Raw genomic sequence first — 114,165 nt, forward strand, 5'->3', positions numbered from 1 at the left:
ACCGACCTGACACTGGCCGTCTCCGGGGACGGCAGGATGCACATGCATTCCCCGCATACCAGGCTGTTCCTCGGACGCCTGCGCATCCCCGTGCCGGTGCTGGCGGGCGCCGATGCCCACGCTGAGCAGTGGTGGGACGAGGACTTAGGCCGTTTCCGGATCCGCACGCTGGTCCGGCAGCGGCAGCTCGGCACCGTCTTTGTCTACGACGGCAGCTTTACCTACGGGTACCGGGAGTTCGACGGCGTGCTGCCGCCGGACGTGGAACCGGAAAAGTGGGAGAGACGGCTCTAGGCGGCTTAGCTTTCCGCCGCCAGCTGGTCCAGGGCCGAGGCAGTCTGGGTCAGACGTTCCAGCACCCGCCGTGCCGCCGGCGGAGCCAGCTCTGCCAGCTCGCCGTCCGGCATGATCCGAAGGGCGGCAAGATCGCGCAGCGGCAGGCCCACCCGGGTCCAGCCGCGCGTAATGTCCTCCACCAGTGCCGTGACCTGCCTGGGTTCGGCGCCCGGAGCCGGCAGCGGGAGCGCACCGAGCCAGATCTGCTTTCCGGCTTCAACGGCTTCGGCTATGCCTTCCCAGTCCCTGTCCGTCAGGCGCCGCAGCGGCAGGGCCACGCCGTCGGCTCCAGCCCCGAGTGCCAGGTCCAGCCCCGATGCCGGGCTGCCGTGCCCGGCGGCAGGCAGGTTCAGGATGACCTGCGCCGCACCGGCCTCCGAGAGCGCGTCCCGCACCATGGCCCACAGAATCGATGCCTCCTGGTTGGGTACCCGGCGAAGCGTCCGGTAACCGCTGGCGGTCGGGATCCGCCCGCCAAGGATCTTGTCCACAGCCGGTTCGTCCAGCTGGACCACCAGTGACGCGCCGCGGGACACGGCCGCAACCCGTTCCACGAAACCGGCTGCCCCTGCGGACAGCGACTCTGCCAGCTCCCGGCGGGCTCCGGCGTCGGACAACGCGCGTTCCCCGTTGTGCAGGTACAGCTCCGAGGCCAGCGTCAGGGGTCCCCGGAGAGAGACCTTCAGTTCTCGGCCGGGGTCGTCCTCTTCGCCGATAACGTCGGCCAGCGCGTTGATGTCACGTGAGAGCAGCGAAACCGCCCGCCGCTGGTCCATTCCCGGACGGTCCACCAGCCGCCAGCCGTGCGGCTGCAGGTCAACGGGCAGGTCAACGAGCATTGAGGCGGTTCGGCCGGCCGCATCGGCACCGATACCGCGCTGGGGCAGCTCGACGAGGAACGGAAGGTGGGGATTCCCGAGTTCCCCGCGGATGGTTTTGGCTGCTTCCACCGGGTCGCTGCCCGGCCAGGAGCCGGCAGCGGTCGCGGTGACCCCTGACGGTTCAGGAGCGGACACCGCCTCGCGCTCAGGCTCCGGCTGCATTGCTTCCGCCGTTGCGGGTCTCGGAAATTGCCTGATGGTGGCGGATGACTTCACTGATGATGAAGTTCAGGAATTTTTCCGCGAAGGCAGGATCCAGATGGGCGTCTTCAGCCAGGCGGCGCAGCCGGGCGATCTGCGCGACTTCGCGTCCCGGGTCGGCGGGAGGAAGGTGGTGTTCGGCCTTGAGGTGCCCCACCCGCTGGGTCGCCTTGAATCGCTCGGCCAGCAGATAGACCAGCGTGGCATCGATGTTGTCTATGCTGCTGCGCATAGCGAGCAGTTCGGCCATGACCTCATCCGCCACTTTTCCGGAAAGGGAGCTGGCTTTGGGGTCGAAATCATCGGCTGGTGCAGTACTCATTCCACCAGTTTAGGTCCAGCCGCCGGGACTCGATTCCAGGTTACGCCGGGGGCGTTCGGCACGCCTCTCAGGAGACTGCGGTTGGATCCCATTCCAGCGAGCGGGCAGAATCGATGGTCGCCTGGCCCAGGACCCGGGTGCCCTGGTAAATGACTACCGTCTGTCCGGGCGCGACGCCGCGCATTGGCTCGTTCAGCCGGACCACCAGTTCGCTGCGGCCCTCCGGGCCGGTCTCCATCCAGGCAGTCGCGGGCACGGGATCCCCGTGTGCCCGGACCTGGGCAGTGCATTCGAAGACTTCGCCGGTTTCGACTTCCCGGATCGGCAGGCCGGCCCAGGAGACCTTGATGCCGCGCATCTGGTCGATGTCCAGGAGCTTTTCCGGACCCACGATAACCTTGTTCTCCTTGGGCCGGATCTCCAGTACGAAACGCGGCTTACCGTCCGCAGCGGGACGTCCCAGCTTCAGTCCCTTGCGCTGGCCGACAGTAAACGCGTTGGCGCCCGGGTGTGTGCCGAGGGTTTCGCCGGAGGGATCGACGATCTCTCCCTCGCTCATGTCGATGCGTTCCTCGAGCCAGCCGCGGGTGTCGCCGTCTGGAATGAAGCAGATGTCGTGGCTGTCCGGCTTGTTGGCGACGGAGAGTCCGCGGCGCTCCGCCTCTGCCCGGACCTCGGCCTTGGACGGAGTGTCGGCCAGCGGGAACATCGCGTGCTTGAGCTGTTCATGGGTCAGCACGCCCAGGACGTAGGACTGGTCCTTGGCCCAGTCTGCGGCCCGGTGCAGTTCCGGATTGCCGTCGGCGTCGGTGATGACCTTGGCATAGTGTCCGGTGCATACGGCGTCGAACCCGAGTGCGAGCGCCTTCTCCAGCAGCGCGGCGAACTTGATCCGCTCGTTGCAGCGCATGCACGGATTGGGGGTGCGCCCGGCGGCGTATTCGGCGACGAAGTCATCCACCACGTCTTCCTTGAACCGCTCCGAGAAGTCCCAGACGTAGTAAGGAATACCCAGGATGTCGCACGCACGCCAGGCATCGCGGGAGTCCTCGATGGTGCAGCAGCCCCGGCTGCCGGTACGCAGCGTCCCGGGCATGCGGGAGAGTGCCAGGTGGACCCCGACGACGTCGTGTCCTGCCTCCACTGCCCGTGCTGCGGCCACGGCGGAATCGACGCCGCCGCTCATTGCTGCCAAAACCTTCATGAAGAAAAACCTGTCCCTGCTGTTCGGATGCTGCTTTCGCTGCCGGCCATGCCGGCCTTCTTGGCCCGTTCATAGGCCTCGGGCAGCGCGTCTATCAAGGCGTCAACGTCCTCGGCCGTGGATGTATGCCCCAGGCTGAAACGCTGGGCTCCCCTGGCCTCGGCCTCGGTGAGTCCCATGGCCAGCAGTACGTGCGAAGGCCGGGGAACGCCTGCAGTGCAGGCCGAACCGGTGGACGACTCTACGCCAGCCAGGTCGAGAAGGAAAAGCAGCGAATCCCCCTCGCAGCCCGGGAAGGTGAAATGGGCGTTTCCCGGCAGGCGGCGGGTGCCTTCCTCGTCGTCGCGCGCTCCGCGCAGGACGGCGTCGGGCACCACGCGTTCGACGGCGCTGATCAGGTAGTTGCGCAGCGTGCGCAGCCGCCGGCTTTCCTCACCGAGGTTCTCGGTGGCGTCACGCGCGGCAGCGGCAAATGCCGCGATGCCGGGTTTATCGAGTGTTCCGGACCGGATGTCGCGTTCCTGCCCGCCGCCATGCAGCACCGGTGTGAGCTTCACGGCCCGGCCGACGACCAGGGCCCCCACGCCAACGGGACCGCCGATCTTGTGCCCGCTGACAGCCATGGTGTCCAGTCCGGAGTCCCGGAAGTCCACGGGTACGGCCCCGAAGGCCTGCACGGCGTCCGAATGCACCGGAACGCCGTAGGTGTGGGCGAGTTCCACCAGGGCCGGAATGTCCTGGAGAGTCCCTACTTCGTTGTTGGCCCACATAACGGTCAGGAGCGCGGTCTCCCCGGCATGCGCTTCCAGTTCCTGCCGCACTGCCTCCAGCGGAACAACGCCCTCGGAATCCACCGGAAGCCAGGTAACGGTGGCACCCTCATGCTTTTCCAGCCATTCCACCGTGTCCAGGACGGCGTGGTGTTCCACCGGGGAGCACAAAATCCGGGTGCGTTTCGGGTCGGCATCCCGGCGGGACCAGTACAGCCCCTTTACGGCGAGGTTGTCTGCCTCGGTTCCTCCGGAGGTAAAAACAACTTCCGAAGGATGGCAGCCCAGCGCCGCGGCCAGGGTTTCCCGCGAGTCCTCGACCACCATCCGGGCGCGCCTGCCGGAGCCGTGCAGCGAAGATGGATTGCCGCTGCGGCTCAGTTCAGTGGTGAGTGCGGCGAGGGCCGAAGCCGAGATCGGCGTGGTCGCCGCGTGGTCAAGGTACACGGGCACCAGACAATTCTAGCGGGTTGTTCCCCGGCCACGGGCTAGAATTGGTTCTCCGCTGGGCAGCGAACCGAATCGGCCACTGCAGCGTTATAGGTATCAGGCACCAGCGGCAGGAAGTCGAACAGCCGAGGACCATCCGGTCCGCAGCGGCGCCGGCGTGCTACCGAAAGGAACAGCAGTGACTCCCCCAGCCCAAACGCTGTATGAGGTTCTGGGACTCACGCAGTCGGCCACCGCCGAGCAGATCAAGTCTGCGTACCGGCGTGCTGCGCGGGACACGCACCCCGACCACGGCGGAAGCAGCGAGCGTTTCCATCTGGTCTCGGAGGCCTACCAGGTCCTTTCCGATCCGGAGCAGCGCAGCGCCTATGACCTCCGCCTGGGCCGCGGCGGAACAGCGGGAGTTCCCTCCGGAAGTTCCCCGGTACGCCCGGCAGCCTCAGGTGCAGCCGCCGCTTCCGGCCGCCCGGCGCCGAATCCGGACTTCGGCAAATCCCCGGTTTTCGTGCCGGACTTCTCCCCGCAGAATCCGCCGGCCATTCCGCTGGCCATGATCGGCCGGCAGGTCAACGGCGAACCGGTGCGTCCGGGGCTCTTCAAGCGCCTGGGCTCCTCCGCCGGGGCCCGGTTCGACGCCGAGAACCTGACCATCGGGCTGCTGGCGAACTCCCTGCTTCCCGATTATCCGGCAGGCCGCCTGGTGAACAGCCTGCACATCCCGGATTCCGGTCCGCGCGGAGGATCGCTGGACATTGGCCACGTACTGCTGGGCGGCTACCGGATGGCCGTGATCGATTCGCTGCTCTCGTCCCCGGGCGCCTACTACTGGGATGGTGTGCAGCTGCGCCACCGCGGGCACGCTGTCGGTTCACTGCGGCTCGCGGACGCGGTCAGCACCCTGCAGGAGAGGTTCCCCGACCAGCTGGTCTCGGGTTGGCTGGTGCTGCACAGCCCCAACGGCAATCCCTTTGAACCGATCATCGACTCGCCGCCGAACCTGCCCGCCTCCGCGCCGATCGACGTCGTGAACCCCGGAACCCTGCTGAGGGACCTGCGCCGCTTCTTCAGCACCGGCCCGCAGCCCAACACCGTCCTGCTCCCGGCGCTGGGTGCGCTGATCGATGCGTCAGCCCAGCCCTGATGCGGGCATAGGATAAAGACGTGTTCCGCATCCTCTTCCACAATCCTGAAATCCCGGGCAATACCGGCAATGCGATCCGCCTTGCGGCCATTACCGGTGCCGAGCTGCACCTCGTGGAGCCGCTCGGCTTTGAGCTTGAAGACTCCAAGCTGCGCCGCGCCGGGCTGGACTACCACGACCTCGCAGTCCTGCACGTCCACCCGGACCTGGAAGCAGCGTGGAAAGCGCTGGCCCCGGAACGGGTCTTCGCCTTTACCTCAGACGGTGACACGAGCTACACGGACATTGCCTACCAGCCCGGCGATGTCCTCCTCTTTGGCCGCGAATCCGTCGGCCTCCCCGAGGACGTCAAGAATGATCCGCATGTCACGGCACGGGTCCGTCTGCCCATGCTCCCCTCCCTGCGGTCGCTGAACCTGGCGAACTCCGCGTCCATCGCTGTCTACGAAGCCTGGCGCCAGCACGGCTTCGCAGGTGCCCGGCTCTAAACCAAAGGATCCCCTATGCCCGAGCAGCATCCCCTTGAATCCGCCTTTGATGCCGGTGCCGCGGATTTCGAACGCCTCGCACCGTCGCTGTGGAACCCCATGGGCAACGCTCTGGTCGCGGCTGCCGACGTCCACCTCGGCGAGCAGATCCTTGATGCGTGCTGCGGGGGCGGGGCGATCACCATCCCGGCGGCGCAGAGCGCGGGCCCCGACGGGGCAGTCGACGGAGTGGACATCTCCGCAGACCTGCTGGACGTCGCGCGCCGGAAGGCCGGGACCCTCTCGCTGGACAACGCCGCTTTCCACCGCTCCGACATCCTGGCCTGGCAGCCGGACACTCAGTACGACGTCGTGCTCTGCGGCTATGCCGTATTTTTCCTGCCTGACATGGATGCCGGTGTCCGGCACCTCGTTTCGCTCCTGCGCAGCGGCGGAAGGCTGGCACTGACTACCTGGGCTGACGGGTCGCTCACGGAATTCTCCAGCATGCTCTACCGGCACTGCGTGGCTGTTGCCGGCGAGGGTGCCCCGGCCACCACGGGTGCCCGGGACAACATGTACGCGATCAATACCCCTGAGAAGGCCACGGCGTGGCTCCAGGGACTGGGCTTGGAGCAGGTTGAGGCAGTACACACGCCAGCTCCGGTCCAACTAAACCCGGAACTGGCCTGGTCAGTGATCCTTGGCAGCGCCCTGCGCCTGTTGCTGCCCGAAGACCCGGCAGCAACAGAAAAGGTCAAGGAAGCGTTCCTGGCCGAGCTTGGCGAGGATTACACCCTGAACGCGGACACGCTGGTCGTGACCGCGGTCAAGCCTTAGAAACCGGCGATTGTGGCGGGAGTGTTCACTCCCACCACATGGAAGACTTCGGCGCTGGTTCCCGCCGGCAGGGAGTGCCGCTGCGCATTCTCCTGCAGGAATCCGCGGACCGACCGGTCCATCCCCTCAAGATCCGGGTGCTGGCTGGCATGCACCCGGATGGCGGCGAGCTTGCGGTCCAGCTCTGCGGTGATGTCCACTGCATGGTTTTCCCGCTCCCGCGGCGCGCCGTAGAACCACAGCCAGGGCACCTTGAAAGCCTCGAGTCCGCGGGCGGCCAGTTCAGGGTAGGCGAACGGGTTTTCCACCGCCGGATAGACGGCGCGCGTGACAATTTCCCCGCAGGCCAGATGGTCTGGATGGCTTGCCTGGATCCGTGACCAGTTCCGTTCCGGGTGCATGGCCAGCACGACGTCGGGACGGACCTGGCGGATCAGCTCCACGACGCGGCCCACTACCTCATGGTTCGCGGCCAGGAAACCGTCCTTCTCCCCCAGGAAATGGATCTCGCCTGCGCCCACGATGTCCGCCGCTGCACGCTGTTCGCTGCTGCGCAGCGCAGTGACGCCGTCGCGGTCCCCTGGGTCAAACCCTCCGGCGCCGCCGTCGGTCATGATGCAGTAGGAAACCTCGGCTCCCTGCGCGCACCACTTCGCCAGGGTGCCGGCAGCCCCAAAATCGATGTCATCAGGGTGCGCGGCGAAGGCGAGGACCCGGTTGACCCGGGTCCCCTCGGGGAAAACCGTCATGCCCGGCGCTTCCGGATCTCCTCGGAGGCCTGCGGCAGCACCGAGAAAACGTCTCCCACAATGCCGAAGTCGGCGATTTCGAATACCGGCGCGTCAGGATCCTTGTTCACGGCCACGATCACCTTCGCGGTCTGCATACCCGCCTTCTGCTGGATGGCGCCCGAAATGCCGGCGGAAATGTACAGCTGAGGAGAAACGGTCTTGCCGGTTTGCCCCACCTGCGCCGAGTGCTCGATCCAGCCGGCATCCGTAGCGGCACGGGATGCTCCCACTGCACCGCCGAGCAGGTCCGCCAGCTCCTCCACGGGACTGAAGTCGCCGTCCATACCGCGGCCGCCGGCGACGATTACGCGGGCCTCGGACAGCTCCGGCCGTCCACTAACGCGCTTTTCGGACCGCTCCACTACTACTGCTGCCGGACCTGTCTCCGGGACGGTGACCAGGCTCCGTTCAGGCACTCCCGGCGCCCCCGCCTCTGCGGGCTCGACGGAGTTCGCCTTGACCGTAATGATCGGGACCCCGGATTCCACCCGGCAGGTGGAGGTGTAGGAGCCCGCCAGCACGGACTTCGTCACCGAGAGGTCCGGTGCCACGGCAACGGCATCGGTGATAACGCCGGCGCCCAGCTTGATGCCGGTGCGTGCGGCTACTTCGCGGTCCTCGAAGGAGTTGCCCAGCAGCACAGCCTCAGGAGAGGCTGCACGGACTGCTTCGGCCAGGAAAGCCGCCTTCGCAGCGACCAGCACATCCGGCAGCGGCTGGCTGGGTTCGTAGATACGGACTGCTCCGAAGCCCGCCAGCTCAGCGGCAGCTTCCCCGGACAGCGGGCGGGGGCACGCCACCGCCGGCTCCCCGAGCGCAGCGGCGATCGCCAGCAGTTCCCGGGACGCCCGGGGCAGCGGAAGGGACGGGACATCGAGAAAGACAAGTACGGAGCCCATGGGGCCTCTCCTTGGGGTGCGGGCGCGGCAGCGCCGGAAGGAAGGTGCTAGATAAGTTTCTGGGAGGCGAGGAAGTCCACCAGCTTGGCGCCGGCGTCGCCGTCGTCAGTGATGATGGTTCCGGCTCCGCGCGGCGGACGCGGCGCGGAAGCGGCCACCGATGTCCAGGCTCCGTCCTTGCCTGCCTGCGCAGCGTCCACTCCAACGTCGGACAGCGAGAGAACGGTCACCGGCTTCTTCTTGGCTGCCATGATGCCGCGGAAATTGGGGTAGCGCGGCTCGTTGGCCTGGTCCGTCACGGAGACCACTGCAGGCAGCGGGGCTTCAATGACCTCCGAATAGGAGTCGCCGTCCCGGCGGGCGCGCAGCACCGTTCCCGAGGGTGAAGCCACCGTTTCGAGCTCGGACGCGAAAGTCAGCTGGGCGTACCCGAGCCGCTCTGCGAGCTGGGCCGGGACCAGGGAGGTTTCTCCGTCGGTGGAGGCCATCCCGGTAATCACCAGGTCAACCGGTGCCTGGGAGCTGAGGTAGTTCACGACGGCGGCAAGTGCCAGCGACGTCGCGGCGGCATCGGAGCCCGCGAGGGCTTCATCGCTGAGGTGCACTCCTTTATGGGCACCGATCTGGAGGGACTTCTTCACCGCATTCACTGCGGCCGCCGGTCCCATGGTGACGGCGGTGACGGTATTGCCGCCCTTCTCCCCGCCGCGTTCCTCGGCCAGCACAAGCGCAGCTTCGAGGGCGTATTCGTCCAGTTCGGAGAGAATGCTCTCGGAACGGTCCAGGGTATGGTCCGGTCCGGCGAGCCGGCGGTCAAACTGCGTGTCCGGGACGTGTTTCACCAAAACAACAATGTTCAGCGGCCCGTTGGCTGACTCCTGCATTCCGGCCTTTCCTGTAGGAAGATTCCGCCGGATTGGATTCCGGCATCCCCCGCCCGTCGGCGGCGACAGATTAAAGCTAATCACACGCCGCCCCCGGACCCGAACGGCAGCGGACCGGATTTGGTTTCCGCGTTGGGGCCAGGCGCAGGTTGGCACCTGCACAGACGGCTCCGGCCCGCCTGCGCTGGGCAGGCGGGCCGGAAGACGGTCTGCGGTGCGGCTACTGGTCGGCCGAGTCGCCGAGCGTGACGTCGACGCTTTCGGGCTGGCCGTCACGGACGTAGTCGATGGTGACCTTGCTGCCGGCAGCCTGCATCCGGATGGCAGCCGTCAGCGACTGCGCGTCGGTGATGGGGATGCCGTCCACCGAGGTGACAATGTCCCCCTTCTGCAGCCCGGCCTGGGCTGCAGGGGTTCCGCCGGCAGGGTTATCCGCGATCTGCGCTCCGATGGTGAAGGAAGACGAAGAGCCCGAACCCGTGGCAGGAGTGACGGAAACGCCCAGGAAGCCATGCGTGGCGGAACCGCTTTCGATGATCTCATCGGCCACCCGCTGTGCGTAGCTCGCTGGAACGGCGAATCCCACGCCGATGCTTCCGCTGTCCTCGCCGCTGCTGGTTGACGACGCCGAAGCAATGGCCACGTTGACACCAATCACTTCGCCGTCCGTGTTCACCAGGGCGCCGCCTGAGTTTCCGTGGTTGATCGCGGCATCAGTCTGGATCACGTTCAGGTAGATCGAGGAGGACGCTGAACTTTGGTTCTGCGACGATCCGTCCGGCGGTGCGAACCGGAAACCGAACCCGTCATCCTGGGGGGAAGAGTCCGTGTCCGATTCCGGGGCCGCAGAGGACTGGACGCTGATGGTGCGGTTCAGCGTGGAGACGATGCCGTCCGTGACCGTTCCGGCCAGGCCCAGGGGCGCGCCGATGGCCAGGACAGAGTCGCCCACATTGAGGTCATCGGAGTCCCCGAGGGTCGCTGGAGTGAGGTCTTGGCTATCGACCTTAATGACCGCGAGGTCGGAGAGCGGATCGGTCCCGACTACGGTGGCTGAAAGCACCCGTCCGTCTTCGGTCTGCACCTCAATCGCGGGGCTGGCAACGGTACCGCCGAGGGTCACCACGTGGGTGTTCGTGAGGATGTGTCCCTCATCGTCCAGGATGATTCCCGAGCCGGAACCGGAGGAACCGGATCCCGAGACCTCGATCGTCACGACGCTCGGTGAAGCCTTGAGCGCCGCGGCCGTGATCGCGTTGACGTTGTCCTGGTCATTGACCACGACAGTCTGGGACTGTCCGGTGGTTCCGGCAGTCCTGTTGCCGTTGCCCATCACGGCGTCTGCGGCGACGGCGACACCGCCGCCGAGCAGGCCGGCCACAAGCATCGCGGTGACAAGCGTTCCGGTCCCATAACGGCGCCGTCCGCCCGTTCCGGGCGCGCCGGCGCTGCCGCCCCAGTTCCCGCCCGACGGGTAGCCGGGCTGCCGGGGCGGGTCACTGGGCTGCGGCCCGTAGAACACATTCCCCTGCGGGTTACCTGCCCCGCCGGCCTGCGGCGCGGGGCCCGGATCGGCCTGGCTGCCTGCCCAGCCTGCACTGCCGGACGGGCCGGCAGCGTGGGCGCCGCCGGGGGCCGGCAGCCGGGTAGTGTCAGCCGAAGCGTACTCCCGGCTCCCCTCGGAAGCGGCGGAAGACGACGGCGGTACCGGCGGACGGGGAGGCAACGGCCGCTGCGGGCCTTCGCTGCCCCCATAGTGCTCACTCATATGGGCCGTCCTTTCGAAATTCGCTGTACCCACAAGTATCGACCCATCCACTATGACAGGGGAGTCTGTGACCGAGGCACAAGCTTTCTGGAAGTCAGCTGGGAATTTCCCGAACGCGCCGGCGTATCCCGGTTTGGTCCTGGAAGAGCCGCACTGCCGTGTCCACCCAAGTCAGCCGAGGATAGTCACGGACAGTCAAGGCAAACATTCAGGCTCATGGGATACGGTTTCGTTGTGGACGGTGCGCTAAGGCCCCCATAGAATCAAAGCCATATCGCCCGGTCCAGCTACCCGGATACCTGCCCGAGCCGGAACCATCGCCTGTGCTGCGGACAGACCGCATAACAGGACAGACAAAGGAAACGATTTATGCGGTTGAGGACGAAGCGGTTTGCAGCCGTGCTGGCACTGAGCGCCCTGGCGGTCTTCGCACCGTCTGCTGCTCACGCGGAGCCGCCGGTGACCATCCCACCAGGCCAATACGTCGTGGATACCAACGATTCGCTCGGCGGCGGAACGGCCGAGGTCCAGCAGGCCATCACTGACGTGCAGAAGAGTACCGGGTACACCCTGTACGTGGTTTTCGTGGACAGCTTTACGGACCCCGCGGATCCCTCGGCATGGACCCAGGACGTCGTTTCCGCCAAGGACATGGGTTCAAAGGAAGCACTGCTCAGCATCGCCACAGTCGAGCGCAAGATGGAAGTTGCCACCGGTGACCAGTCCGTCCTCACCGAAGCCAGGCGCAACGCCATGCTCCAGGCCGCGCAGGAACCACTGCTGGGCAACCAGAACATCAGCTCCGAAGACTGGACGGCTGCCGCCGTCAACGCTGCGGCTTCGCTCGAGGACATTGCCGAAGGCGGCAGCGGAGAGGTCTCCACCGGGGGCGGCAGCAGCCTCGTCCCGGCGTTTATCGTCGCCGGCGTAGTGCTGGTTGGCGCCTTTGCCGTCTTCGCCCTGGTCCGCAGCCGGTCCCGCAAGAAGGGCGCGATTGCCAGCCGCGAGGAAACGGCTCCCCAGGATCCGCTGGATGCCATGAGTGTTCCCGAACTCCGCAAGCGGGCCGGCAGCCTGCTGATTGCGGCAGACGACGCCATCAAGTCCAGCGAGCAGGAGCTCGCGTTCGCGGCAGCGCAATACGGTGACGATGCCGTCTCCACCTTCACTGACGACCTCGCCGCAGCGAGGGCGCACATGGGTGAGTCCTTCAAGATGCAGCAGCAGCTCGACGACGAAATCCCGGACACCGAGGAACAGCAGCGTGCCTGGCTGAAGGACATCATCCGCCGGTGCGAAGCGGTCAATGATTCGCTGCAGGCGCACAAGGAAGATTTCGATGCCCTGCGGGAGCTCGAACGGAACGCTCCGGCTGCCCTGGCCGCGGCCCAGGACAGCGCCCGTACGACGTCCGCCCGCCTTGATTCCGCCCGGGCCACCCTGGACGGGCTGGCCACGAGGTACAGCGACTCCGCCCTGGTGCAGGTTCGGGACAATATTGAGCAGGCCCGTGAGCGGCTGGCGTTCGTGGAGAACGCCGCTGACACCGCGCAGGAACGCCTGCAGGAGGGCGACACGTCTGCTGCTGTCCTCGCGGTGCGGGCCGCGGAGGAAAGCGTGCACCAGGCCAACGTCCTCCTCGATGCCATCGACCGGACCGGAACCGGGCTGGACGCCGCAGCCGCCGAGCTCGACCGTGCCGTCGCCGATGCCCGGCAGGATCTGGCCCAGGCCCGCGCCTTCTCCCAGAACGGTGCGCAGCCGGCGCTGGCAGGCCCCATCGCCGGCGTCGAGCAGGCTCTGGATGCCGTCGCCGCCGCACGCGGCGGCAAGTACGATCCGGTGGACCTGCTCGGACGCCTGGAGTCCTCCAACGCGCAGCTGGACGCCTCGCTTGAGGGCCTTCGTGACCGGCAGGAGCAGGAGCGGCGTGCCCGCGATGCCCTGCAGCACACCATCATGTCTGCCCAGGCCCAGATTGCCGGCACCTCTGACTACATCCGTGCCCGCCGCGGCGGAGTCGGCAGCGAGGCACGGACCCGCCTCGCTGAGGCAGAGCGGAACCTGGATCAGGCCATTGCCCTGCAGTCCTCCGATCCAGTCAGCGCACTCGCATACGCCCAGCAGGCCAACGCTCTTGCAGCCCAGGCATCACAGATGGCCCAGCAGGACGTGGACGGCTTCGGCGGAGGCATGGGCGGCTGGGGCGGCGGCGGCGGGATGTACGGCGGCCGCGGCGGAGGCGGCAGCGGACTCGGCGGCGCGATCCTCGGCGGCATCCTCATCGATTCCATCCTGCGCGGCGGCGGTGGCGGCGGCGGCTGGGGCGGCGGCGGTTTCGGCGGTTTCGGCGGCGGCGGGGGCGGCTTTGGAGGAGGCGGCGGCTTCGGTTCATCCGGAGGCAATTTCTAGTTCGCTTCCTTTGCGGGAGTCCTTCCTGCAGCACACAGTTTTTGACAGGCTGGCAACAGCACACCAACGCACCACTTGCACACGTGAAAGGCAGACAGATGGTAAAGCAGTCGATATTCGGACGGATCGCCACCCTGGCCAAGGCCAACATCAACGCCCTCCTGGACCAGGCCGAAGACCCCCAGAAGATGCTTGACCAAATGGTCCGCGACTACAGCAACAACATTGCCGAGGCCGAAAGCGCCGTCGCCCAGACCATCGGCAACCTGCGGATGCTGCAGGACGACTACAACGAGGACATCGAGAACGCGCGGAACTGGGGCAACAAGGCCCTTGCCGCTTCCCGCAAGGCGGATGAGTTCCGCTCTGCCGGCAACACCGCCGACGCCGAGAAGTTCGACAACCTGGCAAAGGTCGCCATCCAGCGCCAGATGGCCGCCGAAAACGAAGCACGCGGCGCGCAGCCGACCATCGCCTCGCAGGAGGAGATCGTCGAGCGGCTCAAGACCGGCCTGACCCAGATGAAGGACAAGCTGCAGCAGCTGCAGTCCAAGCGCAATGAGCTGATTGCCCGCTCCCGGAACGCTGCAGCCCAGAACCAGATGCACGACGCGATCAAGAGCATCGACGTCATGGATCCCACGTCCGAGGTGGGCCGGTTCGAAGAAAAGATCCGCCGGGAAGAGGCCAAGGTCCGCGGCGCGAACGAACTTGCCGCCTCAAGCCTGGACGCGCAGTTCGAGTCCTTGGAGGACCTGGGCGAGCAGACTGAGGTCGAAGCGCGCCTGGCAGCCCTGAAGGCCTCCGCTTCCAACCAGTCCGCGATCGAACAGAACTAACCAACCGCAGCAGCGCCCTGCAGGCCGGTGTCCCTTCCGGGGACCCGGCCTGCAGCCGTACCTGCTGAGGGGACGTATCTGTTGAGGGCACATATCTGTTGAGGGGCGCCGTCATTCTTGTGCCGGGTGGTCGCTGGTACGGTTTTCCGCCATACGCCTGCTTCGCGACGGGAGCACGAGCCACAGCAGGGAAAGCGCAAGGACGGCGGCCGCAGCCGCGATGAGGCCGGCAATGCCGCCTAGGACGATGTCGAAGACCAGTGCCACGGTCCCGATGAGGATCAGCCCCACCAGCAGGAGTGTCCATCGGAGCAGGAGGTCCGCGTTGCGGACCAGCTGGTACTTGATCCGGTGCTGGAAGAAGGACCGGTGCATCACGACGGTGGACATCAGCACGGCGGTTACCAGGACTGAGAGGACAACCAGCGCCAGGTAGAGAGCTACCTGGACAGGTGTGAGGGTGGTGAACCGCTGCTGGAACGGCAGCGTCAGGAGGAACCCGGTAAGGATCTGGATGCCGGTCTGGAGCACGCGCAGTTCCTGGAGCAGGTCGCTCCAGTTGCGGTCCAGCTTCTGCAGGGCGGTTTCTCCCCGGTCCGGATCGCCTCTGGGCCCGGCACGGTAACTCCCTGCGGGCCTGCCGCGGCGGCGGGCATTCACCCCGTGAGTGTAAACGCTGCAGATCCCGATGGACCCGGTCCGCCGAAGATTGGAGGGACGTCTCCGGACAAACAAAAATCCCCATCCGGAACCCGGATGGGGATTTTTCTGTGTGGTTGCGGGGGCAAGATTTGAACTTGCGACCTCTGGGTTATGAGCCCAGCGAGCTACCGAACTGCTCCACCCCGCGGCGTAGTTTCTACTCTACCCGCCGCGGGATGGAGCCGCAAATCACTGGTCGCCGGAGTCTTCCGCCGCACCCTCATCTGCAGCACCGTCGGTGGCACCGGCGTCGCCGGAGTCCATCCGTTCCTGCGCGGCAATCGCGCGCTGGATGGCCGAGTTCAGCTTGTCCTGCGCGGCACCATAGGCTGCGAAATCGCCGCCGGCAAGTGCCTCCTGGCCTTCCTGGAGTGCTGCGCCGGCGTCGGACAGTGCAGTCTGCAGTTCGGCCTGGGCAGTGGTGTCGGCCGGGGCCGTACCCGTATCCGGTGTATTCCCGACGTTCTCCTCGTCGCCGGTGACGGCACCGGAGTCGCCGCCGAAGACCTGGTTCAGGGCTTCGTCCAGGGTGGGAGCGAAGCCCACCTTCTCGCCGAAGTTGACCAGGACCCGCTGCAGGGTCGGGTAGGAAGAAGCGCCCGAGGACTGCACATAGACCGGCTGGACGTAGAGCATGCCGCCGCCAACCGGCAGGCTGAGCAGGTTGCCGTTGATGACTTCCGAGGCGCCCTGGCGGAGCAGGTTCAAGGCGTTGGAAACCGTGGGGTCGGAGTTGAAGCGGTTCTGCGCCTGGCCCGGACCCGGCACCGCGGTATCGGTCGGCAGTTCGAGCAAACGCAGCGTTCCATAGGTGTCCGCCTTTTCACCGGCTTTTCCGGTACCCGCATCAGCGTCAGCCGACAGGAAGCCGTACAGCACGTTGCGCGCTTCCTGGTTCTGGTCAACGAACGGAATAAACGGCGTCGTCAGCGAGAACGTCGGGCTCTCCTGCCCGGGCATCTGCAGTGAGAGGTAGTACGGCGGCTGCTTGACGTCGGAGTTGGTCCGGGTCGGGTCGGAGGGAACCGACCAGGCATCGTCGTTCTGGTAGAAGGACTGGGCGTCGGTGACGTGGTAACGCCCAAGCAGCTCACGCTGGACCTTGAACTGATCCTCCGGGTAGCGCACGTGTGCCATGAGGTCGGCAGACATGTCGCTGTAGGGCTTGAGGGTGGACGGGAAAACGTCCTGCCAGGCCTGCAGCAGCGGGTCCTCATCATCCCAGGCGTACAGGGTGACGGAACCGTCGTAGGCATCCACTGTGGCCTTGACGGCGTTGCGGATGTAGTTGACCTTGTCTGCGGGAAGCGCAGCGGAGGCACCGCCGGTCAGCGAATCGGTTGTCGCGTCCGCCAGTTCCTGCTGGGTGGAGTAAGGGAAGAAACGGCTGGTCGTGTAGCCGTCCACAATCCACTTCACGCGTCCGTCGACGACGGCCGGGTAGGCGTTGCCGTCGACGGTCAGGTACGGGGCGACCTTCTCGACGCGTTCGCGGGGATCGCGGTCATAGAGGATCTGGGATTCTTCGTTGACGAAGTCCGAGAGCAGCAGTTCCGTGGACTGGAATTTGATGGCGTAAACCAGCTGGTTGAAGATGTTGCCGACACTCGGACCGCCTTCGCCGCGGAAAGTGGTCTGGGTATCGTCTTCGGCGTTGCCGGTCTGCGGACGGTCGATTTCCACCGGGGCGGCGTCTTCCGGAGCGCCGACCACCGAGTAGTCCGGGGAGGACTCGCCGAAGTAGACGCGCGGTTCGTAGTCGCCCAGGACACCGGTCGAGGGGATGCCCGATTCCATGAAGCTCGGCTTGCCGTCCGGCTGGACGGTCGAACCGCGGGCAGCGACCACGCCGTAGCCGTGGGTATAGAGGACGTGCTCGTTAACCCAGCCGTCCGGGACGCCGTTGATGTTGAGTTCACGCACGGCGATAACCGTGTCCTGGATGTCGCCCTCCACGTCGTAGCGGTCGACGTTCAGGGTTTCGGGGAACTGGTAGTACTGGCGGAACTGCTGGAGCTGCCCAAAGGCGTCGGAAACGACGTTGGGGTCCAGGAGACGGATGTTTGCCGTGGTTCCGGCGTCCTCGGCGAGGGCGCCGGCGCTGGCGTCAACCGTGGCGTCGTACGGAATGACCTCCGTGTCGGAGAGCCCGTAGGCCTCGCGGGTGAGGTCGATGTTGCGCTGGATGTATTCGCTTTCAAGGGTCTGTTCCGAGGGAATGACCTGGTAGCGCTGGACGATCCACGGGTAGACGCCTCCGGCCACGATCGCGGTGATGACCAGCATTGCCGTGCCGATGATCGGCAGGCGCCAGCGGCCAATGACCGCCGACACAATGAACAGCAGGGCGACGATGATCGAGGCCACGGCCAGGATTGCCTTGGTGGGAATCACCGCGTGGACATCCGTGTACAGCGCGCCGGTCCAGGCCCCGGAGGTGCTCTGAAGCGTGTTGTACCGGTCAAGCCAGAAGTTTGCGGCCTGCAGCAGCAGGAACGACGCCGCGATGACGGCAATGTGGATACGTGCCGGGCGGCTGACGAACACGCCCTTCTCCTCCAGGCGGATTCCGCCGTAGAGGTAATGCGTCAGCAGGCCGGCGATGCCGCTGATGACGACGACGGAGATCAGGAAGCCGACAATGAACCCGAGGAACGGCAGCGTATTGAGATAGAAGCTGTAGTCCATGTTGAACTCGGGGTCCGTCCGGCCGAAGTCATGACGGTTCAGGAACAGCAGGGCCTGCTGCCACATCGACATGGCCGCGGTTCCGGCGAAGCCGCCAACCACGATCGGAATGCCGATCATGAGGAGCTTGCGAACCGGCTCGAGCTGCGCCTGGTATCGGTTCAGGTTGTCCTGCAGGGAGCTGTCCGGCGCATAGATGGGCCGGGACGAGTAGGCAGCGCGGATGCTGAAGAAAACACACGCGGCCATCACCAGGAAAGCGGCGGCAAACAGGGCGATCCGGGTCAGGTTTTCCTTGAAGAAGACTTCGAGGAACCCGAGCTGGTTGTACCAGAGCACGTCCGCGTACACCTGGGAGAAGTACACAAACCCGATCACCAGGACAGCCACGACAATCAGGGTGGCAATCAGCGGGCTGCGCCGCCGGTGGGGTGTGCTGGGGCTCGGTCGGGAGAATGGGCCATTTGGTCCGGAAGTCACAGTTTCCTCATCATTCGGGGCGTCGGCTCACGGCACCTGGCAGCAGCTCGGTGCGGAGGGACTTCCGGTGCCTCCTTGGCGAAGCAACCCGACCCCTCTGTCCGACGGCCTGCCCAACATTGCCGTGATTCCTTATTCTGCCTTGTTTCGCCCGCGATCGGCCACTTCTCAGGCCATCACAGCGGAACCTTATTAGGATCGTGATTCCCGCGGCTTGCGCCGTGTCCGCGGAGCCCCTCCCGGGATTAGTCTGTGCAGGAGCCCAAATTATCGGTACTGCCACCGCCGGCCAGCACTTCCACGGCGTCCAGCGCTTCCTCAAGTGTCGAGACACTGACGACGTCGAGGCCCTCGGGAATGTTGCCGGCCACTTCCCCGCAGTTGGCGTCCGGGGCGAGGAAAAACTCTGCGCCGCTGTCGGCGGCTCCCGCCATCTTCTGCTCTATGCCGCCGATCGGACCGACCTTTCCTGCGGCGTCGATGGTTCCGGTACCGGCGAAATGCCTTCCCCCGGTCAGCTCGCCCGGTGTCAGCTTGTCGATAATCCCCAGGGCGAACATCATTCCTGCCGAGGCTCCGCCAACATTTTCCAGGGCAATGGCGACGTCGAACGGGAAGGTGAAGTCGATGCTGAGGTAGGCGCCCATCTGGTAGGCACCGGTGTCCGAGAGCTCAGGAGTGATGCTCACTTCCTTCTCCTCCCCGCCCCGCCGAAGCGTCAGGACCGCGGGAGATCCCTGCGTCTCGTTAAGCCCCTGGCGCAGGGACTCAACATCGGTGACGGGCTGGCCGTCAACCGCCAGCAGGATGTCTCCGGTTTCAAGTTCCCCCTCGGCAGGAGCGCCTTCCATGATCCCTGCGACCGAGATTTCCTGCGTGAAGTCAATGTCCAGCTCGGCGAGCGCGGCCGCCACGGCAGACTCCTGGGATGAAGCCATCGCGGCGGTGTTTTCCTCTTCGATCTCGCCGCTGGTGGTACCGGGAGGGTAGACAAAGTCCATCGGCAGCACGGCATCATCCGGACTGAGCCAGGCGGCCAGCACCTCGGCCATGCTGACACTGCCGTTTGGCCCGCCCGAGACGTAGACGGTGGTCAGGTCCAGTTCGCCGCTGGTGGAGTAGGTCTGCTCCCCCTCTATGGTGATGAGCGGGCCGGAGGAGATTTCACCGATCGTGTTGAACGTGGGCCCCGGGGACTCCAGCACGTACGGCGCCGGAAGCAGGAGTCCGGCAGCGCCGAGAACCAGCGCAGCACCGCCGGCAACGAACATGGCCCGACGGCGCGGAGGGCGCTGTCTGGACGGCTTTTCACCGCCGGGAACCGGATCCGGCGCGCCGGCGCGCTGTGCAGGTTCGGAACCGGACCCTGAGGGTTGGTCTTTCTTCGGGGAGCGCAATCGGCTTTCCTTTCGTGCGCCGGCGGTGGGTGCGGGATACATTCTCCCACGTGCTCCTTTGCCAACAGCGAACGAATCCCCGAATGCGGGACAGGTCCCGGCCCATGCCGGTAACGTGGGAACACAGGCAACCGGTGATCCACCTGGGGCCGACGCATTAGAACTTCCACAGGACCGGTGGTATCGATGAGCTCAAACCCCTCCGATCACGGGGATTCCCCCCAGGACCCGTTGTCCGAGATGCTCGCGCGCCTCTTCGGCGGCGGACAGGCCGGCGGCCTCGATCCCCAGGAGCTGGCGAAGGCAGCCGGACTCCCCTCGGACCCAAATGCCATGGCCATGATCTTCCAGCAGGTCCAGGCCATGTTCAGTGCCCCGGCCGACGGTCCCGTCAATTGGCAGCTGGCCAAGGACAATGCGCGCCGCGTGGCTGCCACCGGCGCTGACCCCTCCGTCACCCCCCAGCAGCAGCGGGAAGTCGACGAGGCACTGCATGTCGCCCAGATGTGGCTCGATCCAGCGACGGACTTCCCCTCTGCCAGTGCGCTGGGCAAGGCCTGGTCCCGTGCAGAGTGGGTGGAAGCGACGATGGACTCGTGGCGCCGCCTCACCGAACCTGTGGCCGTCAGCATTTCGCAGGCGCTCTCGAACGCCATTGCCACCCAGATGCCCGAAGAGATGAAATCCATGATGGGCGGGGCCTCCTCCATGCTCGCCAACATGGGCGGTGCCATGTTCGGCATCCAGCTGGGACAGGCTGTGGGCGCCCTCTCCAAGGAGGTCGTGAGCTCCACCGACGTCGGGCTGCCCCTGGCCGGCGGCACCATGGCCCTGCTTCCGGCCAACGTGGCGGGCTTCGGCGAAGGACTCGACGTTCCCGAGACCGAGGTCCGGCTCTACCTCGCCGTCCGCGAGGCCGCACACGCCCGTCTTTTTGCGCACGCGCCGTGGCTTGCCGGACACCTGTTTGGGATCATCGAAAGCTATGCCCGCGGTATCCACATCGACATGTCCAAGATCGAAGAAGTCGCCCGCGACATTGACCCGTCCAACCCGGAGTCCATCCAGGAGGCTCTGGCAGGAGGCGTGTTCCAGCCCGAGCGCACGCCCGCACAGGCCGCAGCCCTTGAACGGCTGGAGACCGCCCTGGCACTGGTGGAAGGCTGGGTTGATGAAGTCACTGCTGCCGCGACGGCGAACCTCCCCTCTGCCGCTGCCCTGCGGGAAATGATCCGCCGCCGGCGCGCCAGCGGCGGCCCCGCCGAGCACACGTTCGCTTCGCTCGTTGGACTCGAACTGCGGCCCCGCCGGCTGCGGGACGCCTCCGTGCTGTGGGCACAGCTGCGCGAAGAGCGGGGCGTGGACGGCCGCGACGCCATCTGGCAGCACCCGGACCTCATGCCGACGTCCAAGGACCTGGATGATCCGGAGGGCTTCAGCAAGCGCCGCGAGCTGCTGGATGCCTCGGATTCCGATGTCGACGCTGCGCTCAGGCGGCTGCTCGAGGGCGGCTTCGACAAGGAAACGCCGGAAACGGATGCGGATTCCCACGACGCGGGCGCAACGACGGACGCAGCGGAAAACTCCGAAGGCGAAGATACCCCGAACCGGGACGAAGACAACGACGGGCCGGAAAAGCAGTAAGCGGGCCAGGTGCCGGCCCGGCAGACCGCGCCGGCACCTTAGTCCTCTGCCATCTCTCCTTTAAGTCCGCGCGCAGCGGCGAAGGCTGCACCGGAGAGGTACGCCTTGGCGGTCTCAGTCTGCGGATAGGACTCCAGCAGCCGCCAGAACTTGGGGCTGTGTGATCCCTCAATCAGGTGGGCCAGTTCGTGCAGCAGCACATAGTCCACTACCCATGACGGCATGCCGATGAGCGTCTTCGAGAGCCGGATGGTGCCGCGTGCCGGCGTCGCCGATCCCCAGCGGGAGTTCTGGTTGCTGACCCAACGGACCGAGGATGGCCTGGCAGCTCCCCCTAAATAGCGTGCGGAGAGATCCATGGCACGCTGTTCCAGTTCGGAATCCGCCTTCGCGGGATCCGGCGCCGGCACGGCCGCAGCCCTGGTCTCCAGGCGGTCAACCATGCGCTGGACCCACTCAGCTTCCTGATGACGGGTGAAATGCGCCGGAATGGACACCACGGCTACCCCGTCGCGGAACACCGCGTTGACCGTCCGTTTGCGCCGTGCTGAACGGCGGACTTCAATGGGCATCCCGCCGCGGGTCGTGGCAGGAACGGACACAGAAGGCATGGGTCCACTTTAGGCCGCACATCCGGGGTTCGGAAAAGCTGTGGAAAACCCGCAAAGGGTGTGTTACGCATGCCAGCATGGGTGTCCGACTATCCCACCGCCGTCGTCCAGGAGGACCAGCATGCGGATCAACCCGGGCATCCATGTCCTGGACCTTGGTGCCGACCGGCGCCAGTTTGGCTTCGGTGCCGGAGCGCTGCTCCTGGCCGGCCTGACAGAGGCGGATCTGTCCTTTATCCGGAACCTCAGGGCCGGGGTTCCGGATGGCGCGGAGCCGGCTGCGGCCGCTGCGGCGGGCATCGGTGCGGACCGGCAGTCCCAGCTGCTCTCGGCGCTGGCCCCAGTGCTTCTGCCCTGCGCGGGGAACGGGCATGCCCTTCCGCCGCTGCGCGGGGAAAGGCTGCGTCCGGACGTCCAGAGACTGTCTGCTGTTTACGGACGGGACGCTGCGGAAGCGGTTTCCCGGAGGTCCGCGGCCGCAGTGGAAATCCAGGGCCTGGGCCGGTGCGGCGCCCTCGTGGCACGCACGCTCACCGCTGCCGGTGTCGGGACCCTGCTGCTCGGTGATCCGGGGGCAGTCTCTGCGTCCGATGTCGGCCCTGCCTACGCCCTGACGGACATCGGGATGCAGCGTTTCCGGGCCGTTAAACGGCATCTTTACCGGATCGATCCCACGGTCCGGGTGCTGCATGTCCCGGGAGGCGCACCGGGTGGAGCTGCCGCCGCGGTCGACCTGGCCCTGTTTGTCCATGAGCAGCCGGATTCCCGGCACACCGCCGCAGCCGGCGACCGCGGGCATCCCCATCTGGCAGTCACCGTCCAGCAGTACGGCTACTCGGTCGGACCGTTGGTGGTGCCCGGAGCGACACCGTGCCTCGGCTGCCTGGACCGGCACCGCGGTGACGCCGATCCCGGCTGGTACGCTTCCTCGGCCGCACTGGAAAGCAGCGGGAACGGAGGTCCCGGTGCCGGTGGGCCCGGCGGCGAGGAAGTGAGCGCGGCGGGCCTGGCTGCCGGAATCGCAGCCAACCAGGTGCTTTCGTTTATTGATGGGGTGGCCCAGCCGGTGACCTGGTCGGCCGTCCTGCAGCTTCGGACCGCAGACGGGCACATCGGTCTGGAACCGCTGCAGTTCCATCCCGGCTGCGGGTGCCGGCTGCAGTCCGGGCGAAGCGCGGCCTAAGCCTCCGGGCTTTGCGCGAGAACTGCCAGCACTGCTTCCCCGTAGCGCTCAAGCTTGGACGGACCCACACCGGGCAGCGTCGCCAGCCGGTTGAGTGTCGGCGGCTTGTCCTCGGCGATCGCAACGAGGGTGGCGTCGGTGAAGACCACAAAAGCCGGCACACCCGCTTCATTGGCGGCTTCCTTCCGCCATTCGCGCAGGGCCTCAAAGGTCACCTCGTCATAGGTGGCCGGACAGTCCCCGCAGCGGCCCATCTTCCGCTCGGCACCGGTGCCGAGCAGCGTCCCGCAGACGCGGCACTTCGCCGGTCCGGTGACCTTGCGGCGCGCCGGGCGGGCCGTCCGGGGACCGGCGGCGTCCCGTGCCGTGTTCGGCCGCAGCCCGTCCAGGAACCGGGAGGGCTTGCGGTTCGCGCGCCCGCCGGGTGTGCGGGCCGTCGACCAGGACAGGGCCAAGTGCACGCGCGCACGGGTGATGCCGACGTAGAGCAGGCGCCGTTCTTCGTCCACCGCTTCCTGGGTGTCCGCGAAGGAGATGGGCATCAGCCCTTCGCTGAGCCCAACCAGGAACACTGCATCCCATTCCAGGCCCTTGGCGGAGTGCAGGCTGGCCAAAGTGACGCCCTGGACTTTGGGAGCGTGCTGGGTGGCGGCGCGTTCCTCCAGTTCCACGGTGAAATCCTGCAGGGTGAAGATGCTGTCCGGTTCCTGGGTGCGGTTGGCATGCATCTCGTCGGCGAGTGCCACCAGCGCGGCCAGGGACTCCCAGCGTTCGCGGGTCGCTCCCCCGCCCGAGGGCGGTTCAGCGGAGTAGCCAAGGTTTGCCAGGATGTCCCGCACCACCTGCGGCACCGGTTCGGTGCCGACCGAGCGGGCCGCTGCACGGAGCTGAAGCATGGCATCGCGGACTTCCCTGCGGGCGAAGAACCGCTCGCCGCCGCGGAGCTGGTAACCAATACCGGCCGTCGCGAGCGCCTGCTCGTAGGCTTCGGACTGCCCGTTGGTGCGGAACAGTACGGCGATCTGGCTCGCTTCGACGCCGTCGTCCAGCAGCTTGCGGATCCGCCCGGCAACCTGCGCGGCTTCCGCCTCGTCGTCGGCGCATTCCGTAAAGGTGGGCTCCGGGCCTGACTCGCGCTGCGCGATCAGTTCCAGCGGGGCAGGCCATGCCGGAGCGTTCCGCAGGCGCTCCCCCTCTGCGGTCCGCGCCGCGAGGATGCGGTTCGCCAGGTTCACGACCTGGGGGGTGGACCTGTAGTCACGAACCAGTTTGACCACCTGCGCCCCGGGAAAGCGGTGCGTGAAGTCCAGGAGGTGGCGGGACGTAGCGCCGGTGAAGGAATAGATCGTCTGGCTGGCGTCACCGACGACGCACAGTTCATCGCGCTCTCCGAGCCACAGGTCCAGAAGCCGCTGCTGCAGCGGGGAAACGTCCTGGTACTCGTCGACGACAAAGTGCCGGTACTGGTCCCGGACCGTTGCCGCAACGCGCGGATCTTCCTGCAGGATGCCCACGATGATCAGCAGCACGTCCTCGAAGTCGATGACGTTGCGGTCCACTTTGACGTCTTCGTAGGACTGGAAGATCCGGGACACCGTGGTGAGGTCGAAACCGGCGGGTGCGTCCCGGCCCGCCGCTGCGCGCACGTAGCTGTCCGGCGTGAGCATCGAGACTTTGGCCCATTCGATTTCCGCGGCCACGTCGCGGATGGCGGCGCGGTCGGTGGAGAGCCGGAGCCGGCGGGCCGCCTCCGCAATCAGCTGGGCTTTGTGGTCCAGCAGGCCCGGCAACGGTCCGCCGACGGTCTGCGGCCAAAAGTACTGCAGCTGCTTTAGTGCCGCTGCGTGGAAGGTCCTGGCCTGGACCCCGCCCGCCCCCAGGTCCCTCAGCCGTGTCCGCATTTCCGCGGCGGCCCGGGCGGTGAAGGTCACGGCCAGGACCTGCTGCGGTTTGTAGAGTCCGGAATGCACCCCGTAGGCCATCCGGTGCGTAATGGCCCGTGTCTTGCCGGTTCCGGCACCTGCCAGGACGCACAACGGGCCGGTGAGGGTTGTTGCTACTTCGCGCTGCTCGTCGTCGAGGCCGGCAAGGATGCGCGCTTCGAGTGAATCGGTGATCATTTCCCGCGTGTCAGCTCCGGTTCCGGGACAGGGCCGCCGTACCAGCGGTCAATCAGGTTGCGTGCAATGGAGATGGCGGACGGGATGGTGATCTCCCCTGAGGCCACGGCGTCGGTCAGTTCCTTGCGGGTGAACCACCGGACATCCGACATTTCGACGCCGTCAGCCTGAGGTTCAGTACCATCCGCTTCCGCGCAGAACCCAAGCATCAGGGAGCAGGGGAACGGCCAGGGCTGGGATCCCAGGTATTGCGGATTGCGCACCACAACGTTGGATTCCTCGGCCACTTCACGGATGACCGCCGCTTCCAGTGACTCTCCGGGCTCCACAAAGCCCGCCAGCGTCGAGTACCGGCTGCCGGGCCAAGCCGCCGCGGATCCGAGGAGGATCCTGTCCTGCGGGTCAGTGATGGCCACGATGATGGCCGGATCGGTGCGCGGAAAGTGCTGGCTGCCGTCCTCGGGGCAGCGCCGCACCCAGCCTCCCTCGGCTAACACCGTGGGGGCCCCGCAGCGGGGGCAGTGCGTGTGCGTGGCGTGCCAGTTGGCAACGGCGCAGGCTTCGACGAACAGGCCGGCATCCAGCGAACCGAGCGTGGTAGCGACCTCCCTCAGGCTGGCCCAGCGGACACCGTCGACTTCCAGCGCGGCGTCGGGCTCCGGAAGGGTAGCCATCACGATCTCCGCTCCGGCGGGAACCTGGCCGTCGGCAAGGGTACGTCCCAGGTACACCGGATCAGGGCCGAAACCGTCCTCCCCCACGGGACGGAGCACCAGGGAGTCCTCCCGGATCAGCGCCTGGCCTCGGGACACGTACATAACGCGCGTGCTCTCCTGTTCCAGGAGACGCTCGAACAGATCTTCGGCGCCCCGGCGCTCGCTGCCTCGGTCCACCGCACCGCGTGCCAGCGGCAGCTGGCCCAGGTTCGGGGTATCGGCTGTGTCTAGCTGGCTACTCATACCCCTACCGTACTGACTTAGGTCCCCCATCCGGAAAGCTGGACCACCGCGGTGGACGGGCGGCCCGTCCCGCTGAGGTTTTCCTCACGCTCTTCCGACTCGCCGGGTGCTATGGGTTACTCAGGCCACATCTGCCCCTACGGTTGAAGATGTGAAACGCTCCCCCATGGAATTGGCAGCCCTGGCCAGCGCCGCCGTCCCGGCGCTGGTGCTGACCGGCGTAGCCGGTTCGCCGGACGACGCCGCAGATTTCGATGCCGCCCTGCTCGTTGACGACGCCGGCAAGCAGTGGCGGGTACGTTCCCCGAAGCATGTCGAAGCCAGCATGCGGCTCGAAACAGAGCTCCTGGTACTTCGTGCCTTCGTCCCCGCAGTCCGCGCCGAGCTGCCCTTCGCGCTCCCGTACGTCGCCGGCACCGTCCGCAAGGGCGAGCTCTGTACCTTCGTCTATTCCCACCTCCCCGGCGCAACGCGGGACATCGATGAGCTGGCAGCCGCAGGCAAGGACCTGGCCGAGGACATTGGCCGGACGCTGGCCGCCATCCATGCCCTGCCCCAGTCGCTGGTGAACAACGCAGACCTGCCCAGCTACACCGCGAACGAATTCCGCCAGCGCAAGCTCAATGAGCTGGACCAGGCGGCCACCACCGGCAAGATCCCGGCCACGCTGCTGCGCCGGTGGGAACACGCGCTGGAGGACATCGGACTCTGGCGCTTCAGCCCCAACGTGGTCCATGGTGACCTCCACGAAGACAACCTCCTGGTGTCCGGCGGCAGGATCAGCGCCGTCATCGGCTGGACGGACCTGCGCATCGGAGACCCGGCTGATGACTTCGCCTGGCTGATCGCGGCCAACAACAGCGCGTTCACCGACGCGGTGCACGCCGCCTATGTGGCGGCCCGGCCCGACGCCGTCGATCCCCACCTGATCCGGCGGGCTGCACTTTCCGCTGAGTTCGCGCTGGCACAGTGGCTGGTGCGCGGACTTGCCGCCGGCAACCAGGCGATGGTGAAAGAAGCGGAGGAAATGCTGGCCACCCTGGAAGCGGACATCCTGGAACAGGAATCCGCCCTGGCCACAGAAGCCGACGCGGCTGCGGCAGTGCCTGTGTCAGCGCCGGTGCCCGTGCCGGCTCCGGCGCCCGCGGATCAGGACTCCGTTCCCGCAAAGGCACCCGCCGGCAGCAAGGTCACCGTGAAACCCCTGCCGAACCCCGAAGCTGAAAAGGTCTCGGTAACTCCGCTTCCGGAGCCGGCGAACGCCGCAGCCGCTGAAGACAGCGCCGGCAACGATAAGCCGGACGCGCCATCTACTGCCCCCGCCGATGCTGCAGCCGCTTCCGGTGTGGCCGTTCCCGGCGACGCTCCGCCGGCTGCCGCATCGAACCCGCAGCCGCAGGCCTCGAACCCGCAAGCGGAGGCCGGCGCTGGCAAAAGCGATCCGCAGGCCGACGCCGTCGAGCCGGCAACGTCGGCAATTCCCCTGGTGGCAGTCGAAACCCCGCCGGCCGAAGCGGACCGCTCCGCACGTCCGTAGCGTCCGCGCCCGCACCTGAAACGCCCGTCTGGATTATCCAGGCGGGCGTTTTTCTGTTCGCCAAAAAACTTCCGGCGCCGGCTTGACGCCCACGTTGCCATAATGGTTAGCTAGTCGGGTAACTAACCAAAGAACCGAGACAGGCGGGTTCCGTGATAGATGACAGCAAGCCGATCTTCCAGCAGATCGCCGAACGCATCGAGTCGGACGTCCTCGACGGCGTCCTGCAGGAAGAGGGCCAGGTGCCATCGACGAATGAGATAGCTGCGTTCTACCGGATCAACCCCGCAACGGCAGCCAAGGGCGTGAATCTTCTGGTCGACGAGGGACTGCTCTATAAGCGCCGCGGCATCGGGATGTTCGTTGCCTCCGGCGCCCGTGCGTCTGTACTCGCCAAGCGCCGCGAGCAGTTCTACCGCCACTACGTGCAGCCACTCCAGCTCGAAGCCGCCAAATTGGGCATCGACAAAGAGGAACTCACCACTCTCATCCAACGCAGTGCCGCTGATTACGAAGGGACCCCGGCACCATGAACGTCATAGAAACCCGCAATATCACCCGAAGTTACCGCGGCGAGCTCGCCCTGGACGATGTGAGCCTGAACATCGAAGCGAACCGGATCTACGGTCTGCTGGGGCGCAACGGTGCCGGCAAGACAACTTTGATGTCCATCCTGACCGCCCAGGGTTTTGCCAGCTCGGGCGAAGTCCGGATCTTTGGAGAGGACCCGTTTGAAAACGAGCGGGTTCTGTCCCGGCTCTGCTTCGTCCGGGAGTCGCAGAAGTACCCGGATGACTTCACCGTGCGGAACGCCCTGGACGCGGCCGCCTTGTTCTTCCCGAACTGGAGCGCCGAACTCGCTGAGACCCTGCTGGAAGACTTCCAGCTTCCGCGTCCCAAAAAGCACCGGATCAAAAAGCTCTCCCGAGGCCAGCTGTCTGCGGTCGGCGTCATTATCGGACTGGCTTCCCGGGCCGAGCTGACCTTCTTTGATGAGCCGTACCTGGGATTGGACGCCGTGGCACGGCAGCTGTTCTATGACAGGCTGCTCACGGACTTTGCTGACCACCCGCGCACGATCATCCTTTCTTCGCACCTGATCGATGAAGTGGCGAACCTGCTTGAACACGTCATCGTCATCGACCGCGGCAGGATCGTCGTCGATGACGAAGTGGAGGCCATCACAGGCTCCGCATTCGCCGTCGCCGGGAAGGCGGGATCCGTGGAAGAGTTCGTGGCCGGCCGGCCGGTTCTGCACAGGGAAAACCTGGGGGCCCTGGCTTCTGTCACAGTCGATGCACCCCTTGCCGCCGACGACCGGGAACGGGCTCTTGCCATGGGACTGGAACTCGCACCGGTATCACTGCAGCAGCTGATCATCCGGCGCACCCTGAAAGCTAACGAAAGCTACGGCGCTCATGCCGGCAGCACTACGGATCTGGAGGTCCTGCGATGAACCGCGCTCTCGCTGTAGCCCGGATGCAGCTGCTGAATAAATGGATCTACCTGGGCATCCCTGCCATCATCCTGGTCACATCCACCGTGATCTCCATTGCCATCCTGGCCATGATTCCTTCCGACGGCGAAGGTACCCGGATGGCCTTCTCCGGCCAATCCGTCATGTGGTATTTCCTTGCCATCGGCGTCCAGGCCCTGACCTATACCTTTCCGTTCTCCCAGGCCCTGAGCGTCAGCCGCCGGTCCTTCTACATCGGGACGCTCGGACTGTTTGCGCTGGCCTCCCTCGCCCTCGGGGTGCTCTATTGGGTACTCGGGCTCGTCGAGGATGCCACAAACGGCTGGGGAGTGGGCGGCAACATCTTCGCCCTGCCGTGGATCGCCGAGTCCGCCTGGTACACCCAAATCCTGCTCTACTTTGCCCTGTCCATGCTGCTGTTCATGTTCGGTTTCTGGTTCGCCACGGTCTACAAGCGGTGGCGGGCGACGGGCCTGGTCGCAGCGCTGGTCGGCTTCGCGCTCCTGCTGCTGGGCAGCGTAGCGGCTGTGAGCTTCACGGACTCGTGGGCCGAGGTCGGCGCCTGGTTTGTCCAGCTCACGCCCCTGGCCCTGGCCGGATGGCTCCTGCTGGCCGGAGTCGTGCTGGCTGCCGGGTCCTACGGAACCCTTCGCCGGGCGACTCCGTAGCCCGGCGGCCGCGCAGTACAGACGCGCAGTACAGACGGGCAGTACAGCACGGGTAGTACAGCACGGGTAGTACAGACAGTAGGGAGAGCCGCCGCCCCAAGGGACGGCGGCTCTCCCTATGCGGATGGCCCAGTGTGGTTTGGCCCAGATCCTTCAGGCTCAGTTCCTTCAGGCCCCGATCCTTCAGGCCCCCGGAGCAGAGCTGGCGATGATCTTTTCCAGTTCCGCAGCGTCCAGCAGGTTGTGCGGACGGATGAGCTTATCCGCGGCGACGTAGTAGAAGGCAGCACGGACCTTTTCCAGCGGAACGTTCTGCAGTCGGGACCAGGCCAAACGGTAGACCGCCAGCTGCACTGAGCGGACGGCGAGCTTGTCGGCAGACGGAGGGGCACCGGTCTTCCAGTCGATCAGGTCCCAGCCGCCGTCGTCATCGCGGAAGACCGCGTCGATCCGCCCGCGGACCACTACGGATTCCACCCTGGTCTCCACCGGCACCTCGATGAAGGCCGGAGTCCGGTGTGCCCACTCAGACGCTTCGAACGTCGCCACCATGTCCTCAAGCTGGTATGCCTCATCCACGTAGGCATCGGCCGCGCCCGGGTATTCGTCGAGGTCGAGCATTCCGCTGCGGCCGAAATACTCCTCGATCCAGGCGTGGAACGCCGTGCCTTTGCGTGCCGCCATTCCAGGTTCCCGGGGAACCGGCCGGCGCAGCTGCCGGGTCACGGCTTCCGGGTCATCCTGCAGGTCCACCAGCATGGAGGCCGAAATATGGGCGGGCAGTTCCACCTGCATCACCTCATCCGGAGCGCGGTGCCGGGCCAGGACCAGGTCTACGTCCTTCCCCCAGCGACCCGGCGGAAACACCGACCCGGCATCATCTGCCAGGGGTGCGTTGTCCTCTCCAGGGGCACGATCCTGGAGGCCCGGGCCAGGGGAACCGGCGTCGGCCGCTGCCAGGACGGCTGCTGCAGCTGCCTCCATTGAGGTCCGGCGCGCCGGTGCCAGCGGGTCCTTGGGCCAGGCGGCCCGCTCCGTCAGAGCGTTGGCAGGGTTCTCATCTCCCTCATCCCCGGGTTCCAGCCAGGACAGCAGATGGAAGCCGTCCGCTCCGGCTTTTCCGAGTTCGAAGAGGTCAAGCAGGTAGCGGGAGGCCCCCGTCGGCTTGGACCGGCCCCCGCCCCAGGCGCTTGAGGAGCAGAACAGGACGTGCCTTGCCCGGGTGAAGGCAACATAGGCCAGGCGGCGCTCCTCGCGTTCGGCATGCCCGCGGGCATCCTCGGCGAAGAGCTTTTCGGCGTTGACCCACGACTTCTGGTCCGGCTGCTCCCAGTCCCACTGCGGAAGATCCGGCGCGTCCCCGCGAAGGTTCCACGGGATAGCTTCGTTGCCGCTGCTCCAGCGCGAGTCCTTGTCGTTGGGGAACTGGCCCTCGCTGAGTCCGGGGACGGCGACGACGTCCCACTCGAGTCCCTTGGACGCATGGACGGTCAGCAGCTGGACCGCTTCCCTGCTGGTCTCCAGCTGGGTCACCGGAAGCCCGTTCTCTTCCTCATCCGCGACCTCGAGCCAGGCAAGGAAGGCCGCAAGGTCCACGCGGTCCGCCGAAGCGCTGAAGGTGGCGGCGGCGTCGACGAAAGCGTCGAGGTTCCGCCGGGATTCGTGGATGCTGATGCCCGGTTTTGCCGCAACTTCGATATCCAGAAGGATGCGCCGTTCCACTTCGCCAATGAGGGTGGTGAGGTCCTCCCCCACATAGCCGCGCAGTTCCCGCAGCTCATCACGCAGGGCGCCCAGGCGGGCCAGGCCGGCGGCTGTCAGTGACCGTCCGGCATGGGACACCCACCCCGGTTTGGGGAGGTAATCAACGGCTTCAACGAGACTGCCTGCTTCGGACAGATCAGTCTCGACGACTGCGGCTCCGCTTTCGTCGGGACCGTCGACGTCGGCCAGGTCCTGGACACTGACAGCGCGTTCCCGTACCCGCACCAGATGCCGTGACCAGTCGGCCAGGGCCATGAGGTCCGCCGGACCGATCCGCCAGCGCGCTCCGGCCAGGATCCTCAGCATTGAATCCGAACGCCCGGGATCCCCGAGCACGCGCAGGACAGCAAGCAGGTCAACGATTTCCGGCGTCGAAAGCAGGCCGCCCAGCCCGACGATCTGGACGGGGATCCCCTCTGCCTCCAAAGCACGGCGGATCGGGTCGAACTGCTTCTTTCCCCGGCAGAGAACCGCAACGGTGGGGGGAAGCAGGTTTCCCCGGCCGTCCGTCTCGTGGTCGGGATGTTTCCACCACTGTGTCCGCAGGCCGGCGATCTGCGCTGCCAGGGCCTCGGCTTCCCCCAGGCTCACCGTCCCGTCGGGCAGCTGGACCGTCTTCTCCGTGAGGTAACGGCCAAGGTAGACATCTCCGACGCGGGCGTTCGGCTTCGCCTGGAGTTCGGGGACGTCCAGCGGCCGGTTGTGCTTCAGCCACGGCACGCCCTGGTTCAGCGGTGCTGAGACGGAGTTGGCGGTGGCGAGGATGGAGGTGGAGTTCCGCCAGGCGACCGAAAGATTAGCGACGGCGGCGGGTGTCCTGCTGCCGTCAGCCAGGACCTTGGGGAAATTGGTGCGGAACGTCCCCAGCTGTCCGGCAGATGCGCCGCGGAAACCATAGATGGACTGGTGCGGATCGCCGACTGCGGTCACGGGCGTCCCGTCCCCGAACAGCTTGGAGAACAGGACCATCTGCGCATGCGAGGTGTCCTGGAACTCGTCCAGGAGAACTACCTTGTACTTGGCGCGCTCCATCTCCACTGCTTCCGGAATTTCCTCGGCGATCCGGGCGGCCAGCGCCACCAGGTCGCCGAAGTCCAGCTGCCGCCGCTCAGCCTTGGCACGCTGGTAGGACTCCACCAGCTCCGTGACGGAGACCCGGGTACGGAGCTTGCCGAGCAGGGTTGTGGCTGCCTGGGCGGGCTCCTTGGTCTTGCCGGCCTGATAGGGCAGCGCCTGGACCTCGGCAATGTGCCGCTCCAGCTCGGCGCGCACCTGGGCCGGAGTGCACAGGTGCTCCGAGCATTCCGATGCCATCTGCAGGACGGCCCCGACGAGCGTGGATTTGGCTGCCGTGAAGTGTTCGTAGTCTCCCGCGTAGGCCTCCACGACTTCGTTCGCCAGCTGCCAGGACTGCGCTCCGCCCAGCATCACGGAGTCGCGTTCGACGCCGATCCGCAGGCCGTAGTCGTTCACGATTCCGTTGGCGTAGGAGTGGTAGGTGGACACCGACGGTTCCAGCTGGCTGTCCTCCGGGGCGTCCGCTGCGGCACCCATCACACGGTGCAGCAGCCTAAGCCTCCCCCGGATGCGGGAGGCAAGTTCGCCTGCCGCCTTCCGCGTGAAGGTCACACCGAGGATCTGTTCGGGCTCCACGAGCCCGTTGGCCACCAGCCAGACCACCCGGTCCGCCATCGTTTTGGTCTTTCCCGAGCCTGCACCGGCCACTACCAGGAGCGGTTCAAGGGGGCCTTCGATGATCGCTTCCTGTGCCTCGGTCGGGTACTGGACCGGCTCGGCCGAATCCCCGTGCAGCAGCTCGGCGAGCTGACGCGCAGAGTAGGACCGTGCCTTCCGCTGTTCCCCCAGCACCTCTTCCCCAACATGGACGCTCACTCGGTGACCTGCTTTCCTTCAGTGCAGAGCGGACAGATTTCCGGCAGCCGGCAGCCGTGACCGCCGAAGCCGCTTCGCCCGGGATCGTGAATGGTCTCGAAGGTCGCGCCGGACATCAGTTCGGCCGCCTGCTGGATCATCTCGAAGGCACTCTCCTCCCCGGCCCCCAGCGGTGGCTGCTCCTGCACGGAAACGCCCTTGGAGGACGTGCCCAGCTGAACCAGGGCGGCGCCGCCCGGCACCGGCGGCCCTTCCTCGAGGGCGCCTTTCCGCACCGCTTCCTGATACGCCGCCAGCTGGGGATGCCCGGCTAGGTCGGTCTTCTTGGGAGCTGACTTTCCGGTCTTCAGGTCCACGATGAAAAGCCGGCCCTCGGCGTCCGCTTCCAGCCGGTCAATCTGGCCGCGAAGGAGCGCTGTACGGACAGCGCCGCGGACTTCCACGGGTATCTCAGCCTCGAAATCCTTCTCGACGGCCACCAGGTGCCGCCCTCCCTGGCGCATCTGGATCACGTAGTCCGCGAGCTTGCGGACCATTTTTTCGGCCCGCTGGAGATCGAGCTTGCTCTCCCAGGAGTCCTTCATGCCCAGGGAGGGCCAGCGCCGCAGCAGCTCGGCAGCGTACTCACTGCCGGTCGCATCGGGCATCTCCTGCGCTATCTGGTGGACGAGCGTGCCCAGGGAACGGGCAAAGTCCGTTGCCTGCTCACCGCCGGCAGCAGAAACGAACCAGCTCAGCGGTGACTTCATCACGGCGTCCACCTTCGACGGCGAGACGGGGATCGGCGCATCCGGCGGCAGGATCGGTTCAGTCGTGGACAACGGCAGCAAACCCCACCACTCGCCGGGTGCGGCGCCCGGCACCCGAACAGGGTGCCGCAGCATGCGCCCCAGGTGTCCGGCGGCTTCTGCCGCCTCTTCGGGGACCGTGTCTGACTGCTGGGCGTGGGCCCGAAGCTCCGCAACCAGCGAGCGCAGCGTGAGCGGACGCAGGACCTCCGTCCGTTCCCGGACGAGCACACCGTCCGGAAGCGGGTCCACCAGGTCCAGGAACTGTGAGGGCTGTTCATCCTCCGAGGCAACCGCCGTGCAGATCAGTTCCTCTTTGGCCCGGGAAACGGCGGTCGAGAAACTGCGCAGTTCATCGTGCCGGATAGCGTGCATCAGCGTCTGGGGGTTCCGGTACCGGCGGTAATCGTCGCCGTATTCGACTGCCGATACGAGGTCGCCGCTGCCCAGCAGCTCACCGCGCAGGCGCAGGTTCGGCCAGACTCCCTCCTGGATTCCGGCGACGATGACCAGCGGCCATTCACGCCCGGCTGCGCTGGCCGGTGTCAGCAGTTCAACCGCGTCGCGCTTCTGGGCCCGGGCTGCCAGGGTATCCATGGGCAGTTCGGAACTCGTCAAATAGTCCAGGAACTGGGCGGGCGTGGAACCGGGCAGCTGGTCCACGTAACGCTCAGCGGTTTGGAACAGCGCCATGATGGCGTCGAGGTCGCGGTCGGCGCGCAGCCCCGTTGACCCTCCGGCCAGCGCTGCCTCGGCCCACTTCTTGGACCAGCCCGAGGCTGACCAGAGCGCCCAGAGGAGGGTCTCGGCAGTTGCTCCCGGCTGGGCAGCGGCTTCCCTGCCCGCACGCAGCATCGCGGCCAGGCGTTTCGCGGCTCCGGCCTCCCAGCCGAGGCCGGCAAGGGCCAGGCCGGAGTCGGAGAGCGGATCAAGCAGTGCTTCCACCAGCAGCGCATCGGAGCTGCGTCCGCCGCCGGCACGCAGCTCTTCACGCCGCAGAGCCTGCCGCAGCCGGCGCAGGTCCAGGGAACCGGCGCCTCCGATGCGGGATGTCAGCAGCGAGACAGCAGTCTCGGGAGTAAGGAGTTCGGGAACGAGCACGACGGCGAACGCGTCCAGCAGCGGCCGGACGGCTGCTTCATCCCGCACGGCTTTCTCCGCCACGGGCACCTTGACTTCGATTCCCTGGCTGGTCAGGTAGCGCTGGATCCGGGAGAGCTGCCCGCCGGTTCGGACGATGACCGCAATGTCTTCCAGCGGCCGGCCGTCCAGCAGCTGGGCTTGAAGGATGCGCTGGGCGATGTAGCGCATTTCATGCATCGGAGAGTCCACGACGTGCGCTGTGGCCGCGGGAGCCGTGGCCTCACCGGCGGACTCCTTCCCGGACTCCGGGCAGGGCCGCCCTACGCTGCTGCGGCAGGACGGCAGGCCCGGCACCACGGAGATCCTGGAGGCTACCCGGTGCCATGCCGAGGCAACCGGTGCCGCCAGGCGGTGCTGGGTCTGCAGCACGGCCGTTTCCAGTCCCGGGCCGAGTGTCTCCGGAAGGTTGCCGAGCAGGTCCGGCCGGGCACCGCGGAACCCCTGCACCACGGTGTCCGGTGCAGCGGTCACCACGGCATCACGTCCCGCGGCAAGCACGCCGAGCAGCTGGTGGATGGCCGGGTTGGCTTCCTGCAGGTCGTCAACCAGGACCAGCTTCAGCCGTTCGTGTTCAGCTGCCAGGAACTCCGGATCGGATTGGAGGATGTGCAGGGCGCTGGTGATAATGCCAGCAGGGTCGAAAGCCTCGGGCATCCGGATGTCCAGGACGTCGCGGTATTCCCCGTAGAGGGCTGCGGCCGCAACCCAGTCCTGGCGGCCATACCGCCGCCCGAAGCCGGCCAGTTCCGACGGTTCCAGCCCCAGTTCGATCACGCGGTCAAAAAGCTGGCGCACCTCCTGCCGGAATCCTCGGGTCCCCAGCGCCATGGACAGGGACTCCGGCCAGGGAAGCTCCGGCACGCCGTTCTGGCCGTGGCCGGCCAGCAGTTCCTTGATGATCACGTCCTGCTCCGCACCCGAAAGCAGTTTCGGTGCACGGGTGATGTAAGGGAGCCTGCCCTCGGCTTTTGCCCGGCGGATGACGTCGAAGGCGTAAGAGGCCCAGGTCCGCGCAGGCGCGGCGCTGATGGTCCGTTCCAGCCGCGCGGACAGGGCATCACGCAGGGAGGCGGCTGCCAGGCGGGAGGGGGCGAGCAGCAGGACGCCGGCGGGGTCCAGGCCGCCGCGTTCGATCCGTGCGACGGCGGTCTCGACCAGGACTGTCGATTTGCCGGTGCCCGGAGCACCCAGGACCAGAAGCGGCCCGCTGCCGGTACTCCTGTCAACGGCCAGCTGCTGGTCCGGGCTGAGGGCCGGAGCTGTCCTGCCGGCGGCTGCCGGCGGAACCAGTTGCAGGTTGATGCTCATGCCTCCACTTCACCACGTCCCGCTGACATTGCCTGATTCGCTGCTGCCGCGTCCGCCGCGAGCCGGCTCCGCAGCCCGTCCAGCACGTGCCAGTCCGCGTCCGAGGGCTGCCAGCGCGCCTCCGGAAGCCGGACCCGGTAACCGGTTCCGTCCGGTGCCATGTTCCCCCGAACCGGCGTTCGCTCCTGCACATAGTGCTCCCAGGCGCGCCGGCCGTGGCAGGCAGGCGGCTCCCCTGAGGACCTGATGACACGCCACCACGGCACGGCTGAGCCGCTGCGCGACATCACTTTGCCCACCTGCCGCGGCCCGCCCTTACCGAGGAGTTCGGCGATGTCCCCGTAAGCCAGCACCCGGCCTGGAGGAATCAGCACGGCTACCGCCAGCACCGCCTCGTCATAGTCCTCCCGCATGCCTCCAGCGTAGCCGCCGCCGGCGTGCTGAATCCGGGAAATGTCCGTGCCCGCGGGTACGTTGGAAATATGTTGAGCTGGCATAACCTCCCCCGTGCATCCTTCGACCTGGAAACCACGGGCCGCGATCCGCAGTCCGCCCGGATTGTCACGGCGTCGATCATCCTGGTGGATGCCGCGGGGAATGTCCTGGAACATCACGAGTGGCTGGTGGACCCGGGCGTGGAGATTCCGGAGGAGGCGGCAGCCATCCATGGCATAACCACCGCGCAGGCGCAGCGGGAGGGCCTGCCCGGCAGGACCGCCGTCGAACAGATCATCCAGGTCCTGAACGGCTTCTTCGGCGCCGGAGTTCCGGTGCTGGCCTTCAACGCTTCCTACGACTTCACCGTGCTGGCCCGCGAGGCCGAACGTGCGGGCCTTACGGCGCCCGTGCCGTTCCCCGTCATTGACCCCTACATCATGGACAAGCAGGCAGACCGGTACCGGCGCGGAAAGCGGACGCTGACCGCCACGGCCGAGCACTACGGCGTCAGCTTCGAGAATGCGCACACCTCCGCTGCGGATGTCATGGCCACGCTCGCGGTCGGGTCCGCCATGGCGAATGCTTTCCCGGTCCTTGCCCAGGAATGCACTGCGCTGCATCGGCTGCAGGTCGGGTGGGCGGCCGAGCAGGCTGCCAGTTTCCAGTCCTACCTCCGCCGCCGGGACCCCGAAGCGGTGATCGACGGCACCTGGCCGGTCAAGTCCGCCCCGGCGGCCGTCCCGCAGCTGGCCGTCCCGCAGCTGGCCGCGGCCGGCGCGGTTGATGCGGTTGACGCCGCACCGGCACGTTCCCTGGCCGGGACGGTACCGCTGCTGGTCGAAGAAGCCGGCGGTCAGCTGGGCCTGGCACTGTCCGGAGATGCCGCAGTACCAGCCTGATCTCCGCAGAACCGGATTTCAGCCTGCGCACCCTCCGCGCGTAGCATTGACATACTTAACGCAGTGTTTGGCGCTGATGGCGCCCGGGCGCACCGGCCGGTCCACAGGACCGGGTTCCCCGCCCTGTGCCACGCGATTGGCAGGCACTCCTCCCCTGGCCGGGCCGTTGGCGTCCCATGCCGCCTGGCCGTTGGCGTCCTATGCCGCCTGGCCGCTTCCTGCACGACATTTTGAGTACAACAACGCAGACACGAGGATGAATGATCACTGTTACCGACCTGCGGAAGGTCTACCGTCAGGGCGCCCGCGATGTGGTCGCCCTGGACGGCGTGAGCATGAGCGTGCCCAAGGGATCCATCCACGGCATCATCGGACATTCCGGTGCCGGGAAGTCCACGCTGGTCCGCTGCCTCACACTGCTTGACCGCCCGACGTCGGGAACCGTCACCATCGACGGCCGGGAACTGACCAACGTGAAGGACGCCGAAATCCGGCAGGCACGCCGCCGTATTGGCATGGTGTTCCAGCACGCGAACCTCATGGATTCCAGGACCGCTGCCGCGAACGTCGCCCATCCCCTGGAACTGGTGGGTACCCCGCGCCGCGAGATCCAGGCCCGCGTCACCGAGCTGCTCGCGCTGGTGGGACTTGCCGACTTCGCCGACGCCTACCCGGCCCAGCTGTCCGGCGGACAGAAGCAGCGGGTGGGGATTGCGCGTGCCCTCGCGGCCCATCCTGACGTGCTCCTCTGTGATGAGCCCACGTCTGCCCTCGACCCGCGTACGACGGACGAGATCCTGGACCTGATCGCGGAGCTGACCCGCCGGCTGGAGCTGACCGTCCTGATCATCACCCATGAAATGAACGTCGTGAAGCGGATCTGCGACTCTGTTTCGCTGCTCGAAGCCGGGCGCGTGGTCGAGCATGGACCGCTGCAGGAAGTCGCCTCCGATTTGGGCGGCCGCCTGGCCAAGGCCCTCATCCCGCTTCCGGCAACTCCTCCCATCCCGGGCGGACCGGTGGTGGAACTCCTGATGGTCGGTGAGCATGCCACAGAACCGGTGCTCTCAGGACTGACCCGGCGCTTCGACACCGACGTCAACGTACTGGCCGGAAGCGTCGAAACCCTTGCCGGAACACGCTTTGGCCGGCTCCGCGTCCAGCTGGACCAGAGCACCGACATGGACGCTGTGCGGACATACCTCGCCGCCCAGGGCGTCGCAGTGGAGGTTGCAGCATGAACCTGCTCGAAGAACTCGCAAATAACCCCGGCATCACCAAGGCGCTTCCCGAAGCCGTCGCGGACACGCTGCTCATGGTGGGAGTCTCCGGATTCTTCACCCTGCTGATTGGCCTCCCGCTCGGCATTTTCCTGCACACCAGTGCTCCCGGCGGACTGCGGCCGATGCCGGTGACCAACCGGATCCTGTCCGACATCATCGTGAACATCACCCGCTCGATTCCGTTCGCGATCCTGATGGTCATCCTGATTCCGTTCTCCCGGCTCGTCACCGGTTCCTCGATTGGTCCGCTGGCTGCCTGCGTGCCGCTTTCCATCGGCACGATTCCCTTCTTCGCCCGTCTGGTCGAAACCTCGCTGCGGGACGTCGCCGGCGGAAAGATCGACGCTGCCCTCGTCATGGGATCCACCCGGATGCAGGTCATCCGGAAAGTCCTGATGCCGGAGGCCCTTCCCGGGCTCGTCGCAGCGCTGACCACCACCCTGGTGACGCTCGTGGGCTACTCGGCGATGGCTGGCATCATCGGCGGCGGCGGACTCGGCAGGCTCGCGTACAACTACGGCGTCCAGCGCTTCGACACTGCAGTCATGGTGGTCACGATCGTGATCATCGTGGCGATCGTGCAGATCATCCAGCTCGCCGGTGACTTCGCTGCCGCCCGGGTGGACCACAGGTCTGCGGCCGGCAGCAAGCGCCGTCGCCGCCCTGCTGCAGGGAGCGCCGGCCCCTCTGCTGCGCCGGCCGAGATTGCCGGCGGCGAAGAAGCAGCGGAAAGCACCGGCTCGCGGGCCCGCGTCTAGGGGCAGCATCGCTTCCACATTCTTCCGGGACCGGCCCATGCGGCGCGCCCCGGGCACTGCAGCCAGTAGCCGCTAGCTGCACAACGGCCGGCACCGGGTTCGCCCGGTAACCGGATTCTTGAAAGGAAACGCATCTGATGCGGAAAGCATTCTCACTCGTGGCCACTGGCGTGGCCGCGGCTCTGGCGCTGACGGCTTGCGGAGGCTCAGACGCCTCCTCCAGCGCTGTGGAGAGCCTCGATCCCGCCAACCCGGTCACACTGACTGTGGGCGCCAGCCCGCAGCCGCATGCCGTCATCCTGGAATACGTCGCGCAGAACCTCGCGGCAGACGCCGGACTGGAACTGGAAGTCGTCCCGTTCGATGACTACGTCACCCCGAACATCTCGCTTGACGACGGCTCGATCGACGTCAACTACTTCCAGCACCTCTCCTACCTGGAGGCGCAGACCGAGAGCCAGGGTTACGACTTTGAGCACGGCGAAGGCGTGCACATTGAGCCGTACGCCGTCTTCAGCGACAAGCACCAGGACATTTCCGGCGTCGAAGACGGAGCCCGGGTGGCGATCACCAATGACCCGTCCAACCAGGCCCGTGCCCTGCTCCTGCTGGAAGAAGCCGGCCTGCTCAAGGACGTGGGAGATGACGCTTCCGTCATCTCCCTGACGGATGAGCAGAATCCGAAGAACCTGGACTTCGTGGAGAACCAGGCTGAGCTGCTGGTCAATGACCTCTCCGATCCCACCGTGGACCTGGCCATCATCAACGGCAACTACATCCTCGATGCCGGGCTCAAGACGGAAGACGCACTGCTGGTCGAGTCCGTGGAGAACAACCCGTACGCGAACCTGCTCGCCTGGAAGGCAGGCAGCAAGGACGCACGCATCGACAAGCTCGAAGAGCTGCTGCACTCCCCCGAGGTGAAGACCTTCATCGAGGAGAAGTGGCCGAACGGTGACGTGACTCCCGCCTTCTAGCCCGGGGTCCCCGCCTTTCGAGATAACAGAAACTGCCCGTATATCCACACCGGATACGGGCAGTTTCTGTTATCTCGGGGAGTTCAACGGCCCGCGCGGCGCTAGCATGATGAGCACTGCCGCTCGAAGGGGTTCTGATGCCGCCCGTTATAGAGACGCATGCGCTGACCAAGCGCTACGGTTCCCGCACTGCGGTCTCTTCCCTTGAGCTGACGGTTGAGCCGGGATGCGTCTTTGGACTGATTGGCCCCAACGGTTCCGGGAAGACAACCACGCTGCGGATGCTGCTGGACATCATCCGGCCCACCTCCGGCCAGGTTCATGTGTTGGGGATTTCCCCGCGTGCCGGGGGTGCTGCGCTGCGCCGCCGGATCGGGTACGTTCCCGGTGACTTCCGGATCAGCGGCAGAGGCCGTGGCCGGACCCTGCTGGAGCACTTCGCGCAGGTCAGCGCCCCGGTTGCCGCTGGACGCGTGGAAGCACTCGCGCAGCGGCTTGGCCTTGACCTGTCCCGCCCGGTGCGTTCCCTGTCCAAGGGCAACCGGCAGAAGCTGGGACTGGTTCAGGCCTTTATGCATGACCCGGAACTGCTGGTCCTGGACGAGCCCACCAGCGGCCTGGATCCCCTGGTACAGCGCGAGTTCCTGCAGATGGTGGCTGAAGCCAGGGCCGCGGGACGCAGCGTACTTCTCAGCTCCCATGTACTGAGTGAAATCCAGCAGAGCGCAGATCAGGTCGCTGTCCTCTCCCGGGGCAAAGTGGTGGCGCAGGGGGATGTGGCGTCGCTGCGCCTGAACCGTCTTCGCCATGTGCGGGCCTCCGTTGTCCCTGCCCGGGACACCGGTCCGGGGCTGGGGGACGAACTCGCAGCCGCCGGTCTGCAGGGAACAGTAATCCGGCAGGACGGGACTATCCATGTCCAAGGCACGGTGGAAGGCGGCATGGACGCCGTCATCAAGGTGCTGGCACGGCACCGGGTACTGGACCTGGCGGTGGAGGAACCCGATCTGGAGGAATCCGTCCTGCGGCTCTACGGCGAACCTGCAGCTGCCGATCCGGGACAGGGAAGGGAATCAGGATGAGCCGGCAGCGGGTTTCTAAACGAGCTCCGCTGCCGGTATTCCGCCGGGCGGTTGTGGACTCCTGGCGCTCCACGTTTGTTTGGACGCTGGCCCTGGCTGCGGTACTGCTGCTCTACCTTCCGCTTTATCCCTCCATGAACGGCGCAGATATGCGGAACCTGATCAGCTCCCTGCCGTCCGAGCTGGTGAACGCCCTTGGTTACGAGGACATTCTCTCCGGTCCGGGCTATGTCCAGGCCACGTTCTTCGGGCTGCTGGGGTTTGTCCTGAGCACCGCTGCCGCAGTGTCCTGGGGAAGCTCGGCAATTGCCGGAGCCGAAGAATCCGGACGCTTGGAGCTCATCCTTTCGCACGGGGTGGGCAGGGTTCAATACGCGCTGGAGACGGCGTTGGGAATCATGGTTCGCCTGCTCTGGTTCGCTCTTCTCACAGCGGTGCTGGTCCTGGCGCTGAGCTCTCCTGCGGAGCTTGGGCTGGAGGCTGCCAACGTTGCGGCCGTGGAGTTCGCGTGGCTCGGGCTGGGCTATCTGGCCGGCAGCATTGCGCTGGCGGTGGGTGCGCTCACCGGACGCCGGAGCGCGGCGCTCGGCACTGCGGCAGGCGTGGCTGCCGCCGGTTACGTAATGAATGCTTTGGCGAACCAGAATTCGGAGCTTGGGTGGCTGAGGAACTTCTCCCCCTATTCCTGGGCCTACCGGAATGATCCGCTGGCGGAGGGCTTCGACCTTGCCGGCCTGGGACTGATCGCGGCAGCGTGCGTTCTCTTCACGGCACTGGCGGTATGGGCGCTGAACCGCCGGGACATCCTGGGCTAGGCACTCCACCGAGATAGCAGAAACTGCCCGTATCCACACCGGATACGGGCAGTTTCTGTCATCTCGATGAGGGAGAGCGCTACGGCTGGGCGGCCGCTGCTGCCTTGGCTGCAGCCGGAAGCGCCGAGAGGATCCGGTCCATCGCGGCGTCGTCGTGCGCGCCGGAAAGGAACCAGGCCTCGAAGACCGACGGCGGCAGGTAGACACCGGAGTCCAGCATCGAGTGGAAGAACGGCTTGAACCGGAAGGCATCCTGGGCCAAAGCATCGGCGTAGTCGTGCACGCCGTGCTCTGCCGTCCCGAAGGCGATGCTGAACAGGTTGCCGGCCCGCTGGACGCTGTGGTTCACGCCTTCAGCGGAGAGTGCCTCAGAGACAGCGTGGGACAGCTGGGCCGAACGGGCATCGATGTTGGCGTAGACCTCGGCCGTGGCTGCGGTCAGCGTGGCGACGCCGGCGGCCATGGCGATCGGGTTTCCGGACAGCGTGCCGGCCTGGTACACCGGTCCGAGGGGTGCAAGGTACTCCATGACCTCGGCGCGGCCGCCCAGGGCAGCCACGGGCATGCCGCCGCCAATGACCTTTCCGAAGGTGTAGAGGTCCGGCGCCCAGCCTTCCTTCTCCCCCGTCAGGCCCCAGTAACCTGCCGGTGACGTGCGGAACCCGGTAAGGACTTCGTCCAGGATCAGCAGCGCACCGTGGGCCGTGGTGATGCGGGACAGCGCGGCGTTGAAGCCCTCGGCCGGGGTGACAACACCCATGTTGGCCGGAGCAGCTTCGGTGATGACCGCGGCAATGTTCGCTCCGTGCTCGGCGAAGGCTGCCTCCACGGCAGCGACGTCGTTGTACGGCAGCACCAGGGTTTCAGCTGCGGTAGCGGCGGTGACGCCGGCCGAGCCGGGCAGGGCCAGGGTGGCGACGCCGGAGCCGGCGGAGGCCAGCAGGCCGTCCAGGTGGCCGTGGTAGCAGCCGGCAAACTTGATGACCAGGTTGCGGCCGGTGAAGCCGCGGGCCAGGCGGACGGCGGTCATGGTCGCTTCGGTGCCGGTGGAGACCATGCGCAGGCGCTCAACCGGCTTGACCCGGTCCATCACCAGGGCAGCCAGTTCGGCCTCTGCCGGCGTGGAGGCGCCGAAGGAAAGTCCGCGGTCGACGGCGGAGTGCACGGCGGCCAGGACGTCCGGGTGCGCGTGGCCCACGAGTGCCGGACCCCAGGAGCAGACCAGGTCAACGTACTCACGGCCCTCGGAGTCCGTGACGTACGGGCCCTTGGCGGAGACCAGGAACCGGGGGGTGCCGCCTACGGAACCGAAAGCGCGGACCGGCGAGTTCACGCCCCCGGGCATCAGGGCACGGGCGCGGTCGAAGAGCTCTTCGGAGGAGACTGTCTGGGTCATTACTTGCTTTCCTTCAGCCAGGCCGCCAATTCGGCAGCCCAGTACGTGAGAATAATGTTGGCACCGGCACGCTTGATGCCGAGGACTGATTCTTCAATGGCGCGGCGGCGGTCAATCCAGCCGTTCGCGGCCGCAGCTTCGATCATCGCGTACTCGCCGGAGATCTGGTAAGCCGCCACCGGAACCGGTGACATGGCGGCGACGTCGGCGAGGATGTCCAGGTAGCTCATGGCCGGCTTCACCATGACCATGTCGGCACCCTCTTCGAGGTCCAGTTCCACTTCCAGGAGTGCTTCGCGGCGGTTGGCGGCGTCCATCTGGTAGGTCCGGCGGTCGCCCGTGAGCTGGGAATCCACGGCTTCGCGGAACGGCCCGTAGAACGCCGACGCGTACTTGGCGGCGTAGGCGATCACGGAGACGTCCTGGAAGCCGGCGTCGTCCAGTGCCTGCCGGATCACGGCAACCTGGCCGTCCATCATGCCGGAGGGGCCCAGCACGTGGGCTCCGGCGCGGGCCTGCTCCACGGCCATCCGGCCGTAGATTTCCAGGGTGGTGTCATTGTCCACCACGCCGTCGGCGTCCAGCACGCCGCAGTGCCCGTGGTCGGTGAACTCGTCCAGGCAGACATCACTCATGATCACCAGATCGTTCCCGACCTCGGCGCGGACATCCGCAATCGCCTTGTTCAGCACGCCGTTCGGGTCGGTTCCGGCGCTGCCGGCGGCGTCCCGTTCTGCCGGAATGCCGAAGAGCATGATGCCGCCGACACCGAGTTCAACGGCTTCGGAAGCGGCCCGCTTAAGCGTTTCGGTGGTGTGCTGCACAACGCCGGGCATCGAAGTGATGGGGTTCGGCTCGGACAGGCCTTCGCGGATAAAGGCCGGAAGCACGAGCTCGGCCGGGTCCAGGCGGTATTCGGCGGTCAGGCGCCGCATCGCCGGTGTGGTCCGCAGCCGGCGGGGACGGTGCTGGGGAAAACTCATGGATGCGTTCTGCCTTCCGTTTCGGTGGATCTTGAATTCTGGTGGGCGGCGAGGGCCGCTTCGACGGCGTCTGCCATGCCGTCCGGCGTCGGGCTGGCTGCCGTTGCGGCCGGCGGGTGGCCCAGCCTGCCGAGCGCCTGCGTTGTCGGGTCCCCGATCGCGGCCAGCAGCGCGGTGCCCGGAACCAGGCAGTCGCGGACAAAGCGGCGGGCCGTGCTGGGAGAAGTAACCACAACGGCGTGGATTGGGTTCCCCTGGCTGCTGCCGGCAGCGAAGGCGCGGTAGTCCGCGGGGGTGAGTACTTCTTCTTCTGCGGGTTCTTCCCGAACCAGCGGCACGGCAGCCGGATAGTCCACTGTCTCGTATGCAGCGACGGCCGTGACCTTCCAGCCGGCGCTGGACAGCGCGTTGCGCAGGAAGGGATCGGCAATGTCCGCCTGCGGCAGGAAAATCCGGCCGCTCCCGGCATCCGGCCACGACGCTGCCAGGCCCCGCGCGGACTGGTCCGCCCCGGGCATGAAGCTAACGTCGATTCCCGCCGCCGCCAGTGCACGCCCGGTCGCGGCACCCACCGCGGCAACCCGGGTTCCGGCAACCAGTGCAGAAAGCGGGGTTCCGGTGGCTGAGGCGAAGTGTTTGAGCGCCTGGACAGTTGTCGCGGAAGTGAAGATGATCCAGTCGAATCCTCCGGCACCGAGGTCCAGCAATCCGGAGGACACCGGTGCGGTGTCCTCCGGGAGCTGGAAGTCGATCAGGGGAAGCAGCTGCACCCGTGCCCCGCGGGCGCGCAGTTCAGCTGCCATGGGCCCTGCACGGCCGGGGGTACGCAGCAGCACTACTTCCGCGCCGGAGAGCGCCCCTCCGGCACCGGAGGAGAGCCTGTCACCGGAGCGTGGCGCGCTGCTGCCTTCACCGTTCATCCGCCCTGCCTCAGCGGCCCATCAGGAGGCAAGCTCCGTGAGTTCCGCTGCGCCGGCGGCGAGCAGTTCTTCGGCCATACGGACGCCCAGGGCCCGTGCGCCGTCTTCGTCGGCCTGGGAGGTCGAGGAATAGCGCCGCAGCACGCGGGTTCCGTCATCGCTGCAGACCACTGCCTCCATGGCCATGCCTTTTTCGGTCATCCGGGCCAGGGCACCGATCGGCGCGGTGCAGCCGGCTTCCAGCCGGTACAGCAGGGCGCGTTCCGCCGTGACGGCCAGCCTGCTGGCGGTGTCGTCATAGGCGGCAAGTGCCCGGCTGAGCGGGCCGTCTGCGGCATCGGTGGTGCGGCATTCCACGGCCAGCGCACCCTGTCCGGGGGCCGGCAGCATCACAGCGGGATCCAGGAACTCCGAAACCATGTCCAGGCGCCCCAACCGGGAGAGGCCTGCGGCGGCCAGCACGACGGCGTCGAGGTCCCCGGGGCCGCCCTCGACCAGTCCGGCCACACGGGCCAGGCGGGTGTCGACGTTGCCCCGGATGTCCACGATCTCCAGGTCCGGACGCGCAGCACGCAGCTGGGCCGCGCGGCGGGGCGAGCCGGTGCCGACCGTGGCCCCGGCCGGAAGCTCCGCCAGGGTCAGCGAATCGCGGGCGCACAGGGCGTCCCGGACGTCGACCCGCGCCGGAACAGCACCGATGGTGAGACCGTTTGCCTCGGCCGTGGGCAGGTCCTTCAGCGAATGCACGGCAACGTCGCAGTCACCGCGAAGCAGCGATTCGCGCAGCGCGGCCACGAACACGCCGGTGCCGCCGATCTGGGACAGGGCTGCCCGGTTTACGTCGCCCTCGGTCTTGACGCGGACAAGCTCCACCTCGAAGCTGCCCAGTTCAGCGAGCGTCTCCGCGACGGTGGTGGTTTGCGTGAGGGCCAGGGCCGAGCCCCGGGTGCCGATCAGCACCGGTGCCTGCGCCACTACTCGACACCCACGGTCGAGTCGGCGCCCGCAATCGTCGGCTTCTCGCCGCGCAGGTTGGCGCAGCAGCCGGGACGGCAGACGTCGTACCACGGGCCGAGGTTGGTCACGGCCGGGCGCACTGCAATGTTGTTCTCCACTGTCCGTTCACAGACCAGGTCCACCAGGCCGGCCACGAACTTTTCGTGGATGCCCGGGGTCGGCGTGCGGTGTGCTGCCAGTCCGAGTTCGGTGCAGGTATCCATGGCTTCGGTGTCCAGGTCCCAGATGACTTCCATGTGGTCGCTGACAAACCCCAGCGGGACAATGACGACGCCGTCCACGCCCTTTGCCGGGAGCTCGGCAATCGCGTCGTTGATGTCCGGCTCGAGCCAGGGGATGTGCGGAGCGCCGGAGCGGGACTGGTAGACCAGCTGCCAGTCCAGGCCCGCTGCTTCGGGAACCCGGTCCATGATGGCACGTGCGTTGGCGAGGTGCTGCGCCACGTAGGCACTTCCCTCTTCGAACTCGCGGTCGCGCGGGCCGGCTGCCTCAGCATCGGCGGTGGGGATGGAGTGGGTCGAGAAGAGGACCTCGATCTTTCCTTCCGGCTTGCCTGCGGCGGTGAGCTGCTCCCGGACCTTGGCGATCGAATCCCGCACGCCTTCCACGAACGGCTCCACCAAACCGGGATGGTCGAAGTACTGCCGGACCTTATCCACCTGCAGCTTTTTGTCCAGGCCGGTGGCCAGGAGGTTCATGCCCAGGTCTTCGCGGTACTGCCGGCAGGAGGAGTAACAGGAGTAGACGCTGGTGGTGACCATCAGCAGGCGGCGGTACCCGGCGTCGGCGGCTTCCTGGAGAACATCCTTGATGTAGGGATCCCAGTTGCGGTTGCCCCAGAGAACCGGCAGCTCGATGCCGCGGCGCCCGAGCTCTGCTTCCAGCGCTGCCTTCAGCGCCCGGTTCTGCTCATTGATGGGGCTGATGCCGCCGTTGGCGCGGTAGTGCGTAGCCACCTCTTCGAGCCGTTCATCGGGGATACCGCGGCCGCGGGTGACGTTGCGCAGGAACGGGATGACGTCTTCCTGGCCCTCGGGTCCGCCGAAGGAGGCCAGGAGGATCGCGTCGTACTTGGCCGGTGCCATCACTCCGTCCCCGTTGACTCCGTCGAACGGGTCGAAGGACGGTTCTGCGGCAGTGGATGTCATTTGAGCACCTCGGGAACTTCGGCAGCGGCAATGCGCCGGCCGGTGTAGAAGGGGATCTCTTCGCGCACGTGGTTGCGTGCTTCGGTGGAACGCAGGTGGCGCATCATGTCCACGAGGTCCACCAGGTTCGGGGCTTCCAGGCCCAGGATCCATTCCCAGTCGTTCAGGGCGAAGGAAGCCACAGTGTTTGCCAGCACCTGCGGGAACTCCCGGCCCAGCTTGCCGTGATCGCGCAGCATGGCACCGCGTTCCTCGGCGGGCAGCAGGTACCACTCGTAGGAACGCACGAACGGGTAGACACAGATCCAGGCTTCGGGGGCGATGCCGCGGGCGAAGGAGGGCCAGTGGTTCTTGGAGAACTCGGCGTCGCGGTGGACGCCCATGGCAGACCAGGCGATTTCGGTGCTGGCGAACAGTTCGGAGCGGCGGATCTGCCGGACCGCTGCCTGCAGGGCCTCGGGACGGCTGCCGTGCAGCCAGATCATGATGTCCGCGTCAGCGCGCATGGCCGAGACGTCGTAGATGCCGCGCAGGGTCACGGACTCGTCAGCAAACCCGGAGACGAGGGCTTCGAAGGCGTCCAGAGCACTTTCGCTGCTCTTACGTGGAAGTTCCGACCGCTTGAAAACGGTCCAGAGAGTAAAGAACTGTTCTTGTGTTTCGGCTGTTTCAGTTTCGGTCTGACCCATGGGCTCACTCATGTCTAACAGTCTGCCGGTTTCGGCAGGCTTAGGCGAAATAGGGAACTTCTACGTGCCGTAGAACTGTTTCGATTATTCCACGGCTTTCACGGCCTCGGCGAGGTGCTTCGCGCGGTACCGGGTATCCGCCGTCACGGCGGCCAGTCCGGTTCCGGCAAGCCAGGCGCCCACTACCTCCAGGCCGTGCACTTCGGCCACCGCAGCACGCACCGCCATCACCCTTTCGGCGTGGCCCACCGAAGCGGACGGAAGCGCACCCACCCAGCGGACGACGTCCCAGCCGATCACATCGGTTTCCTCCAAAGGCACCTGGAGCAGGGCAGAGGCATCTGCGAGCGCTGCCGCGAAAAGGTCCTCATCCGGGCGGAGGGCAGTGGTGTCCGCAGACTGGCCGGGGCCGAGGCCGCGGCCGTAGGACAGGCGCAGGACGTGGGTGCCCGGTCCGGTGGAATCAGCGAGCCACTGCCATTTGGCGGTGGCATGGGTCAATGCCTTGGCCTGGACGTCGACGGCGTCCAGCGCCACGAGCACTCCGGTTCCCCGGGGCTTTGCGTCGAGTTCAGGACGGTCAACTACCAGCGTCACCAGCGCCACGCCGGGTCCAGGCCCCGGACGGAAGTCCGAGAGGCCCGGAACGGAAGGTGCCAGGAGGTCGACGGCGGTCGGCCCGTCCGCGGCAACCACCACGGCGTCGGCCTCAAGCAGGTCCCCGGCAGCTACCCGGAAGCCGTCCGCGGTCCGCTCGATGCCAGTCACGGGTGTGCCGGCCAGGAGCGTGGCACCGCGCTGCCTCAAATCTGCGCAGAGGGCCTGGGTCAGCGTCCCCATGCCTCCTTTCAGGGAGGCGACGGTGGAACCGGCAGGTGCTGCTTTGCGCATGGCCCCCACGGCAGCGGAGAGCGAGCCATGCTCGGCCATCGCCTTGCGCAGGCCCGGAGCCACTGAATCCACGTCCAGGACATCGGGATCAGCGGAATACACTCCGCCCACCACCGGGCTCACCAGCCGCTTCAGGACCGGTTCTCCCATCCTTGACCGCACAACCTCACCCAGGCTGACCTTTTCCTTGCGGAGCAGGGGTGCCATGGGAAGGACACGGTCCAGGGACGCGCGGGCCACCCCCACGCGTCCAATGGCTTTGGCAATCTCTTCGGCCCGCGGATCCGCCGGGATTCCCAGCAGTCCGCTCTGCGGCATCCGCTGCGCTGCCTGGGCCAGGTCCGGCCCGCCAAGCTGCAGCCAGGCCCCGGCCGGGTCCGGCTGCACAATGTCTTCGGCCAGACCCAGCTCCCCGATCAGTGCCGGTACTGCCCCGGAACGCGAGGCATAGGACTCCGCGCCGCTGTCCAGGTTCAGCCCGGCAACCCGGTGGGTGCCAACGCAGCCGCCGAAAGCCTCTGCGGCCTCCAGCACCGTCACCTCCAGCCCTTCGCGGGCCAGGTCACGGGCAGCGATGAGCCCGGAGATTCCTCCTCCGACGACGACGGCGCGGCGCGCCTGCCGGGAGTAAGGCGTTTCTGGCTTCGCGGCTGCGGGCATGGTTACGGCTCCACGGAGTGAACGAGTTCAACCACCCGGGTCAGGATTTCCGGGTCGGTTTCCGGCGGCACGCCGTGGCCGAGGTTCACCACGTGGCCCGGTGCCGAGGCTCCGGCTGCCAGGACCCCGCGAACATGCGCTTCCAGGACGGGCCAGGGTGCGGACAGCAGCGCCGGGTCAATGTTGCCCTGGAGCGGAACGGTCCCGCCCAGGCGGCGGTTGGCCTCATCCAGCGGCAAACGGTAGTCAACGCCAACGACGTCGACGCCGACGTCGCGCATCGCGGCCAGCAGCTCCGACGTTCCCGTACCGAAGTGCACCAGCGGCGCACCGAGGCCGCGGACATGTTCGAGGGCCCGGGCCGATGCCGGCGCCACCTTCTCGGTGTAGTCCTTGAGCCCCAGCGACCCTGCCCAGGAATCAAAGAGCTGGCCGGCGCTGGCCCCGGCTTCCAGCTGGGCGCGCAGGAACATGCCGGAGGCATCGGCCGCCCAGTCCGTCAGGGCCTTCCAGGTTTCCGGGTCGGCGTGCATCATCGTGCGCGGGCCCAGGTGGTCGCGCGACGGTTTGCCTTCCACCATGTAGGCGGCCAGCGTGAACGGTGCCCCGGCGAAGCCGATCAGCGGCGTGCTGCCCAGCTGCTCCACCGTCAGTGCCACAGCCTGGCGGATCGGTTCCAGCGCCTCTTCGGTGAGGCGGGGAAGGGCAGCGACGTCGGCGGCAGTCCGTACCGGTGCGCCCAGGACGGGCCCGACACCCGGAACGATGTCCACGTCCACTCCCGCCAGCTTCAGCGGGATCACGATGTCGGAAAAGAAGATTCCGGCATCGACGTCGTGCCGGCGGACCGGCTGCAGCGTGATCTCGGAAGCCAGCTCAGGCTGCAGGCAGGATTCGAGCATGCCGATGCCTTCCCGGACCTTGCGGTATTCAGGCAGCGAACGTCCAGCCTGGCGCATGAACCAGACCGGACGCCGGGACGGCGTGCCGCCGCGGTAAGCGGTGATAAGCGGGGAATCGGCCGTGCGGCCATCCATGAGCGGATGAGAGGCGCTGAGAGTCATGTTCTGATTCTCCCCAAAATCAGCTCCGAAGGTTAAACGGCCGGCCTGCTGCGGCCGCACCGGCCGCCCTTAATGCGGCCCAAATCACGCTGCACTGTGGTCACCGATGCCGTCGATAACAGTTTGGGTGGCTAGTATTAAGCCACTGTGGTTCTTCTATCCCTTATTGCGACGCACTCAGACGTAGACCTTGAGACCGTAGCCCGGCTTAGTGCGGGCGCGCCCAAGGTCCCTTCCTCCCTGCTGGAAAACGGCCCCGCTGTTGCCGGCGCGGTGGTCCTGGCGACCTGCAACAGGTTTGAGGTGTACTGCGAAGCCCGGTCTGAGGACGACGTCGAAGCGGCACGTTCCGCAGCCATCGCGGAAATCAGCCGGCACTCGGGCCTGGAAGAAGACCTCGTCTCCCGCTCCTTGACCACCAACACCGGCCAGGAAGTAGCCAAGCACCTGTTTGCCGTGGGCGCAGGGCTGGACTCCGCCGTCGTCGGCGAACGCGAAATTGCCGGCCAGGTGCGGCGCGCACTCATCGAAGCGCAGGAAGAGGGCACGGCCAGCGGCACCCTCACCCGCTTGTTCCAGACAGCTTCACGAACAGCCAAGGACGTTGGCGCGCTGACGGCGCTGGGCAAACGCGGGCTTTCGATCGTTTCCGTCGCGCTGGAACTCGCTACAGATCTCTCCGAAGACATTGACTGGCGCAACAAGGCCGTCGTCGTTTTCGGCACCGGAGCCTATGCCGGAGCAACCATGGCGCTGCTCAAGGAGCGCGGCTGCACCGACATCGGCGTCTATTCCTCTTCCGGACGCGCCGAGTCCTTCACCGCTTCCCGCGGCGGAACCGCGTTGGACGGCGAGAGCCTGACAGCCGCCGTGGCCCGTGCCGACGTCGTCATTGGCTGTTCGGGTTCGGACAACCAGGTCGGCGCCGACGATATCCGCCGGGTCCGGGAAGAAACCGAGCGTCCCCTGATCATCATCGACCTGGCACTGACACATGATTTCGACCCCGCTGTCCGCGAGGTCGACGGCGTAGAGCTGATCACGCTGGAGTCTGTTCGGCTGGCGGCTCCCGCGGAGCAGGCGGAATCACTGCAGCAGGCCAACCGGATTGTTTCCGACGCCGCCAAGGCCTTCTCCGAAGCGCAGCTGAGCCGGGAACTGGATTCGGCAATCGTCGCCCTGCGCCGTCACACCCTCAGCGTCCTGGACAAGGAACTGGAGAAGGTCCGTGCCCAGCACGGCTGCACCGGTGCCGGGCAGGAAGTTGAATTCGCGATGCGCCGCATGGTCAAGGCCCTGCTGCATGTCCCCGCCGTCCGTGCCCGGGAGCTGGCAGCCAACGGCGGACAGGATGACTACATCCGCGGGCTGGAAGCCATCTACGGCATCACCCTGGATGAGTCACCGGCCAAGCAATCCGGTGCCGCGGCTGAGCCGGTTCCGGAAGAAGAGACCGGGCGCAGCAAGTCCGCCTGAGTCCCTCCCCCGTACAACCCTAGTAGACGGGTTTAGTAGACGGGTTTGTGCGGCTCGATGTTCCGCACCCATTCAAGGATGCCGCCGTCGACGTTGTAGGCGCTGGGGTTTCCGCGCTCCCTCAGGAAAGCCGTCACTTCAGCCGACCGGCCGCCGGACTTGCAGTGCACATAGACTGTCCGGCCGGGATCCGGGACGTTTTCTCCGGACAGAATCCCTGCCCGGGGAACCAAGGCTGCGCCGTCGATGCTCACAATCCCGTGTTCCCCCGGTTCCCGCACGTCGATCAGGTCGAAATCCGCCCTGCCGGCCGCGCGTTCCCGGAGCAGTGCCGCCAGCTCCGTCACTGAAATCCCGGGCACCTCGGCCCGGGCGGAACCCGTCCCGCAGAAAAGACCGTAGTCAATGAGCCCGGTGACCTTGGGACGGTCCGGGTCCCTGCGGAGCCCCACTTCCCGAAAGCTCATGTCCAGGGCGTTGAAGACCAGCACCCGCCCCAGCAGTGTCCGGCCGGTCCCGGTGAGAAGCTTGACCGCTTCATTGACCATCACCGAGCCGATCTGCGCGCACAGGACTCCCAGCACTCCGCCTTCCGCGCAGGACGGAACGGCACCGGGCTCGGGCGCTTCCGGATAGAGGTCCCGGTACGTTGGGCCGTGCTGTCCCCAGAAGACGCTGACCTGTCCGTCAAAACGCAGGATGGATCCCCACACATACGGCTTGCCCAGGATCTCCGCCGCGTCATTGACAAGGTAGCGGGTGGCAAAGTTATCCGTTCCGTCCAGGATCAGGTCATAACCGCTGAAGATCTCCAGCGCATTTCCGGCATCGAGCCGGACTTCATGCAGCACCACGTCCACCAGGGGGTTCAGCGCCTTCACGCTGGTGCGTGCCGACTCCGCTTTGGAGGTGCCGACGTCGTGAACGGAGTGGATGACCTGGCGCTGGAGATTGGAGGTGTCCACCCGGTCATCGTCCACGATGCCCAGGGTCCCCACTCCCGCGGCCGCCAGGTAGAGCAACGCCGGCGACCCCAGACCGCCGGCGCCGATCACCAGCACTTTGGCGTTTTTGAGCCGGCGCTGGGCCTCAGCGCCAAAACCCGGAAGGATGAGATGCCTGGAATAACGCTCGGTTTCCTCACGGGTCAGTTCCGCTGCGGGATCAACCAGTGGCGGCAGCGAAGCGAGTGTGTCAATGCTCATGGCATCCAATGTATGCTTCCGGCTGCCCCGATTCGAGGCTGCCACCGCGCGAGCCTGACTCACGTGCCTTCCTTCAGTGTTACCCGCGGGTAAACTGTTGTTCCACGAGCCGGTTTCGCACCCGGCACCCATTGAGAGGTCCAACAACACGTGAGCAACCAGCCCGCCGGCAAATCCACCCGGCTCCCCCGGGAAGAGCGCCGCCGGCAGCTGATGCAGGCAGCACAGGAAGTCTTTGTCAGCCGCGGGTTCCACGGCGCCGCAATGGATGAGATTGCCGAGACCGCGCAGGTCAGCAAGCCCGTGCTGTACCAGCACTTCCCGGGCAAGCGAGAGCTCTACCTGGCACTGCTTGATGACCACCTTGGAACGCTGACCCAGTTCCTGAAGACGGCGCTCTCCTCCACGACTGACAACAAGCTCCGCGTCCGGGAAACCATGCGTGCCTACTTCCGCTTCGTGGCGCAGGACAGCCAAGGCCACCGTCTGGTCTTCGAATCCGATTTGACCAGCGATGACGAAGTGAGTTCCCGGATTGAGGCGTTCAACGCCCGTTTTGCCAGCGACATCGCGGACGTCATCGCCGAGGACACCAAGCTCTCCCACCTTGAGGCGACGCTGCTGGGCCGCGCACTGGCGGGCATGGCGCAGGTCAGTGCCCGTTATTGGCTCGAAACCGACGGCGGCCTGGACATCGATGCTGCCAGCGAGCTGGTCTACCGTTTAGCTTGGCGCGGAATCAGCCGCTTCCCCAAGGAAATCTAGAGTAGATTCGATTCACTTGAGTTCGTTTACACAGGAGGCACCACGGTGGAAGTAAAGATCGGTATCCAGAACGTCGGACGCGAGATTGTGTTCGAGTCCGGGCAGAGCGCGGACCAGGTCGCCGACACCGTCGCCGAGGCCATCAAGGGCTCGAAGGAACTGCGCCTTTCCGATGAAAAGGGACGCCTCATCATCGTTCCCGCAGGTGTTATCGGCTACGTCGAGATCGGCGCCGAAGAAGTCCGCCGCGTCGGTTTCGGCGCTCTCTAGGCACCATGCTTGAGCTGATGCTCGCCGCCGTGGCAACTGCCTCGGCCGGCTTCATCGTCTGGGGTGCCGACCCGCGCAGGCGGCGGTACGGCGTCCTCCTGCTGCCGGGGATCTCCCTGGCAGCAGGACTCACAGCCTGGATTCTCCTGCAGTTCTCCGGCATTCCCGTCACCCCGGGCCTGATGTGGCTGACCTGGGCAGTTCCCGTCATGGCCGGTCCTGCCGCTGCGGTGACGGCAGCACTGGTCCTGGTTCCCCGCCGAACAGCCCGTGACGACGCCGAAGAGCAACGCATCCTTCGGCTCTAGTCCTGCGGGCGGTCCAGGATTTTTCTCAGTTCACGCGCGAAAACGGGGGCTGCCGCATCGTGGCCGGCCCTGCCGAAGTGCAGGCCGTCGTCCAGTTTCGAGCCCAGCGAGTAGCGTTTCCACCAGTCCTTCGGGCTGAGGAACTCCAGGTCCTCCTCGGCTGAAACCCTGGCCATCAGGTCATCAACTTCACCCCGCCGTCCCCCGCCGTCCCCGATGACGCCGACGACGACGATCCTGGTCTCGGGGTAGGTGCGCCGGATTTCCCGGATCAACTGGAGGGCATTCTGCCGGATCGCCTGGTTGCTGGGCCCATGGGCGTCGTTCCCGCCGCCCTGCAGGACGACCAGCCCGGGCTTGCCCCACGGCATCAGCCACTCCTCGCCTTCAAGAGCTGAGGGATAGTTGCCCACCCTGCCGTTCCCTTGGGTGTAGCCGGTACCCCCTGCTCCCAGAATCACGGGGTGGTAGCCCAGCGAAAACAGTCCCTTGCCGACCCATGTGTCCCTGCCGGCCTGCGAATCGCCGATAACCACGGCCGCTTTTTCCACCTCCGGGAGGTAGGCCATGGTCCGGCCCAGGCGGGGAACGTACATCAGCGTGCCCTTCTGGAAATCGGTCCGGTAGTCGCCGCCGAAGCTGTACTCCGAGGTGACGGGCCACCCCAGGTTCCCTCCGGAGGACTTCCATCTGCTGAATACCTCCGTGCGCAGGGCACGTGCCCCGGAGGAAGCAGACCACACGAGCGTCTCGGTGCCGAAGGACCAGGAGCACCCGGCCAGGGAACAGGACGGGGCCTCCAGGGGTTCCGGGAGGGGGCGGTCGCCGGCGGCGCGGATGTCCACGAGTGTGGTCATCGCAGCCCAGCCGACGGCCGGAACACCCTGCGGCGCAGCCGTAATTCCAACCTGCGGCGGTTCTCCCGCTTCCGTCAGGCCAGCCGTTGGCTGTGAGCCCAGGACCGGCGTGGGCGGGCCCGCAGCCGGAAGTGCTCCCGCCGGCTCCGCTGTCCCGCATCCCGCTGCTCCCAGCACGGCCGCCAGCGCCGCGGCGACCACCAGGCTCCTGCGGCTGGACCTTCTAATCATGTTTCCCCACGCTGAACAGGTGCGCGTCAGGCAGTCAGCCCCAACAGGGACATCCTGCGGGAATGGTTGCGCGTGAGCTGGCTGAAGAGTTCACGGATCTGCACGTCATAGTCCTCGCGGCTCACCTCACCTGCGAGACCTTTGGGGAAGGCGCGCTCAATGACGATGCGCTGGGCCTGGGTGAGCGCTTCGCCCACCAGGCGCCGGCCCCAAAGTGCCAGCCGGGACGCCAGCCTGGGATCATCCTTCAAGGACTCCTGCAGGCGCACAAAGAGCACCTCACCGGGTGCCTCGCTGCTGCCCAGCATGGAGGAGATCAGGGCGGCGCTCTCATCGTCCAGGCGGGACCCCAGCGCTGCATAGAAGTCGTCCGAGATCGCATCGGTCACGTAGAACTTCATGAGTGACTCGTGCCAGTCACCCGGCCTGGTGCGGTCATGGAAGGCATCAACGGACTGCTGGAAGGGAGCCATGGCCTGCTCCGGGTCTGCACCCATGCCCTCCAGGTGGGCGGAGACGCGCTCGAAGTGGGTGTATTCCCTGACCGCCAGCCTTCCCAGCGTGGCACGGTCCCGCAGCGTCGGCGAGAAACGGGCATCCGAGGACATCCGTTCGAACGCGGACAGCTCACCGTACGCGATCACGCCAAAAAGGTCGGTCAGGAACTGTGTGTAGGCCGGTGCCGTGCCCACTGCCGATGCCCGGGCGCCTGCGGCCCCGCCGTTGTGCTCACTCATGTGCCAAGCGTACCGGTGTGGCCCTTGTCTCAACCGCCATCCACCCTGGGCCGGGTTAAAGTCCGTCATCGGATCGAAGCGCTCACGGCCCCGTTGACGCGCTGGGAACCGCCAATGCGGCCCCCCGCAGCCGTACCGGTTAGACTGGAGGGGTAGTAAATGGATGCCCGGTCGTTCCCACGTTCCTTAAATGCCAGCTGGACACAGAGCCAGCCTGGCCGTGAGACCCGCAATACCTACGCGATCTTGATATTTTCCGGCCGCTGCCTTTGCCGAATGCAGTTGGAGTGGCCAGCAGTTGTTAGCCCGCGATCGGCTTCCGCTGGACGCATTACCTGCGCGCCATCCGCTCCGTGATGGGCCTATGCCCGCTCGTCGAGCGCTGCCGGCGCAGAATGCCTAACTGAACGGTATGTAATTGAACACTGAACTTTCACAGGTCGGCGAAGCCCACTTGACGGCCGATGACAGCAACGAAGAACTCGATGTGGCCGAGTCGCTCGCCACAACGGAGGCAGCGGCAGAAATCCCCACCCTCACCTTCGCCGATTTTGGCGTCCGCGCCGACATCGTTGAGTCCCTGGCTGACGCCGGGATCACCCACCCCTTCCCCATTCAGTCGATGACGCTTCCGGTGGCACTGGGCGGCCACGACATCATTGGCCAGGCCAAGACCGGCACCGGCAAGACCCTCGGTTTCGGCATCCCCGCCCTGCAGCGCGTGATCGCCCCGGAAGACGAAGGCTATGCCGAGCTCGCCGTCCCGGGTGCACCCCAGGCCCTGATTGTGGTCCCCACCCGTGAACTCGCGGTACAGGTTGCCGGAGACCTCACCACGGCGGCCCGCCGCCGCGGCGCCCGTATCGTCACCATCTACGGCGGCCGCGCCTACGAACCGCAGGTTGAGGCACTGGCAGCAGGCGTCGAGATCGTCGTCGGCACCCCGGGCCGGCTGATCGACCTCTACAACAAGAAGCAGCTCTCCCTGAAGAACGTGCGGATCGTCGTCCTGGATGAGGCCGACGAGATGCTGGACCTGGGCTTCCTTCCCGACGTCGAGACCCTGATGGCCGCCACTCCGGCAGTCCGCCAGACCCTGCTGTTCTCCGCCACCATGCCCGGCGCCGTCGTCTCCATGGCCCGCCGTTACATGACCAAGCCCACCCACATCCGGGCAGCGGATCCTGACGACGAGGGCCTGACTAAGAAGGACATCCGCCAGGTCGTCTACCGCGCCCACAACCTCGACAAGAGCGAAGTGGTAGCCCGCATCCTCCAGGCTGAAGGCCGCGGACGCACCATCATCTTCACCAAGACCAAGCGGACGGCCGCCAAGCTCTCCGAGGAACTGGTGGACCGCGGCTTCGCCGTGGCCGCCATGCACGGCGACCTTGGCCAGGGCGCACGCGAACAGGCAATGCGGGCCTTCCGCAACGAAAAGGTGGACGTCCTGGTTGCCACTGACGTGGCGGCCCGCGGCATCGACGTCGATGATGTCACCCACGTCATCAACTACCAGTGCCCCGAAGACGAGAAGACATACCTGCACCGAGTGGGCCGCACCGGGCGTGCCGGCAACAAGGGCACCGCCGTGACGTTCGTTGACTGGGACGATGTTCCCCGCTGGGGCCTCATCAACAAGGCTTTGGGCCTGGACCAGGCCGAACCGGTTGAGACCTATTCCTCCTCGCCGCACCTCTACACCGACCTCAGCATTCCTGCGGGCACCAAGGGCCGGCTTCCCCGCAACAAGCGCGTGCTGGCAGGCATTGACGCGGAGAAGCTGGAGGACCTGGGCGAAACCGGTAAGTCCGGCGGACGCCGCGCCCCCCGGTCTGACTCCGGCCCGCGTTCGGGAGGACGTTCCTCCTCCGCCGGCGGCCGCAGTTCAGACCGCGCCCGCGCACCGCGGGACGGCGCACGCCGCAGCTCCGAGAACGGCAGCCCGGCGCCCGCGGCTGAGGCACCGGCCGGCGGAAGCGAGCAGCCCAAGAGCGACCGGCCGCGGCGTAACCGCAGCCGCACCCGCCGCCGTAACGGCGAAGTCGTCAGCAAGGCTCCCGCCGCCGAATAGGCCGGGACCTTCGCAGCACGGATGAGCACACCTGACTGGACGCCGGACGGGGGGTCGCTGATAGTCCACGCAGACAATGCGGACTATCTGCCGACCCTGCCGGACGGCGCCTTCACAATGATCTATGTGGACCCGCCGTTTAACACCGGCAGGGCACAGCGGCGGCAGCAGACCACGATGGTCCGCAGCGTTGACGGCAGCGGTGACCGGACGGGGTTCAAGGGCCGCAGCTACACCACGGTCAAGGGGCTGCTTTCCAGCTACGACGACGCGTTTGAGGACTACTGGGCGTTCCTGGAACCCCGCCTCGCCCAGGCCTGGCGGCTTCTGGCCGACGACGGAACCCTCTATGTCCACTTGGACTACCGCGAAGTGCATTACATCAAGGTGATGCTTGATGCCCTGTTCGGCCGCGACTGCTTCCTGAACGAGATCATCTGGGCCTACGACTACGGCGGACGCGCCAAGAACCGCTGGCCGGCCAAGCACGACAACATCCTGGTCTATGTGAAGAACCCGGCTGCCTACCACTTCGACAATGCGGAAGTGGACCGGGAACCGTACATGGCCCCGGGCCTGGTCACGCCGGAGAAGGTGGCGCTCGGAAAGCTGCCCACCGACGTCTGGTGGCACACGATCGTTTCGCCCACCGGGCGGGAGAAGACCGGTTATCCCACGCAGAAGCCCGAGGGCCTGCTGCGCCGCGCCGTGGCAGCGTCCAGCCGCGAGGGTGACTGGGTACTGGACTTCTTTGCGGGTTCGGGGACGCTGGGGGCCGTTGCCGCCAAGCTGAACCGGCGGTTCGTCTGCGTCGATGCGAATCCCCAGGCGATTGAGGTCATGACGGCCCGGCTGGGGCACGCGGCCGCCGTCGTGGTCCCTCCGAAGCCAAAACCCGTGCGTGCCCGGCGTCCTGCCAAAAAGAGCCCAGCCGGGACCGAAGCAGCCGCACTGTAGCCTGGGCCCGCTCAGGCCCTGATGACGCCCGTGCCCGTTCCCAGCTCTTCGATACGTTCGAAGACCTCGGGCGCGGTCAGGTTTTCCCCGAGCAGGTTCGGCTTGCCGGTGCCGTGATAGTCGCTGGACCCCGTGACCAGCAGCGAATGCTCAGCGGCAAGCCGGCGCAGGTACTCGCGTCCGGCCTCCGGATTGTCCCTGTGCTCAATTTCCACGCCGGCCAGGCCGGCGTCGATCATCTGGTGGTAGGTCTCCTCGCCAACCACCCGGCCGCGCGCGGATGCCTCCGGATGGGCGAAAACCGGAACGCCGCCCGCAGCGCGGATCAGTTCCACCGCCACAGCGGGGTCCGGTGCGTAATGCGCCACGAAGTACTTGGAGCGGCCGGTCAGGATCCCTGCGAAAGCGGCAGAGCGGGTCGGGACGACGCCAACGGCGACCAGTGCGTCCGCGATGTGCGGACGTCCGATGGTCGCCCCGGGAGCCACCTGCTCCTCGACGTCCTGCCAGCTGATCGGATAATCCTCGGAGAGACGCTCCACCATCTGTTCGGCCCTGGAAACCCGTGCGGAACGGGATTTGGCAATCTCCTTGCGCAGGCCAGGATGGGACGGATCGTGCAGGTAGGACAGTACGTGCACGCTGATGCCGTCCGCGGTCCGGCAGGAAACCTCCATACCGGGCACCAGGGTCACACCCAGCGTCCCGGCGGCTTCGGCGGCCTCCGCCCATCCTGCCGTTGAGTCGTGGTCCGTCAGGGCGACGACGTCGAGACCGGCGGCACGTGCGGCAGCCATGACGGCTCCGGGCGCTTCGGTCCCGTCTGAGACATTGGAATGGGTGTGCAGGTCAATTCTCACCTTCCTAATCTACGCGGCGCTCCCCTGGTCCTGCGGCATGCCGGGCCCGGGCCGTCCACGGATGTTTGGCTGTCTTCAGACGCGGTGAGAGCATGGACGGGTGACTACTGATGCCAATTCCCTGAACCCCGCCGAGTCCGGCCTCGAAGAACTGTCCGAGGGGCAGCCGCTCGAGGACCGGGTGAACAACCGTTCCCAGCGCCCTACCTCGCAGGCGTTCAAGGACTTCATGTCCTCAGGCTGGGCCCCTGAATCCGATGCCCTGCCCGAAGCGTCAGAGGCGGCGCCCTACGCTGCTGCCCGCCGCCGTGCCCTGTCCCAGCGGTTCCCCGGCGAGCGGCTGGTTATCCCCGCCGGGCCGCTGAAGGTCCGCTCCAACGACACGGACTACAGGTTCCGCCCGCACTCCGGCTTCGCCCACCTGACGGGGCTGGGCCTGGACCATGAGCCGGATGCCGTATTGGTCATGGAACCAGTGGAAGAAGGCACGGGCGACGACGGCGGAAACCACACCGCCGCCCTCTACTTCCGGCCGCTGGCCGGCACGGACAGCGAAGAGTTCTATTCCAACGCCCGTTACGGCGCGTTCTGGATCGGTTCCCGCCTGGGCCTGGCCGACATCAGCGCGCTCACAGGACTGCCCGCGCACGACATGTCCGGCGCGGAGACAGCCATCACGGGCAACGTGGGTGACCCGCAGTTCGGCGGCGTCTCCGTCCGCCTGCTGCGCAAGGTCGACGAGATGGTCGATGCTCTGGTGGATACCGTCCGCTACAACACGGCGATGGACCCGGAGAACATGGATTTCAGCGCCCTGGACGCAAAGGATGAGGAGCTCACCGAAGCGCTCTCTGAAATCCGGCTCGTCAAGGATGCCTGGGAAATCTCCCAAATGCGCGAAGCGGTGGCTGCAACGGTCAACGGCTTCACGGAGGTCGTCAAGGCACTCCCCCGTGCCATCACCCATCCGCGCGGTGAGCGTGTCGTCGAAGGCGCGTTCTTCGCCCGGGCCCGTGAGGAAGGCAACGACCTGGGCTACGACACCATCGCTGCTTCCGGCAACAACGCGACCGTCCTGCACTGGATCCGCAACAACGGTGCCGTCCACGCCGGAGACCTGCTTCTCCTGGACGCCGGAGTGGAAGCAGACAGCCTCTACACCGCCGACATCACGCGTACCCTGCCGGTCAACGGAACGTTCTCCGAGGTCCAGCGGCGTGTGTACCAGGCCGTGCTGGACGCCGCAGATGCCGGTTTCGCAGCTGCCAGGCCGGGCAACAAGTTCCGCGACGTGCATGCCGCTGCCGTGCGGGTGCTGGCTGAGCGCCTCGAGTCCTGGGGCCTGCTTCCGGTTTCGCTGGAGGAAGCGCTGTCCGAGGAGGGCCAGCAGCACCGCCGCTGGATGCCGCACGGCACGAGCCACCACCTCGGCCTGGACGTGCATGACTGCGCGCAGGCCCGGCGGGAACTCTACCTGGACGGAATCATCGAAGAGGGCATGGTGTTCACCATCGAACCCGGCCTCTACTTCAAGGAAGAAGACCTCACCATTCCCGAGGAATACCGCGGGATCGGCGTCCGGATCGAAGACGACGTGCTGATCACCTCCGACGGCGCGGAAAACCTGAGCTCGGCGCTGCCCCGGAATCCCGACGACGTCGAAGACTGGATGGCAGGCATCTACGCCGCCTCCTAGGCCCAGCTCCCGTGGGCCCGCCGCTGGCGGCCGGCCCATGGGAGGGACAAGAATGCCCGGCCGGGTTTCCCTGGCCGGGCGTTCTTTGTGTGTGGCTTGCGGCGGGGGTGCTTAGCCGCGCTGGTCCTGCTGCTCCCCGCTGGCGCTGTTCTGGCCGGCGCTGCCCTGGCTGGCACTGTCCTGGCCCGCCGGGGGCTGGCCCTGAGGCGTGTCCTGTGCTGGCTGCGGCGGCTCAGAAGCGACATTCCCTGCCGCAGGGGCGTGGCTCGGCGCACCCTGGGGAAGCCGGACCCCGTAGCGGGGACGGCCGTCCGGAAGGTCGGGGAACTGCCCGCGCGGTGTTTCCCCGGCGCGCGGGCCTGCCTGCGGCTGCCCGCTTCCCGTGCCGGGGGCCTGTGGAGACTGGACTTCGGCCGGACCGCGGGATCCCGCGGCGTCTGTTCCGGCGGCAGGGGCTTCACGCCGTCCGGCATCGCGGGTGCCGTAGGGGTCGGCCCAGGTGGACGGGCGCTCCGGCGCAGGCCCTGGCTGCTGGCCTTGATACGGCGGCTGCTGCTGGTAGGGAGGCTGCTGGTACGGGGGCTGCGGTTGGCCCGGCTGCTGGAACGGCGCACCCGGCGCCGGGTGTCCGGCCTGGCCCACCATGGGCAGCTGGGCCAGCAGGCGCCGCGCCTCGTGCGCCGCTTCCGGTGACACAACGACGTCGTAACTGGTCGCGACCATCTGGTTCGTGGACGTGAAGTCGCGGCGGCCACGCTGGAAGGCATAGGCCAGTACTCCGAACAGGAGCCAGAACACCGCGCCAAGCGCCATGGAGGGGATCAGGGAAATGTAGGAGTCACCACCGCCGAAGAGCATGAGTGCCAGTCCCACGAAGAGACCGAACCAGGCTCCCGTTGCGGCACTGGACAAGGCGACCCGGGGGTACGTGAGCCGCCCCGTCACCCGCTCCACGGATTTCAGCTCGTTGCCCACGATCGTGACGTTCTGGACCGGGAACTTGGAGTCAGCCAGGTAGTCGACGGCCTTCTGCGCATCAAGGTAGGCCGTGTAGCGGCCCACGAGCTCACCCCTGGGCAAGGTCCGTCCCGGATCACGCTGCGCAGAAGCGCCAAAGAGGTTCGACATTCCCCCATTGTTTCGCAGTTGTGCCGCCAGTGGGTGGATGTATCGCTCGCAGTGAACGCGGCCACGCTCTCTCCGCGCCTGAATACGCCGATCCTGCTGCCGCCAAGTAGCCTAAGTAGGGTGAGCACAAATCCTACGCGCGTCTTCGTTGCACGGCTGCTGGGCCTCGACGTCTTCGACCCCCTCGGCGACCGGCTCGGGCGCCTGCGGGACGCCGTCGTGCTGGACCGCGGCGCCGGGCGTCCTCCGCAGGCGGTCGGAATCGTGGTGGAAGTACCCGGCAAGAAACGCGTCTTTGTGCCCATCACGCGCATTACCTCCATGGATCCCGGACAGATTATCTGCACCGGCCTGGTGAACCTGCGGCGCTTCCAGCAGCGCGGTGCGGAAATGCTGGTTGTCGCCGAGCTCTTTGACAGCAAGGTGTCCCTGGCGGACGGAAGCGGCGACGCCACCGTGGAGGACATCGCCATTGAACAGAACCGTGCGGGAGACTGGCACGTTTCAAGTCTTTTCGTCCGGCGCGGCGGTTCGCCGTCGCGGCTGCGCGGCCTCCGGCGGCGCGGCGAGCTGCTGATCGTCGACTGGGCTGAAATCGGCCACTGGGATATCACCGGCCCCCAGGCCGCAACCCAGTTCGTCGCCCAGCACGACGATTTGAAGGCTGCGGACTTTGCCGAGGCGCTCCACGAAATGAGCGGCAAGCGGCGAATCGAAGTGGCCAGCGAACTCCAGGACGAGCGCCTGGCAGACGTGCTCCAGGAACTTCCGGATGATGACCAGGTGCAGATCCTGCAGTCCCTGGATCTGGAACGCGCTGCGGACGTGCTGGAGGAAATGGATCCCGACGACGCCGCCGATCTCCTCAACGAGCTGCCGGAGGAGCAGAAGGAAGAGCTCCTGCAGCTGATGGAACCGGAAGATGCCCGGGACGTGCGGCGTCTGCTGGAGTATGAGGAAGACACCGCCGGTTCGCTGATGACGCCGGTGCCGGTCATTCTTCCGCCCGAAGCCACCGTCGCCGAGGCCCTGGCCCATGTCCGCCGGGAGGAACTGACTCCGGCCCTCGCATCCTCCATTTATGTCTGCCGGCCGCCGCTTGAGACCCCGACCGGACGTTACCTCGGCGTCGTCCACATCCAGCAGCTCCTGCGCACGGCGCCGCCCGAAGCACTGGGCAACATCCTGGATACGGATCTGGAGGCCGTCCGGGATTTCGCCAACATCGCCGAAATCTCCCGGATGCTCGCAACCTACAACTTGAACTCACTGCCGGTAGTGAACGACGCCGGGCGGCTCGTGGGAGCCGTCACCGTCGACGACGTGCTGGACCATCTGCTTCCGGATGACTGGCGCGCTTCTGATGAAACCGGCCCCATAACGTGGCAGGGAAGGAACAATGGCTGAGAAGAACCATCCCCGTACCAACGGCCTCGACACTCCGCGCACCGCCCGAACCAGGTGGTTCCCCCGGCTGTCCCCAAACCCCGATGCCTTTGGCCACGCCACGGAGAACTTCGCCCGCTTCATGGGCACCCCGCAGTTCCTGCTGTACATGACGGTGTTCTGCGTCCTGTGGCTCGTCTGGAACACGTGGGGCCCTGAGCCGCTGCGCTTCGACAGCGTGGCCCTGGGCTTTACCCTGCTGACCCTGATGCTTTCGCTGCAGGCTTCCTACGCCGCTCCCCTGCTGCTGCTGGCGCAGAACCGGCAGGATGACCGCGACCGGGTGTCCATGCGGCAGGACCGGGAACGTGCCGAACGCAACCTCCTCGACACCGAGTACCTCACCCGCGAAATTGCCGAGCTGCGCATTGCGCTGCGCGAGGTAGCTACCCGTGACTATGTACGTTCCGAGATCCGGGGACTGCTCGAAGAGCTGATCGAGGCCAACGATGCCCGGGACGAGGGCCAGCGGCGCGGGCAGCAGCGGCGCCGTACGCCGGATGGATCCGCTTCGCTGTCCAAGAGCGCAGGAGACGACTAGGCGGTGCCCGCAAACCAGATTGACCCCTCCCTGCACCAGAAGGCCCGCACGGCCATGGACCGGGTCATCGATCCGGAACTGCGCCGGCCCATCACCGAACTCGGAATGCTGCGCAGCGTCGAGGTGGATGAGCGCGGCGCGGCCCGGATCGGTGTCCTGCTCACCATCGCCGGGTGCCCGCTGCGCGAAACCATCACCGCCGACGTCGAACGCGAGCTCTCAGCTGTCCCGGGCATCACGTCCGTCAGCGTGGACCTCGATGTGATGAGCCCGGAACAGCGGGAAGAACTCAAGACGCGGCTCCGGGGTCCCGGCGGCCAGCGCGGAGTACCGTTCAACCGGCCCGGCTCCCTCACCCGCGTCTACGCGGTTGCCAGCGGCAAGGGCGGTGTGGGCAAGTCAACGGTCACGGTCAACCTGGCAGCAGCGATGGCGGCGTCCGGGCTTCGTGTGGGAGTGATCGACGCCGATGTCCACGGTTTCTCCGTTCCGGGACTGCTGGGAATCACTGCGCCGCCGACCCGCGTCGACGAAATGATCCTGCCTCCCGTCGCGTACGGCATCAAGACAATCTCCATCGGCATGTTCCTCGACGGCAACAAGCCAGTCGCCTGGCGCGGCCCCATGCTGCACCGGGCCCTGGAACAGTTCCTCACTGACGTCTACTTCGGCGATTTGGACGTGCTCCTGCTCGACCTGCCGCCGGGTACCGGTGACATCGCGATCTCCGTGGGACAGCTGCTGCCCTCCTCCGAGATCCTTGTGGTGACCACCCCGCAGGCTGCTGCCGCCGAAGTGGCTGAGCGCGCCGGAACGGTGGCGGCCCAGACCGGACAAAAGGTTGCCGGCGTCATCGAGAACATGTCCTGGCTGCCGCTGCCGGGAGGCGAAAGGATGGAGCTCTTCGGCTCCGGCGGCGGTGCGCTGGTATCCGGACGCCTGGGTACGGCACTGGGGTATGAGGTTCCGCTGCTCGGAAGCATTCCGCTGGATGTCCGCCTGCGGGAAGGCGGGGACGCCGGGCTGCCTGTGGTCCTGGATGAGTCCGCCGTGGAACCGGAAAGCGCGGGGGCCGAACTGCGCAGGATCGCAGCAACGCTCGCCAACCGTCCGCGCGGCCTTTCCGGGCTGAATCTGGGGGTTTCCCCGCGTTCCTGACTGTGGCCAGGGCGTTGGAAGGGTCCGTCTGAGGGGACGGCTAGGTTGCTTCCACGTCGAAGGGCGCTCTTTCCCCTTCGCCCAGGCGCTCGAGGCGCTGGAAAGGCGGAGCGGGCATGGAGGCTGCGGCCGCAGCCGGAGCTGCCGCAGTTGCTGCTGTTGCCGCCGTTGCCGCGGCTGCGGTGGCCGTCACCGTTGCGGGGCGCCGGGCTGGATTCGGAGCCGACGCCGGCCGCACGGCTTCTTCGACGTCGTCGAGCAGTGCTTCCTTGATGATCCGCCGCGGGTCATACTGGCGCGGATCAAGCTTCCGCCAGTCGACGTCATCAATTTCGGGACCGACTTCTTCACGAAGCTGTTCCCTTGCCCCGGTGGCCATCCGGCGCAGCTCGCGCACCAGGCGGGCCAGCTGGGAAGCGTATTCCGGCAGGCGCTCGGGTCCAAGAATGGCAACGGCAAGGATCGCCAGCACGATGAGCTCACTGCCATTTATTCCGAACACGTTTGAAGGTTACCTTTTCCCGAAGGAAACAAGCCACTCAGAGAATGGGCTCACAGTGATCCCCCGGCTCCGGCAAGAACCGACAGGCCGCGCAGGATCCGCTGCACAGCAGTGTCTTCCCCGTCCGAAGCGGGAACCAGCAGGCGTGCAGACTCACTCAGTGAGAGTTCGCTGACAGCGCCGGTCATCGTTTCAGCGGGAGCAGATGAGGCCAGCGTGTACGTCACATTTCCGGTAGACAGGACCGCTTCGCCCGGCCGGGACGGCGCCTGCCAGATCCGCGGTGCCGTCGGAGTGCCCTCCTGCGCGGTGAACCCAGCCTCGGCGACGGGACGGCCGCTGACCGCGTGCAGGACTTCGTTGTTCTTCCCTCCCTGCCAGGGCCGCTGTTCGTAGAGCAAAATTTTCTCTTCGCCGCGTACCAGCACCAGGGCGACAGCAGGGCGCCCGGCCACCGTCTCGGTCCGGGCGCTTTCCACCGTGAACCCCAGTTCGGCCAGTTCCGGGCAGGACCACCCCGAATTCCGCAGCTCAGCCAGCTCCTCGGAGGACAGCTCGTCCTCCGGTTCCTCCGCAATGTCATTCCAGCCTGCCAGCAGGTGTGCCTGCTGCGGCGCGGTGAGCGGCTCATCAGCCAGCGTGCCCAGAACATAGGCCCCGGCGAGGACGAAGCCGGAGACCAGCGTCAGGACGCTCCCGAAGGCCAGCACATATCTGCCCGGCCGCGAAGGTGCCGCAGGTTCCGGTGGAACAGTCCCGCTCCCCGGACCGGCTACGATCCTCCGGGCCAAATCCTCCCCGGGCGCTGGGATGTTCATCGCGCGGAGGCGGCTCCGCAGGCGGCGTTCCTCTTCCACCAGGCACCGGCAAGTGGCGCAGTGCTCCAAGTGCGCTTGGACAGCGGCCTGTTTGCGGTGCGGAAGCTCAGCGTCCAGGAACTCGCGAAGATGTCGTTTCGGGTGGCGCATTGTGCCTAGTTCGCTCCCGCCACGCGGGGCATCTTCAGGCCTACCGACGGCGCCCGGCGCTGGGCAGGATCGCGGTGTGCAAGCTTTTCCTTGAGCATGGTGCGTCCCCGGTGGATCCGGGAACGCACTGTGCCGAGCTTTACGCCCAGGGCCTTCGCTACTTCGTCGTAGGAGAGCCCTTCCAGGTCGCACAGGACGACGGCGGCACGGAAGTCGGGCGGCAGCTCTTCCAGCGCCCGCTGGATGTCTACGTCAAGATTATTGAACTCGAAGCTCCGCTCCGGGCCGGGGCCCTGGCTGGGGAGCCGGCTTTCTGCTTCCTCGCTCATGCCGTCGAACCGGATCCGGCTTCGGCGCCGGGCCTGGTCCAGGAACAGATTGGTGGTGATGCGGTGCAGCCAGCCGTCCAGCGTACCCGGCTGGAAGTTCGCCAGTGAGCGGAAGACGCGGACAAAGACTTCCTGCGTCAGGTCTTCGGCGTCGTGCTTGTTGCCGGTGAGCCGGTAGGCCAGCCGGTACACCTTTGCCGAGTGCGCTTCCACCACTTCCTGCCAGGACGGACGTACCCAATCGGCGTCCTCTGGTGCAGGGGCTGCAACGTCCACTGATCCCGTCACGGTTCTCCTCCCTTCACAGCGCAAGGCACTTGCCCTTTCCAGGTTTGGCTGTGTAGGGGCACGCGATCTCAGCAAGTTCGAAATCCATGTTCGCGCATCTTTCTGGGAATTTGCTGTTAGCACGCTAGGCGCCGGCACACAAGTAGCCCCGCATTCGCGTTCCGGGCCGATTCGCCGGCGCCGCACGGCCGTGCCGGAGGGAATTAGGGTCCGGCGGGCCTTAAGCTTGTACTGGCTGGATGCATCCGACATCCGCCGGGCAGCCCGGACAGGGATTTCCGACGCCGGATTCCACCGCCGGTTCCACACACCACCGCATCAAACCGAAAGAGACCTGCATCCATGAGCGCCGAAAAGCAGACGACCTGGTCCTACACCGAGGCGCTGCCCTTCGAGGATGAAGTCCTGCTCCGTGCCCGCGAACGGTCGCACGAGCTGGGAGTCGCGCCGGTGAGCACCGGAGTCGGAGCGGCGCTGACCGTACTGGCAGCCTCTTCGAAAGCCCAGACCGTCGTGGAGATCGGAACCGGTGCCGGCGTATCAGGAGTTTGCCTGCTTCGCGGGCTGAGCCGGCAGTCCGTCCTGACCACCATCGACATCGACGTCGATCACTTGCGCGCTGCCCGCCAGGCCTACTCGGAGGCCGGTATCCCGGGGAACCGCACCCGGACCATTTCAGGCCGGGCGGCAGAGGTCCTCCCCCGGCTTACCGACAACGCCTACGATCTGGTCTTCATCGATGCTGACAAGCCCAACTTCGCGGTCTACACCGATCAGGCGGTGCGGCTGCTGAAACCGGGCGGACTGCTGATCGTCAACGGTGCCCTCGACAACGGCAGGGTTGCTGATCCGGCTGCACGCGAGCCGCTGACCAACACCATGCGGCAGGTCGGCAAGGTCATCCGGGAAAACGACGAACTGGTTTCCGCACTCCTGCCGACCGGCGACGGCCTGCAGCTCGCCGTGAAACTCGCACGCCGGTAACCCGGGCGCGGGGACGCTTCTAGGAAGCGTCCAGCCCCGCCAGGGTCCGGGCAGCACGGGCACGGAGGAAGGCGATGAGGAGCCGTGCCCCGAATCCCGTTGCACCCTTGGAGTATTCGTTGGTGTCAGAGCCGACTTCCATGGGGCCTGCAATATCCAAGTGGATCCAGGGTGTCTCACCAACGAATTTCTCGAGGAACAGTGCGGCCAGGATCGCCCCTCCGCCCGCTTTGGCGCCGACCGGTGCAACATGGGCCAGGTCCGCTGTGTCCGACTCCAGCAGATAGTCATAATCCGGCACCAGGGGCAGTTGCCACAGCGGTTCACCGGAACTGCTGCCAGCCGCTTCAAAGGCCGAAAGAAGATCCGAACGGTTACCGAAGAGAGCTGCGTGCCGCTTTCCCAGGCCGAGTGCTGCGGCTCCCGTGAGAGTCGCGACGTCGACCAGGACTTCAGGGTCCAGCTGGTCCGCTGCGTAGGCCAGCGCGTCCGCCAGGACCATCCGGCCCTCTGCATCGGTGTTGCCGATTTCCACCGTGGTGCCGTTCCAAGTCCGCACGACATCTCCGGGGCGGTAGGACGAAGCACCAATCGCATTCTCAGCCAGGGCCAGGAGGCCCGTGACTTCGAACGGCAGGCCGAGTTCCGCTGCGGCCTGCACCACGGAGAGGACGACGGCGGATCCGGCCATGTCCATCTTCATGGCAGGCATGGATTCGCGGGGCTTCAGGGAAATTCCGCCTGAGTCGAAGGTGATGCCCTTCCCGACCAGGACCACCCCGCCGGCCTTCCCGGGCTTAGACGCCTTCCCGGCTGTCGCTGCAGCCGTTGTTCCCGGCCGATAGGTCACACACACCAGGCGCGGACCATGCGAGGATCCCGACCCCACTGCCATCAGGCCGCCAAATCCTTCGGCCGCCAGGCGGACGGGATTCCATTCCTCGTATTCCAGGCCGGAGGCTTCGGCCACGGCGCGGCTTTGTTCAGCCATCCAGGCCGGCGTGGCAATATCCGGCGGAGTGTTGGTGAGGTCGCGGGCCAGCCACGCCGCACGGGCCGCAGTTTCTGCGCGGACCAGGGCCTGCGGGTTCAAGCCGGTGACTTCCAGGTTCACGGCCATCGGCTTGGCTGCCGCCGATACCCCGGTTTTTGGCGCCCGGTAGCCACCGAGGAAGAAACCTTCCAGGAAGGCCTGCTGTGCCTGCAGCGGCAGGCCGTCGACCACGCTGGTGCGAATACGCTGTACCCCGAATGTCGCACGGGCCAAGCAGGCTCCCGCCCGCCGGAGGCTCTGGTGGGATTCATCCCCCACGCCCAGGTAGATCAGTTTCCCAGGCAGGTCTGCCTTCCCGCGCGGCGGTTCCACCACCAGGTGCTCACCGGCTTTGCCGCTGATACCTGCGGCGTCGGCCCGGGAGGCCACGTCGATTCCGTAGCGGACTGCAGCTTCAACCGCACCGCGGCGCGGCTCCGGCACGGGACGGGCGCCGTCGCCGGCACCCTCCTGGGCAGGTTCAGATGAGGGACCGGGCGCTATCGCCACGGCCAGGACATCCACGCCTTCCCCGGGTGCCGGGTTAAGGCCTGTGCCATCTCCCGGTTCACCGGAGCGCGGATCAAGCGGCGCAAGGCCGCTGACGTTTGTCATGGACTTCCGGGAAACCTGCAAGGTACCCGTTGGCCTGGAAATCTGCCGGGGAGGACGCATGCAACCAGCCTAGCCGGTGACGCCGAGGAGGCATTCCTTGAGCTTGCCGGCTTCTTCGGCGTTCAGTTCCACAACCAGGCGTCCGCCGCCGTCGATGGGAACCCGCAAGATCAGGCTGCGCCCCTCCTTGGTGACCTCCATGGGTCCATCACCCGTACGCGGTTTCATCGCAGCCATCTTGAAGTTCCCCTTTCAAAAGTGCACTTCGGGGTTATTCCCCGAGTAGTCACCATTACTGCTGCGGAAGGCATCACCCGTTATTTAGGGCACCGAGCCGCATTTGCGATCATTATTCCGCACAAATGCTAAGCAGGCGAAATTTCGGTGTGTCTGACGCCACAATCCCCAGCGTGTCGCGGGCGCCGAGACCGGGGTCCGGGCCCTTATCCGTCGCCGCGCAGCGCGCAGGCGGCCAGATGATCATTGACGTACCCGGTCGCCTGCATCATGGCATAGGCCGTCACCGGCCCGACGAACCGAAACCCGCGGGCCCGCAGTTCGCGGGACAGCTTGTGGGATTCGGGAGTGGATGCCGGGATGTCCTCGGAGGTGCGGGGAGCAGGGCCGGGCTGCGGCCGGTGGAGCTCCAGCAGGTCCGCCAGGGATTCACCCCGCGGCAGTGACAGCAGGGCCTTGGCGTTATTGACTGTCGCCTGGATCTTCGCGCGGTTCCGGATGATCCCCGGGTTCGCCATGAGCTGCGCGATTTCAACGTCCCCGAACCCTGCTACTGCTTCCGGATCGAAGCCGCGGAAGGCTTCTCGGAACGCCGGCCGTTTGCGCAGTATGGTGATCCAGCTCAACCCCGCCTGGAATCCTTCCAGGCTGAGCCTCTCGAACAGCGCGGCATCGCCGCGCACCGTCCGGCCCCATTCATCGTCGTGGTAGGCCAGATAATCAGCGCTGGCCAGTGCCCACGGGCACCGCAGCCTTCCGTCGGGGCCAGGCTGGGCGGTCACCGGAGCTGTTCCGAGCCGGCGCCGCCGGAGGCGGCAGGCGGGTCCTCCCGCCGGTCCTGCGCGGGGGTGTCCGCCGTGCAGGGACGCCGCAGCCGGGCCAGTTCCTCGTCCCGGTCCTGCAGGGCCGCGGCCAGGCGCTCCAGCACCTCGTCGACCTGGTCCATCCGATACCCGCGGAAAGCGACGGAGAAGCGGAGCCTGCCTACGTCGGCAGCATCCGGATGATCGGGCAGGAGCACAGGTGGAAGGCGCGGATCCGGCTCTCCCAGCGCTGCCGTGTCTCCGGGCCCGTGCAGGAAATCCGGGTCTGATGCGCCGGCGGCAGTGCGCCGCCAGCGGCCGGGACCGATCCGTCCGGCTACTGCAACGGCAACTGCGCCGACGACGGCGAGGGCAAGGAAGGCCAGCAGGATGATCACCGAACCATCGTCGCAGATCCTGCCTCTGCAGCAATCAGCGTTGCCGACATTCGCGGGCCCTGCTGTTGCCCGCTAGAGCGAAACGTGGCCTGCGCTGTCGGCGATGATCAGTTTGACTGCCTCGGCCGGGTCATCCACCACGTGGAGCAGCTCCAGGTCCTTGGCGGAGATCATTCCTTCCTCCAGCAGGCTCCCTCGGACCCATTCCAGCAGCGGCGACCAGAAGTCCGTCCCCACCAGCACGATCGGGAATGACGTCACCTTCTGCGTCTGGACCAGCGTCATCGCCTCGAAGAGCTCGTCCAGCGTGCCGAAACCGCCCGGCAGCACAATGAAGCCCTGTGCGTATTTGACGAACATGGTCTTGCGGACGAAGAAATACCGGAAGTTGATGCCCAGGTCGACCCAGTCATTAAGGCCTGTCTCGAAGGGCAGTTCGATGCCCAGGCCAACCGAGACGCCACCGGCTTCCACGGCGCCCTTGTTGGCGGCTTCCATGGATCCGGGTCCACCGCCGGTGATCACGGCCAGCCCTGCTTCGGAAAGAAGCCTGCCCACGGATTCCCCCATCCGGTACCAGCGCGAGCCGGGAAGACTGCGGGCGGAGCCGAAGACACTGACTGCAGGGCCGAGCTCGGAGAGGGTTCCGAACCCTTCAACAAATTCGCTCTGGATCCGCAGCACGCGCCAGGGATCGGTGTGCGTGAAATGCGATCCGTCCTGGGTGTCCAGCAGGAACCTGTCCGACTGCGGAACCCGTGCCTGTCCCCTGCGCAGTTCCACTGGTCCCCGCCGCTTTGCCGATACCGGGCGCGAAATGCCTTGCTCGTCACTGATTGCCATCCCTACAGGCTAGCGGCTGCATGTGGTGCGCACCTCAGTTTGGCAACTGTGAAACGGCTGTCATTTGGTTTCTCTTGCGTCACGATTTGTCTGCCCGCAAGCGATCGGGGACAACGGGGGTTGATTTGTTCGCTATCTTCTACCTATGACCAGTGACACAACATCAGGGCAGCCGGTGCCTGAACAAGCAGCACCCCTCGTCTCGCTGAAGAACGTAAACAAGCACTTCGGGGACCTCCACGTGCTGCGGGACATCAACCTTGATGTGGCGCGGGGCGAAGTCGTCGTCGTGATTGGCCCCTCAGGCTCGGGAAAGTCGACCCTGTGCCGGGCCATCAACCGGCTGGAAACCATCGACGACGGTGAGATCAGCATCGATGGCAAAGCCCTGCCCGCCGAGGGTAAGGCACTGGCCAAGCTGCGTGCCGACGTCGGAATGGTCTTCCAGTCCTTCAACCTCTTTGCCCACAAGTCGATCCTGGACAACGTGGCCCTCGGTCCCATCAAGGTGAAGCGGATGAAATCCGCCGAGGCCAAGGAAAAGGCGATGGCGCTGCTGAAGCGCGTTGGTGTGGACAACCAGGCCAACAAGCTGCCGGCCCAGCTTTCCGGCGGACAGCAGCAGCGCGTTGCCATCGCCCGGGCGCTGGCCATGAAGCCGAAGGTCATGCTCTTCGACGAGCCGACCTCCGCACTGGACCCCGAAATGATCAACGAGGTCCTGGACACCATGGTCGAGCTGGCCCAGGAGGGCATGACCATGATCGTGGTTACCCATGAGATGGGCTTCGCCCGCAAGGCAGCAGACCGCGTGATCTTCATGGCCGACGGCCAGATCGTCGAGCAGGCAGCTCCCGAAGAGTTCTTCACCAATCCCAAGAGCGACCGCGCCAAGGACTTCCTCGGCAAGATCCTCGCCCACTAGGCACCCCCGTTCTATCCACCCTTTGAGGCAGAGGCGGTGGTCCCCACGGACCTCCGCCGCAATGCAAGGAGAAAAAATGCGCACTACCCGTTACGCAGTTGCCGCCATGGCAGCCGCTGCCGCACTGACCCTGTCCGCCTGCGGCAGCGACGCCGGCACCGACTCCGCAGATTCCGGCGACGCCGAAACCATCCGCGTCGGCATCAAGTTCGACCAGCCGGGCCTCGGCTTCGCTGACGCCGGCTCCTACGCCGGCTTCGACGTCGACGTTGCCACCTATGTCGCCAAGGAACTGGGCTACAGCGAAGACCAGATTGAGTGGATCGAGACCCCGTCCGCACAGCGCGAGAACATGCTGGAAAACGACCAGGTCGACATGATCTTCGCAACGTACTCCATCACGGACACCCGTAAGGAAAAGGTCGCCTTCGCCGGACCGTACTTCGTCGCCGGTCAGGACCTGCTGGTCCGCGCTGATGACAGCGAGATCAAGGGCCCCGAGGACCTCAACGGCAAGACCCTCTGCTCCGTCACCGGCTCCACCTCGGCCCAGAAGGTCAAGGACACCCTGGCCAACGAGGCGAACCTGGTGGAGCAGCCCAGCTACGCCGAGTGCGTCACCGCCATGCAGGGCGGCTCCATTGACGCCGTCACCACCGATGACATCATCCTGGCCGGCCTGGCTGCCACTGATGCCAACAAGGGCCAGTTCAAGGTAGTCGGCAACACCTTCTCCGAGGAGAAGTACGGCGTCGGCATCCAGAAGGACAGCGACAAGTGTGAAGACATCAACGCTGCCATCGAGAAGATGATCGAAGACGGCGCCTGGGAAGAAGCCATCAAGAAGAACACCGAGGGTGCTGACTACGCTTTCAACGCTGAGCTGAACCCGCCGGCCATGGACGCCTGCGCCTAAGCAAGCCACCTCCGCCGGGTTTCGGCGGCAACGTTCGGGGCAGGGCAACAAGCCCTGCCCCGAACTCCGCTCCACACATTTTTACGGAAGAGGTGACATATGGAAGGTTTCCTCGAGCTCTTTGGCGAATACGACGTCATCGGGGCCTTCTGGGTCAACATCCAACTGACATTCTGGGCAGCGCTCTGGTCCCTGGTGCTTGGCACCATCCTGGCCGTGATGCGCATTTCGCCGATCGCCAGCCTTCGCTGGTTCGGCACTGCATACGTGAACATCTTCAGGAACACGCCGCTGACCATCATCATGGTCTTCGGCACGCTTGCCCTGTGGTCCCAGCTGCAGGTCAACCTCTCCGGCGACTTTCAACTCAACTTCTTCCGGCTGGCGGTGCTCTCGCTCTCCATCTACCACGCAGCGTTTGTCTGCGAAGCCATCCGGAGCGGCGTGAATACCGTCCCCCTGGGACAGGCTGAAGCCGCCCGTTCCATTGGACTGTCCTTCCTGCCGGCAGCGTGGCTGGTCATCCTGCCGCAGGCTTTCCGCGGCGCCGTCGCACCGCTGGGCAACGTCCTGATCGCACTGGCCAAGAACACCACCGTCGCCGCCGTGGCCTCGGTGGCTGAAGCCTCCGGCCTCATGAAGACCATGATCGAGTTCCGCCCGGATCTTATGACGCAGATCTTCCTGACCTTCGCGATGGGCTTTGTGCTGATCGTGATCCCCATCGGCCTGCTGACAACCTGGGCCTCGAAGAAACTGGCGGTGGCCCGATGAGCCAGAGTGTCCTTTTTGACGCCCCCGGGCCGCGCGCCCGCCGCCGCATCCTCCTCGGCAACATCCTTGGCACGCTGTTCATCCTGGCCCTGCTTGCGCTGGTCGTGAAGGGTCTGGCGGACAAGGGCCAGTTCGAGGCAGCCAAGTGGACGCCGTTCCTGGAAGCCGACACCTGGCAGTACAACATGCTCCCGGGCCTGTTGGCCACGCTCCAGGCCGCCGGCGTCGCGATCGTCACGTCCATCGCGTTCGGCCTCATCTTTGGCCTGGGACGCCTGTCTTCGGTCAGGGCCATCAGCTGGGTCGCCGGTCTGGTCGTGGAGTTCTTCCGCGCCGTGCCGGTGCTGCTGATGATGATTTTCTTCTATCAGTTCCTTTCGAAGTCCACGCCCGTCCCACCGGCGGATGTTCCGTTCGTCGCCGTCGTCCTGGCCCTGACCCTGTACAACGGCTCCGTGATTGCCGAGCTCGTGCGGTCCGGCGTCTTCGGGCTGCCAAAGGGACAGCGCGAGGCTGGACTGGCGATTGGCCTGACCCGAAGCCAGTCCCTCCGCGTCATCGAGGTTCCGCAGGCACTGGTAGCCATGCTGCCGGCACTGCTGAGCCAGTTTGTCGTCATCCTGAAGGACTCGGCCCTTGGTGCCTTCATCGGCTACAGCGAACTGCTGGTCTTCGCCCGGCGCCTTGCGGCAGGTGACGGTAACATCCTGCCCGCCCTGCTGGTCACGGCGGCGATCTTCATCATCCTCAACATGATCTTGACCTTCGCCGCCCAGCGCCTCTCGCGCCGGCTCGGTGCACGTGCCGGGACACTGCTGCGGACAGAGGACGCCATAGAACCCGAAGGGGTTCCCGCGCCGACGCGCTAGCCTCCGCTCCATCGAGATAGCAGAAAGTGCCCTTTAGAAACTTCTAAAGGGCACTTTCTGCTATCTCGGTGAAGAAGCCTAGGACGTAAGCCAGGTTTCCAGCGCACGGAGGCATTCACGGATGGCACCGGCACTGACGTGCTCATTGTCCGAATGTGCCAGCAGCGCATCTCCCGGACCGAAGTTGACGGCCGGAATACCCAAAGCGCTGAAACGCGCGACGTCGGTCCAGCCGTACTTGGGTTTGGGTTCCGCGCCGACTGCGGCAACGAAGCTGGCCGCCGCGGGCCGGTCCAGGCCGGGGCGGGCCCCGGCGGAGGCATCGGTGCGGACCAGGTCAAATCCGTCCAGCAGGTTCCTGACATAGGCCTCTGCCTGCTCCAGGTCCTTGTCCGGAGCGAACCGGTAGTTGATTTCCACGACGGCGGAATCAGGAATGACGTTTCCGGCCGTGCCGCCGTGGACCTTTACGGCGTTCAGCGATTCCCGGTAGTCCAGTCCTTCGACCCTGACAGTGGCCGGCTCGTGATCGCGCAGGCGCACCAGGATCTCCGCTGCCGCGTGAATGGCGTTCTCCCCCATCCATGCCCGTGCCGAGTGGGCTGCCTTGCCGGTGGTCATGGCCTGGAAACGCATGGTGCCGTTGCACCCGCCCTCGACGGTTCCGTCCGTCGGTTCCAGCAGGATGGCAAAGTCTGCCTTCAGCCATTCCGGGAAGGATTTCTCCAGCCGGCCCAGCCCGCTGAGTGAGGCGTCAACCTCTTCGTGGTCGTAAAAGACGAACGTAATGTCCCGGTTGGGTTCAGTAAGCCCGGCGGCAAGAGCCAGCTGGACGGCCACGCCGCCCTTCATATCAGTGGCGCCGCGGCCGTACAGCACCTCACCGTCCCAGCTCGAGGGCACAGTGCCCCTGGAACCGGGGACTGCGGGGAGCGGAACGGTGTCCAGATGCCCGGCCAGGATCACCCGTTCAGGCCTGCCCAGGTTGGTGCGGGCCATGATGGAGTCACCGTCGCGCACTACCTCCAGATGGTCCAGCGCCTCCAGAGCGGACTGCACACTGTCAGCGATGGCAGCTTCGTTGCCGGAAACACTTTCGATATCCATGAGGGCGGCGGTGAGGGCAGCGACGTCGCCCTGCAGGTCAAGATGCTTATGCGGTAATACGGTCACCGCTCCAGACTACCGCTCGGTAGACTTGATCCCATGACTTCGATCCCCGCTTCAGACCCTTCCGCCCGCACCGCTTCCGGCCTTGGACTGGCCACCGTCGCAGCTGACGGCACTGTCCTCGACGTCTGGTACCCGCAGCCCCGTCTTGCCGGGCTGACGGACGATCCGGCCCTGGCGGCAGAGCTTGGCACAGCAGCCGAAGCCATGGCCGACGAAGTCCGCGGAACCCGCGGTGAAGTCGTGGCAACGGAAATCGACCTGGACGCCGCTCCGTCCTCCACCGCAGACGCCTACCTGCGCCTCCACGTTCTGTCCGCCCGGCTGGCCGCTCCGAACACCATCAACCTCGACGGGATCTTCGGCGTGCTGCCCAACGTCGTCTGGACGAACTTCGGCCCCTGCCAGGTCGCCGGCTTCGACCGCGTCCGCGTTGGCCTGCGCGCCCGCGGTGCTGTGACCGTCTTCGGCGTGGACAAGTTCCCGCGCATGGTGGACTACGTCCTGCCCACGGGTGTCCGCATTGCCGACGCCGACCGCGTGCGCCTGGGCGCGCACCTCGCCGAGGGCACCACGGTCATGCATGAAGGATTCGTTAACTTCAACGCGGGCACGCTGGGGACATCGATGGTTGAGGGCCGTATTTCTGCCGGCGTGGTCGTCGGGGACGGCAGCGACGTCGGCGGCGGGGCATCCATCATGGGAACCCTGTCCGGCGGCGGCAAGGAACGGATCACCGTCGGGGAACGTGTCCTGCTCGGAGCGAATTCCGGGGTGGGCATCAGCATCGGGGATGACACCGTGGTTGAGGCGGGCCTCTATGTCACAGCGGGGACGCGCGTCAACGTTCTCGACCCCGAATCCGGCGACGTCCGGACCGTCAAGGCAGCAGAACTCTCCGGCGTCCCGGGCCTGCTCTTCCGCCGCAATTCGGTTTCCGGCGCCGTCGAGGTCCTCCCCCGCCTGGCCCGCACCGTCGAACTGAACGAAGCGCTGCACGCCAACTAGGCAGCGCACCAAGGAGGAAGCCCGTGGGCTACCGCACCCCGCAGCTTCCAACCCGCCGGAAGGGCGTCACCGTCCTGCTGCTGGCGGCCGCCTTCGCTGCGGCAGTGGTCCTGTACCTCCTGGTGCTGGCGGCCAATTCCGGGGATGAGAAACCCTTTAGGGAGCGGTGCACCGCAACAGCGAACGGGGGAACGTTTTCGCTGACTCCGGAACAGGCTTCCAACGCCGCCACGATCACGGCTGTCGCCGTCGCCCGCGGACTGCCTCCGCGGGCGGCGTCGATTGCACTGGCGACGGCGGTCCAGGAGTCCGGGCTGCGCAACATCGGCTACGGAGACACAGCCGGGCCCGATTCCCGCGGCCTGTTCCAGCAACGGCCCACCCAGGGCTGGGGCACCGAAGAGCAGGTGATGGATCCGGTCTACGCGGCCAACGCGTTCTACAACGCGCTGGAGAAGGTTCCCGGCTACCAGGACCTGCCGATCACCGTGGCAGCGCAGACGGTCCAGCGCAGCGCCTACCCGGATGCCTACGCCGACCATGAGCCCGAGGGCCGTGCCTTCGCCTCGGCGCTCACCGGACAGTCACCCGCCGCCCTGACCTGCCGGCTCAATCCGGCGGCCGCCCCCGGAAACCCGGAGACAGTGCTCTCCGCGATGTCCTACGTCTATGGCGAGCAGCAGGCCGTGGTACTCGGAGACGTACTGCTGGTGGCTGCGGAGGGTGAGTACGGCTGGTCATTGGCGCAGTGGGCCGTAGCCAACGCCAAGGCCCTGGACATCAACGAAGTGGCCTATGACTCCCGGACCTGGAACCGCGGCACCGGAGAGTGGGCCGAATCGGATGCACCGGCCACCCAGGTCGCCATCCACGTCGCCCCCGTGGCCGTCGGCTAGGAAAGTGACCGCTTGGCAAGCCGCTAGGCTGGATGTATGCGCATACTAGTCACCGGAGGAACCGGGTACATCGGCTCCCACACCACCCTGGAACTGCTCAACGCGGGACATGACGTCGTCGTCATGGACAACCTGGCCAACTCCAGCACCACGTCCCTGGAGCGGGTGGCAGAGCTGGCCGGACGCACTGCCGACTTTGTCCAGGCAGACCTGCTGGATCCGCAGGCGCTCGAGGATATCTTCGCCACCCACTCCCCCGACGCCGTCATCCATTTCGCCGGTCTCAAGGCCGTGGGCGAGTCCGTGGCCAAGCCGCTGCACTACTACCGGAACAACGTTGCCGGCACCTTGAACCTGCTCGAAGCCATGGACCGACATGACGTCCGGACCATCGTTTTCAGCTCCTCCGCCACGGTCTACGGTGCTTCCGAAGAAGTGCCGCTGGTCGAGAAGATGCCCATGGACGCCGTAAACCCCTACGGGCGGACCAAGGAACAGATCGAAGACATCCTGGCCGACCTCGGCGCCTCAGATGAGCGCTGGAGCATCGCGCTGCTGCGCTACTTCAACCCCGTTGGCGCCCACGAATCCGGCCGCATCGGCGAAGACCCCACGGGTGTGCCGAACAACCTGCTGCCCTTCGTGGCACAGGTCGCCGTGGGCCGCCGTGAGAAGGTCATGGTCTTCGGCAACGACTACCCCACCCCGGACGGCACAGGTGTCCGCGACTACATCCACGTGGTTGACCTTGCCGCAGGCCATCTGGCGGCACTGGATTACATCGCTGCCCGCAAGGGCGTCAAGCGGTGGAACCTGGGCACCGGCAACGGTTCCTCGGTCCTTCAAGTGCTGGCTGCGTTCTCCAAGGCTGCCGGCAAGGACGTGCCCTACGAATTTGCTCCGCGCCGGCCCGGAGACGCCGCCGTCAGCTACGCCGATCCGTCCGCTGCCCTGGCTGAACTGGGCTGGTCCGCAAGCCGTTCCCTGGATGACATGTGCCGGGACCACTGGAACTGGCAGAAGCAGAACCCGCAGGGCTACGCCTCCTAACCCCGTCTTCCCGCCGAGAGGCCAGTTACGGCTCCTTTGAGACGTCAAAGGAGCCGTAACTGGCCTCTCGTGTGTGTGTGGGTGGGGGAAACAAAAAGGCCGTGCCCGCAACCTGGTGCATGCGGGCACGGCCTTTTTGATCCTGGGGTTTAGCGCTCCGGGTAGTTGCGCTCCGGGAGGCCCGTGTAAAGCTGGCGCGGACGGCCGATCTTCGTCTGCGGGTCCTGCATCATTTCGCGCCACTGGGCAATCCAGCCCGGCAGGCGTCCGATGGCGAACAGCACGGTGAACATCTTCTCCGGGAAGCCCATGGCCTTGTAGATCAGCCCGGTGTAGAAGTCGACGTTCGGGTAGAGCTTGCGCTCAATGAAGTAGTCGTCCGCGAGGGCCTTCTCTTCGAGGCGCATCGCGATGTCCAGCAGTTCGTCGTTGCCGCCGAGGTCCGCGAGGATCTCGTGTGCGGTTGCCTTGACGATCTTGGCGCGCGGGTCGTAGTTCTTGTAGACGCGGTGCCCGAAGCCCATGAGCTTCACGCCGTCTTCCTTGTTCTTGACCTTCTCCATGAAGTCCTCCGGCGCCATGCCGGTGGACTGGATGTCGCGGAGCATGTTCAGGACGGCTTCGTTGGCGCCGCCGTGCAGCGGGCCGAAGAGCGCGGAGATGCCTGCGGAGATCGAGGCGAACATGTTGGCGTTCGAGCTGCCGACCAGGCGCACAGTCGACGTCGAACAGTTCTGCTCGTGGTCCGCATGCAGGATGAGCAGCAGGTCCAGTGCCTTGACCAGCTTCGGATCCAGTTCGTACGGCTCGGCCGGCAGGCCGAAGGAGAGCCGCATGAAGTTCTCCACCAGGTTCATGGAGTTGTCCGGGTAGAGCATGGGCTGGCCGATGCTCTTTTTGTGCGCGTAGGCAGCAATGACGGGGAGCTTCGCCATGAGGCGGACGGTGGAGAGTTCCACCTGCTCTTCGTCGAACGGGTCCAGGGAGTCCTGGTAGAACGTGGACAGCGCACTGACGGCGGAGGAAAGCACCGGCATCGGGTGGGCGTCACGCGGGAAACCGCCGAAGAACCCCTTCAGGTCCTCGTGCAGCAGCGTGTGGCGGCGGATGCGCTGGTCAAAGGAATCAAGTTCCGCAGGCGTGGGCAGGTTGCCGTAGATCAGCAGGTACGAGGTTTCGAGGAAGCTCGAATGCTTGGCCAGCTGCTCAATCGGGTACCCGCGGTAACGCAGGATGCCGGCGTCACCGTCGATGTAGGTGATCGCCGAGGTGGTTGCCGCGGTATTCATGAAGCCCGGGTCGAAGGTGACCGTCCCGGTCTGCTTCAGCAGCTTTGAGACGTCAAACCCGTCGTTGCCTTCTTTGGCCGCGATGCGGGGCAGTTCGAGCTTGTCGCCCGGTTCGGTCCCATAGTGCAGCTCGGCACTTGGTCGCTCAGTCATTTCTCTCCTTCAGGAGTTTGAAGAACCCACTGCTACGGGCCCGCGTCCCGGGAGGGGGCGCCCATAGTACACATTCGGTGCTTAAACTATTTCGCTAAAACGCTACCGGCTGACCGGGCGATACCACTAATCGGTAACCATGTTGTTGTGCAAGCGCAACATGCTCGGATTGTGTCACCGGCCAATTATCCCGCCGCGGCGGTGAGCCTGCGTGCTGCCGCGGCAATCCGTTCATCACTGCCGGTCAGGGCCACGCGGATGAAACCGGACCCCGCCTCGCCGTAGATGACGCCGGGACCGACGACGATGCCCAGGGCCGCGAAGCGTTCGACGGTGGTCCAGGTATCCTCTCCTGCGGTGGCCCAGAGGTAGAGGCCGGCGTCGGACGCTTCGATCCGCAGCCCAAAGGCTTCCAGTGCCGGAACCAGCAGTTCCCGCCTGGAACGGTATTTGTCCTTTTGCACAGCGACGTGTCCGTCCTCGGACAGGGCAGCCTGCATGGCGGACTGCACCGGAGCCGGGACAATCATGCCGGCATGCTTGCGGCTGTTGACGAGGTTCGCCATGATCGCGCTGTCCCCCGCAACAAAGGCCGCGCGGTAGCCGGCAAGATTGGATTGCTTGCTCAACGAGTACACGGCCAGCAGGGAATCGCTGCTGCCTCCGCTGACCCGGGGATCGAGGACCGAAGGAACGGGCTGTCCGCCGCGTGCGGTGTCCCATTCGCCCCAGCCGAGTTCTGCGTAGCACTCGTCCGAGGCAACCACGGCGCCAAGCGCACGCGCCTGCCTTACAAGCTTGGCCAGGGAATCGGCACCGCGGACAATACCGGTCGGATTCCCCGGGGAGTTGACCCAGACCAGCCGAACCCGGGACCGCGTCTGTGCGTCAAGGTCCTCCAGGTCGTCGGCCGCGACCGGCGTGGCACCGGCAAGCACGGCACCCATGTCGTAGGTCGGATAGGCAACGGTGGGACGTACGACGACGTCGCCTTCCCTGAGCCCAAGCAGCAGCGGGAGCCAGGCAACAAGCTCCTTGGAACCGACGGTGGGCATGATGTCCTGCGGGTCCAGGTCCGGGACCCCGCGGCGGCGGGCAAACCAGTCCGCGATGGCGCGGCGAAGCTCCAAGGTGCCGTGGGTCGTGGGATAGCCCGGCGCGTCAGCAGCCCCCGCGAGGGCCTCCTGGATGAAGTCCGGAGTCGGATCCACCGGTGTCCCGATGGATAGGTTCACGGCACCGTCCGGGTGTTCCGACGCCTGCCTGACGTAGGGAGCCATGGCTTCCCAGGGGTACTCCGGAAGGTTTAGTCCGAAGCTCCGGGAGTCGGAGCCGCTCATTCCTGGTTCTGCGGCGGGAGCGCGGCGATCAGCGGGTGATCCTTGTGGGTGTTGCCAAGCTTCGCTGCACCGCCGGGCGATCCCAGGTCATCGAAGAATTCGACGTTGGCCTTGTAGTAATCGGCCCATTCCTCAGGAGTGTCGTCCTCGTAGTAAATGGCTTCAACCGGGCACACGGGCTCGCAGGCGCCGCAGTCAACGCACTCATCGGGGTGGATGTAGAGGGAGCGTTCACCTTCGTAGATGCAGTCCACGGGGCATTCTTCAATGCAGGCCTTGTCCTTAACATCCACGCATGGCTGCGCAATTACGTACGTCACGTCCCTTTGCCTTCCTTGGTGTGCGGATCTGCGCGGATCAGCAGATGTCCACGAGGTAATGCTTCCACGTTAGTGGCCACGACCATTATCTCCCAGCCGGAGGCTCCCCGCGTACGATGTAACAGTGACTTCACAGAGCCCCGAATCCCGGCTGCGCGAGGCCGGAACCGGGCGCCGCGCCGTCGTCCGCTACCGGATCCCGGGCGGGCTCACTGACGCCTTGGGGATCATTACGGCACTGGACCCGGACAGCTGCACCCTTGAAACCCGCAGCGGCGCGGTCACCATCCCCTGGCACCTGGTAACGGCAGGCAAACCGGTTCCCGATCCTCCTGCCCGCAGGGCCCGCCCGGGCGGCGGTATGCTGGCCTGATGCCAAACGACGAGGACATCCAAGCGCGGGGACGCGCGCTGAGTTCACCCGTCCGGCTGCGGATCCTCCGTCTCTGCCTGCACCGGGAACGGACCAACAAGGAGATTGCCGAGGCGCTGGAACTGAATCCTGCGACCGCGCTGCATCATGTCCGCACCCTGCTGGGCACCGGCTTCCTGGCGGCCGGCGAACCCCGCACGGGGAACCGGGGGGCGAAGGAAATCCCGTACCGGGCCACCGGCCTCAGCTGGCGCACGTCCCTGCCGGAGGGAGCCAACGCCGTCCTGGTCGAAACGTTCCTGCAGGAAATCGACGGACTCGCGCCGTCGGACATTGAAGTCATGCGCATGGGCGTGTGCCTTAACGACGAAAACCGCCGCGGGCTGATGGAACGCCTGCGGGCGGTTTTCGATGAGTATGCGCTGCGGGAACCTGATGCGGACGGCACCCCAACGTCCCTGATGCTGGCCCATCACCTGGACCGAACCGGCGCCGAACAGCTTCCTGCTGCGCCCCTGGGCTAGCTCGGGCAGCCCGGTCTACTCCGGAGAGACTGGTCCCGGGCGGTAGCCTGGGTCGGTGCCGTAGGCCACTCCGGGCACTGACTCCGGATGACTGCGCTGGTACCGTGCTTCGCGACGCAGCACCGCTGCGCACACGAGGACCGCTGCCACAGTGGCCACGGCCTGGCCGTAGAGCCACACGATTCCTGCCGTAACGACAGGCAGCTCGACCCCGGAGGCCGTTCCCGTCACGATCAGCGGACCGCCGAGCAGGTCAAGGGTGAACAGTCCCAGCAGGACGTAGGTCAGGACACCTGTCAGGGCGCTGACCAGGACCGAGCGCGCCCACAGGCCGGTGAAGACCGAGACGGCAGCGCTGAAAAGAAGCGCCGCTGCAGCGCCGAGGGGCAACGGAGTGTCCCCGGCGTAGAGCACCTGCGCGTGGAGTGAGGTTCCCAGGACTCCGGCGGCAATGCCGCCAAGCACAACGGCCACCGGGCCCCGCCTGCGCGGGACCCGGTGACCGGAGCTGGATGCCATGGAGATGATGCTACGCCTTGGCGCGGGCGCGGGTTACCTTGGCACGCTCGTTAGCGTTGAGAACCAGCTTGCGGATGCGGATGGACTCAGGGGTAACTTCCACGCACTCGTCTTCGCGGGCGAATTCGAGCGACTCTTCCAGGGTGAGCTTCCGCGGCGGGGTCAGGTTCTCGAAGGTGTCCGAGGAAGCGGCACGCATGTTGGTGAGCTGCTTTTCCTTGGTGATGTTCACGTCCATGTCATCGGCGCGGGAGTTCTCGCCGACGATCATGCCTTCGTAAACCTCGGAGGTGGGCTCCACGAAGAAGGAACCGCGTTCCTGCAGCTTGATCATGGCGAACGGCGTCACGACGCCTGAACGGTCGGCAATCATCGAGCCGTTGGTGCGGTACTCGATGGGGCCTGCCCACGGCTCGTAGCCTTCAGCGATGGACGCGGAGATGCCGGCGCCGCGGGTTTCCGTGAGGAAGCGGGTGCGGAAGCCGATCAGGCCACGGGCGGGAACAATGAATTCCATCCGGACCCAGCCGGTGCCGTGGTTGGACATGTTGACCATGCGGCCCTTGCGGGCGGCCATCAGCTGCGTCACGGCGCCGAGGTATTCCTCGGGGACGTCGATGGTCATGTGTTCCATCGGCTCGTGGATCTTGCCGTCGATCATCTTGGTGACAACCTGCGGCTTGCCCACGGTCAGCTCGAAGCCTTCGCGGCGCATCTGCTCCACGAGGATGGCCAGTGCGAGCTCGCCTCGGCCCTGGACTTCCCAGGCATCCGGACGCTCGGTCGGCAGAACCCGGAGGGAGACGTTACCGATCAGTTCCTTGTCCAGGCGGTCCTTGACCTGGCGCGCGGTGACCTTTGCGCCCTTGACCTTGCCGGCCAGCGGCGAGGTGTTGATACCGATGGTCATGGAGATCGCGGGATCATCCACGGTGATCAGCGGCAGCGGCTTGGGGTTGTCGACGTCGGTCAGCGTTTCACCGATGGTGATGTCCTCGATACCGGCAACAGCCACGATTTCGCCGGGGCCTGCAGACTCGGTCGGAACACGGTCGAGGGCCTTGGTGGCCAGCAGCTCGGTGATCTTCACGGTCTTCATGGTGCCGTCGGCACGGGCCCAGGCAACCTGCTGGCCCTTGCGCAGGGTGCCGTTGAAGATGCGCAGCAGCGCGAGGCGGCCCAGGAAGGGGGAAGCATCCAGGTTGGTGACGTGCGCCTGCAGGACACCTTCCGGATCGTAGGTCGGAGCGGGGATGTGCTCGATGATGGTCTGGAACAGCGGTTCCAGGTTGTCATTCGCCGGAGCCTGGCCGTCAGCGGGCTGCTCAAGGGAGGCAGCACCGACGCGGGCGGCGGCGTAGACAACGGGAACGTTGAGGACCAGGTCCAGATCAAGGTCGGGAACTTCGTCCGCGAGGTCGGATGCCAGGCCCAGGAGCAGGTCCATGGACTCGCTGACAACTTCATCGATGCGGGCGTCGGGGCGGTCGGTCTTGTTGACCAGCAGCACGACGGGAAGCTTGGCGGCGAGGGCCTTGCGCAGCACGAAGCGGGTCTGCGGCAGCGGGCCTTCGGAAGCGTCTACCAGGAGCACAACGCCGTCGACCATGGAGAGGCCGCGCTCGACCTCACCGCCGAAGTCGGCGTGGCCGGGGGTATCGATCACGTTGATGGTGATGGTTTCGCCGTTGGCGGCGGGGCCGTTGTAGAACACGGTGGTGTTCTTGGCCAGGATGGTGATGCCCTTTTCACGTTCCAGGTCGCCTGAGTCCATCACGCGGTCTTCGACATCTCCGTGCGAGGCGAAGGAGTTCGTCTGCTTGAGCATGGCGTCGACGAGGGTCGTTTTGCCGTGGTCAACGTGGGCCACAATAGCAACGTTGCGGAGATCGCTACGCACTGCGCTGTTCACAGCCGTGTTGGTTTCTGACATGCGTGAAGACTCAATTCATTGGTTACAGTTCGGGGATAATTCACAGTGGTCCGGAGTCGATCCGGAAAGTCCGGCAGTTCTGTACAAATGCTGCGTTGGAACACACGTGTAAGAAGTCACCGAAAGGCCGCTGTCAGCGGGCACCATACCATTCTAGTCGTTTTGCCAAAGGTTCCCTAATGCGCGGTCCTCAGCGGAACCAGAGGCGGCATCAGGCAGCCGCGGGCGGCAGCTCGAGTCCTGCACCCGGGATCGCCTCCAGCAGGGCCTTGGTGTACTCCTCCTTCGGTGAGTTGAAGACGTCATCCGTTGTTCCGGTTTCCACCACCTTTCCCTTTTGCATCACGCAGACGTTGTCCGCGATCTGGCGGACAACTGCGAGGTCGTGGGTAATGAAGAGGTAGCTGAGGCCAAGGTCGGCCTGCAGCTCGGCGAGCAGGTTCAGGATCTGCGCCTGGACAAGCACGTCCAGTGCGGAAACGGCTTCGTCACAGATGACCACTTCCGGGTCCAGCGCCAGGGCGCGGGCCACCGCTACACGCTGGCGCTGCCCGCCTGAGAGCTCGTTGGGGAAGCGCCGCATCACGGTGGAGGGCAGCGCCACCTGGTCCAGCAGTTCCCGCACCTTCCTGCCACGGCTTGCCTTGTCCCCAATGCCGTGGACCCGCAGCGGTTCCTCGATGGTGTGGAAGATGTTGTACATCGGGTCCAGCGAGCCGTACGGGTCCTGGAAGATCGGCTGGACCCGGCGCCGGAATTCGAAGAGCTTCTTCTTGTCCAGCGTCGTCATGTCCACACCGTCAAAGAGGATGCTTCCCCTCGTGGGGGTCTCCAGGTTCAGCACCATCCGCGCAACCGTGGACTTGCCCGAGCCTGATTCACCCACGACGGCGGTGGTGGTCCCGCGCTCCACGGAAAAGGACACATCATCCACGGCCGTGAAGTCGGTATGCCGGCCCAGACCGCTGCGCAGTTTGAAGACCTTGGTGAGGTTGCGTACTTCGATGATGCCGGGTGCCGTGTCCGGGCTGCCGGCATCAGGGGCGGCTCCGCCGTCGGCCGCAAGCAGCTCCGGCGCGTCCAGTCCCCGTTCCTTTGCAATATCGATCCGCTTGGAGGCCAGGGACGGTGCCGACTCCACCAGCCGCTTGGTGTACGGATGCCGGGGGTTGGTCAGGATCTCCAGCGCCGGACCGGACTCCACCACGCGGCCCTTGTACATCACGACGACGCGCTGGGCGCGCTCCGCGGCGAGGCCGAGGTCATGGGTAATCAGGAGCACGGCGGTGCCCATTTCCTGTGTGAGGGAGGCAAGGTGGTCCAGGATCTGCCGCTGGACGGTAACGTCCAGCGCCGACGTCGGTTCGTCGGCAATCAGCAGCCGCGGCGAGCAGGAAAGGCCAATGGCGATCAGTGCCCGCTGCCGCATCCCGCCCGAGAATTCGTGCGGGTACTGCCTGGCGCGGGAAGCGGCGTCGGGCAGGCCGGCCTGGCTCAGGACCCGGGCCACATCCTCGTCGGAGGAAGGGCGGCCGTTGGCCTTCAGGGTTTCGCGTACCTGGAAACCGATCTTCCAGACAGGGTTCAGGTTGGACATCGGGTCCTGCGGAACCATGCCGATCGAATTTCCGCGCAGCTCGACGATGCGCCTGGTGCTGGCATGGGTGATGTCCTCGCCGTCGAAAATGATCTGGCCGCCGCTGACGCGCCCGTTGCCGGGCAGCAGGCCAATGGCCGCGAGCGCCGTCGTCGACTTGCCCGACCCCGACTCCCCCACGATTGCCACCGTCTCCCCCGGCAGGACGGAGAGATTCGCGTCCTGGACGGCGTCCACCGTTCCGTTGGAGGTATCGAAGGAAATCGCGAGCGAGCGGATGTCCAGCAGCGGGGCCGGATCGGTATCCGGCTGCAGGGCGTTGGAAGTCATAGCTTGCGGGCTTTCGGATCGAGGGCATCACGCACGGCATCTCCGAGCATGATGAAACTGAGGACGGTGACTGACAGTGCCCCGGCGGGCCAGAGCAGGGCTGCGGGGTTGGCCCGCAGCGAGGTCTGAGCGGCCGAAATGTCATTGCCCCAGGACATGATGTCCGGCGGCAGCCCGATCCCGAGGAAGGAAAGGGTTGCTTCGGCCACGATGAACGTGCCCAGGGAGATAGTCGCCGTAACGATCACCGGCGCCAGGGCGTTGGGCACCACATGCTTAACCAGTGCCTGGAACTTGGAGACACCGAGGGCACGGGAGGCCACGACGAAGTCCGCGTTCCGCACGGAAATCACTGCCCCGCGGGTGATGCGGGCGATCTGCGGCCAGCCGAAGACCACCAGCGTCACCACCACTGTCAGGATGTTCCGGTTTTCACGGAACATTGGCAGCTGCATCACGATGATGGCGCCCAGGATGAGGGGCAGGGCAAAGAAGATGTCCCCCAGCCGGGCGATCACGGCATCGAGCCAGCCGCCGTAGTAGCCGGCGAGCGCACCGAGTGAGCCGCCGAGGAGCACTACGCAGGCGGTGGTGATGACGCCGACCAGCAGCGATGCCCGGGTGCCGTAGATCAGCCGGGTGTAGACGTCGCAGCCCTGGAGCGTGAAGCCCAGGGGGTGTCCCGGGGCCGGGCCTGCGTTGGAGTCAGCCAGGTAGCAGGCGCCGTCGGCCGGGATCTGGGTGAAGAGCTGGGGGAAGGCTGCCACCGTAATGATCAGCAGGATCAGGAACGCGGAGATGATGAAAAGAGGCCGGCGGCGGAGGTTCCGCCAGGCTTCCCCCCACATGCTCAGGGGAGCCTTGCCGTCCTGGACGGCGTCGGTCTCCGGCAGCCCGGCGGAATCCACCGGGGCGACAAAGTGCTCCTGGGTCCGTTGGCTTTTACTCATAGCGGATCCTTGGGTCCAGCCAGGCGTAGAGCAGGTCCACCAGCAGGTTTGCCACCACGTACACCAGGACCAGCACGCTCACGATGGAGACGATGGTGGGTCCTTCGCCGCGGATGACGGCCTGGTAGAGCTTCTGCCCGACTCCGGGCACGTTGAAGATTCCTTCCGTGACAATTGCTCCGCCCATCAGCGCCCCGAGGTCTGCACCCAGGAAGGTGATGACCGGAATCAGCGAGTTGCGCAGGATATGGACGCTGACGACCCGTCCGCGGGAGAGGCCCTTGGCCGTCGCGGTGCGGACGTAGTCGGCGTTCATGTTCTCGATGACGGATGTGCGCGTCAGCCTGAGGACGTAGGCGAAGGACGCCAGTCCCAGGACGACGGCGGGAAGTATCAGATCACTCCAGCCGGCACTCGCTCCGACAGTCGGCGGCGCCCAGCCGAATTTGACTCCGATGATGAACTGCAGCAGGAAGCCGAGGACAAACACCGGGATGGCAATGACGACCAGGGAAACGAACAGTACGGTGGCGTCGAAGATCCGGCCCTTCTTCAGTCCGGCAATGAGACCGAAAGCGATGCCGAAAACTGCCTCGAAAAGCAGGGCAAGCACCGCCAGGCGCATAGTTACCGGAAAGATCTGAGCCAGGACTTCCGCTACGGGCCGCCCGGAGAAGTCGTTGCCGAGGTTGAAAGTCAGCAGGTTCTTCAAGTAGTTCAGGTACTGCACAATGAACGGCTGGTCCAGGTTGTACTGCTCGCGCAGCTGTGCGGCGACAACCTCGTTAACCGGCCGGTCCCCGAACAGTGCCGCGATCGGATCACCGGGCAGTGAGAAAACGAGGAAGTAGACCAGCAGCGTGGCTCCGAAGAACACCGGAATCATCTGCAGGACCCGGCGGGCGATATATCTGGTCATCGCGGGGCCCTGCCTTGGTCATGGGTGTTGGCAGGTAGTGGCATGGTAACGATCCTGTTTGCTGCCTGGTGGCGCCGTCCGCCGCCCGGAAGCTCCGGGACAGCGGACGGCGCGCAGGGTTCTTACTTGCGTGCGATGTTGTAGTAGACAGGCACGCCGTTCCAGCCGGTTTCAACGTCGGTCACGTTGTTGCTCCAGCCGGTCTGGGCGACCTGGTACCACAGCGGGACTACCGGGAGGTCCTCCAGCAGGACTTCCTGCGCCTGGTTGAAGATGACAGCGCCCTCTTCAGCCGTGGGAGCAGCAAGGGCCTGGGCCAGGAGGTCATCGAAGGCCTGGCTCGAGTAGTCGCCGTCGTTCGACCCGGCCCCGGTGGCGTACAGGGGACCAAGGAAGTTGTACAGCGACGGGTAGTCCGCCTGCCAGCCCGTGCGGATGGCTCCGCTGAGGGTCTTGGCGGTGGCGTCCGAGCGCAGCTCCTTGAAGGTGGAGTAGGCCTTGCCCTGGGCATCCACACCGAGGTTGTTCTTCAGTGCGTTGCACACCGCGTCAACCCACTCCTTGTGGTCGCCGTCGGCGTTGTAGCCGATGGTGAAGGCCTTGCCTTCGGGCCAGGGGGAGATGGCTTCGGCCTCATCCCACAGTTCCTTGGCGCGCTCGGGGTTGTATTCGAGCACCTCGGAGCCGGCCAGATCCGTGTCAAAGCCCTCGATCACCGGTGCGGTGAAGTCGGCGGCAGGCTGCCGTGAGCCGGTGAAGATGACGTCGGCAATCTCCTGGCGGTTGATGGCCATGGAGATGGCCTGGCGCCGCAGTGCACCTGCTTCTCCGGAGAACTCGTCAAGGTACCCGGGAATGGTGATGGTCTGGTTCTGCGCCGTCGGCTTCTCCGAGTAGCGGCCCTCGCCGAGGTCGGACTTGAAGGTCTTCTGGGCAGCCGCAGGCATCTGGTCCAGAACGTCCAGGTTGTCCGCCTGAAGATCCGCGTACGCGGCGTCGTAGGAGGAGTAGAACTTGAACGTCACGCCGTCGTTCTGCGGAACCCGGGTGCCGGTGTAGTCAGGGTTGGCCACCAGCTCGATCTGGACCTCATGCTGCCAGGCGTCGTCCCCGGCCAGCATGTACGGGCCGTTGCCCACCGGGTTTTCACCAAACGCTGCCGGGTCCTCGAAGGCTTCGGAAGGAAGCGGGTAGAAGGCCGTGTAGCCCAGGCGAAGCGGCCAGTCGGATTCAGGCTGGTTCAGCTCGACCGTGAAGGTCTTATCATCCACCACCTTCAGGCCGCTCATCGTGTCCACGGTGGCGCCCTCGGCGCTTACCTCGTCATAGCCCTTGATGCTCTCGAAGAAGTAGGAGTTGAGCTGGGCGTTCTTCGCGGCTGCACCGAAGTTCCACGCATCAACGAAGGATGAGGCGGTCACGGGTTCACCGTTGGTGAAGGTCTTGCCGTCCTTCAGCGTGATGGTGTAGTTCTGCGAGTCCGTCGTCTCGATGGACTCGGCGATTTCGTTGACTGTCTTGCCGTCGGCGTCGTAGCTCAGCAGACCTTCAAAGAGGAGGTCCATGATCCTGCCGCCGCCCACCTCGTTGGTGTTGGCGGGGAGCAGCGGATTCTGCGGCTCCGTGCCGTTGGCCGTAATGCTGGTGTTAGTCGCAGCGGAGTCCGGGGACTCCGATCCTCCGCCGCAGGCTCCCAGTGCAAGGGCGGCAACCACCGCCACGCTGACAGCCTTGGAAAAGCGCTGTAAACGCATTACGTCTCCTGGATAGATCAAAAGGAAGCCGGTCTCATGATTCCGGCGCTGATGTCAGGGCAGCAGCCGGCGGGACGCTCGTGCCGGGCATTGCCGCAGACTTCAGCCAAAGTGTCCTGGTTAGGCACCGTTTTCCGGGCTAACCAAAAGGGGTGCACGCTTTCGCCGATACGCCCGCATCGCAGGCGCGGAAAGCCTGTCACCCTCTATGGAAGTATAGCGAGGGAACCGTCAATATAACGATTCAAGAACGATGTCTAATATGTCACGCCGCGGTGTGGACAAATCACACTTAAAGTGCAGGAAGGGCCCTCATGGAGGACCCTTCCCGGTCGAGACGCTGGTTCCGCTACTGGGTATCCGCAGAGCCGGCAAGCAGCTTTGCCCGCAGCTCGCGCCGTTCGCGCTGCTTCTCCGGATCCGGCAGCGGGACAGCAGCAATGAGGCGCTGCGTGTATTCCTCCTGCGGGTTGCGGAGGATCTGGTCCCGTGTCCCCTGTTCCACAATCCGGCCGTTGCGCATCACGCAGATGTGGTCCGCGAGGACATCGACGACGGCGAGGTCGTGGGTCACGAACAGGCAGGCGAAGCCGAGTTCGCGCTGCAGGTTCTGGAACAGCTCCAGGACCTTGGCCTGCACCGAGACATCAAGGGCCGACGTCGGCTCATCTGCGACCATCAGCTTCGGCTTCAGTGAGAGTGCCCGGGCAATACCCACGCGCTGTTTCTGCCCGCCGGAGAGTTCGTGCGGGTAGCGGTTGCGGTACGCGCGGGGCAGCTCCACCTGGTCCAGCAGTTCTTCGATGCGCTGCTGCAGGGCAGCCCCCTTGGCCTCCCCCGCCAGGAACATCGGCTCGCCGATGCTCTCACCGATCGGCAGGCGCGGGTTCAGCGACGAGGACGGATCCTGGAAAACCATGCCCACCTGGCGGCGCAGCGTGTGCATGGCCTTGGAGTTGGGCTTGAGCTCGGAAATGTCCGTTCCCACTACCCGCAGCTCACCTTCGGCGACGGGCAGGAGCCCGACGGCGGCACGGCCGATGGTGGTCTTTCCGGACCCGGACTCACCCACCAGTCCCATGACCTGGCCGGGCAGGATCCGCAGGTTGGCGCCCTCGACGGCACGGAAGGCGGCTACCCGGCCCTGCTTGGGGTACTCGATGGCGACGTTCTCCAGGACCAGCACCGGCTCCCCGCCTGCTGCGTCCACTTTGGCGGCGGCGTCGGTCCGGAGGCCGGAAAGCACTTCAGCTTCGCGCCGGTGCAGTTCCTCCTGGTCAACGGATTCAAGCTCCACGTTCGTTGCCGCTGCAAGCGCTGCTACGACGTCGACGTCCCCGTCTCCCTCCGAGCCCTGGCCCAGGTGCGGCACGGATTCCAGCAGCGACTGGGTGTAGGGGTGCTTCGGGTTCGCGAAGATTTCCCTGGCGGTACCGGTCTCAACGATCACGCCCTGGCGCATGACGGCGATGCGGTCTGCGAGGTCAGCTACCACGCCCATGTCATGGGTGATCAGCACGATTGCGGAATCCAGCTTGTTCCGCAGGTTCCGCATCAGGTCCAGGATTTCGGCCTGGACCGTGACGTCCAAAGCGGTCGTGGGCTCGTCGGCAATGAGCAGCTTGGGATCACAGGAAAGCGACTGTGCAATCATCGCCCGCTGCCGCTGCCCGCCGGAGAGCTGATGCGGGTAGGACTTGAAGGCCTTCTCGGGGTCGGGAAGTTCCACCATCTCCAAGAGCTTCAGCGCCCGCAGCCTGGCCTCATCGGGAGAGATCTCGTTGTGCAGGCGGAGCGTCTCCACAATCTGGAACCCCACGGTGTACACGGGGTTCAGCGCCGTCATGGGTTCCTGGAAGATGACGGCGACCTCATTGCCGCGCACCTGCCGCAGCTTGGCCTGGGACAGTCCCAGCAGCGGCTGTCCGTCGAGCAGCACCTCACCGGTAACCCGTGAGTTGGAGGGCAGCAGCCCGAGCAGTGCCATGGAGCTGGCACTCTTGCCCGAACCGGACTCGCCCACGATCGCCAGTACCTCGCCGGCGCGCACGTGATAGTTCAGGTCAATGGCAGCGGGGACCCATTCCTTGTCCACCCCGAAGTCCACGGAGAGGTTGCGGACCTCCAGTACCGGCGGGCGGCCGGTGCGGCTCGCCTCGTCCGTGCTTCCGATGAAGGTGTCAGTCATGGCTGTAGTTTCCTTCCGTCCAGGCACTGCACCGGTCCCGGGTCAACGGGCCGATTACGAGGGCACTTGGAAATGCTGTAACGATGGGGGTATGCCGAACCCGCAGAGCGAGCCCGAGACCGAAGTTTTCCGACCGCGGACCACCAAGTGGTTCACGGGTATTGCCGTTGTCCTGACGGCAGCTGCCCTGGTTTCCGCTGCGGTGAGCTCGGGAGCTTCCGGCCTGCTGGCCACGGTTCCCCTGCTCCTCATCCCTGCGGTTGCAGCCTGGCTGTTCTGGTACCCCAGCGTCCAGGTCGGGCGCGGCGGCGTAACGCTGCACAACCCGTTCCGGACCATTGAGGTTCCGTGGGCTGCGCTGATTCATGTGGACACTAAGTTCGCGCTGAAGGTCGTCACCCCGAAGGGTTCCTACACGGCCTGGGCCGCCCCCGCTCCCGGCGTCTGGGGCACCCACCAGGGCAAACCCGAACACCTGCGCAACCTGCCCGGCACCACGTACGGGGTGGGCGGTTCGGTGCGTCCCGGAGACCTGAGCAACACGGACTCCGGCCAGGCCGCCCGTATGGTCCGCGAACGCTGGGAGGTCCTGGTCAACGCCGGCCGGATCGATCCCGACCAGACCGATGCCGCCCGCGCCGCAGTGAGTATCAACTGGCGCTGGATCCTGGGCCTGGTACTGGCCGCCGTGGTGCTTTTCGCCCTGGCGGGGCTGGCCTAGGAAGGCCGGCCCCGCTTCGGCGGACAGCATTCCCACTAGTTGCCAGCCGTCTTGGTCTTGACCCGCTTGGCATTGAACTTCTTCTGCCGGGGATCAAAGGCATCGCGCAGGCCGTCGCCAATAAAGTTGATGCACAGGCAGATGGCCACGATGAAGAGGCCCGGCCACCAGAACAGCCACGGGCGGGTCTGGAATGCTTCCTGGTTCTGGCTGATCAAGAGGCCCAGCGACGTATCCGGCGGCTGGACACCAAAGCCGATGTAGCTCAGCGACGTCTCCAGCAGGATGGCCGTTGACATCAGCAGTGTGGTGTTGACGATGATCACGCCGACGGCGTTGGGCAGGATGTGCTTGAAGATGATCCGGTTGTTGGAAGCACCGGCGATCCGGGCTGCATCCACGAACTCCCGTTCACGCAGCGAGAGAAACTCGCCGCGCACCAGCCGGGCCAGGGACGTCCAGGTGGCCAGGCCAAGGAAGATGCCCAGCAGGATGACACCGATTCCCTCACCGACCAGGCGGTTGGCGATCTGGCCCAGGACGGCGGCCATCACGATGATCGGGATGATGATGACGACGTCGGTCATGCGCATCAGGACTGCCTCGACCCAGCCGCGGAAGTAACCCGACACGGCCCCCACAACGGAGCCGACAACACAGGCGATCAGGCCGACCAGGAACATCACGATGATGGACTGCTGCGTACCGCGCATGGTCATGGCGAACATGTCGCGGCCGATGCGGTCCTGGCCGAACGGGTGCTCGCCCCAGTTGAAGAGGCTGACGAACGTCGGCGCGCCGCCGTTGATCTGCTCCGTGAACTGGCGGTGGTCGTACTTCCACCAGCCCGGGATACCGGCGAAACCAATGGAGCTGAAGGCCAGGATGCAAATCAGCCCGAAGACCACAAGCGAGATGATCGCAGCGGTGTTGTCGAGAAACCGGCGGCGGACAATCTGGCCCTGGGAAAGGCCCTTGGTGTTGGCCTTGGCCGATCCGTCGGGTTCGGTTCCGGGCGGGTTGGAGGGGGTTTCGGCGGAAAACGTCGTGCTCATGACTTCACCCTTACGCGCGGATCAAGGACGGAATAAACAAGGTCTGCCACCAGGTTGAAAACCAGTGCCAGGATGCCGGTCACCAGGAAGAAGCCCATGATCGGGTTGGGGTCAACGCGCCCAAGTGCCTGCACGAACAGCTGGCCCATGCCGCTGAAGGCGAAGACCTGCTCGGTGATCACGGCACCGCCAATGAGGGCTCCGATATCGAAGGCAACAATGGTGGCCAGCGGAATCAGTGCATTGCGGAAGGCGTGGCGCATGACAACGGTGCGTTCCGAGAGACCCTTGGCGCGTGCCGTACGGATGTAGTCCATGTTCATGATTTCCAGCATGGAGGCGCGCGAGTAACGGCTGTAGCTCGCCAGGGACGCCAGCAGCAGGGCTGCAGTAGGCAGCAGCAGGTGCGTGAAGGTGTCCAGGCCGCTGATCCAGAAGTCACCGTTGAGCCCCGGAGTGGATGCACCCACCGTGGCGATCGGCCTGTCGCGGATCCGGGAGTTGTCCATGTACTGCGGCCACGCAAACATGAAGCGGTCCAGGACGATCAGTCCACCCACCAGGAGACCGGTGAGGGCGGCACCGCGCATGCTCTGGCCGCGGTCATAGCCGCCCATGAAGTAGCCGACAGCGCAGCCGACGGCAACTGTGGCCAGTGCGAGCAGCAGGATCATGAACCAGTTAGCCGAGTTCAGCAGCGGCTGGAGGGCGTAGTAGGCAACGACACCCAGTGCCACGGTGATCAGGGCCGAATACAGGGCCTTGCGGTTCTTCAGGCCGGCACTCAGCAGGGTGACGCCATAGGCGATAGCCACGCCGGTGACAGCGATGACGGCGGGGCCCAGGCTCGGGGTTCTAAACCACCCGGTGTTGCCGAGCACAAAGAGGATGGCCGCAGCAGCCGCGAACCCGGCAGCGAAGGCTGTCCCGCGCCGCTTCCAGGTGCCGCCGGCAAAGATGACCCATATGACTCCGCTGACCAGGCCAACTGCCAGGACCACTGAAAGCGGTATTTGTGGATCTGCCAGGAAGTTGTTGAAACCGATGGCGCCGTACTCCTTGAGAAGGACAGCAAGCCAGAAGATCGGCAGGGAGAAGAACAGGAACGCCATGAACGTGACGCTGTAGTCCAGGGAGCTGTACTGGCGCAGTGCGGTGATGATGCCCAGGGAGATGCCCACGATGATGGCCAGCAGGGTTGCCGTGGTCACGAGGAGGATCGTCGCGCCCATGGCCCGTGCCAGCGCTTCGGTGACGGGTTCGCCCTGGATACTCTGGCCGAGGTCGCAGGTGGCGGCAAAAGGCGCCAGGCACTTTAAGGCGCCGCCCAACCAGTAGAAGTAGCGCAAAGGCGGCGGAACGTCGAGGTTTAGGAGCTCCGACCGGGCCCGGATCAGCTCGTCACGGTTGGGAGCAGGGTTTTCTCGGAGGTCGTGCAGTGGGTCTCCCGACGCCGCTGTCAGGAGATAGACCAGGAACGATGCCCCGAACAGGATTAGCACGGCGGTCAGGAGCCGCCGGACGATGTAGGTAACCATAAAGTGTCAGCCTCATTAGAACGGTCCGGGGGTTCTCCCGGCACTCGCAGAAGTGTAGTGCAGGTCATAGTTGCTGGGAATTTGGTTAATCCCAATCACTTGTCTGGGAAAGGCCACCCAGGGAAAGACAAGGCGCCGGGACCGTAGAAGGCCCCGGCGCCTTGCGGGTTAGTGCTTAACCGTCAGGAAAAGCGCTTAGTCCAGAACTTCCCATTCCCAGAAGTTCCACCAGACACCGGTCTGGTTCGGCATGAAGGAATCGATTCCGCCGATGCTGTCGCTGTGCGCATCAACGCCCGGCGCCTGGAACAGGGGCAGGCCGTAGGAGGATTCCCAGATGAGCTTGTCGATCTGGATCTGCAGTTCCTTCTGCTTCTCCACGTCGGTTTCCAGGATCAGCTGGTCCATGAGGGCATCAGCTTCGGGGTTGGAGAAACCGTTGTAGTTCGATGCAGCGCCGGTCTTGAAGATCTGCGGAACACCGGTCACGCCGACACCCGAGTTGATCCAGCCGAAGATGGAGGCATCGTAGGTGCCGGTGCCCAGGGCGGAGCCCCAGTCAGAGGCGCCCAGGCCGCCGTCGACGACCTTGAAGCCGGCTTCGGAGGCGGACTGTGCGATCAGCGTGTAGGCGTCTGCGCGGTTGGGGTTGTCCTTGTTGTACATGATGCGTACTTCAGGGGTGGCACCGGCGAGCAGTTCCTTGGCGCCTTCAATATCAACCTCGGCGAATTCTGCGGAGCCGTTGTTGGCAGCGGACTCGTCGTAGCCTTCCTGGTCAGCGAGGAAGATCTCGGAATCCAGCGGGGCTGCATCCGGGTTCAGCTTCTTGACGATGGAATCGACGATTGCCTGGCGCGGGATGACCTTCATGAACGCGGTACGCACGTCCTGGTCGGCGAAGACGCCGGTGTAGTTGAGGTCAACGTGGTCGTAGGAGAGCTGGTTGCCGGAGTTCATGGTGACTCCGTCAATGGCCTCGATCTGCTCTACGGTGTCAGCGGACGGCTGCGGAGCAATGATGTCCACTTCACCGTTCTTCAGTGCCTGCACCTGTGCCGGAGCTTCGCCGATGTAGCGGACGACGATTTCGTCGATCTTGGGCTCGGGGCCCCAGTTGTAGTCCTCGTTGCGGGTCAGCGTCATCGAGTTCTCGGGATCGATTTCCGAGACGATGAACGGACCGTTGGAGAGGTACAGGGAAGGATCGGACGGCAGCGACTTGGTGTCGAAGCCGGTGTTCCAGAAGTCGGCAACTGCCTTGAGCTCTTCGTTGACGGGAGCCGGGCTGGCCGGGTCGCCTGCGGGAGTGTTCTGGAGCAGTTCGATCAGCGCGTCGCCGTCGGCCAGTCCGGCCTTCTCTGCAACGACGTGTGCCGGCGTGCTCACGCCGCCGTCGGTCATCGCACCGAACGCAACTTCCCAGTCCGCGAAGGGCTCGGAGTAGGTCAGGGTGATGGAACGTCCGTCGTCGCCGATTTCCGGAACATCGGTCAGGCCCAGTCCGGAGGTGTCGCCGGCGTAGTCGAAGTAGGTGGTACCGGAAACGGTTTCGCCTTCTTCGTTCGTCGTGGCGTCGTTGAAGTGGCCGGAGTTTACAGCCCACAGCAGCATGAGGTCGTCGGCATCGACAGGCTCGCCGTCGGACCAGTTCACACCTTCGTTGACGGTGTACTTGACCGTCAGCGGATCCTCGGAGACCTTTTCATAGGTGCCGAAATCTTCCAGCGGCTCAACTTTGAGCTCATCGGTGATGTAGTTGAACCCGGAGTGCGTGGCGTACGCAATCTTGCCGTTGATGTCCACGTTGCCGTTCGCAGTGTTGCTGTTGAACGAGCTGAAGGCGTTAACCTCCACGACGCGGACAGAACCGCCGGTGCTCTCGCTGTCAGTTGACCCCTCTTCGGTGGTCCCCTGGTTGGCAGCGCAGGCACTCAGTGCGAGCGCAGCAACTGCTGCAACTCCCACTGCTTTGGAAATACGTCCAAAACGCATTCCGCCTCCTATTTCTTAGTGCGATTTGTATCCGGCAGGTTTGCCGGATCTGCGGACGGCAGCTGTGAGCGTGCCTGGTCGCATATGTGTAAGAGAGTAAACCGCGAATAGCTACTGGCCCGTAACTTGGTTCCCGCGACGGGGCGGTTGTTACACCATTGCAACCTGAAATTTACCGTTACAGACTGTGCTCTGGCGCACAGCGAATTTCTGGTCTATTCTTCCCGCTTTCACCCGATGGAGGTCACTCCGGACGACGGCGGGTCAGGCACAGGCCGACGCATCCTCACAGCCGCCGCGGAACGTGAACTTCGGCGAAAGGCGGATACGTACGGCGGATAAAATGGGGACTATTCGAGGCCCCCGGGCAGTTAGAGGATTCAATGCAAATCACGATTATTGGCGGCTCAAAGGGCACCGGTTCACAGCTGGCGGCCCAGGCGCGCAAGGCAGGCCATGAGGTCACCGTTCTCTCCCGCAGCGGCAACGCGCCTGAAGGCGTCCATGTAGTCCGCGGCGACGCAACAGACCCGGCAGCTGCCGGCAAGGCGGTGGTCGGCGCCGACGCCGTCGTCGTCACAGTGGGCGGAGCCAAGGGTGTCCCGAATCAGCGCGCCGCAGTCACCAGGGCCGTGATCGAGGCTATGAAGAAGGAGGATGTGCAGCGGCTGATGGTGCAGTCCTCCCTGGGCGCCGGGGATTCCGGATCACAGATGCCGGCCCCGCTGCGCATCGCCATGAAAGTTGCCCTGGCCAAGCCGCTCGCCGACCACAATGAGCAGGAAGCCGCCGTGCAGAGTTCCGGCCTGGACTGGACAATCGTCCGGCCAACAGGGCTCACGGACAAGGATCCAACCGGATCCTGGCAGGCGCTTCAGACGTCGGAGCCCGGCACACTGCGCGGCTCGATTCCCCGCGCGGACTTGGCTGCCTGCATGCTTGGGCTGCTTGAAGATGCCGCCTCGATCGGCAAGGCAGTGGGAGTCAGCAGCTAATCCCTGCTTGTCACCGTCCCGCCGCACTGGTTCGATAGCGGCGTGGAGACGAAGTGGATTACCCCGGCCCTGCTGGGAATACAGTCAGCCTTTCAAGCTGGTTTGGCTGCGGGAGCACCCTGGGGCAGGGTCTCCTACGGAGGCAAGTACGACGCGCGGCTGCCGGACCGGGTGCGTCTGGCCAGCGGTGCCGCGGCACTGGTCTATGCGGCGGGCGCTGCTGCTCTTTGTGTCCGCCGCACTCCCCCGGGCCTGAAGCGTGCCGTGTATCTGGCCTGCACCGGCGTCGCAGTTCTGGGGACGGTAACTAATGCGATCTCCCCGTCCCGTCCAGAGAAACTCTGGAGCCTTTGGTCGCTGGGACTGGGCGCCGCTGCCTGGCACGAGCTGCGACGGGCCCGCCGGGCCTAGCTCCTGGTGCAGGCATTCTCCTTGCGGTTTGGGACTTCGCTCCCTTTCGGGACGCACAGGATGCATTCTCCTGCGGTTTGGGACACGCCTGCCGGTTTGGGTCTTTCCTGCGCGGCGCCGCGCAGGAAAGACCAAAAGTGGAAGGGCGGTCCCAAACCGGAGCGAAACCGGATCAGGCCTGCTGGAGCACGGCTGCTTTCCCGGTCTTTGCATCCTTGATACGCGGGCCGGCGAACCACAACACGACCCCCATGAGGACCCATACGCCCAGGGTCAGCGCAGCGGCCCCTCCCCCGGCACCGTCGAAATAGGCCACGGCACGCACCAGGGTGCCGGCGGCACCGGGCGGCAGAAGCTGGCCGATCATGGCTACCCCGGCGGGGAGCCACTGGGCACCGGTCGCAATCCCGGCAAACGGGTTGCCGACAAACATCATGGACATGGCGGCAATGGTGAAGCCCTTGGTGCCGAAACATTCGTTGAGTCCGGCAAGCGGCAGCGCCAGTGCCGCGATACCGAGAGCGACGCTGGCGGCGACTGGAACCAAGGGTCCTTCGATACTGCCGAACAGGTACTTCAGGACCGCGGCGACCACGAACCCGCCGGCCACCGAAAAGCCGGTGAGCCCGGCGAAAATCCACCAGCGCTTCCCGGCCAGCATGGACCGGAATGCCACGGCCGGCACTATGCCGCCGAAGACCAGAGGGAAGGCCAGGCCGCCAATACCCACGCCCGTGGGGTCCCCGGAGGGAAGCGGGACAACATCAATGACATCTGCTGTCTGTCCCATGCTGCCGGCCATCGTGGCGCCGGCGCTGCTGACGGTGGCGGAGACTGCGGTTGATCCGGCGCTCGCCACGTAGACCTGCAGATCCTCGGGATCGGAGAAGTCCAACCCGCCCACAATCTCCCGGTCCCGGACTCCCTGCTGCAGGTCAGCGGCACTCTGGTACGGCTGAAGCAGGAAGGCACCGGGCTGCTGTGCATCCAAAGCCGCGGAGACCCTGTCCGAATCTTCCTGTGTTCCAACGATGCCCAGGCCCAGATCACGCGGTCCGGAAAGAAGCGAGGGCGAGATGAAAAGCATCAGGAGCGCCAGCAGGATTAGCGAGAGTCCGACGGTCAGTCCGGCCCAGATGGCTGCGTGCTTGCGGTGGCTTCCGGTTTCCCGGGTGGAGGTGGTCATGGGATCCTTTTTCTTAGCGGAGGAACTTCCTCCGCTTTCTTTCACCGGACGATATTCCTCCGGTTTAGACTGAAGGTCAAATCTAAGGAGTTCGGATGAGGGCTGACGCTGCACGCCGGAGGCAGAACATCATCACGCACGCCAAGCACGTTTTTGCCCAGCGGGGCGGCGACGTCGCGCTGGAAGCTGTGGCGGCGGCCAGCGGCGTCGGAATTGCCACCCTGTACCGCAACTTCCCGTCCCGCGATGACCTTGTCCGGGCTGTGGTGCAGGACATGGTGGAACAGATCATCCAGGCGGTGGATCAGGTTCGAAGCGTCGTGGAAACTGATCCCGCTGCAGCGTGGGAGGACCTGCTGTCCAGCCTGACGGCTATGGAGCTGGGTGCCCTCACGGACGGGCTCGCGCTGCAGGCCGGATCGGCCCACACCTTGGAAGCCACTCCCCTGGCGCAGGTCCAGCAGCCCGCTGTGGAGGCCCTGAACGGTGTGCTGGCCGAGCTCAAGACCCGCGGTGCCGTCCGCGAATCCCTCACCGCACTGGACGTGATCGTCGCCGTCGCGACGATCACCCGGCCGCAGGTCTCCCCGATCCGCGGAGCAGCACCCGGTGTACCGGCCCAGCTGGCCGAGGCCTACCTGCTGTGGACGCGTGCGGGGAGAGAGGACGCAGGTTCTTAGCCCTGGGGAAGATCCGGGCCACACAGGCCGGGCGCTTTCAGCGGCCGCAGTATCGCTCCGACGGCGGTGAGCGGCGGCAGTGCGTCGCGGTGGAACGACTAGAGGCTCATAGTGCCGGCGCCGGTTGTTCCACGTCGCCTATCCTCACAGCTTCGGTTCCGCGACGTCAGATGGCGGGGCGGAACCTGATCCGGGACGTGCCGTCCGATTAGTGGGCGATCCGGTCCGCTGTGGCCGGGTGGCAGCTCAGTCAGCCCGGCGGTAGTGCACGGAGATTGCACCGTTGCTCATTGGGTCGGCGGAGATTAGGTCCAGACGGCGTGTGCTGGAAAGAAGATCCTGATACAGGGTGGGGCCATGCCCGGTGATCATGGGGTGTACCAGGAACCTGTACTCATCAATAAGGTCCAGCTGGTCCAGGGCTGAGGCGAGCTTGCCGCTGCCGAGGAGAACGCCGTCGGGCGTCTGGTCCTTGAGATCCTGCACCGCGGTGCGCAGGTCGCCTTCGAGGCGGTGGCTGTTGTTCCACGGGAAATCGCTGCGCGTCGCGGACACTACGTACTTGGGTTTGTCTTCCAGGGTGACTGCCCACTCGCGGATCGCTTCTGGCGCCTCCACCTCTCCGCGGGCGACCAGTGGCCAGTAGCTCTCCATCAACTCGTACGTGGTGCGCCCCCAGAGCATGGCACCGGACTCGTCCAGAAGCCGGGTGTAATGTGTGTGGGTCTGGTCGTCAGCGATCCCCTCCTGATGGTCTACGCAGCCGTCCAGGGTGACGTTGTAGCTGAAAGTCAGGGAGCCCATGGAGCGATTCTAGGTCTCCGACCTTCCCGTGGAAACCCAGCTTCTCCAGCGGCCAGCCCACCGCCGACGGCGCTCCGTGCCGTAACGACGCCGGCGGAGGGCGGGACCCGGCTCAGTCGAGAACTGACCGGACGATCTCAGCGATGCGCTTTTCCGTTTCGGCGTCGATGGTTTCGAAATACCAGGCGGCAGGCATAAGCGTGCCGTCCGGGCCGCCGGCGGGGCGGAACTGCGCCTTTTCGGTGACCGCCAGATTCAGGCGTTCATCATTGCGCAGGGTGAGCAGCGCCGGGGACCCGGCGGACGCGGCATACGCGGGCATGCCGTACCAGATACGTGGTTTGAGACCCGGGGCCGCGTCCATGATGACGTCATGCACCCGTTGCATCAGCCCGCACTGCGGCTCATCCATACCCGCGATCTTGTCCACGACCTGGGCCAGGTTCTTCTCGTCTTTCGATGACATCTCGCGTCCTTTCGTCAGCCGACGCCGCGGCGTCGGTGCAATGAAGCTGGCGCATCAGTGCGCCGCACTCCATCGGGACGTGTCCTGGGGAACCAGGCCTCTCCGCGATGATTCACGTGGTCTTCACGTGGAAGCGCATTCGGTGGCGGGGCCACCGGCATCAGGGTAACCCTCCCTGCGGTCGGATGCCATGGGTCTCGGGTAGGAGGAAGGCCCGGGATGCGATCAGCATCCCGGGCCCCTCAAGCAACCGTTTGAAACCTAGACGTTGAAGCGGAACCTGTCCCCCGTGAACGGCGGTAGGCGGAGACCGTTGGCACTAGCGGCCTGACCTGGGGCTATGCGCTTCACGACGTTGGCCGTAGTTGGTAGTCCTTGGTTCTAACGGGGGCAATTCGGGGGCAACGCACCTGCCATCACCCGATTCGACAGGCGAAGAACAATCGTGTCGGACCGAGCCACGACCTTCTCAATACGAGCGGCTTGCACCAGTGTGGATCGGACCTGTTGGTGAGCGGCAATCACGGTTGGCAGCGTTGACATTGGGTACCCAATTTCAATCTGGGGGGCCGCCGGGGGACGCGGACGCGGATTTGGACAGACTGGAAGCCGACGGCGGCGGGTTGAACTAGCCGCCCGGCCGGGCGGCTGCCACGGCGACGGTGTAGCGCTCGCCGGCCAGCCACGACCGTGCCCGGCCGAGGTGTCGCTCCTCGGAGTACGCGAGCCACTGATCCAGCAGTTCCGGCCATCGGGACAGCTCGTCCTTAAAGCGCCGAAAGGAGCCTCGTCCGATGAGGGCGCGGCTGAGCGAGTCGATGACGAACGAGTCGCTCACGGTATCGATGAACAGCTCCATATCTCGATACGCAGTTCGCGAGCCCTGGTTCGCCACCCAGAGCCAACGCTCTTCGTCGTCTTCGTCCTCCTCGCCAACCTCGACCGCATACTCGATCGCGGGCTGCGGCCACACCTCCCCCGTGCGGAGATCAACCCGACCGCCGCCGTCGACGGGGTCGCCCTCGAGCACGCCTGCGAGCTGATCGAGGTCTACCGGTATCGCCCGCAGCAACCGAATTGGCCCCGACAGCAGACGCGACTCCAGGGCGTCCGCGAGCTCCTCGTCGCCTTCCCATCCGCGGTCACCCAACAACGCCACGCACCGGCGAGCGACCTCCTCGGCACCTGTGACGCGACCAGCCAGCGCAGCGCCGAGCCCGTCGCCGATCAACTGCAGCACGTTCTCGGGCCACGGCGTCCCCTGGAGAAGGGCAACCAGCGCCTGGCCGTCGCCGACCGCGACAGTCGATCGCAGCTCCCGCCGCTGCTCCCTGCCTTGCACCGCTCCATTCTGCGGACCTGCACGGGATCTGCAACCACCCCAGCGCAGATCCGAGTCGAGGAGGACGACCGCCGAGGCTCCACGGTCGACCTCTCATGCCGACGAGCGGACGGATGCCGCTACTTGACAGACTCCCACCAATCAAAGATTCGGTCGATGACGTTGGTGGTGACGAGCCAAGGCTCCAGGCCAAGGTGATCCGTCAGTTCGTCGCGGAGGAAACCTGCGATCTCGTACCGAGTGTCGCCGCGGAGAAGGTGTGAGATCAGCGGATCGCGGATGCAGTCGTACTCATCCACCGGCCCCGAGCCGTCGTCCTCATCGTCCGGGTCGAACACGCCGATCGAGTCCCACTGGTTCAACAGGTCGCGCAGTTCTCGTTGCGTCCGCCGAGCCCAGACCGCGTCATGTTGCACGCGGCGAGGCTACAGAGGAAACACACTCATCTGCCGCTGCGCGTGCGGTGTCGTGCGGGAGTCGAGCCGTTTGTGGTCCGTCCTGCGGGCTCCAGATGTTGCTCGTCAGGGATGGGCACGCCATCCCGGAGGGTTTAGGCGGTCGAGCAGTGCAGCCACCTCTGGCTCCGTGCGGCAGGTCAGGTCGGTGAGGTAGTCAACGACGTACTCGACATTCCTGTACCGGCCGTCACGCGTGTCACTGAAGTGGATGGCGACGGTGCCTTCACTGGGGTTGATGGCGAAGTCGCCCTCGCCGAACCCGCCAGTAGGGGCGACTACGTCGCGACACTGGGTGAGCCTGGGAACTGCGGCGGGGACCGCGCGCGGTGTCGCCGTGCGATCGGCCGCATCGGAGTTCGCAGGGGACGGAGTGCGAGGCGGGGGTTGCGGTGCTTCTTCTTGCTCGTTGCCATTCGTATTGCACGCGCTGAGCGCTACGCCGCTGACGAATAGCACGAGGACACACGTTCCTGCCCGACCCGACATCATCCTCATGAGATGCACCGCCGCACGACTTTGTTGCCTGTATGCCGCCGCCTAGTGGTTCCGCCCGACCGTGCCGTACATCGGGCTCCGCTCGACCATGCGCTGACGGTGCGCTTGCGTGCCGAGATCCGGTCGACTTGTGGGCGATCTTGCTCGTGCAAATGGCTGCGCTTGACCCCGGCCGCCCACGATCGGCGTCGGTTAGTTGAGGCGATCATCCGTTGCATCCGGAGTCGTGCGCCGCAGGGCGGGAGCACGTGAATGCGCGGGATCCGTTGGCTGACTCCGCCGACTGCAACCGGTCGCTACTTCGCCGAGCTCTCTACCCACGTCAGGTCGGTCAGGCGGCGGACGGGACGGGATCGGACCCGAATCCGGGTCCGGAGTCGATGATCTGCCCGAGCAGCTTGAGGCCGGGACGATCCACGGGTCGGTTGTTGGCGTTGAGGATCACGACTGCGGCGCCGTGTTCGGGGGCTATAGCCAGCAGGCTGCGATATCCACCCGTGCCGCCACTGTGGAACATGACTCGATGCTGGGTGCGGGGCAGGTTGGCTGCGATCCAGCCGGGATGGATCGCAGCTCGTGCGTTGATGCGGTGCGCGGTCGTGCGGTTGAGAGCGATCGCTTCGGCGAGTTCTTCGGGGGCGGGGCCGAGGTGGGCCCGCGCGAGCCTGAGCAGGTCGGGAACCGTCGAGTGAAGGCCGCCGGCACCGGCGAGGGCGGCCAGGTGCCACGGTGGGCGTGGTCGTCCCGTGCGGGAGTGACCGGGGGCCAACCGGGCTGCGCCTTCGAGATCGAGGACCACGCGGGTGTCTGTCATGCCCAGATGCCGGCAGATCTCGGCCTGGACGAGCGAGTCGTAGTCGGTCTCGGTGTGGCGTGCCAGGGCGAATCCGAGCAAGCCGGCGCCGAGGTTGGAGTAGCAGAAGCGGGTGCCGGGCACCGATCGCAAACGGGTGCGCCGCAACCCGTCCATCAGGAGCTCGCCGGTGCATCCGGCGTAGGGGTCTGCTCGCAACAGGCCCCGTGGCAGGGTCCCCTTGGGAAGCCTTGGTAACCCAGAAGTGTGGGAGGCCAGGTGCCTCAGCCTGATGACCTCGCCGCCGCGCTGGGGGGCCGTGATGTCACGAGGTAGGAGGTCGCTCAGGGGTTGGTCCAGCCCCACGACGCCGCGCACGGCGAGCTGGGCCAAGGCGAGCGCGGTGAACGTCTTGGTGATGGAACCGATCTCGAACTGCGTGCCGGGATCTGCGCCGTGCACTGCGGACTGCCTGCCGTGCAGCGCACCCACCACCACGACACCACGCTGTCCAGCGCCGAGTCGTTGCGCTGTTCGTCTTGACAGATCGTCAAGGAGCGAGTTGATCATCGTCATGCCTCCGTGCGGCCGAACAGGTGCCGGCCCCCGTACTTCTTGTGGACGGCTTGCTTCGAGACGCCGAGCGCCTCGGCAATCTGCGCCCACGTGGTCCCAGACACGCGGGCACGGTGGACCAGGACCTCTTCGTGTCCTTCCAGTCGGCGGCGCAGCGCGGTTGCTTCGCGCAACGCTTGAAGGGGATCGGTGTTCTCAATGATGCAGGCAAGATCAACATCGGTCATGCGGTCAACATTAGTTGACTTTTCCAGCAGAGTCAACTTACATTGACGCGCCGCGAGTCACGTATCGCCAGATGGCGCCGGTTGGCCACTCGAGCCGGCCTGCCCGTGCGGAGTGCGATTTCGGGTGCGTCATACCCCCGCGATCGAGCCACACCGGCCAAGGCCTCATCGACGACAGCCAAGTGCACTCAGTTGCGCTCGATCATCGCGACCGCAACTCTCCCCGACTGGGCCGTCCCCGCGACCACGTGAGGTCGCTGTCAGGGCACTTTTCTGACACATCGTCCTCAACTTTTTGCGGACTAAATGCGGACTAACCAGACCTCGCAACGCTCTGACCTGCGGAAACAGGCCGATTCAGACGTTGAAGCGGAACTCCACCACATCGCCGTCGGCCATGACGTAGTCCTTGCCTTCAATCCGGACCTTGCCGTGGGCCTTGGCCTCAGCCATGGAACCGGCTTCAACCAGATCCTCGAAGGAGACAACTTCGGCCTTAATGAAGCCGCGCTGGAAGTCGGTGTGGATGACGCCGGCCGCCTGGGGCGCGGTGTCGCCCTTGCGGATGGTCCAGGCACGGGTTTCCTTGGGACCAGCGGTGAGGTAGGTCTGCAGGCCGAGGGTGTGGAAGCCAACGCGGGCCAGCTTGTCCAGGCCGGACTCTTCCTGGCCGCTCATTTCGAGCATTTCGCGGGCTTCTTCTTCGTCCAGCTCCACGAGGTCGGCTTCAAGCTTGGCATCGAGGAAGATGGCGTCGGCGGGAGCAACGAGTTCGCGCAGCTCAGCCTGGCGGTCCGGGTTGCCCAGGACGGCGTCGTCGACGTTGAACACGTAGATGAACGGCTTGGCGGTGAGCAGGCTCAGTTCACGCAGCTGGTCCATGTCCAGCTTGTCCTTCTCCACGGAGGAGAAGATGGTGTCTCCGCGTTCCAGCACGGCCTGGGCGGCCTGCATGGCAGCCAGCTGCGCGGCGTCGCGCTTCTTGATCTTCACTTCCTTCTCCACGCGCGGAATGGCCTTCTCCAGGGTCTGGAGGTCCGCGAGGATCAGTTCAGTGTTGATGGTCTCCATGTCCGAGCGGGGATCAACCTTGCCGTCCACGTGGACAACATCGGGATCATCGAACACGCGGATGACCTGGGCAATGGCCTCGGCCTCGCGGATGTTCGCCAGGAACTGGTTGCCCAGTCCTTCGCCCTCGGAGGCACCCTTCACAATGCCGGCGATGTCCACGAAGGACACTGTTGCGGGCAGGATCCGGGCCGAGCCGAAGATCTCCGCAAGCTTGGCCAGCCGCGGGTCCGGCAGGGAGACGACGCCGACATTCGGCTCGATCGTGGCGAACGGATAGTTCGCCGCGAGCACGTTGTTGCGGGTCAGCGCATTGAACAGGGTTGATTTGCCGACGTTGGGCAGGCCGACGATGCCAATAGTAAGAGCCACGTTAGTAAATGTTACCGGGGCAGCCCGCCTGAGCCGAACCGGACACCGCGGCGCCCGGGAAGGGCACCCGCGAAGTTAGGAGCGGCGGCCGCCAAGTCCGCGGGAGGTGTCCCCCATGGCCTTGAGGGTGGCTCGGATTTCCTTGGGCAGGGAGAAGATGATGTCCTCTTCCGCCGTGACGACTTCCTCGACGTCGCCGTAGCCGTACTGGGCCAGCAGGTTCAGGACGTCCTGGACCAGGTTCTCCGGCACCGAAGCGCCGGAGGTCACTCCCACGGTGGAGACGCCTTCAAACCAGGACTCGTCCACCTCATTGGCGAAGTCCACCCGGTAAGAGGCCTTGGCACCGTACTCCAGGGCAACCTCAACCAGGCGCACCGAGTTCGAGGAGTTCGCGGAACCGACCACAATGACGAGGTCCGCGTCGGGGGCGATCTTCTTGATCGCGGCCTGCCGGTTGGAGGTGGCGTAGCAAATGTCGTCGCTGGGCGGATCCTGCAGGGTGGGGAACCGCTTGCGCAGCAGATTCACCGTATGCATGGCTTCATCCACGCTCAGTGTGGTCTGGGACAGCCAAATGACCTTGTTGGGATCACGGACCACCACCTTGTCCACATCTTCGGGACCGTTCACAATCTGCGTGTGTTCGGGGGCCTCTCCGTAGGTGCCTTCAACTTCCTCGTGGCCCTCGTGTCCGATCAGCAGGATGTCGAAGTCGTCGCGGGCAAACCGCACTGCTTCCTTATGGACCTTGGTCACCAGCGGGCAGGTGGCGTCGATGGTCTGCAGGTTCCTGTCCTTCGCGGACTGCACGACGGCGGGAGAGACTCCGTGTGCGGAGAAGATCAGCCTGGCGCCTTCCGGGACCTCGTCGGTTTCATCGACGAAGATGGCGCCTTTTTCCTCCAGCGTGTGGACCACGTGCAGGTTGTGGACGATCTGCTTGCGGACGTAGATCGGCGGCCCGTAGGCCTCCAGTGCCTTCTCGACGGCGATGACGGCACGGTCGACGCCGGCGCAGTAGCCGCGCGGGGCTGCGAGCAGGACCCGGCGCGCACCGGAAACCGGCGCGGCAGCAGCAACCTCTTCGGGGCTGCGGCGGCGGCGGGGCACGGTGGGCATCGGCACGGAAACGGCTGTGCTGGTCATGACTCCATGCTAGCCGGTACGCGGAACGGACCCCGGGCCCATGCGTCCAAGTCCGCTGTCAGCGCACCTGCCGGCGGCTTCCGGCGACCAGCCGAAAGATCAGCCCGACGACGGCGAGTGCCCCGGCACCCAGCATCAGCGGTACGAGCCAGCCTTGGAAGTTTTCGGCAGCCCGCGGAGCGAGCGCCGAGATGAAAGTGGAAGCAACGGGGTTGGCCGGGAGCCGGCCTTCGGCGAGTCCCGGCAGCGCGCCTGCCGCCAGCCAGAGCACTACGCCCAAGGCGACGGCGCCGAGGCCGGCCAGTGCCAGGGTTGTGGACCGGCGCCTGGCTGCCAGCAGGCCGAGCAGCAGGGCCAGAGCGGCAGCGGCAGTGAACAGCGGCCAGGACTCTGCAAACCGGGTCAGGTTTGCCAGTTCGGCGCTGCGGTCGGTGTTGGACACCACAATCGGGCGGGGACCGGCGTCGGGCGCTTCTGTTCCCATTTCCCCGGCGATGCCTGCCGTGGCGAGGTTCAGCAGCGGACCGATGTCGAGGGTGGGGACACCGGTGTCGAAGGTCTCGGCGTGTGAGTTTTCAAGGGTCGCCGTCCAGGCATCGGGATAGCCCGGGTCCTGCTGGATCCCGGAAACGATGCGCTCAACAATGGGCTCCACGAAAGACGCCATCCCCTCGGGCAGTCCGTCCGTGGCGGCCTGGCCGGCCTGGTCGGCAACTGCGGCAGAGAGCTCAGCCTGGAACGCCTGATCCTCTCCAAGCGGCTGGGCCAGGGAAGCGAATCCCGGGCCTGAGACCACATGCTGCGCGAGCCAGGCCCCGCATGCTGCTGTCCCTGCCAGCAGCACTGCCGCCACGACCAGGAGTGCCGAAGCAAAACTACGCATTCTTCCCCGCTTTTCTTCCACCATCAGCCGTTGTCGGCCTTCCCTAAAGTACCGGCAGAAGGCTTGCCGGCGCCTGAGTGCCGGGTCCGCGGCCAGCCGTGTCCCCGGCACCTGATAGACATTAACCCAGGGACGGTTCCGCCGCGGCACCTCCCGATGAGATGACCAGGAGCTCGAATTGCAGGATGAGACAGGCCCCCAGGACCCTGGCGCTGCCGATGCAGGGACCGCGCTGGCACCCACCGCTGCCCTCACGTCGCCGGAGAATCCGTGGCCGCTGGCCCTGCTGTCGAAGAACCTGAAGGCCTACATCGACCGGGCCCCCGCAGCGTGGGTCGAAGGCCAGGTCATCGAACTGAACCGGCGCGCGAACGCCTCCTACATCACGCTTCGCGACGTCGACGCCGAGGTCTCGCTCTCGCTCACAGTGTGGGGAACGGTCATGAACCGGCTGGAGCTCCCGCTCGAACGGGGTGCCCGCGTCGTCGCGCACATCAAACCGGATTTTTGGATGAAGACCGGCCGCCTGTCCATGCAGACCCGGGAGATCCGTCCCGTCGGCCTCGGCGACCTGCTGGCACGCATCGAACGGCTGCGGCAGGCCCTGGCAGCCGAAGGGCTGTTCGCTGCCTCCCGCAAGAAGCGCCTGCCGCTGCTGCCCGGCCGGATCGGCCTGATCACCGGGCGAAACTCGGATGCCATGAAAGATGTCATGCGCAATGCTGCCCTCCGCTGGCCTGCCGTTGAATTCGAGGTGCGGGAAGTGGCCGTCCAGGGCGTGAACGCCGTAGCAGAGGTCAGCCGTGCCCTCGCCGCGCTCGATGCCATGCCCGAAGTGGACGTCATCGTCATCGC

Annotated in this window: 103 protein-coding genes, 1 tRNA gene and 3 pseudogenes (2 of these 107 running past the window's edge); 43 read left to right on the forward strand and 64 right to left on the reverse strand. The window is 65.8% G+C overall.

What is annotated here, in order from left to right:
* Positions 1-294, forward strand: the 3' portion of a protein-coding gene (locus NF551_RS11790; protein ID WP_227894481.1) for a DUF4166 domain-containing protein. It extends 387 nt beyond the left edge of the window; the window shows 294 of its 681 coding nt (coding positions 388-681); its start codon lies beyond the left edge, outside the window; the stop codon is at positions 292-294.
* A gap of 5 nt (positions 295-299) precedes the next feature.
* On the opposite strand, the gene NF551_RS11795 is transcribed toward NF551_RS11790, so the two are convergent.
* The 4 genes from NF551_RS11795 to NF551_RS11810 all read right to left on the reverse strand — a co-directional run bounded on the left by NF551_RS11795 (position 300) and on the right by NF551_RS11810 (position 4,167).
* A complete protein-coding gene (locus NF551_RS11795; protein WP_227894480.1) occupies positions 300-1,379 on the reverse strand; it encodes a uroporphyrinogen decarboxylase/cobalamine-independent methonine synthase family protein in 1,080 nt (359 codons plus the stop codon).
* Positions 1,363-1,740: a chorismate mutase gene (locus NF551_RS11800; protein ID WP_227894479.1), complete on the reverse strand. Its 378-nt coding sequence runs from the start codon at positions 1,738-1,740 to the stop codon at positions 1,363-1,365. Before NF551_RS11800 ends, NF551_RS11795 begins: the two co-directional genes overlap by 17 nt.
* Positions 1,741-1,807: 67 nt before the next feature.
* Positions 1,808-2,944, reverse strand: a complete 1,137-nt coding sequence (gene mnmA, locus NF551_RS11805) for a tRNA 2-thiouridine(34) synthase MnmA (protein WP_227894478.1) — start codon at positions 2,942-2,944, stop codon at positions 1,808-1,810.
* Positions 2,941-4,167 carry a cysteine desulfurase family protein gene (locus NF551_RS11810; protein ID WP_227894477.1) on the reverse strand — a complete coding sequence of 409 codons (1,227 nt, stop codon included), beginning with the start codon at positions 4,165-4,167 and terminating at the stop codon, positions 2,941-2,943. Before NF551_RS11810 ends, mnmA begins: the two co-directional genes overlap by 4 nt.
* Positions 4,168-4,342: 175 nt before the next feature.
* On the opposite strand from NF551_RS11810, the gene NF551_RS11815 reads away from it, so the two are divergent.
* The 3 genes from NF551_RS11815 to NF551_RS11825 are packed head-to-tail and all read left to right on the forward strand — an operon-like array spanning position 4,343 to position 6,612.
* A complete protein-coding gene (locus NF551_RS11815) occupies positions 4,343-5,305 on the forward strand; it encodes a J domain-containing protein (RefSeq protein ID WP_227894476.1) in 963 nt (320 codons plus the stop codon).
* Between the two features lie 20 nt (positions 5,306-5,325).
* Positions 5,326-5,793 carry a tRNA (cytidine(34)-2'-O)-methyltransferase gene (locus NF551_RS11820; protein WP_227894475.1) on the forward strand — a complete coding sequence of 156 codons (468 nt, stop codon included), beginning with the start codon at positions 5,326-5,328 and terminating at the stop codon, positions 5,791-5,793.
* A 15-nt stretch (positions 5,794-5,808) separates the two neighbouring features.
* Positions 5,809-6,612 (forward strand): class I SAM-dependent methyltransferase, encoded by an 804-nt coding sequence (locus NF551_RS11825; RefSeq protein ID WP_227894474.1) that lies wholly within the window; start codon positions 5,809-5,811, stop codon positions 6,610-6,612.
* Here NF551_RS11825 and NF551_RS11830 read toward each other — a convergent pair.
* The 4 genes from NF551_RS11830 to NF551_RS11845 form a co-directional block, all read right to left on the reverse strand.
* Positions 6,609-7,361, reverse strand: coding sequence for a PIG-L deacetylase family protein (locus NF551_RS11830; RefSeq protein WP_227894473.1), 753 nt, complete (start codon positions 7,359-7,361; stop codon positions 6,609-6,611). The two genes, NF551_RS11825 and NF551_RS11830, sit on opposite strands and share 4 nt — an antisense overlap.
* On the reverse strand, positions 7,358-8,302 hold the full coding sequence (locus NF551_RS11835) for an electron transfer flavoprotein subunit alpha/FixB family protein (protein ID WP_227894472.1): 945 nt from the start codon (positions 8,300-8,302) through the stop codon (positions 7,358-7,360). Before NF551_RS11835 ends, NF551_RS11830 begins: the two co-directional genes overlap by 4 nt.
* Before the next feature lie 47 nt (positions 8,303-8,349).
* Positions 8,350-9,186, reverse strand: coding sequence for an electron transfer flavoprotein subunit beta/FixA family protein (locus tag NF551_RS11840; protein ID WP_227894471.1), 837 nt, complete (start codon positions 9,184-9,186; stop codon positions 8,350-8,352).
* Between the two features lie 220 nt (positions 9,187-9,406).
* Positions 9,407-10,954, reverse strand: coding sequence for a trypsin-like peptidase domain-containing protein (locus NF551_RS11845; RefSeq protein ID WP_227894470.1), 1,548 nt, complete (start codon positions 10,952-10,954; stop codon positions 9,407-9,409).
* A 369-nt stretch (positions 10,955-11,323) separates the two neighbouring features.
* Between NF551_RS11845 and NF551_RS11850 the strand changes: the two genes are divergently transcribed.
* The gene (locus NF551_RS11850; RefSeq protein ID WP_227894469.1) at positions 11,324-13,366 is read left to right on the forward strand and encodes a TPM domain-containing protein; all 2,043 of its coding nucleotides are present in this window, start codon (positions 11,324-11,326) and stop codon (positions 13,364-13,366) included.
* A gap of 98 nt (positions 13,367-13,464) precedes the next feature.
* Positions 13,465-14,205 (forward strand): PspA/IM30 family protein, encoded by a 741-nt coding sequence (locus tag NF551_RS11855; RefSeq protein WP_227894468.1) that lies wholly within the window; start codon positions 13,465-13,467, stop codon positions 14,203-14,205.
* A 111-nt stretch (positions 14,206-14,316) separates the two neighbouring features.
* Here the strand turns inward: NF551_RS11855 and NF551_RS11860 are convergent, their stop codons facing one another.
* From NF551_RS11860 to NF551_RS11875, 4 genes are all read right to left on the reverse strand, one after another.
* On the reverse strand, positions 14,317-14,865 hold the full coding sequence (locus NF551_RS11860) for a DUF6328 family protein (protein ID WP_227894467.1): 549 nt from the start codon (positions 14,863-14,865) through the stop codon (positions 14,317-14,319).
* A 113-nt stretch (positions 14,866-14,978) separates the two neighbouring features.
* A tRNA-Met gene (locus NF551_RS11865) sits at positions 14,979-15,055 on the reverse strand.
* Between the two features lie 41 nt (positions 15,056-15,096).
* Positions 15,097-18,075, reverse strand: coding sequence for a UPF0182 family membrane protein (locus NF551_RS11870; protein WP_423721162.1), 2,979 nt, complete (start codon positions 18,073-18,075; stop codon positions 15,097-15,099).
* Positions 18,076-18,320: 245 nt separating this feature from the next.
* Positions 18,321-19,346: a YlbL family protein gene (locus NF551_RS11875; protein WP_227894466.1), complete on the reverse strand. Its 1,026-nt coding sequence runs from the start codon at positions 19,344-19,346 to the stop codon at positions 18,321-18,323.
* 312 nt (positions 19,347-19,658) lie between these two features.
* Between NF551_RS11875 and NF551_RS11880 the strand changes: the two genes are divergently transcribed.
* On the forward strand, positions 19,659-21,116 hold the full coding sequence (locus NF551_RS11880) for a zinc-dependent metalloprotease (RefSeq protein ID WP_227894465.1): 1,458 nt from the start codon (positions 19,659-19,661) through the stop codon (positions 21,114-21,116).
* A gap of 38 nt (positions 21,117-21,154) precedes the next feature.
* On the opposite strand, the gene NF551_RS11885 is transcribed toward NF551_RS11880, so the two are convergent.
* Positions 21,155-21,727, reverse strand: a complete 573-nt coding sequence (locus NF551_RS11885) for a M48 metallopeptidase family protein (RefSeq protein ID WP_227894464.1) — start codon at positions 21,725-21,727, stop codon at positions 21,155-21,157.
* Positions 21,728-21,848: 121 nt separating this feature from the next.
* Between NF551_RS11885 and NF551_RS11890 the strand changes: the two genes are divergently transcribed.
* Entirely contained in the window at positions 21,849-22,910 is a 1,062-nt protein-coding gene (locus NF551_RS11890; RefSeq protein WP_227894463.1) for a ThiF family adenylyltransferase, read from the forward strand.
* On the opposite strand, the gene NF551_RS11895 is transcribed toward NF551_RS11890, so the two are convergent.
* Together NF551_RS11895 and nudC are read right to left on the reverse strand one after the other, a co-directional pair.
* The gene (locus NF551_RS11895) at positions 22,907-25,030 is read right to left on the reverse strand and encodes an ATP-dependent DNA helicase UvrD2 (RefSeq protein ID WP_227894462.1); all 2,124 of its coding nucleotides are present in this window, start codon (positions 25,028-25,030) and stop codon (positions 22,907-22,909) included. The two genes, NF551_RS11890 and NF551_RS11895, sit on opposite strands and share 4 nt — an antisense overlap.
* The gene (nudC, locus tag NF551_RS11900) at positions 25,027-25,989 is read right to left on the reverse strand and encodes an NAD(+) diphosphatase (RefSeq protein ID WP_227894461.1); all 963 of its coding nucleotides are present in this window, start codon (positions 25,987-25,989) and stop codon (positions 25,027-25,029) included. The genes NF551_RS11895 and nudC overlap by 4 nt, the downstream gene beginning before the upstream one ends.
* A gap of 151 nt (positions 25,990-26,140) precedes the next feature.
* Here nudC and NF551_RS11905 point away from each other — a divergent pair, with 151 nt between their 5' ends.
* From NF551_RS11905 to NF551_RS11920, 4 genes are all read left to right on the forward strand, one after another.
* On the forward strand, positions 26,141-27,526 hold the full coding sequence (locus NF551_RS11905) for a macrolide 2'-phosphotransferase (protein ID WP_227894460.1): 1,386 nt from the start codon (positions 26,141-26,143) through the stop codon (positions 27,524-27,526).
* Positions 27,527-27,678: 152 nt separating this feature from the next.
* A complete protein-coding gene (locus NF551_RS11910; RefSeq protein ID WP_227894459.1) occupies positions 27,679-28,059 on the forward strand; it encodes a GntR family transcriptional regulator in 381 nt (126 codons plus the stop codon).
* The gene (locus tag NF551_RS11915) at positions 28,056-28,982 is read left to right on the forward strand and encodes an ABC transporter ATP-binding protein (RefSeq protein WP_227894458.1); all 927 of its coding nucleotides are present in this window, start codon (positions 28,056-28,058) and stop codon (positions 28,980-28,982) included. The genes NF551_RS11910 and NF551_RS11915 overlap by 4 nt, the downstream gene beginning before the upstream one ends.
* The gene (locus NF551_RS11920) at positions 28,979-29,671 is read left to right on the forward strand and encodes a hypothetical protein (protein WP_227894457.1); all 693 of its coding nucleotides are present in this window, start codon (positions 28,979-28,981) and stop codon (positions 29,669-29,671) included. Before NF551_RS11915 ends, NF551_RS11920 begins: the two co-directional genes overlap by 4 nt.
* A 183-nt stretch (positions 29,672-29,854) precedes the next feature.
* Here NF551_RS11920 and NF551_RS11925 read toward each other — a convergent pair whose 3' ends face one another.
* The 3 genes from NF551_RS11925 to NF551_RS11935 are packed head-to-tail and all read right to left on the reverse strand — an operon-like array spanning position 29,855 to position 37,064.
* Positions 29,855-33,328, reverse strand: a complete 3,474-nt coding sequence (locus NF551_RS11925) for an ATP-dependent helicase (RefSeq protein ID WP_227894456.1) — start codon at positions 33,326-33,328, stop codon at positions 29,855-29,857.
* Entirely contained in the window at positions 33,325-36,567 is a 3,243-nt protein-coding gene (locus tag NF551_RS11930) for an ATP-dependent helicase (protein ID WP_227894455.1), read from the reverse strand. Before NF551_RS11930 ends, NF551_RS11925 begins: the two co-directional genes overlap by 4 nt.
* Complete coding sequence (locus NF551_RS11935; RefSeq protein WP_227894454.1) at positions 36,564-37,064, reverse strand: MGMT family protein; 501 nt, start codon at positions 37,062-37,064, stop codon at positions 36,564-36,566. Before NF551_RS11935 ends, NF551_RS11930 begins: the two co-directional genes overlap by 4 nt.
* Here NF551_RS11935 and NF551_RS11940 point away from each other — a divergent pair.
* The 6 genes and pseudogenes from NF551_RS11940 to NF551_RS11965 all read left to right on the forward strand — a co-directional run.
* A pseudogene (locus NF551_RS11940) lies at positions 37,050-37,724 on the forward strand (3'-5' exonuclease); the annotation flags it as partial. The gene NF551_RS11935 and the pseudogene NF551_RS11940 sit on opposite strands and share 15 nt — an antisense overlap.
* Before the next feature lie 440 nt (positions 37,725-38,164).
* Positions 38,165-39,145: a methionine ABC transporter ATP-binding protein gene (locus tag NF551_RS11945; RefSeq protein ID WP_227894453.1), complete on the forward strand. Its 981-nt coding sequence runs from the start codon at positions 38,165-38,167 to the stop codon at positions 39,143-39,145.
* Positions 39,142-39,819, forward strand: a pseudogene (locus NF551_RS11950) (methionine ABC transporter permease); the annotation flags it as partial. The gene NF551_RS11945 and the pseudogene NF551_RS11950, both read left to right, overlap by 4 nt.
* Before the next feature lie 263 nt (positions 39,820-40,082).
* Positions 40,083-40,922, forward strand: a complete 840-nt coding sequence (locus NF551_RS11955) for a MetQ/NlpA family ABC transporter substrate-binding protein (RefSeq protein ID WP_227894452.1) — start codon at positions 40,083-40,085, stop codon at positions 40,920-40,922.
* 137 nt (positions 40,923-41,059) lie between these two features.
* Positions 41,060-42,004, forward strand: coding sequence for an ABC transporter ATP-binding protein (locus NF551_RS11960; RefSeq protein WP_227894451.1), 945 nt, complete (start codon positions 41,060-41,062; stop codon positions 42,002-42,004).
* Positions 42,001-42,819 carry an ABC transporter permease subunit gene (locus tag NF551_RS11965; protein WP_227894450.1) on the forward strand — a complete coding sequence of 273 codons (819 nt, stop codon included), beginning with the start codon at positions 42,001-42,003 and terminating at the stop codon, positions 42,817-42,819. Before NF551_RS11960 ends, NF551_RS11965 begins: the two co-directional genes overlap by 4 nt.
* A gap of 79 nt (positions 42,820-42,898) precedes the next feature.
* Here the strand turns inward: NF551_RS11965 and hemL are convergent, their stop codons facing one another.
* The 8 genes from hemL to hemE form a co-directional block, all read right to left on the reverse strand.
* Positions 42,899-44,215, reverse strand: a complete 1,317-nt coding sequence (gene hemL / locus NF551_RS11970; RefSeq protein WP_227894449.1) for a glutamate-1-semialdehyde 2,1-aminomutase — start codon at positions 44,213-44,215, stop codon at positions 42,899-42,901.
* Positions 44,215-45,198, reverse strand: coding sequence for a porphobilinogen synthase (gene hemB, locus NF551_RS11975; protein WP_227894448.1), 984 nt, complete (start codon positions 45,196-45,198; stop codon positions 44,215-44,217). The genes hemL and hemB overlap by 1 nt, the downstream gene beginning before the upstream one ends.
* On the reverse strand, positions 45,195-46,118 hold the full coding sequence (locus NF551_RS11980; RefSeq protein WP_227894447.1) for a uroporphyrinogen-III synthase: 924 nt from the start codon (positions 46,116-46,118) through the stop codon (positions 45,195-45,197). Before NF551_RS11980 ends, hemB begins: the two co-directional genes overlap by 4 nt.
* Before the next feature lie 21 nt (positions 46,119-46,139).
* Positions 46,140-47,093: a hydroxymethylbilane synthase gene (gene hemC, locus NF551_RS11985; RefSeq protein ID WP_227894446.1), complete on the reverse strand. Its 954-nt coding sequence runs from the start codon at positions 47,091-47,093 to the stop codon at positions 46,140-46,142.
* Positions 47,093-48,283 carry a ferrochelatase gene (locus NF551_RS11990; protein WP_423721151.1) on the reverse strand — a complete coding sequence of 397 codons (1,191 nt, stop codon included), beginning with the start codon at positions 48,281-48,283 and terminating at the stop codon, positions 47,093-47,095. Before NF551_RS11990 ends, hemC begins: the two co-directional genes overlap by 1 nt.
* Positions 48,280-48,984: a hydrogen peroxide-dependent heme synthase gene (hemQ, locus tag NF551_RS11995; RefSeq protein WP_227894445.1), complete on the reverse strand. Its 705-nt coding sequence runs from the start codon at positions 48,982-48,984 to the stop codon at positions 48,280-48,282. The genes NF551_RS11990 and hemQ overlap by 4 nt, the downstream gene beginning before the upstream one ends.
* A 72-nt stretch (positions 48,985-49,056) precedes the next feature.
* Entirely contained in the window at positions 49,057-50,523 is a 1,467-nt protein-coding gene (gene hemG / locus NF551_RS12000; RefSeq protein ID WP_227894444.1) for a protoporphyrinogen oxidase, read from the reverse strand.
* Between the two features lie 2 nt (positions 50,524-50,525).
* Positions 50,526-51,587, reverse strand: a complete 1,062-nt coding sequence (gene hemE / locus NF551_RS12005; protein WP_227894443.1) for a uroporphyrinogen decarboxylase — start codon at positions 51,585-51,587, stop codon at positions 50,526-50,528.
* 147 nt (positions 51,588-51,734) lie between these two features.
* Between hemE and NF551_RS12010 the strand changes: the two genes are divergently transcribed.
* A complete protein-coding gene (locus tag NF551_RS12010; RefSeq protein WP_227894442.1) occupies positions 51,735-53,063 on the forward strand; it encodes a glutamyl-tRNA reductase in 1,329 nt (442 codons plus the stop codon).
* Between the two features lie 32 nt (positions 53,064-53,095).
* On the opposite strand, the gene moeB is transcribed toward NF551_RS12010, so the two are convergent.
* Positions 53,096-54,268 (reverse strand): molybdopterin-synthase adenylyltransferase MoeB, encoded by a 1,173-nt coding sequence (gene moeB / locus NF551_RS12015; protein ID WP_227894441.1) that lies wholly within the window; start codon positions 54,266-54,268, stop codon positions 53,096-53,098.
* A gap of 150 nt (positions 54,269-54,418) precedes the next feature.
* Between moeB and NF551_RS12020 the strand changes: the two genes are divergently transcribed.
* From NF551_RS12020 to NF551_RS12030, 3 genes are read left to right on the forward strand one after another with little or no spacing between them, the layout of a single operon-like run.
* On the forward strand, positions 54,419-55,033 hold the full coding sequence (locus tag NF551_RS12020; RefSeq protein WP_227894440.1) for a TetR/AcrR family transcriptional regulator: 615 nt from the start codon (positions 54,419-54,421) through the stop codon (positions 55,031-55,033).
* A 45-nt stretch (positions 55,034-55,078) separates the two neighbouring features.
* Entirely contained in the window at positions 55,079-55,303 is a 225-nt protein-coding gene (locus tag NF551_RS12025; RefSeq protein ID WP_152226695.1) for a DUF3107 domain-containing protein, read from the forward strand.
* 5 nt (positions 55,304-55,308) lie between these two features.
* The gene (locus NF551_RS12030; RefSeq protein WP_227894439.1) at positions 55,309-55,611 is read left to right on the forward strand and encodes a hypothetical protein; all 303 of its coding nucleotides are present in this window, start codon (positions 55,309-55,311) and stop codon (positions 55,609-55,611) included.
* On the opposite strand, the gene NF551_RS12035 is transcribed toward NF551_RS12030, so the two are convergent.
* Positions 55,608-56,699 (reverse strand): SGNH/GDSL hydrolase family protein, encoded by a 1,092-nt coding sequence (locus tag NF551_RS12035; protein ID WP_227894438.1) that lies wholly within the window; start codon positions 56,697-56,699, stop codon positions 55,608-55,610. The genes NF551_RS12030 and NF551_RS12035 overlap by 4 nt on opposite strands.
* Before the next feature lie 26 nt (positions 56,700-56,725).
* Complete coding sequence (locus NF551_RS12040) at positions 56,726-57,436, reverse strand: ferritin-like fold-containing protein (protein ID WP_227894437.1); 711 nt, start codon at positions 57,434-57,436, stop codon at positions 56,726-56,728.
* A gap of 487 nt (positions 57,437-57,923) precedes the next feature.
* On the opposite strand from NF551_RS12040, the gene NF551_RS12045 reads away from it, so the two are divergent.
* Together NF551_RS12045 and NF551_RS12050 are read left to right on the forward strand one after the other, a co-directional pair.
* A complete protein-coding gene (locus tag NF551_RS12045) occupies positions 57,924-59,510 on the forward strand; it encodes a DEAD/DEAH box helicase (RefSeq protein ID WP_227894587.1) in 1,587 nt (528 codons plus the stop codon).
* Positions 59,511-59,531: 21 nt separating this feature from the next.
* Positions 59,532-60,467, forward strand: a complete 936-nt coding sequence (locus NF551_RS12050) for a DNA-methyltransferase (RefSeq protein ID WP_227894436.1) — start codon at positions 59,532-59,534, stop codon at positions 60,465-60,467.
* Between the two features lie 11 nt (positions 60,468-60,478).
* Here the strand turns inward: NF551_RS12050 and NF551_RS12055 are convergent, their stop codons facing one another.
* A complete protein-coding gene (locus NF551_RS12055) occupies positions 60,479-61,327 on the reverse strand; it encodes a PHP domain-containing protein (protein WP_227894435.1) in 849 nt (282 codons plus the stop codon).
* Between the two features lie 100 nt (positions 61,328-61,427).
* Here NF551_RS12055 and NF551_RS12060 point away from each other — a divergent pair, with 100 nt between their 5' ends.
* Positions 61,428-63,023 (forward strand): aminopeptidase P family protein, encoded by a 1,596-nt coding sequence (locus tag NF551_RS12060; protein ID WP_423721136.1) that lies wholly within the window; start codon positions 61,428-61,430, stop codon positions 63,021-63,023.
* A gap of 111 nt (positions 63,024-63,134) precedes the next feature.
* On the opposite strand, the gene NF551_RS12065 is transcribed toward NF551_RS12060, so the two are convergent.
* On the reverse strand, positions 63,135-64,151 hold the full coding sequence (locus NF551_RS12065) for a YflT domain-containing protein (RefSeq protein WP_227894434.1): 1,017 nt from the start codon (positions 64,149-64,151) through the stop codon (positions 63,135-63,137).
* Between the two features lie 120 nt (positions 64,152-64,271).
* Between NF551_RS12065 and NF551_RS12070 the strand changes: the two genes are divergently transcribed.
* The 3 genes from NF551_RS12070 to NF551_RS12080 are packed head-to-tail and all read left to right on the forward strand — an operon-like array spanning position 64,272 to position 67,296.
* The gene (locus NF551_RS12070) at positions 64,272-65,558 is read left to right on the forward strand and encodes a magnesium transporter MgtE N-terminal domain-containing protein (RefSeq protein WP_227894433.1); all 1,287 of its coding nucleotides are present in this window, start codon (positions 64,272-64,274) and stop codon (positions 65,556-65,558) included.
* Positions 65,551-66,138 carry a DUF1003 domain-containing protein gene (locus NF551_RS12075; RefSeq protein ID WP_227894432.1) on the forward strand — a complete coding sequence of 196 codons (588 nt, stop codon included), beginning with the start codon at positions 65,551-65,553 and terminating at the stop codon, positions 66,136-66,138. The genes NF551_RS12070 and NF551_RS12075 overlap by 8 nt, the downstream gene beginning before the upstream one ends.
* 54 nt (positions 66,139-66,192) lie before the next feature.
* On the forward strand, positions 66,193-67,296 hold the full coding sequence (locus NF551_RS12080; RefSeq protein WP_231704220.1) for a P-loop NTPase: 1,104 nt from the start codon (positions 66,193-66,195) through the stop codon (positions 67,294-67,296).
* 40 nt (positions 67,297-67,336) lie between these two features.
* Here NF551_RS12080 and NF551_RS12085 read toward each other — a convergent pair whose 3' ends face one another.
* The 4 genes and pseudogenes from NF551_RS12085 to sigE all read right to left on the reverse strand — a co-directional run bounded on the left by NF551_RS12085 (position 67,337) and on the right by sigE (position 69,383).
* Positions 67,337-67,798, reverse strand: a complete 462-nt coding sequence (locus NF551_RS12085) for a twin-arginine translocase TatA/TatE family subunit (protein WP_227894430.1) — start codon at positions 67,796-67,798, stop codon at positions 67,337-67,339.
* Between the two features lie 50 nt (positions 67,799-67,848).
* Positions 67,849-68,616 carry a hypothetical protein gene (locus NF551_RS12090; protein ID WP_227894593.1) on the reverse strand — a complete coding sequence of 256 codons (768 nt, stop codon included), beginning with the start codon at positions 68,614-68,616 and terminating at the stop codon, positions 67,849-67,851.
* A gap of 57 nt (positions 68,617-68,673) precedes the next feature.
* Positions 68,674-68,766 (reverse strand): annotated as a pseudogene (locus NF551_RS19055) (zf-HC2 domain-containing protein); the annotation flags it as partial.
* 5 nt (positions 68,767-68,771) lie between these two features.
* Positions 68,772-69,383: an RNA polymerase sigma factor SigE gene (gene sigE, locus NF551_RS12095; RefSeq protein ID WP_227894429.1), complete on the reverse strand. Its 612-nt coding sequence runs from the start codon at positions 69,381-69,383 to the stop codon at positions 68,772-68,774.
* Between the two features lie 342 nt (positions 69,384-69,725).
* Here sigE and NF551_RS12100 point away from each other — a divergent pair, with 342 nt between their 5' ends.
* A complete protein-coding gene (locus NF551_RS12100; RefSeq protein WP_227894428.1) occupies positions 69,726-70,367 on the forward strand; it encodes an O-methyltransferase in 642 nt (213 codons plus the stop codon).
* A gap of 19 nt (positions 70,368-70,386) precedes the next feature.
* Here NF551_RS12100 and NF551_RS12105 read toward each other — a convergent pair whose 3' ends face one another.
* The 5 genes from NF551_RS12105 to NF551_RS12125 all read right to left on the reverse strand — a co-directional run bounded on the left by NF551_RS12105 (position 70,387) and on the right by NF551_RS12125 (position 74,296).
* Complete coding sequence (locus tag NF551_RS12105; protein ID WP_227894427.1) at positions 70,387-72,015, reverse strand: leucyl aminopeptidase family protein; 1,629 nt, start codon at positions 72,013-72,015, stop codon at positions 70,387-70,389.
* 69 nt (positions 72,016-72,084) lie between these two features.
* On the reverse strand, positions 72,085-72,252 hold the full coding sequence (locus tag NF551_RS12110; RefSeq protein WP_083521353.1) for a DUF3117 domain-containing protein: 168 nt from the start codon (positions 72,250-72,252) through the stop codon (positions 72,085-72,087).
* A 206-nt stretch (positions 72,253-72,458) separates the two neighbouring features.
* A complete protein-coding gene (locus NF551_RS12115; RefSeq protein ID WP_227894426.1) occupies positions 72,459-73,034 on the reverse strand; it encodes a DNA-3-methyladenine glycosylase I in 576 nt (191 codons plus the stop codon).
* Positions 73,031-73,453 (reverse strand): DivIVA domain-containing protein, encoded by a 423-nt coding sequence (locus NF551_RS12120; protein WP_227894425.1) that lies wholly within the window; start codon positions 73,451-73,453, stop codon positions 73,031-73,033. Before NF551_RS12120 ends, NF551_RS12115 begins: the two co-directional genes overlap by 4 nt.
* Before the next feature lie 72 nt (positions 73,454-73,525).
* Entirely contained in the window at positions 73,526-74,296 is a 771-nt protein-coding gene (locus NF551_RS12125) for an LOG family protein (RefSeq protein ID WP_227894424.1), read from the reverse strand.
* A gap of 145 nt (positions 74,297-74,441) precedes the next feature.
* Between NF551_RS12125 and NF551_RS12130 the strand changes: the two genes are divergently transcribed.
* The 4 genes from NF551_RS12130 (at position 74,442) to NF551_RS12145 (ending at position 77,780) form a co-directional block, all read left to right on the forward strand.
* The gene (locus NF551_RS12130) at positions 74,442-75,221 is read left to right on the forward strand and encodes an amino acid ABC transporter ATP-binding protein (protein WP_227894423.1); all 780 of its coding nucleotides are present in this window, start codon (positions 74,442-74,444) and stop codon (positions 75,219-75,221) included.
* Between the two features lie 76 nt (positions 75,222-75,297).
* Positions 75,298-76,137, forward strand: coding sequence for a glutamate ABC transporter substrate-binding protein (locus NF551_RS12135; RefSeq protein ID WP_227894422.1), 840 nt, complete (start codon positions 75,298-75,300; stop codon positions 76,135-76,137).
* 99 nt (positions 76,138-76,236) lie between these two features.
* Positions 76,237-76,911, forward strand: coding sequence for an amino acid ABC transporter permease (locus NF551_RS12140; RefSeq protein WP_227894421.1), 675 nt, complete (start codon positions 76,237-76,239; stop codon positions 76,909-76,911).
* Positions 76,908-77,780, forward strand: coding sequence for an amino acid ABC transporter permease (locus NF551_RS12145; protein ID WP_227894420.1), 873 nt, complete (start codon positions 76,908-76,910; stop codon positions 77,778-77,780). The genes NF551_RS12140 and NF551_RS12145 overlap by 4 nt, the downstream gene beginning before the upstream one ends.
* Positions 77,781-77,858: 78 nt before the next feature.
* Here NF551_RS12145 and dapE read toward each other — a convergent pair whose 3' ends face one another.
* A complete protein-coding gene (gene dapE / locus NF551_RS12150) occupies positions 77,859-78,953 on the reverse strand; it encodes a succinyl-diaminopimelate desuccinylase (protein ID WP_227894419.1) in 1,095 nt (364 codons plus the stop codon).
* Between the two features lie 33 nt (positions 78,954-78,986).
* Here dapE and dapD point away from each other — a divergent pair, with 33 nt between their 5' ends.
* The 3 genes from dapD to galE are packed head-to-tail and all read left to right on the forward strand — an operon-like array spanning position 78,987 to position 81,904.
* The gene (gene dapD, locus NF551_RS12155) at positions 78,987-79,958 is read left to right on the forward strand and encodes a 2,3,4,5-tetrahydropyridine-2,6-dicarboxylate N-succinyltransferase (protein ID WP_227894418.1); all 972 of its coding nucleotides are present in this window, start codon (positions 78,987-78,989) and stop codon (positions 79,956-79,958) included.
* A gap of 23 nt (positions 79,959-79,981) precedes the next feature.
* Positions 79,982-80,854 carry a hypothetical protein gene (locus NF551_RS12160; RefSeq protein ID WP_227894417.1) on the forward strand — a complete coding sequence of 291 codons (873 nt, stop codon included), beginning with the start codon at positions 79,982-79,984 and terminating at the stop codon, positions 80,852-80,854.
* Positions 80,855-80,890: 36 nt separating this feature from the next.
* Complete coding sequence (gene galE, locus NF551_RS12165; protein WP_227894416.1) at positions 80,891-81,904, forward strand: UDP-glucose 4-epimerase GalE; 1,014 nt, start codon at positions 80,891-80,893, stop codon at positions 81,902-81,904.
* 149 nt (positions 81,905-82,053) lie between these two features.
* On the opposite strand, the gene NF551_RS12170 is transcribed toward galE, so the two are convergent.
* From NF551_RS12170 to fdxA, 3 genes are all read right to left on the reverse strand, one after another.
* Complete coding sequence (locus NF551_RS12170; RefSeq protein WP_227894415.1) at positions 82,054-83,346, reverse strand: citrate synthase; 1,293 nt, start codon at positions 83,344-83,346, stop codon at positions 82,054-82,056.
* Between the two features lie 185 nt (positions 83,347-83,531).
* On the reverse strand, positions 83,532-84,686 hold the full coding sequence (dapC, locus tag NF551_RS12175) for a succinyldiaminopimelate transaminase (RefSeq protein ID WP_227894414.1): 1,155 nt from the start codon (positions 84,684-84,686) through the stop codon (positions 83,532-83,534).
* Positions 84,683-85,006 carry a ferredoxin gene (gene fdxA, locus NF551_RS12180; protein ID WP_066295741.1) on the reverse strand — a complete coding sequence of 108 codons (324 nt, stop codon included), beginning with the start codon at positions 85,004-85,006 and terminating at the stop codon, positions 84,683-84,685. Before fdxA ends, dapC begins: the two co-directional genes overlap by 4 nt.
* Before the next feature lie 124 nt (positions 85,007-85,130).
* Here fdxA and NF551_RS12185 point away from each other — a divergent pair, with 124 nt between their 5' ends.
* Together NF551_RS12185 and NF551_RS12190 are read left to right on the forward strand one after the other, a co-directional pair.
* A complete protein-coding gene (locus tag NF551_RS12185) occupies positions 85,131-85,379 on the forward strand; it encodes a putative acetyltransferase (protein ID WP_227894413.1) in 249 nt (82 codons plus the stop codon).
* A complete protein-coding gene (locus tag NF551_RS12190; RefSeq protein ID WP_227894412.1) occupies positions 85,379-85,903 on the forward strand; it encodes an ArsR/SmtB family transcription factor in 525 nt (174 codons plus the stop codon). Before NF551_RS12185 ends, NF551_RS12190 begins: the two co-directional genes overlap by 1 nt.
* A gap of 15 nt (positions 85,904-85,918) precedes the next feature.
* Here NF551_RS12190 and NF551_RS12195 read toward each other — a convergent pair whose 3' ends face one another.
* The 7 genes from NF551_RS12195 to NF551_RS12225 form a co-directional block, all read right to left on the reverse strand.
* Positions 85,919-86,422: a hypothetical protein gene (locus NF551_RS12195; RefSeq protein ID WP_227894411.1), complete on the reverse strand. Its 504-nt coding sequence runs from the start codon at positions 86,420-86,422 to the stop codon at positions 85,919-85,921.
* Between the two features lie 10 nt (positions 86,423-86,432).
* Positions 86,433-88,355: a translational GTPase TypA gene (gene typA / locus NF551_RS12200; RefSeq protein WP_227894410.1), complete on the reverse strand. Its 1,923-nt coding sequence runs from the start codon at positions 88,353-88,355 to the stop codon at positions 86,433-86,435.
* 211 nt (positions 88,356-88,566) lie between these two features.
* Positions 88,567-90,282, reverse strand: a complete 1,716-nt coding sequence (locus NF551_RS12205; RefSeq protein ID WP_227894409.1) for a dipeptide ABC transporter ATP-binding protein — start codon at positions 90,280-90,282, stop codon at positions 88,567-88,569.
* Positions 90,279-91,232: an ABC transporter permease gene (locus NF551_RS12210; protein ID WP_227894408.1), complete on the reverse strand. Its 954-nt coding sequence runs from the start codon at positions 91,230-91,232 to the stop codon at positions 90,279-90,281. Before NF551_RS12210 ends, NF551_RS12205 begins: the two co-directional genes overlap by 4 nt.
* A complete protein-coding gene (locus NF551_RS12215; RefSeq protein WP_227894407.1) occupies positions 91,225-92,151 on the reverse strand; it encodes an ABC transporter permease in 927 nt (308 codons plus the stop codon). Before NF551_RS12215 ends, NF551_RS12210 begins: the two co-directional genes overlap by 8 nt.
* Positions 92,152-92,273: 122 nt before the next feature.
* Positions 92,274-93,905 (reverse strand): peptide ABC transporter substrate-binding protein, encoded by a 1,632-nt coding sequence (locus tag NF551_RS12220; protein WP_227894406.1) that lies wholly within the window; start codon positions 93,903-93,905, stop codon positions 92,274-92,276.
* 349 nt (positions 93,906-94,254) lie between these two features.
* On the reverse strand, positions 94,255-96,093 hold the full coding sequence (locus NF551_RS12225) for an ABC transporter ATP-binding protein (protein WP_227894405.1): 1,839 nt from the start codon (positions 96,091-96,093) through the stop codon (positions 94,255-94,257).
* Between the two features lie 91 nt (positions 96,094-96,184).
* On the opposite strand from NF551_RS12225, the gene NF551_RS12230 reads away from it, so the two are divergent.
* The gene (locus NF551_RS12230) at positions 96,185-96,814 is read left to right on the forward strand and encodes a PH domain-containing protein (RefSeq protein WP_227894404.1); all 630 of its coding nucleotides are present in this window, start codon (positions 96,185-96,187) and stop codon (positions 96,812-96,814) included.
* 35 nt (positions 96,815-96,849) lie between these two features.
* Here NF551_RS12230 and NF551_RS12235 read toward each other — a convergent pair whose 3' ends face one another.
* The 3 genes from NF551_RS12235 to NF551_RS12245 all read right to left on the reverse strand — a co-directional run bounded on the left by NF551_RS12235 (position 96,850) and on the right by NF551_RS12245 (position 101,402).
* Positions 96,850-97,869, reverse strand: a complete 1,020-nt coding sequence (locus tag NF551_RS12235) for an ABC transporter permease (RefSeq protein ID WP_227894403.1) — start codon at positions 97,867-97,869, stop codon at positions 96,850-96,852.
* On the reverse strand, positions 97,866-99,407 hold the full coding sequence (locus NF551_RS12240) for an ABC transporter permease (RefSeq protein WP_227894402.1): 1,542 nt from the start codon (positions 99,405-99,407) through the stop codon (positions 97,866-97,868). The genes NF551_RS12235 and NF551_RS12240 overlap by 4 nt, the downstream gene beginning before the upstream one ends.
* Before the next feature lie 195 nt (positions 99,408-99,602).
* Entirely contained in the window at positions 99,603-101,402 is a 1,800-nt protein-coding gene (locus tag NF551_RS12245) for an ABC transporter family substrate-binding protein (RefSeq protein WP_227894401.1), read from the reverse strand.
* 383 nt (positions 101,403-101,785) lie between these two features.
* Between NF551_RS12245 and NF551_RS12250 the strand changes: the two genes are divergently transcribed.
* Entirely contained in the window at positions 101,786-102,397 is a 612-nt protein-coding gene (locus NF551_RS12250; protein ID WP_227894400.1) for an NAD(P)-dependent oxidoreductase, read from the forward strand.
* A 42-nt stretch (positions 102,398-102,439) separates the two neighbouring features.
* Positions 102,440-102,808, forward strand: a complete 369-nt coding sequence (locus NF551_RS12255) for a hypothetical protein (protein WP_227894399.1) — start codon at positions 102,440-102,442, stop codon at positions 102,806-102,808.
* Between the two features lie 172 nt (positions 102,809-102,980).
* On the opposite strand, the gene NF551_RS12260 is transcribed toward NF551_RS12255, so the two are convergent.
* Positions 102,981-103,994: a hypothetical protein gene (locus tag NF551_RS12260; protein WP_227894398.1), complete on the reverse strand. Its 1,014-nt coding sequence runs from the start codon at positions 103,992-103,994 to the stop codon at positions 102,981-102,983.
* Positions 103,995-104,089: 95 nt separating this feature from the next.
* On the opposite strand from NF551_RS12260, the gene NF551_RS12265 reads away from it, so the two are divergent.
* Entirely contained in the window at positions 104,090-104,674 is a 585-nt protein-coding gene (locus NF551_RS12265) for a TetR/AcrR family transcriptional regulator (RefSeq protein WP_227894397.1), read from the forward strand.
* 246 nt (positions 104,675-104,920) lie between these two features.
* On the opposite strand, the gene NF551_RS12270 is transcribed toward NF551_RS12265, so the two are convergent.
* From NF551_RS12270 to NF551_RS12310, 9 genes are all read right to left on the reverse strand, one after another.
* Complete coding sequence (locus tag NF551_RS12270) at positions 104,921-105,478, reverse strand: dihydrofolate reductase family protein (RefSeq protein WP_227894396.1); 558 nt, start codon at positions 105,476-105,478, stop codon at positions 104,921-104,923.
* A 112-nt stretch (positions 105,479-105,590) separates the two neighbouring features.
* A complete protein-coding gene (locus NF551_RS12275) occupies positions 105,591-105,944 on the reverse strand; it encodes a DUF1801 domain-containing protein (RefSeq protein WP_227894395.1) in 354 nt (117 codons plus the stop codon).
* 628 nt (positions 105,945-106,572) lie between these two features.
* Positions 106,573-107,286, reverse strand: coding sequence for a UPF0158 family protein (locus NF551_RS12280; protein WP_227894394.1), 714 nt, complete (start codon positions 107,284-107,286; stop codon positions 106,573-106,575).
* A gap of 119 nt (positions 107,287-107,405) precedes the next feature.
* On the reverse strand, positions 107,406-107,702 hold the full coding sequence (locus tag NF551_RS12285; RefSeq protein ID WP_227894393.1) for a hypothetical protein: 297 nt from the start codon (positions 107,700-107,702) through the stop codon (positions 107,406-107,408).
* A gap of 868 nt (positions 107,703-108,570) precedes the next feature.
* Positions 108,571-109,608 carry a serine hydrolase domain-containing protein gene (locus tag NF551_RS12290; protein ID WP_227894392.1) on the reverse strand — a complete coding sequence of 346 codons (1,038 nt, stop codon included), beginning with the start codon at positions 109,606-109,608 and terminating at the stop codon, positions 108,571-108,573.
* Complete coding sequence (locus NF551_RS12295) at positions 109,605-109,835, reverse strand: hypothetical protein (protein ID WP_227894391.1); 231 nt, start codon at positions 109,833-109,835, stop codon at positions 109,605-109,607. The genes NF551_RS12290 and NF551_RS12295 overlap by 4 nt, the downstream gene beginning before the upstream one ends.
* A gap of 357 nt (positions 109,836-110,192) precedes the next feature.
* A complete protein-coding gene (gene ychF, locus NF551_RS12300; RefSeq protein ID WP_227894390.1) occupies positions 110,193-111,278 on the reverse strand; it encodes a redox-regulated ATPase YchF in 1,086 nt (361 codons plus the stop codon).
* Positions 111,279-111,353: 75 nt separating this feature from the next.
* Entirely contained in the window at positions 111,354-112,427 is a 1,074-nt protein-coding gene (locus tag NF551_RS12305; RefSeq protein WP_227894389.1) for a 4-hydroxy-3-methylbut-2-enyl diphosphate reductase, read from the reverse strand.
* Positions 112,428-112,485: 58 nt separating this feature from the next.
* Positions 112,486-113,310: a hypothetical protein gene (locus tag NF551_RS12310; RefSeq protein WP_227894388.1), complete on the reverse strand. Its 825-nt coding sequence runs from the start codon at positions 113,308-113,310 to the stop codon at positions 112,486-112,488.
* A gap of 178 nt (positions 113,311-113,488) precedes the next feature.
* Between NF551_RS12310 and xseA the strand changes: the two genes are divergently transcribed.
* Positions 113,489-114,165, forward strand: partial view of an exodeoxyribonuclease VII large subunit gene (gene xseA / locus NF551_RS12315; RefSeq protein ID WP_423721117.1) — the 5' portion only. Its footprint extends 601 nt past the window's final position; the window shows 677 of its 1,278 coding nt (coding positions 1-677); it begins with the start codon at positions 113,489-113,491; its stop codon lies beyond the right edge, outside the window.

It is taken from the genome of Arthrobacter caoxuetaonis, assembly GCF_023921125.1.
Classification (GTDB): domain Bacteria; phylum Actinomycetota; class Actinomycetes; order Actinomycetales; family Micrococcaceae; genus Arthrobacter_B; species Arthrobacter_B caoxuetaonis.

Coding starts and splice junctions, on each gene's coding strand:
- hemE (WP_227894443.1), bottom strand. CDS start 51,587: ATGACTCTCAGCGCCTCTCATCCGCTCATGGATGGCCGCACGGCCGAT.
- moeB (WP_227894441.1), bottom strand. CDS start 54,268: ATGAGCATTGACACACTCGCTTCGCTGCCGCCACTGGTTGATCCCGCA.
- NF551_RS12135 (WP_227894422.1), top strand. CDS start 75,298: ATGCGCACTACCCGTTACGCAGTTGCCGCCATGGCAGCCGCTGCCGCA.
- NF551_RS11965 (WP_227894450.1), top strand. CDS start 42,001: ATGAGCCGGCAGCGGGTTTCTAAACGAGCTCCGCTGCCGGTATTCCGC.
- NF551_RS12130 (WP_227894423.1), top strand. CDS start 74,442: ATGACCAGTGACACAACATCAGGGCAGCCGGTGCCTGAACAAGCAGCA.
- NF551_RS11945 (WP_227894453.1), top strand. CDS start 38,165: ATGATCACTGTTACCGACCTGCGGAAGGTCTACCGTCAGGGCGCCCGC.
- NF551_RS12240 (WP_227894402.1), bottom strand. CDS start 99,407: ATGGTTACCTACATCGTCCGGCGGCTCCTGACCGCCGTGCTAATCCTG.
- NF551_RS12195 (WP_227894411.1), bottom strand. CDS start 86,422: ATGGCATCCAGCTCCGGTCACCGGGTCCCGCGCAGGCGGGGCCCGGTG.
- NF551_RS11880 (WP_227894465.1), top strand. CDS start 19,659: ATGAGCTCAAACCCCTCCGATCACGGGGATTCCCCCCAGGACCCGTTG.
- NF551_RS11825 (WP_227894474.1), top strand. CDS start 5,809: ATGCCCGAGCAGCATCCCCTTGAATCCGCCTTTGATGCCGGTGCCGCG.
- NF551_RS12105 (WP_227894427.1), bottom strand. CDS start 72,015: ATGACAAACGTCAGCGGCCTTGCGCCGCTTGATCCGCGCTCCGGTGAA.
- NF551_RS12230 (WP_227894404.1), top strand. CDS start 96,185: ATGCCGAACCCGCAGAGCGAGCCCGAGACCGAAGTTTTCCGACCGCGG.
- NF551_RS12145 (WP_227894420.1), top strand. CDS start 76,908: ATGAGCCAGAGTGTCCTTTTTGACGCCCCCGGGCCGCGCGCCCGCCGC.
- NF551_RS11955 (WP_227894452.1), top strand. CDS start 40,083: ATGCGGAAAGCATTCTCACTCGTGGCCACTGGCGTGGCCGCGGCTCTG.
- NF551_RS12190 (WP_227894412.1), top strand. CDS start 85,379: ATGCCAAACGACGAGGACATCCAAGCGCGGGGACGCGCGCTGAGTTCA.
- NF551_RS11930 (WP_227894455.1), bottom strand. CDS start 36,567: ATGAGCATCAACCTGCAACTGGTTCCGCCGGCAGCCGCCGGCAGGACA.
- NF551_RS11990 (WP_423721151.1), bottom strand. CDS start 48,283: ATGACATCCACTGCCGCAGAACCGTCCTTCGACCCGTTCGACGGAGTC.
- dapC (WP_227894414.1), bottom strand. CDS start 84,686: ATGAGCGGCTCCGACTCCCGGAGCTTCGGACTAAACCTTCCGGAGTAC.
- NF551_RS12225 (WP_227894405.1), bottom strand. CDS start 96,093: ATGACTGACACCTTCATCGGAAGCACGGACGAGGCGAGCCGCACCGGC.
- hemB (WP_227894448.1), bottom strand. CDS start 45,198: ATGAGTTTTCCCCAGCACCGTCCCCGCCGGCTGCGGACCACACCGGCG.
- NF551_RS11840 (WP_227894471.1), bottom strand. CDS start 9,186: ATGCAGGAGTCAGCCAACGGGCCGCTGAACATTGTTGTTTTGGTGAAA.
- NF551_RS12140 (WP_227894421.1), top strand. CDS start 76,237: ATGGAAGGTTTCCTCGAGCTCTTTGGCGAATACGACGTCATCGGGGCC.
- NF551_RS11830 (WP_227894473.1), bottom strand. CDS start 7,361: ATGACGGTTTTCCCCGAGGGGACCCGGGTCAACCGGGTCCTCGCCTTC.
- NF551_RS11845 (WP_227894470.1), bottom strand. CDS start 10,954: ATGAGTGAGCACTATGGGGGCAGCGAAGGCCCGCAGCGGCCGTTGCCT.
- hemL (WP_227894449.1), bottom strand. CDS start 44,215: ATGACCCAGACAGTCTCCTCCGAAGAGCTCTTCGACCGCGCCCGTGCC.
- NF551_RS11895 (WP_227894462.1), bottom strand. CDS start 25,030: ATGATCACCGATTCACTCGAAGCGCGCATCCTTGCCGGCCTCGACGAC.
- NF551_RS11935 (WP_227894454.1), bottom strand. CDS start 37,064: ATGCCAGCTCAACATATTTCCAACGTACCCGCGGGCACGGACATTTCC.
- NF551_RS11890 (WP_227894463.1), top strand. CDS start 21,849: ATGCGGATCAACCCGGGCATCCATGTCCTGGACCTTGGTGCCGACCGG.
- NF551_RS12270 (WP_227894396.1), bottom strand. CDS start 105,478: ATGGGCTCCCTGACTTTCAGCTACAACGTCACCCTGGACGGCTGCGTA.
- NF551_RS11835 (WP_227894472.1), bottom strand. CDS start 8,302: ATGGGCTCCGTACTTGTCTTTCTCGATGTCCCGTCCCTTCCGCTGCCC.
- NF551_RS12040 (WP_227894437.1), bottom strand. CDS start 57,436: ATGAGTGAGCACAACGGCGGGGCCGCAGGCGCCCGGGCATCGGCAGTG.
- NF551_RS12220 (WP_227894406.1), bottom strand. CDS start 93,905: ATGCGTTTACAGCGCTTTTCCAAGGCTGTCAGCGTGGCGGTGGTTGCC.
- NF551_RS12080 (WP_231704220.1), top strand. CDS start 66,193: ATGGACCGGGTCATCGATCCGGAACTGCGCCGGCCCATCACCGAACTC.
- NF551_RS12210 (WP_227894408.1), bottom strand. CDS start 91,232: ATGAGTAAAAGCCAACGGACCCAGGAGCACTTTGTCGCCCCGGTGGAT.
- NF551_RS11915 (WP_227894458.1), top strand. CDS start 28,056: ATGAACGTCATAGAAACCCGCAATATCACCCGAAGTTACCGCGGCGAG.
- NF551_RS12205 (WP_227894409.1), bottom strand. CDS start 90,282: ATGACTTCCAACGCCCTGCAGCCGGATACCGATCCGGCCCCGCTGCTG.
- NF551_RS12310 (WP_227894388.1), bottom strand. CDS start 113,310: ATGCGTAGTTTTGCTTCGGCACTCCTGGTCGTGGCGGCAGTGCTGCTG.
- NF551_RS12075 (WP_227894432.1), top strand. CDS start 65,551: ATGGCTGAGAAGAACCATCCCCGTACCAACGGCCTCGACACTCCGCGC.
- NF551_RS12250 (WP_227894400.1), top strand. CDS start 101,786: ATGCAAATCACGATTATTGGCGGCTCAAAGGGCACCGGTTCACAGCTG.
- NF551_RS12265 (WP_227894397.1), top strand. CDS start 104,090: ATGAGGGCTGACGCTGCACGCCGGAGGCAGAACATCATCACGCACGCC.
- NF551_RS12305 (WP_227894389.1), bottom strand. CDS start 112,427: ATGACCAGCACAGCCGTTTCCGTGCCGATGCCCACCGTGCCCCGCCGC.
- nudC (WP_227894461.1), bottom strand. CDS start 25,989: ATGAGTAGCCAGCTAGACACAGCCGATACCCCGAACCTGGGCCAGCTG.
- NF551_RS11920 (WP_227894457.1), top strand. CDS start 28,979: ATGAACCGCGCTCTCGCTGTAGCCCGGATGCAGCTGCTGAATAAATGG.
- dapD (WP_227894418.1), top strand. CDS start 78,987: ATGACTTCGATCCCCGCTTCAGACCCTTCCGCCCGCACCGCTTCCGGC.
- galE (WP_227894416.1), top strand. CDS start 80,891: ATGCGCATACTAGTCACCGGAGGAACCGGGTACATCGGCTCCCACACC.
- hemG (WP_227894444.1), bottom strand. CDS start 50,523: ATGCCCGCAGCCGCGAAGCCAGAAACGCCTTACTCCCGGCAGGCGCGC.
- hemQ (WP_227894445.1), bottom strand. CDS start 48,984: ATGAGTGAGCCCATGGGTCAGACCGAAACTGAAACAGCCGAAACACAA.
- NF551_RS12295 (WP_227894391.1), bottom strand. CDS start 109,835: ATGACCGATGTTGATCTTGCCTGCATCATTGAGAACACCGATCCCCTT.
- NF551_RS12110 (WP_083521353.1), bottom strand. CDS start 72,252: ATGGCTGCGATGAAACCGCGTACGGGTGATGGACCCATGGAGGTCACC.
- NF551_RS12030 (WP_227894439.1), top strand. CDS start 55,309: ATGCTTGAGCTGATGCTCGCCGCCGTGGCAACTGCCTCGGCCGGCTTC.
- NF551_RS12065 (WP_227894434.1), bottom strand. CDS start 64,151: ATGTCGAACCTCTTTGGCGCTTCTGCGCAGCGTGATCCGGGACGGACC.
- NF551_RS12260 (WP_227894398.1), bottom strand. CDS start 103,994: ATGACCACCTCCACCCGGGAAACCGGAAGCCACCGCAAGCACGCAGCC.
- NF551_RS12170 (WP_227894415.1), bottom strand. CDS start 83,346: ATGACTGAGCGACCAAGTGCCGAGCTGCACTATGGGACCGAACCGGGC.
- NF551_RS11960 (WP_227894451.1), top strand. CDS start 41,060: ATGCCGCCCGTTATAGAGACGCATGCGCTGACCAAGCGCTACGGTTCC.
- typA (WP_227894410.1), bottom strand. CDS start 88,355: ATGTCAGAAACCAACACGGCTGTGAACAGCGCAGTGCGTAGCGATCTC.
- NF551_RS11850 (WP_227894469.1), top strand. CDS start 11,324: ATGCGGTTGAGGACGAAGCGGTTTGCAGCCGTGCTGGCACTGAGCGCC.
- NF551_RS11795 (WP_227894480.1), bottom strand. CDS start 1,379: ATGCAGCCGGAGCCTGAGCGCGAGGCGGTGTCCGCTCCTGAACCGTCA.
- NF551_RS11800 (WP_227894479.1), bottom strand. CDS start 1,740: ATGAGTACTGCACCAGCCGATGATTTCGACCCCAAAGCCAGCTCCCTT.
- NF551_RS11885 (WP_227894464.1), bottom strand. CDS start 21,727: ATGCCTTCTGTGTCCGTTCCTGCCACGACCCGCGGCGGGATGCCCATT.
- NF551_RS12215 (WP_227894407.1), bottom strand. CDS start 92,151: ATGACCAGATATATCGCCCGCCGGGTCCTGCAGATGATTCCGGTGTTC.
- NF551_RS12290 (WP_227894392.1), bottom strand. CDS start 109,608: ATGACGATGATCAACTCGCTCCTTGACGATCTGTCAAGACGAACAGCG.
- NF551_RS12245 (WP_227894401.1), bottom strand. CDS start 101,402: ATGCGTTTTGGACGTATTTCCAAAGCAGTGGGAGTTGCAGCAGTTGCT.
- NF551_RS11875 (WP_227894466.1), bottom strand. CDS start 19,346: ATGTTCGTTGCCGGCGGTGCTGCGCTGGTTCTCGGCGCTGCCGGACTC.
- NF551_RS12125 (WP_227894424.1), bottom strand. CDS start 74,296: ATGGCAATCAGTGACGAGCAAGGCATTTCGCGCCCGGTATCGGCAAAG.
- NF551_RS12035 (WP_227894438.1), bottom strand. CDS start 56,699: ATGATTAGAAGGTCCAGCCGCAGGAGCCTGGTGGTCGCCGCGGCGCTG.
- NF551_RS12090 (WP_227894593.1), bottom strand. CDS start 68,616: ATGAACATCCCAGCGCCCGGGGAGGATTTGGCCCGGAGGATCGTAGCC.
- NF551_RS12235 (WP_227894403.1), bottom strand. CDS start 97,869: ATGAGCACGACGTTTTCCGCCGAAACCCCCTCCAACCCGCCCGGAACC.
- NF551_RS12275 (WP_227894395.1), bottom strand. CDS start 105,944: ATGTCATCGAAAGACGAGAAGAACCTGGCCCAGGTCGTGGACAAGATC.
- NF551_RS12100 (WP_227894428.1), top strand. CDS start 69,726: ATGAGCGCCGAAAAGCAGACGACCTGGTCCTACACCGAGGCGCTGCCC.
- NF551_RS11980 (WP_227894447.1), bottom strand. CDS start 46,118: ATGAACGGTGAAGGCAGCAGCGCGCCACGCTCCGGTGACAGGCTCTCC.
- NF551_RS12050 (WP_227894436.1), top strand. CDS start 59,532: ATGAGCACACCTGACTGGACGCCGGACGGGGGGTCGCTGATAGTCCAC.
- NF551_RS11855 (WP_227894468.1), top strand. CDS start 13,465: ATGGTAAAGCAGTCGATATTCGGACGGATCGCCACCCTGGCCAAGGCC.
- mnmA (WP_227894478.1), bottom strand. CDS start 2,944: ATGAAGGTTTTGGCAGCAATGAGCGGCGGCGTCGATTCCGCCGTGGCC.